Raw genomic sequence first — 115,343 nt, 5'->3', positions numbered from 1 at the left:
CATCCTAGTGAAGGGTTTTCCCAGTTATCTTCTACAAAACGAATATCATGCTCTAAAGGATCGATTCCAAGCACTTTTAACGAATCTAAATACATTTCTTGAATATTATCTGGTGATGGTTTCATGATAACTTGGAATTGGTGATGCTGGTATAAGCGATTTGGGTTTTCACCATAACGACCATCAGCCGGGCGTCGGGAGGGCTCAACATAAGCAACATTCCACGGCTCTGGACCAATTGCTCTTAAAAAAGTATATGGGCTCATGGTACCCGCCCCTTTTTCAACATCATATGCTTGCATCAGAATACAGCCGTAGTCTGACCAATGTTTTTGTAATGCCAAAATCATTTCTTGGATATTCATTTCGTTCATCCCTTCATAAATAAATAAAAAACTCTCGTCCCTATGCTTATTTTTTAAGCATAGGGACGAGAGTTAACCCGCGGTTCCACCCTAATTGCCGTAAAAACGGCCAACTTTGTGATTTGCTGCTCCGGAGTGCCTTCTTTGATGTTCCATACACCGGCTTACACTGTCCCGGGCTCGCTAAAATGGAGTTATACTCAAATACTCTTCTCTTTCTTTGCAGCTAGATTATTTTGTTTTTATGCTTATACAAAAAAATAGCTTAATTAAAGCAGTTTGTCAAATTAAAGTTGATCTTTCAGTATATCTAATTGGTCTAGAAAGCGTTTCGATTTAAGGTATAAGCCCGAGTATTCATCGTAATACAATGAAATGACCTCTTTTAATTCTTTTTTTGTTTCAGGCTTGACTGATATGGAACCAAGTCGTCCAATATCAAAAAAATAAAACAGCCTTAATAATTTCACGGCATTTTGCGAAAGTGGAAAAAAATGTGGATCTTTTTCAAAACATTGATGGCAAATCAACCCGTTTTCCTTAATTGAAAAGCCAAATTGAGCTTCAGTGTTGGCACAAATAGCACAATGATTCATTTCCGGGTAAAGCCCAAGAACACTGAGCATTTTCATTTCAAATATATTTGTTACGATATCCGGATCAAAATCCTCGTTTATATAGTGCAGTGTTTGATATACAAGTTCAAATAAGAACGGATTGCTTTCTTTTTCCCCGGTGCCTTTATCAAGCAAATCTACAACATAAGAAGCATATGCAGTTTTAAATATGTCTTCTCGAATCGATCTGAAAGAAGAAATCATTTCAGCCTGTTGCATCGTCCCAAGCCCTCGACCACCTTGAATCAAAAAATATCCGTATGTAAAGAGCTGGGATACGCTGGCAAGCCGGCTGCTTGGTTTTTTCGCCCCTCTCGCCATGGCTGCAATTTTCCCAGCTTCTCTGCTGTAAATGGTAACGATCTTATTGGATTCCCCGTAATCAGTCGCACGAATGACAATGCCTTCGCACTTGTTCATCATATACAATCATATCCCCTTTCACAGCAGTTGACTGCATTCCGGGGTACAGCAATAACCTTCAAGTCACTGGATTTCTACTTCGCTCGAATTTTCCACAAGCGGCAGAATATTGATATGTTCTTCCTTTTCAAGTTCCTTTAGAAGCAAGTAAGTATCAACACTACCTGTCTCCTTAAAAACTTTCCACGTGAATTCATACATTTCAATCCCGCCCTTCCATGTGTTTGAAATTCACTTACAATAGTATTTTTTGCACCAAGGACTGAGACAATACTGCGTAAAATTTGTTAATGATTATTTTTCCTTAATACTCATTGTCATTAAACCCAAAATCTTTTAAGTGAAAGGCTTTATTTCGCCAATCCTTTTGGACTTTCACCCATAATTCCAAAAATACTTTGGAACCAAGTAAATTTTCAATATCTACTCTGGCACGTTGCCCTATTTCTTTAAGCATTTTCCCTTGTTTTCCAATGACAATACCTTTTTGAGAATCGCGTTCCACAATAATCGTTGCCATGACATGAATTAAGTCCTGGTTTGATTTATGCTCCATTTTATCAATCAGAACTGCAATTGAATGGGGGATTTCCTCCCTCGTCAAATGAAGCGCTTTCTCCCTAATTAATTCCGAAACGATGAATCTTTCAGGATGATCAGTTATCTGATCTGACGGATAGTATTGCGGGCCCTCTGGCAACTGCGATTTTATTTGCTTAAGCAACTGATCGACATTGTTTCCTTCAATAGCCGAAATGGGAACAATTTCTTCAAATGTATGCATTTCTTTATATTGTTCAATTAAAGGAAGAAGCTCATCAGGCTGAACTTGATCAATTTTATTAATAACTAAGAATACTGGAGTAGTGACCCCTTTCAGCTTTTCAATAATGAATTCATCACCGCGGCCAAACCCTTCTTCTGCGTTGATCATAAAGAGGATTAAATCTACTTCTTTTAGTGTATTCATTGCGATTTTCATCATAAAGTCGCCTAGTTTATGTTTTGGTTTATGAATTCCTGGAGTGTCAATGAAAACCATCTGAGAGTCATCACTCGTTAAAACACCTTGAACCTTATTTCTTGTAGTTTGCGGCTTATCGCTCATAATCGCAATTTTTTGCCCAATTACACGATTGAGAAACGTCGATTTTCCTACATTGGGCCTTCCGATAATAGAGATAAAACCCGATTTGAAATGATTATTTTCTGGATGTTGATTATTCATTCAAATCCTCCGGCGAAAAGGCAAAGGGCAATAACTCTTCTACTGTCATTTCTTTTATATTGCCGTTAAGATTTACCAAAACAACTTTCATATCTTTTGGACAAAATTCTGCGATCACTTGGCGACAAGCACCACAAGGAGATACGGGTCCTTCAGTATCCGCAACCACCGCGAGCATAGCAAATTGTTTATCTCCTTCGGAAACTGCTTTAAAAAGGGCTGTTCTTTCTGCACAATTTGCCAAACCATATGATGCATTTTCAATATTACATCCGTGATACACTTTTCCATCCGTTGTCAGGAGGGCTGCACCAACAGGGAAATTGGAGTAAGGGACATATGCTTTTTCCCTTCCCTTTCCCGCTTCTTCAATCAACTGCTCAATATTCATTTTTGTTTCCTCAGCTTTCATATTTTTATTTTACTACATTTACAGTAAAAAGTTATCAAATACCGAAAAGTTTTTTGATAATTTAATTTTTTCACCCATTTTAACTAACACTGTGAAAGTATTTTATCGTACTCATCGAGGACTTTCAAATATTAAAGCGGAAGCGCCTTGGTCAGTCCCGACAAGCATAAGACAATTCCAGGATAGAGCAGGTTTTCCGAAGCTTAACGCTCGCTTTCCGCGGGGCGAGCGGACGCTTCTCCAAAACACTAAAATTCCACATTTTACTTTTCTGTTTAATCATTCATTTTTATAATGGAAAGTAAGACGGACCATGAGGTGATGGAAAATGATGACAAGAACCAAAATGCTTTATAAATTTAGAAAGGAAAAAATTGAGCGAAGTTTCGCAGACTCAAAAGAGCTACATGGGCTTCGCTTTTGCGGTTAAGGGGATTAAAGAACGCAGGTGAACAGGCTCTCCTTACTACATCCTGTCAAAATATAAAAAAGATTGCAACACACTTAGCAAGGTTAGATAAAGTGTGTTGCAATACTTAGGTTGATACGCATCCCTGTTGATTGGAGCGGAGGGCACTCGACTCCTGCGGGATTGAGAGGTCACGGGAGACCCCGCAGGCGCCAAAAGCGCCGAGGAGGCTCCCGGACCTCCCCGCGGAAAGCGAGTGCCCGGAGCGGAAATCAACAGGCCGGTCAGAAGAGACCATCAAAAAATGAAAAATTGCCGAGAAATATAACCTTTCTCGACAATCTAACTGCCTAAAAAGGCAGCATGTTAATAAATCATATGTAAAAGCTTTGGACCTAAAATCACTACTCCGATTATAGCTGCCATAAGTGCATACATAAGCACCGCTGCTGCAGCAAGATCTTTTGCTTGTTTAGCCAAAGGTTTGATTTCATCTGTTGCTAAATCAACTACACGTTCAAGAGCGGAATTGACAAGTTCAAGGGCAATCACACCAAATATAGAGACGAAGATAAATAACCATTCCATTTTGTTAATATTTAAGATACTGGCACAAACTGTTACTAGCAAAGCAGTAGTAAGATGTATTTGGAAATTTCTCTCTGACTTAGCTGCGTATTTCAGCCCATGAAAAGCATATTTAAATGAACGAGCAACCCGTTTTATCGAAAAAGTTCGGTTATCTTTCAAGGCCGTATCCATCAAGTATTTCGGTTTGTCTTGCAAACATTCGCTTTTCATCATTTTCATTCATATGGTCATACCCAAGTAAATGCAAAAATCCATGAATAGCTAGAAAACCAAGTTCTCGTTTAAATGAATGCCCATACTCTTCTGCTTGCTCCTGAGCCTTTTCAACGGAAATGATAATATCACCAAGGATTCGAGGAATGTGAACACCTTTTATTTCTATTTCATCTTCACCGATTTCTTCTAACGCGAAAGAAATAACATCTGTAGGCTGGTCTTTTCCCCGATACGTTTTATTAATTTCCTGAATATTTTCATTTGTAACAAATGTGACCGATAATTCGGTTCCATCATCTATTTGTTCTTTAGCTGCTGCATAGCCCAAGAGGTTCTCAATAAACTCAAGGTCAAGATTAGATAATTCTTTCGTTTCATCAATTAAATCAATTTGTAGTACCATCACGTATCACCTTCTGTTGTTTAAAATCAGGATACTCAATTCTAGAATGAAATATGCCGTTTAATGTTTCACAAAATGTTTCTTTTACAAGCTCAATTTCTTTTAATGTGAGGTCGCACTCATTAAACTGTCCATCTAGCAGCTTGTCTTGTGCAATAGCATGGACGAGTGAGCGTATTTCCTCAGGGGTAGGATTGGCCATTGACCGCACCGCCGCTTCGACACTATCCGCAAGGCTGATGACAGCATTTTCTTTCGTTTGGGGCTTCGGTCCCGGATAGCGATAATCATGTTCTGAAATACCTTCATTGGCTTTTTTAGCTTTAAAATAAAAATATTTAAGTAAACTAGTTCCGTGGTGTTGTTCTGCAATATCAACGATCTCTTTTGGCAGCTTATGTCTTCGGAGCTCTGCTGCTCCATCAGCTGTATGGGCAATAATGATATCCTTACTTGTCTCCGGCGGCAGCCGATCATGTGGGTTTTGAATATTAATTTGATTTTCAATGAAAAATGGAGGGCGTTTTGTTTTACCTACATCATGATAATAACATCCTACCCTCGCTAGAAGACCATTTGCACCTATGGCTTCACAAGCAGATTCAGCTAAATTTGCAACCATCACACTATGGTGATATGTTCCAGGCGTTTCTGTTAAAAGTTTCTTTAACAGTGGGTGATTCGGATTAGAAAGCTCAATCAATCTCATCGTAGATAATATCCCAAAACCTGCTTCAAAAAATGGCAGCAGTCCGATTGTAAATATGGCTGAAAGGAGTCCGGAAACAACCGAGTACAGACCATAATAAAAATACTCTGTTGCAGTAAACTGACCACTTCCAATTAAACTAAGAAAAAATATAAGCAAAATATTAATTCCTGAAACAAATAATCCCGCAGTTAAAATATGACTTCTTTCATTTCTTCCGGAAAGAAATAGCACGCCCGCCAAGCCGCTAAATAAAATATAAACTGCTATTTCTACATCTATTGTACTCGTAATTCCATCGTGGAATACAATACTTCCACATGCTGCCAGAATAATTGTCATAATTAAAGCAAACCGTTCGTTTATCATAATTTTTACGAGCATAGGAGCTAGTGCAGCGGGAAATATGTATGCAATTTCATTTAAGTTTGCCTTTTCCATCAATCCAATTATTTTCATAATAATTAATGATAAAATAAAGATTAGGCTTAGAAGCAGTAAGTGACTTTGCTTTTTTTCCTCGGGTAAAGTTAATCGGGATAAATAAATATACAACGTTCCAATTACAAGGACAATAAATATTCCTAAACCTACTAAAGGTTTTAAAGTCGGATTGCTTTTAAGTAATCCTAGCATTTCAAGTTGTCTATATGTTTCTCTATCGATTAAATGTCCTTCCTGCACAATGATTTGCCCTTGGAGTATTTTAATTGGCTCCACATCTTCCATTGCCTGTTTTCTTCTTTCCTCCGTTAGAGATTCATCATATAATTCGTTGGCTACAATCGCATATTGCCCTAATTCTGAAGCTGCATCAGCTAGATCTTTAGGAAGACCTGTCGCTTTGATTTTATCCGCTATTGCCATTTTTGCTACTTCAGTCATATCCTCACGAATCTTTTCGTTCATTGCTGCTTCAACCTGGTGGACAACAATGTCCTTCAAATTTTGTAATTGCAATGCGTCTGCTTGTAGTAATGATATTAATATTTGATCGGAAATGGAATTGGTAACATCTTCTGTAACATTCGCAGTCAATTTAGTTTTCAATAATTTCAACCTGTTTTCCAATGCTGAAGCTGCATCACCTTTTTTTTCTTCTACCTTTTCGCCTTTCCCTTGTTCCTTTTCATTTTTTCCCGGTAATCTAATGGATTCTAGATTGGTTTCTTTCACAAAGTCAAATATCGATGCAATTAATGACACCCTATTTTGCGCCATTTCCTTTTTAAAAACATATGCATTATCGACTGCCTCTGCTGCATTTTCCCGTTCTTCCTTTGTCTTTAATTCGTCTTCAATTGTTTTAGGCGAACGTATCGTTTTATCCGCAACGGAGAAAAGTTCCATATCATATGTTTCAGGTTTCATATTATGATAAAGTATTCCAAATAATAATAAAGCTAGTATGAAATATATTAGACTGGTAAAAACTTTGTAGCTAAGGAAAGAGCGGATTTTGCTTATATATGCTAAAAAGTCCATATAATCCCCCATACAAGTGTAATTGTTGTCACTAAATAGCTTTATTTTAAATAATATCAGTTTTTTTAGTTTAATACACTCCTATTTTATCAGAAAATAATAAAAACAGAAGTTTTCTAGAGCTGTAGATGCTTTCTCGCTGATTCAAACCCAAAAAAAATTAAAAATACCCGGAGCTTATTGTCCGGGTAGCGTATCATTTCGTTCATATGCTTCAATAATGCGTGCAACAAGAGGATGACGAACAACATCACTTTGATTAAGGTGAATAAAAGAAACACCTGAAACGCCGTTTAAGATAATTTCAGCCGCCATCAAACCAGATCTAGCCCCTTTTGGCAAGTCAACCTGTGTTGAGTCTCCTGTAATCACCATTTTCGATCCGAATCCAAGTCTGGTAAGGAACATTTTCATTTGTGCTTGTGTCGTATTTTGAGCTTCATCTAAGATCACAAATGCATCATCTAATGTTCTTCCCCTCATATATGCAAGCGGAGCGATTTCGATTGTTTCTCGATCAATCAGACGTTGTGTATGCTCAGCTCCCAGTACATCGTGTAGTGCATCGTATAAAGGTCTCAAATACGGGTCAACCTTTTCTTTCAAATCTCCTGGAAGAAATCCAAGACTTTCTCCAGCTTCTACCGCTGGCCGTGTAAGAATAATTTTATTGACGACATTATTCTTCAGTGCATTAACGGCCATGACAACGGCAAGATAGGTTTTTCCTGTACCTGCAGGACCAATCCCGAATACAAGATCCTTTTTCCTGATTGCATCTATATATTGACGCTGTCCCAATGTTTTTACTCTAATCGCTTTACCCTTTGTATTACGGGCAATTTCCTCATCGAAAAGTTCCGAAAAAGATTCTATTCTGTCATGCTTGGCCATTTTAGATGCGTATTCAACATCTCGCTCTCCTATATGAATCCCTTTTCTTATGACCATAAGCAGAGATTTAAGCGTTTCTTCTGCCTGACCGACATCGGAAGCCGTTCCGGAAACATTGACTGTTTCCCCGCGTGTTACAATAGTTACATCAAATTGTTCTTCGAGAATCTTTAAATTGATATCCGCATTTCCAAACAAAACAAATGCTTCATCAGCGTTTTCCAAATCGATCTTTGTTGTCGTAATTTCTTCTGACATGCGTTAGTCTCCTTGAATGATGGGTTTTTCCATTGCAATATTTTCAATCACTTGGAAAATTATTATTAACTTTACTTTACCATTCACAACTTCCTCATGCAAAATATATTCTTTATCTAGCTGTGCATCGGCCGGAATATTCACTTCCAAGTCTTTTTTCGCTAATATTTTTCCAGCTTCTATCGCTTCCCTTTTTGTCAGCGTACGCTGCATTTCTTCTTTTTCACGAATCGTTTTTTCCGAATAAACAAATGGCAGCTTCCAGCCTAAAAAAAAGAGATCATGGTTTATTATTTCAGTTTCAGAATGGCGATATTTATTTGGTCCAAACCCCCAAAAGGGAAGTGACACACTCCCTGCTTTTAACGAATGTTTCCTCTTTTCTGCTCCGTTATACACTTGGAGGGTCCTTTTTAATGGGTATTCCACGCTCGTCTTGTACCAAGTAATGCCCCATATTTTTCCTTGTGCCGATATATTCCGGTGTTTGTCTTCTTTACCAATCGTACCTGATACAAGAATCTGGCCTTTGTCCACATATTGATGAATTTTCACGAGCGGTATTCCTTTTTCAACAAACATATTGGCAATGATGGCTTTTTTTGTTGCTACAAGGTGGCCAGGACTTTTCATTTCTATTTTATCCGGTTCTGTTTTTTGGACAACTTGAAACTGATAGGTTGTCCCTTTCAATTCCACACCAACCCAAGTAATATTATCAATTCTTTCAGTGAGTTTACGTTGAATCGTATTTGGCTTATCACTTAGCAAGTGAAAAGTACCGACTTTAATTCCAAGATTAGTTAATTCTTTCCGGATTTTATGTTCAGTTTCTGGATCCGCACCTGTTATATGGATTCCCCATGTCATGTTAGAGAGTATAGCAGCCACAAGGAAAAACATAAAAATACCGATAAGAAATCCACCATTCTTCCTTGTCCGTTTCCATAGAAAAGGAATGCCCTCACCACGTTGAAATGATAAGGAGCAATCTGCCTTGCGTGCGGCATGCCTTAGCTTATGTACATCAGGAAGAGCAATGTAAAAATGAACACCTCCAGATTTTTGCCTTTTAACTTTCCATATAATAAGGCCAGATTGAGCGAGTCGATTAATCAGCCTTTCAATCCCTTTGCCTTCCGCTTTTACCAAAACTCTTCCCGCTAAGAATGTTAGCCATTGATTTTTCAATCATGCCACTCCCTATTCATTTAAATAATGAACTTCTTCTATTTTGCCTTCCAGTAAAATTTCTTCTGGCAGAATGGTTTTGATTACAAATGATTTTCCCTTAACAAGTAGCTGCCCTTGCTTTAAAAGAAGTCTAAGTTCAGTGTCAGTAAATACGAGGAGTCCTTTATGGTTCTCAATATATATGTGGAGCTGTCCGACCATTGTCACTCGAGGAAGGTCCATCGCTACGTCAGTTGGAAGTTCCATTTTTAATGCCATCCATTTTCGTAAGCTATTAGCCCATTTTTTGGCCATGAAAAAGAACCCCCTTTCCTCTCATATGTATGAGTAGAAAGGGGGTTTCATCACAATTTTTCTATCTTCCGTGCTTTATATTCGCCTATAAGGCTTTTTAGCACGGGGTGGGCCTAAAACTTCCGACATTACAATCCCTTTTAAAATATCGTTACCTTCAAATTGAAGTTCTGTAACAATATGTTCTTTTGGGGTATTGGTGATCATCGTTTTTATATCTACAGCTTTTTTCCGCAAAGTTTCTTCTTCTTTTTTTAAATCTTCCATTTTCGTCAGCACTTCAGCTTTTTTTTCGATAATGGTCGGTTGGGTCTTAGCAACGAGAATTTCAGCTGCTTCTTTTAAATTCCGTGCTTTGCTGAGATCCGGAAAATCATGCTGCGGTATCGGTCTGTTTAAATCTTTTCTTTGTTCATTTTCCATTTGCACAGGCTGAACTGGCTGAGCTGTTGGACGTCCTTGATGTCGCCGCAGTTCCTGATGGTTGGCAACCTTTTTTCGATTAAAAATTAGGCTGACTATAGCAATAATAATAAAAAGTAAAAATTGCTCCAAAGGAGTTACCCCCTTTCATTTAGCTCGTGCATACTTATTCTGTCTTATTTCCGTCTTTCGGTTTTGTCATTTTACCAATTGAGTCACGCATATCAGTGTCAGCATCAATATTTTTTAATGAAAAGTAATCCATTACACCGAGGTTTCCTGATTTCAAGGCATCCGCCATTGCAAGTGGAACCTCTGCCTCTGCTTCGACTACCTTCGCTCTCATTTCTTCTACTTTCGCTCTCATTTCCTGCTCACTTGCAACAGCCATCGCTCTTCTTTCTTCCGCCTTCGCTTGCGCAATCTTCTTATCTGCTTCGGCTTGATCCGTTTGCAATTGAGCTCCAATGTTCTTGCCGATATCAACGTCTGCGATATCAATCGAGAGGATTTCGAATGCCGTCCCTGCATCAAGTCCTTTTGCCAATACGGTACGAGAAATCATGTCAGGATTTTCTAACACCTTTGCATGATTATCACTAGAACCGATGGTTGAAATAACCCCTTCACCGACACGTGCTATGACTGTTTCTTCACCTGCACCACCGACGAGGCGATCGATATTTGCGCGAACCGTTATTCTTGCTTTTGCTTTTACTTCAATACCATTCATGGCTACTCCCGCGATAAACGGTGTTTCAATGACCTTTGGGTTAACACTCATTTGAACGGCTTCCAAAACGTTACGTCCTGCAAGATCAATGGCAGCTGCACGCTCAAACGATAATTCAATATTTGCTCTTTGCGCCGCAATTAGGGCATTGACAACTCTGTCTACGTTACCACCAGCAAGATAATGACTTTCAAGTTGGTTTGTAGCAACATTAATTCCAGCTTTATGCGCTTTAATCAAAGGATTGACGACACGGCCAGGAATTACCCTTCTCAGCCTCATTCCAATTAATGTGAAAATACCTATTCTTACACCTGCTGCAAGCGCAGAGATCCATAGTCCAATTGGAACAAATGTAAATAAAATAGAAAGGACTATGATACCAATAACGATTGCCACTAATAAAAATATTGTGTCAGCACCTAACATATTTCTTCCTCCTCATTTCTGGAAAATCAATCAGCTTTCTCGTACAACGATACGAGAGCCTTCGACTTTAATTACTTTAATTTTTGTATTATTTTCAATAAAGCTTCCCTCTGCAACAACGTCTAACCGTTCATCATCGATCTGGGCTGTACCAGCTGGTCTCAGGGCAGTCACAGTAATCCCTTCACGCCCAAGCAGTTCTAAACGGTTTACATTTGAAACGTAGCCGCTCTCTGTGTTTGTAGAATCGGTTAATATTAGCTTTTTAAATATATTCATACGTTTACCAAACACCTTTACCATTATGATGATAGACAATGCCGCGAGAAATAGAGCAATAATGATTGAAATGGCCATATGCACGATATTCCCACCAGCCATAAGAATACTGCCTATGATTGCTACTGTTCCAAGTAGCCCGGCAATCCCTCCTGAAAGGAAAAACTCAGCTGCTACAAGAAGAATACCTAAAGCAAAAAGAATAATGGATTCATAACCAGCTAATCCGGCAACGTAGTGGCCATAAAAGAAAAGCAATAATGCACTTATTCCCATCCCTCCCGGTAATCCAAAGCCAGGGGAATAAAGCTCTAAAACTAAACCCAAACTTGCAATTGAAAGTAGAATCGGAACAACGACAGGATTGGTGATCAACCTGGCAAAAGACTCGGCAAAGGTCATCTTCACTGTATGAACATTGGCATCTTCGTAGCCAAGATCTTTAATCAGTTCATTTATGTCTTTAACGGTTCCTTCGGAATAACCAACTTTAAATGCTTGATCTGCTTCAAGCGTAAGCAGTTCGCCTTTTTTCTTCAAATCCGGCAAATCAATATTACCGTTTGCCATCGCCTTGGCAATTTCAGGATTACGGTCACTTTGTTTTGCCGCACCTTCCATCGCAGCGAGCCACATGCTTTCCGCTTTTTCACCAGCTGTATTCCCTTGTTGATTGATTACCGCTGCGGCCCCCATTACGGCACCCGGCTTCATATATATTTTATCCGTATGAAGCGCAATATAAGAACCTGCGGATATAGCCCAAGAATTAACGAATGTAACTGTCTTTATATTAGTATTAGAAATCCGATTGCCGATATCCCGTGCAGCATCGACTGCACCTCCGGGAGTATTCATGTCAAAAATGATCAGATCAGCCTCGTTTTCCTCCGCCGTTTTGATCGCCCTGTTCAAAAAAGCATTTAATCCTTTTTCTACGTCATCTTTGATTGGTATTACATATACATTCGCTCCTTTGCCGTCAGCTTGGACAGGTAATATTAACAGAAAAGCTGCAGCGAGGAAACAAATGGTAATCATTACCCTCTTCATACATTCTCCCCCCTCCCGAAGCATATGTACCAGTAATACGGTCAGAAATAGAAAAGGTTTCGTGTTTTTTTCCGTTCTATCTTTATTATAACTGAAATCCGTATGGAAAACTCTAAAATAAACAATTTAAAAGCCGATAAGCGTTTGCTCATCGGCTTTAATAACTGCTGATTATAATAGATGCCTCTACCAGCTTGCTATGCGCAAGCTAGTTCCAGCATATATATTCACAAAAACGAGTTCATTTCGAAATTTTCGGGCGAGATCTTCACGACCCGCGTTTTCAAATTCCTGGAGGGAGTCTATGCGTTGCTTACTTCGCGAGAAAGGAACGTCAACTCTTCTTCTTCCGATCATTGTTGTCTGCCAAACGAAATGATTTCATTTTGTCGGGCTGCTTTCAGCATTCGAACGACAGAGAGCTTATCTTTGTCTTATTTCACGCTTGTATAAATCAACATTTAAAAGCTCGAGAAGACTCTTTAGTACACCTCATTAGAACTTGCGTTTTCTGGCAGCTTCAGATTTTTTCTTACGTTTTACGCTTGGCTTTTCATAAAATTCGCGCTTTCTAAATTCTTGTAAAGTTCCTGTCTTAGAAACTGTACGTTTGAAGCGGCGAAGAGCATCTTCAAGCGATTCGTTTTTACGAACAACTGTTTTTGACATCTCTCTTTCCCTCCCTCCGAACATAGCGATAACATGTTCACACATGGAAAATCCATGTACTTTGCAATTATAATATAAGGCTATTGACAGGTCAACAATCTTTATTTTTTTTGGACAGACAACATCGATACTTTTTTGCATGTCCTCATGACTCGCACCATATGATGAACGAGAGAGGTGAGGGACATGCTTTATATTTTACTTTTTGTTATTCTAGCAGCCTGTTTTTTGCTTGGTATGACATGGATGAGGGTCGGCCTGTTCAATCTGTCAGGAAGTGCTATGGAGAACTGGCTTCGAAAGGTGACTGGCACACCTTTAAAAGGAATGATTGCCGGTATTGCAATGACAGCCGTGCTTCAAAGTAGTTCCGCGGTAACCGTTATTGCAGTTGGCCTTGTTTCAGCTCGAATCCTTTCTTTTCCCCAAACAATTGGAATTATTTTAGGAACTAATATTGGTACAACCATTACTCTTGAATTTTTTACTTTTGATTTATCGAAAATAATTATCCCGCTTCTCACTATAGGAGTGATTCTGCAATTTTTCCGAAGAACTAAATTAAAAAGCTGGAGCTTTATATTTATGGGTATCGGTATTATTTTTGCAGCAATGAATGGATTTGAATGGCTTTCGAGCCGACTTGCAGACATTGATTACATACAAAACTTAATTTATGTGATGAGGGGAAATGCTTCCATAGCTTTTCTAATAGGCGTATTTCTGACGGCTCTAATTCAATCTAGCACGGTGATGACCGGCATTGCTATGAGTTTTTTGGGGGCTGGAATCTTTCCGCTCGAAACCGGTATTGCCATTATGCTGGGGGCAAATATTGGGACTTGCGCGACTGCTCTGCTCGCAGGGATTGGAGCCGGGCGTGAGGCTCGCCTTACTGCATATGCCCATATGTGGCTAAACATTGGCGGTGCGGTACTATTTTTGCCATTTATTCATTTTTTGGCTGGGGTAAGCAGTACATTGACATCCGAACCGGGAACACAGTTGGCACATGCGAGTGTCATCTACAATTTGGTTTGTTCCTTATTGGTATTTCCATTTGCCAATCGTTTCAGCCACTTTATTAGCTGGATGCACGGAAAGGAGAAACAATAAAAAGAACTGCAGCAAAACACTGCAGTTCATACTTTTAAATTACCATCGATGCCGGAGTATTAGTATCATCCATCACTCGAACGAATTGTCCTTCGTTATATGGATAGCCAGCCTTTGTAATTTTTACCTTTACCAATTTACCAACCATCTCTTCAGAAGCCGGGAAAACCACTTTTAAATAATTATCCGAATAACCTTCATACAGGCCACTATCCTGATTTTCTTTAAATACTTCTTCTGGAATCACTTCAAGGACTTCATTTTCAAAGCGGGAAGCATATTCTTTTGCCAATTGGTCAGAAAGTGCTATCAGTCTGTGAACACGGTCATTTTTAATATTTTCATCGACTTGATCTGTCATCCGCGCTGCCGGAGTACCTGTCCGTTTTGAATAAGGGAAGACATGTAATTCGGAAAATCCATGTTCTTTTACAAAATTATATGTTTCCATAAACTCTTCTTCCGTCTCTCCGGGAAAACCAACGATCACATCGGAAGTAATCGCAAGGCCTGGAAGTGCCTTTTTAAGGAGTTCCAAACGCTCAGCAAAGAATTCCATCGTATACTTGCGACGCATTCTTTTTAAAACGGTATTAGATCCGGATTGAAGCGGGATATGCAAATGTCTTACGACAAGCTTTGATTTATCGATTGTATCAATGACCTCATCTGTCAGCTGGCTTGCTTCAATTGAAGATATCCTAATTCGTTTCAGACCGCTTACCTGCGCTTCCAAATCACGTAATAGGGCTGCAAGGTTATAGTCCTTCATATCTTCGCCGTAGCCGCCTGTATGGATGCCTGTAAGGACAATTTCTTTATAACCAGCATCAACAAGCTGCTGGGCCTGGCGAATAACTTCTTGCGGGTCACGGGAACGCATTAACCCTCGAGCCCATGGAATGATACAGAATGTGCAAAAATTATTACAGCCTTCTTGAATTTTTAATGAAGCACGCGTCCGATCCGTAAACGCTGGGACATCAAGTTCTTCATAGACGCGGTTTTTCATAATATTGCCTACGCCATTAATAGGCTGGCGCTCTTCCTTGAACTGTTCTATATAATCAAGCATTTTCACTCGATCCTGTGTCCCGACGACAACATCAACACCAGGAATGGCCATAATTTCAGCCGGAGATGTTTGCGCATAGCAACCTGTCACGCAGATGACCGCATCGGGATTATTACGGATGGCTCGGCGTATGACCTGTCGGCTTTTTTTATCTCCAGTATTTGTAACAGTGCATGTATTGATGACATATACGTCAGCTGTGCCCTCAAATTCTACGCGTTCGTAGCCGTTGTTTTTAAATAATTGCCAAATTGCTTCAGTTTCATAGTGGTTCACTTTACAACCTAATGTATGAAATGCTACTAGAGACATATAATCACCTCATTAATTCAAAATGATAGGAAATGGCCGATAATGCATATAACGGCGCTGTTTCCGTTCTTAAAATTCTTGGTCCAAGACCACATAATTCAAAGCCTTGAGCACTTAATTCACTTGCTTCCTTACTCGTAAGTCCACCTTCTGGCCCGAATACAAGCAAGATTTTATCTTCTTGCTTCGCAAAATTTAATTCTTTCACAAAATTCTTTTGTTCTCCACTTTTAGCTTCCTCTTCATAAGCGACAATCTTTCGATCAAATTTTCGGCTTAAATCAATCAATTCATTGAAAGAAATTGGCGAATGAACGGGCGGTAATACTTGTCGATGGGATTGTTCGGCTGCTTCTTTAGCGATTTTATTCCATCGTTCAAGCTTTTTTGGCGCCTTTTTATCATCCCATTTTACAATGGAGCGGCCAGCAATGAAAGGGACAAATTCGGAAGCACCGAGTTCAGTTCCCTTTTGTATGATCCATTCCAATTTGTCCCCTTTGGGCAGCCCGCTCGCAATTGCTATATGAACTGGAAGTTCTTTATCCTGCTTTTCCAAATCCGTGATTTCCGCCTCGACATATGAATCCGATATATGGGTAATTTTCGCAGAAGCAGTTTTGGCATCTTTATATACAACCCAAATCAAATCCCCTTCGTTCATCCTCATCACTCGAGCAATGTGATGAAAATCATCTCCGGAAATTCTTACTGATTTTTGGTCACTATAAACTTCTTCAATAAAATAGCGCTGCATATGTCCACCCCATTACGTGCGTCTTGCAACAAAAGCTACCCAATCCTCCATAACGAGTGTTTCCTCAATGGAAAAGCCAGCTGCTTGGATCGCATCTTTTACTTCCTGTTTCTTTTGTTGAATAATCCCAGATGTGATGAAATAGCCACCCTGCTTAACAATCTTTGCCGCATCTTTAGTAAAACGCAAAATAACTTCAGCCAAAATATTGGCTACAACTACATCTGCTTGTTTATCGAGTCCATGAAGCAAATCTCCATGGCGAACCTCAACAATGTCAGAAACTTTATTTAATACTACATTTTCTCTCGCTGATTCTACCGCGACTTCATCAAGATCAAGGGCCGTAACAGTTTGTGCACCTAACAGAGCTGCTGCAATGCTTAAAACTCCCGATCCAGTTCCGACATCAACGACATCATCGCCTTTTTGAACAGTCTTTTCCAAGGCCTGTATACACATCACAGTCGTTGGATGTGTACCGGTACCAAAAGCCATTCCTGGATCTAGTTCGATAATCAGTTCATCGCTGCTGACACGTTCATAGTCTTCCCATGTTGGTACAATTGTAAAGGTTTCGGATATTTTCACAGGGTTATAATACTTTTTCCAAGCTGTTGCCCAATCTTCTTCTTTCACTTCTGTTGTAGAAACTTGGTTATTACCGATATCGATATCAAATGTAGTAAGATTCGTAATTTCCTGTTTGATTGAATCCACAGTTTCACTTATAAAACTGTTAACAGGCAAATAAGCTTTAATCATAACCCCAACCTCCGGGTAATCCGCGGGGTTTAGATCATAAATTTCCCCAAACCAATCATTGCGCTCCTTAGTCAATTCTACAGGATCCTCAATGACAACTCCGCTTGCTCCCGCCTCATGCAGAATGTTGGATATAGGTTCAACTGCTTCGTTAGTAGTATGGATGCTTATTTCGGTCCATTTCATCGCACACCGTCTCCAATCAAATTAATCGCCTTTAAAAGCACGTTTTACTTTGTCGAAAAAACTTTCATGATGCTCATCCGGTACATCGCCACCTATATCGGAGAAATCACGCAACAGCTGTTTCTGTTGGTCTGTCAATTTTGTTGGAGTAATGATTTTCACATGGATATGCTGGTCTCCTACTCCGTAACCTCTCACATTGGATACACCTTTTCCTCGTAAACGGAATTGTGTTCCGGTCTGTGTACCTGCAGGAATTTTCAATTTTACTTTTCCGTGAAGGGTAGGCACTTCAATTTCATCGCCTAAGGCAGCTTGAGCAAATGTAATCGGCATCTCACAATAAATGTCATCGCCGTCGCGTTCAAAAAATTCATGTGACCTAACATGGAAAACCACGTAGAGATCTCCTGGAGGGCCACCATTCACGCCCGGCTCCCCTTGACCCGAAACACGCATTTGTTGACCATCGTCAACACCTTTTGGTATTTTCACATTGATTTTTTTTCTTTTCGTTACTTTACCGTCTCCACCACATGTGCGACACTTTTCTTTAATTAATTTACCTGTGCCTTGACAGTGATGACACACTCGTCGATTCACAATGCGACCAAATGGAGTATTTTGTTCGACATTCAGCTGACCGCTTCCATGACAATGAGAACATGTTTCCGGTGTAGTGCCAGGCTTTGCGCCACTTCCGTCACATGTTTCACATGTCTCTTCCCTTGGAATTTCAATCGTTGTTTCCTTACCAAATACCGCCTCTTCAAAAGAAAGTGTCATTGTATATTGAAGATCTGCCCCTTGTCTAGGTGCGTTCGGATCTCTCCTGCCGCCTCCACCAAAGAATGTACTAAATATATCTTCAAATCCACTAAAGCCGCCGAAATCGGAGCCACCAAAGCCACCACCGCCAAACCCTTGAGGTCCGTCGTGGCCAAACTGATCATACTGTGCTCTTTTTTGCTCATCGCTTAATACTTCATAAGCTTCGGTTGCTTCTTTAAATTTTTCTTCAGCCCCCGGCTCTTTGTTTATATCCGGGTGATATTGTTTAGATAAACGTCGATAGGCTTTTTTAATTTCATCTTGAGACGCATTTTCTGTAACGCCTAATACTTCATAATAATCCCTTTTACTCATGTAAACACACTCCCGAGTCTTTTCACATAACGTTTATTTTAACACATTTCGTATAAAGATTGAAATACTTCCATAAGAAAAGCCAAAGCCTTTATTATCGGCTTTGACTTTCAATACTTCATTAAAATTATTACTTATTCTCTTTTTCGTCTTCCACTTCTTCAAACTCAGCGTCCACGATATTATCGTCTCCACTTCCAGCTTGACCGCCTTCAGCATCTTGCTGAGCTTGCGCTTGTTTAGCAGCTTCTTCATATAGCTTCATAGACAAGTTTTGGACGATTTCCTGAAGAGCATCTTTCTTCTCACGGATTTCATTCAGTTCGTTTTTCTCAACAGCAGCTTTCAAAGCATCTTTCGCTTCCTCTGCTTTTTTCACTTCTGCTTCTTCCACTTTGCCTTCAAGGTCTTTAAGTGTTTTTTCAGTTGTGAAAATTAATTGATCAGCATCATTTCGCAGTTCAACTTCTTCTTTACGTTGTTTATCTGCTTCAGCGTTTTCTTCCGCTTCTCTTACCATGCGATCAACTTCATCCTCAGACAACCCAGATGAAGACTTGATTGTAATATTTTGTTCTTTGCCTGTTCCTAGATCTTTTGCACTAACGTTTACAATTCCGTTTTTATCGATATCAAATTTGACTTCGATTTGCGGAATGCCGCGCGGTGCTGGCGGAATATCAGACAATTGGAAACGGCCGAGCGTCTTATTATCTGCAGCCATTGATCTTTCACCTTGTAAAACGTGGATATCCACTGCCGTTTGGTTATCAGCCGCAGTAGAAAACACTTGCGCTTTAGAAGTTGGAATCGTTGTATTACGATCAATCAGCTTTGTAAATACTGCGCCCATTGTTTCAATTCCAAGTGAAAGAGGTGTAACGTCAAGTAGTACAACATCTTTTACGTCTCCTGTTAAAACTCCACCTTGAATGGAAGCACCCATTGCAACAACTTCGTCAGGATTGACACCTTTATGAGGTTCTTTTCCTGTTTCTTTGCGGATTGCTTCTTGAACAGCAGGTATTCTTGTAGAACCACCGACAAGGATTACTTTATCAATCTCTGAAGCTGATTTCCCTGAATCTTTTAATGCTTGACGAGTAGGTCCCATCGTTCTTTCTACAAGTCCCGATGTCAATTCATCGAATTTCGCACGTGTAAGCGTTAATTCCATATGCAATGGACCAGCTTCGCCAGCCGTGATAAATGGAAGTGAAATTTGTGTGGAAGTTACTCCAGAAAGATCTTTCTTGGCTTTTTCCGCTGCGTCTTTTAGACGTTGCAATGCCATTTTATCTTGTGAAAGATCGATTCCATTTTCTTTTCTGAATTCAGCTACAAGGTGATCGATTACCACTTGGTCAAAATCATCTCCACCAAGACGGTTATCACCAGCAGTTGCTAGTACTTCAAAAACTCCGTCGCCTAGTTCCATGATAGAGACGTCAAATGTTCCGCCCCCAAGATCATAAACCAAAATCGTTTGGTCTTCGTCTGTTTTATCGAGTCCGTATGCAAGAGCTGCAGCTGTTGGCTCGTTGATGATACGCTCTACTTCTAGACCAGCAATGATACCAGCATCCCTAGTCGCTTGACGCTCCGCATCATTAAAGTATGCTGGAACCGTGATGACAGCTTTTTCTACCTTTTCTCCTAGGTAATCTTCGGCATATGATTTTAAATATTGAAGGATGATCGCAGAAAGCTCCTGTGGAGTGTATTCTTTACCTTCAATATCTTCCGTATGCTGAGTTCCCATGTGGCGTTTAATGGACATTACCGTATTCGGGTTCGTAATTGCTTGACGCTTAGCTACTTCCCCAACTTGGCGTTCACCATTTTTAAAAGCAATGACAGATGGAGTTGTTCGGTTTCCTTCTGGATTAGGGATTACCTTTGGTTCTCCACCTTCAAGCACTGCCACACATGAGTTTGTAGTACCTAAGTCAATTCCGATAATTTTGCTCATGTTCATGTACCTCCTAAAAATATGTAGTTTGATCTTTATTTATTTACCTTTACCATTGAAGGCCTGATCACACGATCTTTCAATTTATAGCCTTTTTGAAATTCTTCCACAATCACGTTGGAACCAAACTGTTCATCATCAGTTTGCATTACAGCTTGATGGAGATTAGGATCAAACTCATTCCCAACAGCTTCAATCTGTTCTGCACCTTCTTGCCTTAGCGCATCGATAATGCTGCGGTATACCATTCCAACACCATCTAGCAATGCTTTAGCCTGTTCATTATCCACCTCTATTTGCATCGCCCGCTCAAAGTTGTCAATCGCAGGCAAAAGGTTGGTAATAAGGCTTTGAGCTCTATATTTTTCGCTTGCCTCCCGATCAAGTTGGGTGCGGCGGCGGAAATTTTCAAAATCAGCATACAAACGCAAATAACGGTTTTCAGCTTCTTCAAGTTTTTCTTCAAGTTCAGAAATGGGTGTTACAGTATTTTCAACTGTCACATCCTCATTGACTTCCTCTGCTTGTTCAACAGTATCTGTTTGGTCATCCTTAACTTCCTCATTTGAAGCTTGGTTCGTTTCAGTTGTTTCTTCAGTTACCTCGTTTGTTTGATCTTCCAAATTTTCAAGTACTTCTTTTGTTTCATCGTTCATACCAATATTTCACCTCCTTAAAAGTAAAAGCGAAAGGCGTTTGTCGGTTCTAACGCCTTTAGCAAAATAACTAATGAATGGATAGGACCGTTGCCCTCAATATTGCCGATTATTCTACTGATGATACAGCCTTGTTAAAGCAATACTCATATCCTTACTAATAAAGTCGAGTAAGCTGATGACGCGGGAATATTCCATTCTTGTTGGTCCCAATATCGCAATAGTCCCTACGTCCTCTTCACCAATTGAATACGTAGCAGTAATTAAGCTGCAGTCTTCCATCATCGTGTTCTTATTCTCTTTGCCGATTTTAACATGTATCCCGCTCGGAGTATGCTTAAACAACTCATATATTCCCTGTTCATGGTCAATCATGTCCATTAACGAACGAATTTTTTCAATATTATTGAATTCAGGTTGATTTAACATGTTCATTTTACCGCCAAAAAACAACTTTTCGCCAGCGGGAGTATCAAGCGTTTCTGAAATTGTTCTGAGCATATAATCATACTGTTGAATATTTCTTTGCAAAATTATCGCAACTTCTTTATAAATAGTCTCCCTCAGCTCAGAAATTGGAACCCCGACAAGTTTGTCATTCAAAATATTTACAAGCTTCTCAATTTCTTCCGGTGCAATATTTTCCGGGAGTGTAAATATGCGATTTTCCACATGTCCCGTATCAGTAATAATAATTGCCACTGCTGTTTCCTGATTAAGCGGAACAATTTGGAGTTTCTTTAATTTATTTTCTTTCACGGCGGGACCAAGTAAAATCGCTGTGTAATTGGTCAGTTCGGATAGAATTTTGGTTGATCTCTGTGCAATATTTTCCATTTCATAAATTCGCTCGGCAAAAATCGAATGGATTTTCTTTATATCATTCGTATGCAAGGTATGTGGTGCAAGCAAATGGTCCACATAGTAACGATATCCCTTTTCTGAAGGAACTCGTCCGGATGATGTGTGTGTTTTTTCAATGAAGCCATATTCTTCCAGATCAGCCATTTCATTTCTAATCGTAGCTGAGCTAAGAAGAATTTCTTTCTTTTTTGAAAGGCTTCTAGATCCTACAGGTTGAGCCGATCGAATAAAGTCATCAATGATTACTTGCAATATGAGAAGTTGACGATCTGTTAGCAAGATTTATCACCTCTGTTAGCACTCTATTCACACGAGTGCTAAATCTATAATTAAAGTAACAAAATGCTTAGTTGATGTCAACGATTTTACACCTATAGCCGTGACAAATTTCTTATAGAAGAAATGATTGAAAAACTTCATTTCCCAGGAAGCGACCTGACTTGGTCAATTTAATAAAATCATCTTCAATACATAAAAGTCCACGCCCGATCATTTGGTCAATCGGCCCTTGAAAGGTGTCCAAGAGATTTTCATTAAACTTCTCTTTGAATCGATGAATATTTACGCCCTCTGATTTCCTCAACCCCAGGAACATTTCTTCCTCCATCTTTTCTTTTTTCGAGACGGTATTTTGCTCAAATATTGGTCTTTCCCCCATTGATAAAGGTTCCATATATTTTTTCAAAGGCCCAGCATTCGAATACCTTACACCATTTACATATCCATGTGCACCTGCTCCAAAACCAAAGTATTCCTCGTTGTCCCAATACACTAAGTTATGGAGACTTTCAAAGCCAGGTTTCGAAAAATTGCTGATTTCATACTGCTTTAACCCTTTTTTCTCCATCTCTTCCATCACTAGACGATACATTTCAGCCTCAATGTCTTCTCCAGGAAGAGATAATTTACCCTTCCTCATTAAATTATAAAAAACAGTTTTTGGCTCGACAATGAGTGAGTAGCTTGAATAATGGGGAAGGTCCAGTGCGAGTGCTTCATTAAGCGTAGATTGAAAATCGGAAATTGTTTGTCCCGGCAAGGCATAAATTAAATCGATGCTAATATTTGTAAATCCCAGATTCTGAGCCGATTCAATGGAAGCATATACATCCTTGACACGGTGTGAACGGCCAATTCTCGCGAGGAGTTCATCATTAAACGATTGAACACCAAAACTAAGTCGATTCACGCCGTACTCCGATAAAACTTTCAGTTTCTCTTTCGATAAATCTCCTGGATTTGCCTCAAAGGTAAACTCCCCATTGTGAAGTGGCAAATATTCTCTGATGCCTTTACAAAGGACTTCAAGTTGCTTTTCAGTTAGCGACGTCGGCGTACCTCCTCCGACAAAGATTGTATCTAATTGTTGAACTGGATTTTGTTCAAGAGCAATTTCGAATTCTTTTATTAGTAGGCGAACATATTCATCTACAGGCTGACCTTGGAGGAAAACTTTATTAAAATCACAATAATGGCAAATATGTTCACAAAAAGGGATATGGATATATGCTGCTTTCATTTTTTCACAACCTTAAAATTATAATAAAACAAAGGGGAAGTTCAGCTTGATCATATATCAGGCCTTACTCCCCCGTACATACTATGTCAGCTTTTTATTTAGACTTTCCCGTTTCGTCCCTTTTTAAGACGGCCATAAATGCCTCTTGAGGAACCTCAACGGAACCAACCTGCTTCATTCGCTTTTTACCTTCTTTTTGTTTTTCTAATAATTTTCGTTTCCTGGAAATATCACCGCCGTAACATTTTGCCAGAACGTTTTTACCCATTGATTTTATGGTCGAACGTGCAACAATTTTTTGGCCGATAGCCGCTTGTACGGGAACCTCAAATTGTTGTCGAGGAATAAGCTCTTTTAGCTTTTCAACAATGACTTTTCCTCTTTCATAAGCAAAATCGCTATGGACAATAAAGCTTAATGCATCCACTTGTTCCCCGTTTAATAAAATATCCATCTTCACCAATTTAGATGGCTGATAGCCAATCATTTCATAATCAAACGAGGCATAACCTTTTGTATTTGATTTTAATTGATCGAAAAAGTCGTACACAATTTCGGCAAGGGGAATTTCATAAACGACATTCACTCTAATATCATCCAAATATTGCATATCAACAAAATTGCCACGCTTATCTTGAGACAATTCCATAACTGCACCAACATAATCATTCGGTACCATCATTGATGCCTTGACATATGGTTCTTCTACATGATCAATTTTTTGCGGATCAGGCATATTGGAAGGATTGTCTACATTTAAAACAGTGCCATCTGTCATATGAACTTTGTATATAACACTTGGTGCCGTCGTAATTAAATCAATTTTAAATTCGCGTTCAATCCGCTCTTGGATAATTTCCATATGGAGTAGCCCAAGGAACCCACAGCGGAAGCCGAAGCCAAGTGCTTGTGATGATTCAGGCTCATACTGGAGCGCAGAATCATTTAGCTCCAGCTTTTCAAGTGCCTCTCTCAAATCATTGAACTTGGCAGAATCAATTGGATAAAGTCCACAATACACCATAGGGTTTAACTTTCGATATCCAGGAAGTGCTTCCTTAGCAGGATTACTTGCGCTAGTGATCGTATCGCCAACCTGTGTTTCTCCTACCTTTTTAATAGAGGCAGTTAAAAAACCAACATCTCCGACCGTTAATTCATCGACCAACATCGGTTTTGGTGAGTGCACACCTACTTCTGAAACTTCAAATTCTTTTCCTGTTGACATCATTTTTATTTTGTCTCCAGCTTTCACTGTACCTTCTACAACTCGGATATAGGCAATGACACCACGATAGGCATCATAAAGCGAATCGAAAATAAGTGCCTGTAACGGTCCATTAGGATCTCCTTTAGGCGCAGGAACTTTCTCAACAATTTGCTCAAGTATATCTTCAATTCCGATGCCTGCTTTTGCAGAGGCCAAAACAGCATCTGATGCATCAAGCCCAATTACATCTTCGATTTCCTTTTTAACTCGTTCCGGATCCGCTGCTGGCAAATCAATTTTATTTATGACTGGGAGAATTTCAAGCTCATTGTCCAGAGCCAAATAAACATTCGCTAGGGTTTGCGCTTCGATCCCCTGAGCGGCATCAACTACGAGTATGGCCCCTTCGCATGCAGCAAGGCTTCTCGATACTTCATAGGTAAAATCCACATGTCCTGGCGTATCAATTAAGTGGAGAGTATAGTCTTCTCCGTCTTTCGCTCTATATTTTAATTGAACAGCATTTAATTTAATGGTAATGCCCCGCTCCCGCTCCAAGTCCATGGAATCTAGCAACTGGCTTTTCATTTCACGTGATGTGAGTGCTTTCGTCTGTTCTAAAATCCGGTCTGCCAATGTTGATTTCCCGTGATCTATATGGGCAATGATTGAAAAGTTACGGATTTTTTCTTGTCTTTTTAATCTTTCGTCATGATTCATTTTTTTCACTCCTGTTAATCGGCGCATGTATGCTAGGGTAAATTATATCAGCATAGAAATCAATAAACAATAAAAAGCGCATCACCATGGATACGCTTTTAAAAATATTACGACGATAAACATTATCTTGTTTTAAACCCAGCATCCGTTTTATCAACGGCAGTGTGAAGCGCAGCATTTAACCCAGAAGCAAGGAGATTAGCCATATCATTAATAAAAACGTCCACTTCTTTTGGCGTAACCATTAAGTTATGGCCAAGGGGAGCAAGCACCTCATGGATGAGTTGCCGCTTCTCCTCTTCTTCAAGACTACCTATCATTCCCAAATATGTTTGTCTTTCCCGTTCTTCCGGCAGGTCTTCCTCTGTCAGCTTTCGCTTTTCTCCAAACGCAAGTCCAGCAGGTGCCAGCGATCTTGATGGCCTTCCAGACTCTTTCATTTCCCTTCCGAAATGTTTAAGTAAAAAATCAATTGTATCACTCGTAATCGTAACCGCATCAACAACCGTTGGGACTCCAATGGAAATAACAGGAACCCCTAACGTTTCTTTGCTTAATTCTTTTCGCTTATTGCCAACACCAGAGCCAGGATGGATACCGGTATCGGAGATTTGAATCGTTGCGTTTACCCTTTCAATTGACCTGGATGCAAGTGCATCAATCGCAATAATAAAATCAGGCTTCGACTTTTCAGCTACCCCAAAAATTATATCACTTGTTTCAATACCAGTCAGACCCATTACTCCCGGTGAAAGGGCGCTCACTGCCCTATAACCTTCATCTACATTATGTGCATCAAGCTCAAATAAATGCCGGGTAATGATGAGATGCTCGCAAACGAGCGGTCCAAGTGAATCGGGAGTGACATTCCAGTTTCCAAGTCCTACGATTAAACAACTGGCGGTTTTTGGTATATTCATCATATTAAGAAATGCACTAAACTCCCGGGCAAAAGTTTCTTGCACTTCTTGCTGTAAATTACTGTCCTGTGATCTAATTCCCTGCACTTCAAGAGTTAAATAATGACCTTGTTTTTTTCCGAATTTTTTTTCGCCTTCTGGTGTTATCGTTGCAAGTGACACTTTAATCTCACCTGACATTTTTTCTTTTATAATGATGCCTTCAAGTTGTTTATTTTCAATTTTCCCCTGTTTTTCACCAGTCATTTGCTCAAGTGCCATTTCGAATACTTCAGTAGCTAAATCAGTTCTAACTGAATAGCAGCTTAAATCTAGCTCATTACTCATTCATCCATCCCCTCCTGAAAGAAAAATATTTATGGTCTATCATTTCCTCCCCGCCCATTTTTCATTCAGAAGTATTGCATTCCTATCAAGCGTTTGATAAAATATCTCTTGTTCTTATTGTTTATGAATGGTGAAAGTCGAGTGACATAGAACCTCGATCATTGTCAGGAGGTGAATGTAATGCCAAACATCAAATCTGCTATCAAACGCGTAAAAATCAACGAAGAAAAAAACGCTCAAAACATTGCTGTTAAATCAGCTATGCGTACAGCCGTTAAGAAATTCGAACTTGCTGTTGATCAAAACGAAGAAAACGCAAAAGACCTTTTCAAAAGCGCCGTTAAGCATTTGGATAAAGCTGCAACAAAAGGTTTAATCCATAAAAATACTGCTAACCGTCAAAAAGCACGTCTTGCTACAAAACTTAGCAAAATGGCATAAGTATGAAAAAACGACCCCTCGAGGTCGTTTTTTTGTCTAGCTCAAAGCTTATCTGGCGCTTTCGCTTTTATTAATTTAAACTTCCTAATTTAAATAAAAACATCTCTAAAGCCACATCTCTTCCCGCCCCGCCAGTTTTAAGCTGTTCATCTGTTTTGGCAAGTAAATTGATGATTTCTCCTAGCCCTTTCTCAGTAAAAGAACGCGACTGTCCGGATGCTAGTTTTACACGGAACGGATGTACCTTGACCATTCCGGCAATTTGCTGTTGGCCATAGCCTCTCTTTAATAACTCTTTCACCTGGTAAATAAGACGAAACTGACTTGAGAGAAGTGCCAAAATTTTAATGGGTTCTTCATTTTGTTTCCGGAGGTCGTAATATATCCGAAAGGCTTCATCCATCTTGCGCTGGACCACTTTGTCCACTAGGTCAAAAATATTTTGTTCAAACGATCTAGATGTCAGTTTTTCGACAATCTCTTCGTCGATTCGTTTTGACTCCGATACATATAAAGATAATTTTTCCAACTCAGTATGTAGCTTCATTAAATCTGAACCAACGAGGGTAAGTAGTAGCTCTATTGCCATTTCATCTATTTGAACTTTATTCACCGCTGCTTGCTCACGGATCCAGACTTTTAATTCCGGTTCGCTTAGCTTTTTCCCTTCGATAATTTCCGCGTTTTTCTTTAGCAGCTTCGTTATTTTTTTTCTTTCATCAAGTTTTTCATAAGATCCAGCGAAAACAACAATTGAATAAGAAGCTGGCTCCTGGATGTAAGCTTCTAATTTTTTTAAATTATGCTCAAGTTTATCTTTTGGTTTCTCCGCTGTTAAAAAAACGGGATTATGTAAAATAATTAATTTTTTTTCACCGGTAAAAGGGAATGTTTCGGCATCTTCAATGGCTTGTTCCACAGGCGTTTCTTCCAAATCATAAACCGATAAATTAAAGTCCATTTCCTCTTCTGTTAACACATTTGCCACTATTTTTTGTTTTGTCTCATTGATTATAAAGTCCTCTGTTCCATATAATAAATAAAGAGGCGAAAACTGTTTTTGTTCGATTTTCTTCCATGCTTTCATCGTTATAGCCCTTCTCTCATAAACGTTCTATCTCTATCGTATGAAAGCCGGGCTTATTTGACAAGTGGTAAAGGGGACAAAAATCATCGCAATGAAAATGCCCCCTGATCTATGATGAACGCTTCAGCATAAGGCCTAGGATACTTAAACAGAAGCGGTAATCCATTGTAAGTGTAGTTTGACCTTTCTCTAAAAAAGTATGGGTGTCAACTCTTGTCAACAGTGGTAAAGGAAAAGTGGATTTTATTTTTACTTTCGTCTATACTATAGTGGAAATAGGAGGGGTAGTTGTGAACGAATTTGAACAAAATGTCCAATCGAAGCGTAATGATGCTGTCGATTCTGGTGTTGGTTTTGCAGTGTCATTCGTATTCTTCGCAGCAATTTTTGTGATTGGAACGGTCATCGAACTGCTCGGAAAATAATTGTATAGTTACTTAAAAGAAGGAGATTGCCTATTGCAAGCTTCTTCTTTTACTTTAACGGAATTATTTGTCTTGTATTGCTTTATCATATTGTAAAATTGTCTTAAAGGTTCCGCCCTTTTTTGAAAATATGTAATGAACAGCCCCCTCTTCGCTCGTTTGAAAAATATTGATTTTTTTCTTTTGAAGCGCATCCATCACTTCCGGATGTGGATGACCATAGCGATTATTTTTTCCCGCTGAAATAATTGCGTATTCTGGTGTTACCGCTTCAAGGAACTCTGTTCTCGTAGAGCTCTTACTGCCGTGATGTCCGACTTTTAATACATTTACATGAAACTTGTTATAAGCCTTAATCATCTCCCCCTCTCCTTCTTTTTCAACATCTCCAGTGAAAAGCCACTTCATCCCGCCGAACACTCCATATAAAACGAGAGAACTATTATTGTCTTTATATTCATCCCCAAATGGAAATATAAAATGAAATTTTCCCGATTTATTCTCCCATCCCGTTCCCGCCTTCTCTTCACGTATCATAATTCCCAATTGTTTTGCCGATGTTATGAACTCACTCATCAACGGCTTCTGCCATGAGTTTTTTGAAATAATAATTTCTTTAATCGAGATTTCCTCTAACAATTCTTGTGCTGCTCCCATATGATCCATATCACTATGAGTCAAGATAACCTTGTCTAATTTACTGATTCCTTTACTTTTCAATAATGGCAATACAATATCTTCTCCGACGTGAAAAGGATTTTTCCGCTTTTGCCAATCTTCGATGGGAAAACTAATTTGACCTCCTGTATCGATTAAATAGGTCCCTCGATTATATGGAAGCTTAATCAATATGCTGTCTCCTTGTCCAACATCAATAAAAATAACTTCGCCTTTGGGAGAAAAATTTACAGCTAAAACTTGAAACAATAAAATAAGGAACAACGGCATTGCTGCATAGGGCAGTGATTTCCCCCGTTCTTTTAATAACAAGTAGAAAGCTGAACCTGCGATCATGCATACCATGCCAATAGCTCCTGGCTTTCCAGTTAAAAGCATAGAAAACTTTAATGATCCAGCTACTTTCGCGAATTGTTCAGAGTAAAATACTAGCTTGGATATTAACCCAGCTAGTAGGGAAAACAGCGCAGAGTGAAAAAATTGCAGCAAATAAAGAAATAGCATAGCAGGTAAAACAACAGCAGTATAAAATGGAACAAAAATAATATTGGCTACAATGCTAATGATGGAAAATTCATAGAAATGAAAGGCGAGAATGGGGAGTGAAGTGAGCGTGGAAATAACGGAGATATTGGCCATTTGCTGAATAAGCGAGACATGTTTTCCAAGCAAATATTTTGAAGAAACGATTAAGCCCAAACTCACACAATAAGATAGCTGAAAACCAGCATGGTAAATTAAATAGGGATCGAAAAATAGAAAGACGATAAAGCTAATTGAGAATGCATCAAGTGTTGTGAGAGGAAGACGCCATTTCTTTGATACCATTAATATCAAAGTCATAATAACTGCTCGAATAACTGGAGGATTAGCACCACAAACCACGGCATATACCGGAAGTAAAGAAACTAACAGCCAAAAGACTGTTTCTTTCGTTAATCCAAGACGTAGGAAAATAAAATAAATGCCGCCAACAAGAAAACCAATATGAAGACCAGATATCGCAAGTAGATGGACGACTCCAATTTTTTGATAGGCACGATAAGCATCTTCCGAAAATGCTGTCCGATCACCAAAAATAAGTGCATTGGCATACGGAATAAGTGTAGCAGGAAAGTTTTCCTCGACATGATTAATGCCAGCCGCTCTCAAGTTTTGCAATTTGGATATCCAGGAGAGTTTGGAAACATCACATTCTTTTAAAGATAGATTGTTTACTTGAAACTGCCAGTGTATATTTTGTCTAAACAAGTATCGTTGATAATTAAATGCATGTTCATTCCTATTATTTCCAGGTTGGATCAGTTCACCAGAAACGAGGCATGATCCGCCTGCGCGTAGTTGGCGTTCCAACATTGTTTTTTCTGGTTCGCTCTGGATGGTATTAGTAAGGATCAACTTTTCTTCATTTAAATCAGAAACTACTGCCCGTAAACGATTACCATCAATATTGGGGACTTCTTTGAAGGTGACATAAAGCTGTACTTTTCCTGCGGAGTGAATTGTAGTTTTTTCTTTTTCGCTTTTTAGAGCTCCCATTATAAATAAAACCACGACAACACAAAACATGACAAACAGCCACTTATCCTTTTCCAATAATATTCTCAGGGTGACCAACAAAATAAATATGAAGGAGCAAACATGAAGCTCAAGTATCATCAATATACCTGAGAGGGCAGCTGCCGCTAAGTAAATCCATTTACCCGATACCATAGCAACTCCTTTAATCATTTTTCAGGAGAGGTCAATCTAGCCTCCCCCTATTATGTTACTGACCGTCAGCAAAGGAGAGAAAAATTCCCTTATCTAAAGGCACATGCTCGACACTGATACCTGCTTGTGTAAACAACTCAATGGCATGTGGATGATTTTTGTAATCCTCTGAGTAATAAACTGCTTTTATTCCCGCCTGGATAATTGCTTTGCAGCATTGCAAGCATGGAAAATGCGTGACGTAAATCTCAGCGTTATCAGTAGGAACACCAAACTTTGCACATTGAATAATCGCGTTCATCTCCGCATGTATCGTGCGGACACAGTGGTTGTCAATCACATAGCAACCCTCGTCAATACAATGAACTCCTCCTGCGATGGAGCCGTTATAGCCCCCAGCAATGATTCGCTTATCCCGAACAATGGTTGCGCCGACAGTTAACCTCGTACACGTGCTGCGATATGAAAGTAGATGGCTTTGAGCCATAAAATATTGATTCCATGAAATTCTTTCCATATTCCTTCTCCCTCTTCTCTCTCTTTTCTTCAGTTTAAATGCATTGTTTGAAATTAGTCAATGTTTCCTGTTTACTAATGCACCGTGATTAAATCCTGCAGCTTTTCAAATGTCTTCGCACCAATGCCTGATATTTTTTGTAGATCTTCCGTTTGTTTAAATGATCCATTTTGTTCCCGGAAGTCAATGATTGCATTTGCTTTCGCCGGACCAATTCCTGGCAGTGTCTGTAATTCAGTTGAATCAGCTTTATTAATATTTACTTTTTCAGTTTGTTTTGAAGGCGAAGACCCTGCAAATACGTCATTATCCAAAATTTCTCCCATTCTCGGTATATAGATGACCATTTCATCGTGAACTTTCTGCGCGTAATTAATTTGCTTTTCATCTGCATGATCAAGTAAACCACCAGATCTAGCGATAATATCAAATACACGATCGTTTTCTGTCGCTTCGTATAGCCCTGGGTTTTGAACCGCGCCTTTAAGATCTACAAAGATTTTTAATGGTAATGGCTCATTTTGTTCTCCTGCTGTAATTTGTGGTATTTCAGCATCAAGCATTTCGGAGCTGATACTTCCTGCAACACTTTGATCTTTTGGCTGGCCCAGATAAAGAATGAGTGCAAGGACGACTACAACTGCGCCAATGAAGACTGTTTTATACTTCTCAAACCAAATCATCATTTTAAAACACCTCACTAGTGAATGAATATTTTCTTTTGGGCTGCATACATTTGTTAGGAGTAGAAGGGCGAAGGAGGGGAAGGCATGAAGGTCGGAATTATCGGGACCGGAAATATGGGTACAATTCTTTCTGAAGCATTGCTCGATGGTAAAGCAGCATCTCCTTCAGACTTGATTGTAGTAAACCGAACGCGCGCAAAAGCTGAAAGGCTTAAACATAAATTTACAGGAATAATGGTTGCAAATAGTATTCAAGAAGTAATTAAACATTCCAATCTCATTTTTCTTTGTGTAAAACCGAATGATATTTTCCCGCTTGTTAAAGACAATAATGCTCTATTTAAAGCGGAACAATGCCTCGTATCGATCACAAGTCCAATTACAACAGATTGGTTAGAGAATATAACACCCTGTTCCTGTGCACGAATTATTCCTAGCATTACAAATAGAGCACTTTCTGGCGCTACGCTCGTTACGTTCGGGAAAAAGTGCGAAAGCCATTGGCAGAAAAAACTGATAGACATGTTCTCAGCAATTTCTTTACCTATGATCATAGATGATAAAATCACACGTGTTGCCTCCGACATTGTTAGTTGTGGTCCAGCCTTTTTTAGTTATATGACGAGAAGATTCATTGAGGCCACTGTTGCAGATACAAACATCGATGAAGAAACTGCAACAAAGCTATCGGAGCACATGTTAATTGGACTTGGGGATTTACTCAAAAAAAGATTTTACTCACTGCCTACTTTAGAAGAAAAGGTATGTGTTAAAGGCGGCATTACGGGGGAAGGAATTAAAGTATTAGAGAAGGAGTTAGATGGTGTCTTTGAAAAGCTTCTTCAGGCGACTCATCGAAAATTTGACGATGAAGTAAAACATTTAGAGAAAGTTTTTAATCCTTAATATATCATTCTACCTTCACATTGAAAATCCTGCTTAAAATAAAAACTATCATGATTAAGTTCTTTACTCTCAACCCATGCATGAAAATGTTTATACCCCGTCCATACTGATAGGTGACATAAACAGGTTCAGTGCGTGGCTTTTTTTGGTGACCTAGATCCTGTAATAAAAACTGCTTGAATAAGTTTGGAGCTCAACCCTTTGTGAGCACCTGTTTCTTGGGTGACTACGTACAGAAAAATACTTATGGTCAAACTTATTCCCTGTTTATGATCTTATTCAGAATAGGTGGTTGTCATGGAAGTATTGCTGGAACGTTGTGCAGGTTTAGACGTCCATGTGGAGAGTATTGTTGTTTGTGTACTTACAGGGAACAGTGATAATGAGTTAACGACTGAAATTGAGACTTTCCCAACTTTTACGAAAGATTTATACCGTCTTTTAAAATGGCTGGAAGAAAAAGAGGTTACACACATTGCCATGGAAAGTACAGGGGTTTATTGGAAACCGGTGTTTAATATTCTGGAGGACTTTTTTGACATTACACTAGCCAACGCTCAACGAATTAAAAACGTCCCAGGGCGCAAAACCGATGTAAGTGATGCGGAATGGATAGCCAAGCTATTAAGGGTGGGTTTATTAGAAAAAAGTTTTATTCCGCCATCCGAGATACGCGAACTTCGAGATCTGACTCGACTACGTAAAAAGTGGATAGGGCACATTACTTCCGAAAAGAACCGTATTCAAAAGACTTTTGAGAGTTCCAATATTAAGTTAAGCTCTGTCATCTCCGATGTCTTTGGAGTGTCGGGTCGAAAGTTACTTGTACGTCTTCTAGAAAAAGGCTATATAGATGATTATGAAGTAGAATCCTCTATTCATGGAAGAATGAAACATAAGAAACAAAGTATTTCCGATTCTTTATTTGGAACGATTAACGATCATCAGCTGTTTTTAATTAGACAGTCCTGGAAGCATATTGAATATTTGGAGACCCTGACGGATGAAATCGATCAAAAAATTGATCGGATCCTTCTAACCTATCAAGAAGAAGTGCTTATCTTAACATCTATACCAGGTATAAATAAAAATACTGCTTCGGTTATAATCGCAGAAATCGGGGTGGATATGAGCCAGTTTCCTTCATCCGAGCACCTTGCCTCTTGGGCAGGATTATCACCTGGAAATCATGAGAGTGCGGGAAAGAGAAAGAGTACACGCACAACCAAAGGAAACCCTCATATTAAATCAGCTTTATGCGAAGCTGCATGGGCTGCCTCACGGAGTAGAAATAAATGGATCGCCATTAGATATTGGTCTACTGCAGCAAGAAGGGGAAAGAAAAAAGCACTCGTAGCTACAGGCCATCGAATGCTTCGCACGATTTACTCTATGTTAATCAACAAAGAGTTATATAAAGAACCACTGCAAACTAATTAGTTTAGCCAAAACAATAATTGTTTAAACGAGATACCTCGCCAATAGGTAGCTCAGCTTTCTTATTGTCAAATTTAGGATGACCACTAGAGAAAGAATCTATACCTATCAAAGATCAAAGATTATTTTCATAGAAAAAAGCGGACGGAAAAGGATAAAAACCTTTACCGACGCTTATTTCTTTTTGCATGTAAAAAATATTCGCTCTGATGATTCAACAGGAAATTGATCAGTAAAATCGGCTGTTATCGCCTCAACAGAAAAACCCACATCCTCGAGCCAAGATTGGTATTCCTCAATAAGATACGTGCGCTGTTTATGAAGTTCTTCAAATCGCTCATATTTTCCCGACTGTTCTTCCCGAACGAAAAACGTCAATTCATGTTCGACGGAATAGGAATGCTCACCAGGAAAACAGTTCCATATGTAAGAGACTTCCTCTTCTGCAACTGCAAAAGTTTCGTCCATGAATATATGTTCCATTTTATAAGGAGAATGAACATCAAATATAAATAACCCACCGTTTTTCAAATGGGCATGTACATTTGAAAATGTTTTCTGAACATCTTCAGGTGTGGACAAATAATTAAGGGAGTCACAAAAAATAACAGCGATATCATATATACCGAGGCCTTCAAGTTCGCTCATATTTTGTTCATATAATGAAAGTTCGATCCCTTCACGTTCGGCTTTCCCCTGGGCAACCATTAACATATCTCCCGATAAATCAACTCCGGTTACGTCGAAGCCGTTTTTGGCTAGAAGGATAGATAATTCCCCTGTACCACATGCTAAGTCAAGCACTCGCATTCCATCGATATGAAAGCGTTGCTTTTCTAAAAGCAAATAATCAAGCCATTTTTTATAGGGAACATCCGCCATTAATAAATCATAAACATAGGCTAAGCGTTCGTAGCTCACTGTGTCAATTCACTTAGAACGTCCTCAAACGGTGCATCGCCCCAAAGTCTTTCCAAATTATAATAGCTGCGCTCATCGCGATGAAAAACATGAGCAATCACATCACCCATATCCACAAGGATCCATTTTGCTTCGTCAAAACCTTCTAACCTTCCTACATCAATGCCTGCTTCTTCAGCTACAGCTTTCAATTCACGGGCAATCGCTTGTACTTGTTTGTCAGAGTTACCGTGACAAATCACAAAATAATCTGCAATAAGCGAAATCCCTTGCATATTTAAAACAACTATATCTTCAGCTCTTTTATCATCTGCAGCCTTTACTACAGCTTTTAAAACATCTTTAGTATTCAATCGTTGTTTCCTCCTTTATTCATAGTTAACCTATTGTAAGCTTCAAAAGTATCAGGAAAAATAGGTGAATTCCGATCTATCAGGAATGTGATTGTATTTCTTAATGCTTGTAATAAAGCTTGATCCAAATCCACGAGGGCCATTCCCCTTGTCTTTTCTACCCCTGGAAATTTACGACCTGGTTCTATGTAATCAGCCAAATAAATGATTTTTTCAAACAAAGTCATATTGGCTCGCCCAGTTGTATGAAATCGAATTGCATTTAAAATTGATTCGTCATCTATACCAAATTTATCATAGACAAGATGAGCTGCTACAGGCCCATGCCAAAGTTCGGGATGATAATCGAGCAATCGAACATCTTGTTTCGTTTTTATGATTATATCCTTTAACTCGGTGATAGGCATCAGCTTGGCATAATCATGAAAGATAGCAGCAAGCTCGGCCTTATTTCGATCGGCTCCGAATTTTTCTGCAAGTTCAACTGCAGTATCAACTACACGTAAAGTGTGCTCATATCTGGGACCTTTAATTTGTTGTCTGACCAATTGTAGTGCCTGCTCACGATCCATATAACCGATTCTCCTCTATATAGCCAATTACATTGTCAGGCAGTAAATACTTGACGGATTCTCCAGCTTTACTTCTATCTCTAATCATCGTTGATGATATTTCAATTAAGGGTACATCCACTTCAATGATTCGATAATTACTTTCCATCCGGTGGTTAGGCCGATTAACGCCAACAAATTGAACCATTTCCACTAATTCATCAATTCTATGCCAGTTTGGCAAGTATTCCACCATATCCGCACCAATTATAAAATAATATTCATGATGCGGGTTTTGCTCTACCAGTACTTTCATAGTATCAACTGTAAATGACCTGCCCGATCTTTCCAGCTCAATTTTCTCTAACTTAAATGCAGGATTTCCCTGAATGGCTAATTCAAGCATCCGGACTCTATTTTTACCTGTCGTGCCGCTTGATCTTTCTTTATGAGGCGGCTCCTGATTTGGCATAAAACGAATTTCATCAAGGTTTAATTGATGGAGCACTTCATTGGCAATGATTAAATGGCCAAGATGGGGCGGATCAAAAGTACCGCCTAAAATCCCGACTTTTTTCCTCATCATCCTCATCCTTTAAATCGGCAGTCTAATTTCTTTATGTTCTTTAGACTCTTTATAAAGAACGACCATTTTCCCAATAATTTGAACAAGCTCAGCTTTAGTTCCTTCAATCAGCGCTCCTGCAACTGTATCACGGTCATCTTCGCAATTTTGAAGAATACTGATCTTAATTAATTCACGTACTTCCAAGGCTTCATTCATTTGTTTGATCATATTTTCATTCACTCCGCCTTTTCCCACTTGAAAAATCGGATCAAGATTATGTGCTTTCGATCTTAAAAAACGTTTTTGCTTACCTGTTAGCATGGTTGCCTCCTAATTGTTCTACTACAATATTTGTCATTCGGGTTATATCGGGAGCAATCCCCGTCCATTTTTCAAATGCAAGCGCTCCTTGGTATACAAACATCCCAAGTCCATTTTGCGTCTTTACACCTTTTTGTTTCGCATCTTTTATTAAAGCAGTCTCGAAAGGATTGTAGATGATGTCTGATACAAATGCCTCTGGCAGCAAATTTTTAACCGACATAGGGCTTTTGTAGATATCTGGGTACATGCCGATCGAGGTTGTTTGGATAATTAGATTATAATGCTCTAGTGTATCCTCCGCTTCAGCAATCGAAATGGCTTTAGATTTACCTTCATAAGGACATTCTTCAATTAACTTCTTCGCTTTGAAGGCGGTTCGATTGCAAATATCAATATGAGCCATCCCCTTTGATAAAAGCGTATAAAAGATTGCTTTTGCAGCACCGCCTGCTCCGATAATCAGTGCACGTTCATTCATGAAGTCTTCTTTCCAATCTGCTTGCAATGCTCTGATAAATCCATCCCCGTCCGTATTGTACCCATGAAATTCATCATTTTTACGGACAACGGTATTGACAGCGCCAATGGCTTCCGCAAGTGGATCAATTTTATCTAAAAACGGCATAATCGCCGTTTTATGAGGACTAGTCACATTAAAACCTTCGACACCTATCACTTTCATTCCCTTTACTGCCGTTTCTAACTCTTTTTCTAATATATGAAAAGGCTGATAATGGGCATCTAATCCAAATTGTTGGAATTCCTGATTTTGCATTACAGGTGACATTGATTGTGCAATGGGATTGCCAATGACACCATAAAGCTTGATCATCTCTCTCCCCCCGTTTTCTCTATATCATTTTCATCATGCAAATAAACCAAAGTTAGATTAATGAGCGGCGAATCATCACATTAACACCTTTTGGCACATATGCCGCAATTTTTGCTCCAGGTTCATTTACTGTGATCCATCCAAGTCCGGAAAAAACGATATCGGTTTTACCTTCTTTGATCATGAATTCATGGCGGATAAGCTTAGGGAAATGGGCTAAGTCGTCCTTCCTTGGGGGTTGCAGCATATCGCCTACATGATTTTCGTATATTTCATCCGCATTTTCTAACTTCGTACGATGTATGAAAATCTCATTGGACATATAACAAACAAAAGAGCGGCGGCCGCCTTTTAAGTAATCTAGTCTTGCCAACCCGCCAAAAAACAACGTTTGTTCTTCATTAAGTTGAAAGACCTTTGGTTTAATTTCTTTTTTGGGCGTAATGACTTTAAGATCTTTTTTGTCTACATAGTGTGCCATTTGATGATGGTTAATAATACCCGGTGTATCAATAAGTGCTTTGCCATCGTCAAGAGGAATTTCAATCATATCTAATGTAGTTCCCGGAAAATGAGACGTTGTTATTACATCTTGCCCGCCTGCTACTTCTTTAATAATTCGATTAATAAACGTAGATTTTCCAACGTTCGTACATCCGACTACATAAACGTCCTTCCCTTTTCGGTATTCCTCAATTTGCTCAAGCGCTTCTCTAATATGAATACCTCTAGTTGCACTTACAAGCAGCACATCGATAGGCTGAAGACCAAGTTCTTTCGCTTGGCTTTTCATCCATTGAATCAGCCTATTTCGTTTTGCTGATTTCGGCAACAAATCCGCTTTATTCCCTATAAGTAAAATCGGATTTTTACCAACAAACCGATGAAGGCCCGGAAGCCAGCTGCCATTGAAATCAAATATATCAATGATTTTAACGATTAAACTGTCGGTTTTTCCTAGCTGATTTAAAATATTTAGAAAGTCTTGATCTGTCAATGAGACATCTTGGACTTCATTATAATGTTTTAGACGGAAACATCTTTGGCAAATCACTTCTTCTTTTTCTAAAGAAGAAAGTGGTGCAAAGCCAAGTTCCTCTTGATTTTCGCTCTGTATGGAAATACCGCACCCTATACAGCTAATATCATGTTTCTTCACTTTTCATCCTCCCAATCAATCAAGCCTCTTCGCTTGAAATTGGCCATAATTCTTCGTTCAACCATTCGGTTAAATCGTGTAAAAAAACCATCGGACTTAGCAACGGGAACAACGAGGATTGTTTCAAATCCCGCACGATTTCCCCCGAGCACATCCGTTAGTAACTGGTCGCCAATAATCACCGTTTCTTCTCTCGATATTCCCATTGATTTAACCGCTCGTCTGAATGCGGATCCGAGCGGTTTTCGCGCTTTATGAATGAATGGAATTCCAAGCGGATCAGAAAAGGCTTTTACTCGCTGTTCATTATTATTCGACACAACGATCACTTTAATATCATGGCGCTTCATTTCATCAAACCATTTAATAAGTTTTGGAGTAGCCGTTGGCCTGTCCCATTCAATAAGAGTATTGTCCAAATCCGTTATGACACCTTTTATACCCTTGTTTTTTAATTCTTCCGGTTTGATATCGTAAATGCTTTTTACATATTTACTGGGCAAAAATTTATTTAACAATCATCTGCACCTCATTAATTGTACTGTATGCTTAAATTTAATCTTAACTAATTTTTGGTATATACGCACCTTTTTTCCCAATTTAAAAAGAGTTTTCGACAAAATTCTTTTTATTCAAAATTGTGGATAACTTTACTAACATAAAAAAGGCGAATAAGACAACGCTAAAGAAACTAATCAACAGGTTACCCACAAGATATCCACTATCTCCTGTGGATATTGGAACGCTTGTTCCACAGGATTTATTTTGATAAAGTGAGGGTAATAAGAGATAACATATTAGGTTATTCTAAATCATCCGTCTTTAGAACATGATTTGCTGGAGGTGAAGCTGATGAAAAAGTTATCAGACGAATTGCTGATTGAGTCCTACCATAAAGCTAGGGAATTAAACTTGAGTTCTGAATTTATCCAGCTAATTGAATCGGAACTCCAGCGGCGATCATTGACAAGATATAAAAAAATGGCATTTGAGCAAAAGGTATTTGCCTGAAGATAAAGCCTAATTTTAAAGCGCCTTTAAGCGGGCGCTTTTTATTATTGCTTAATTATGTGCTAATTACTCTCCCTAATGCCTCTCCCACCTGTACTTCTGTAGGTACTTCTAGTGATTTCTCCATTTGGAAAGCCCCTTTTTCGAATAAAAGGACGACTGTTGAGCCAAAGGAGAAATAAGCAGCTTCTTCCCCTTTTTTCCACTCAGATTTTTGATTGATTATTTTGACCGAATTTATGAACATTGCGCCAACCTTTACCATCGCAATGGTTGTATCGCCATGCTTAAGTTCCGTAATCGTGCGGAAGTTTTTTGCCAGTGTGGACTTTCCATATTTTAATCCGAGTCGGTTAACGGGGTATGATTTACGGCCAAGTGAATATGATTCAATTACTTTTCCATCAAGGGGTGAGTGGATTCTATGATAATGAGCTGGGCTTAAATAAAGAATCATAAATGTGCCACCACTATATTTCCCCGATCTTTCTATGCCGCCCAACATTTCCTCAATCGAATATGATTTATTTTTGACGATCATTTCACAATCTTCATTAATTATTCCCCAATTCTCCAGAATGCCGTCAACGGGACTAGTAACTGTATCTATTTTTAAATCGATTGGCCTTGCATCTTTTTTTAACTTTCTTATAAAAAATGCATGCAAGTTTGGATAGTGATGAATATCATCAAGCATTTCTTTTTGATTAATCTTATAAGCTTTAGCATATGTTTTAATAAGGGGCCTGCTCAACCTAGAACGCGCAAATTTCCCCAAAGCCATAGACGTCATTCGCCCGTTTGTCAACTCAATTAATGAGCGGTATAATCTTTCTTTCAAGCAAATACCTCCAAACAAAATAAAATTCTTCTTAACTTTAGAGTATAAAAAGCATATAATTAAGTATTAACAGATACAATTGAAAACGACATTCAAAATTAAGAAGGAGGTGGGTGATTTGTTTCTATCAGATGTCGTTGACCATACTATAAAAAAATTAAAAGCACAAACTGCCAACGTGCTTACATTGGCAAATCTCGGGCTAGGTGGTTTTGCAATCATTGCCGGGATTAATGGCCAACTTCACTTAAGTGTTCTTCTCATATTCATTGCCGCTCTTGCAGATCGTTTTGATGGAATGGCAGCAAGAAAGCTTCAAATTGAATCAGATCTTGGCAAACAGCTAGATTCAATGAGCGATATCATTTCATTTGGTGTAGCTCCTGCCCTGTTATTATATCAGGGAATATTATCTTTGTTTGGTTTTCCTGGAGTGTTTTTTACTATTTTTTATATCGGCTGTGGAGCATTCCGACTCGCAAGATTTAATATTACTGAAAGCAATGGCTATTTTACAGGACTCCCGATTACTGCTGCGGGCTGTCTATTAACCCTAAGCTATCTTGCTGTACCTTACTTGCCACCGTACTCATTCTTATTCATTATTTTAATCTTATCATTAATGATGATCAGTACATTTTCATTGAAAAAAGTGTAAAAACAAAAGCGCAAGCGCCTCGTTCGGCCCCGACAAGCAAATGTTCTGAGCCCGGAAAAGTCCGGCCTTGACTTTTTTGGGCTGAGGTTATTTGACCTCGAGGGGCTAGGCGCTGAAGCTGGACGAACCAAAAGCGAAAGCGCCTCGTTCAGCCCCGACAAGCAAATGTTCTGAGCCTAGAAAAGTCCGGTCTTGACTTTTTTGGCTCAGGTTATTTGACCTCGAGGGGCTAGGCGCTGCAGCTGGACGACGACTTATATTCTTTGAACTTATCCACATAGTATTTTTATAAAATTTCCTAAACAATAGAAAAGACGCCTGCAATTACAGGCGTCTTTTACGTTTGCGGCGAAAGACCACATGTTCACATTCATGTGTGCAAATTTTGCATGTCTTCGACTTATGCAAATCAGCTCATCGCTTAATTAATATAGCATGATTTTGGCCTATTGGCTATAGGTAATGTTTATTAATTTGAAAAGGTCTCTGTTTTCTCTCCATCAATCACCAATGTCCATATACCTTTCTTCGGAAACATTAGTTTTCCTTGGAATGCATACAATGGCTTTAACGTAGCTGAATCAATGTATTGTCCTACTTGACTAAAGGTTTTTTGTTCAACGATTTTTCCTTTATTATTTATTAATTGCACTTCTATATCCTTTTTATCTTCCCAAGTACTTTCAATACTAATTTCAGTCTCTACACCAGGTTTTATTTCTTTTGGGGAATCCGATAATATATAATGTTTTGTTTTTGGAAATGGTGGCAAAACCTCAAGAGTAAATTCTCCAAATAAAGAGTCGTCTACATAAAATGAGAGCTGCCATTCCCCTTCTTTTGGAAAAGGGGTAAAACTCGTCAATGTATGAGCCTCCTTACTATATAGAGATGAATTAAGCTTCCCTTCCGCCAATGTAATTTTTTCTGCGTTTTTATTCATTGCTTCTATTCGATAGTTATTCCACGCTATTTTTTCTGAATTCCCCCAATAATAGATCATTAGCTTGGAAATTCTTCTTGGGTCTTCAGCCACAATGTGATTGAATACTTTTAAGATGGCAACTTTTCCTTCAACTCCAATTACTTCTTGTTTCGTATCAGGGAGTACAAATATTTTTCCTGCTTGAGGATTTAATTCTATTTTCGGAAGTTGGGACTGCTTTGGAACAAAAAGATCTTCGCGGACAGTATACTCGGTTAACAGAAAAACGATTAATATCATAAACACCGCAACAATAGAAAGAATTGGTCGAAAAGAGGGGGTTCTCTGTTTCTGCTGTAATTTGACTAAGATTTTCTGCTTTTGCTCATTTTTTAAAGAATATTTAGGAAGGTTCCTTAGATGTTCCTGAATTTGTTTGAAATCCTTCAAGACAAAACCCCTCCTTTTCCAAAATTTCTCTTAGTTTTTTTAATGAACGATGATACGTCACATTCACTTTATTTTGGTTACATTTTAAAATATCACTGGTTTCCTTTGATGAAAGCTCCAAAATGCCTCTTAGGATGACTACTTCCTTGTACTGTGGAGAAAGTTGATGAATAGCCTTATATAGTCGGGAATTTTCCGACTCTTTTATTAAGTGATCTTCTATTTCATTGAAGGACGTTTGCTCAGGCAATAGAAATTGCTTAATATTCTCCCATACTCTTTTTCTTCGATACATATCAATTACGTGGTTTCTTGCAATGGAAATAAGCCATGTTTTTGGATGTGAATCACCTTTGAATCTAGAGATTTTTTTCAAGGCGATTAAAAAAGTATCTTGTACTAAATCTTCAACATCCATGGACCCTGTATAGTAAATAAGGAAACTTGTGATGTCATGTTCATACTTTTGAAACCAATCTTCAATCAAAATTCCCCCCTCCTTTACACATTAGACGATTAAGTATGGAAAAAATTACAGAAAAAACCCGAAAAAAAAGAACCGAAATCTCGGTCCTTACGTCTCTTCCTTTGACTTCTTCAGCTTTTCTTTTTCAGCACGGTAAAATTCATGGAACATTTTCATTAATGCTCTTTTCTCAATCCGTGACACATAGCTCCTTGATATCCCTAATTCTTTTGCAATTTCACGCTGGGTACGTTCCTTTTCCAAGTTTAATCCAAAACGGCCAACGATGACTTCTTTTTCCCGATGATCTAGTACATCAATATATTCTTTTACTCTTTCCAACTCCATGTTCAACTGAATGGTATCAAAGACATCCTCTGCTTCCGATTTCAGCACATCGATAAGTGAAATTTCGTTTCCTTCCTTGTCATGTCCGATTGGGTCATGCAATGAAACATCTTTTTTTGTCTTCTTTAAAGCTCGTAAATGCATCAGAATTTCATTCTCTATACATCTGGCCGCATATGTCGCAAGTTTAGTCCCTTTTCCAAAGGAATAGCTTTCTATTGCTTTAATTAATCCAATCGTTCCGATTGAGATCAAATCCTCTGAATCTTCTCCCGTATTTTCGAACTTTTTTACTATATGGGCAACAAGTCGCAAATTATGCTCAATCAGGAGATTACGGGCATGTTCGTCTCCATCAGCCATCTGTTTGAGATATTTTTGTTCATCTTCTGGGGATAGTGGCTGTGGAAAAGCATTATTCTTCACATACGAAACAAGGAAAATAAGTTCCTTAAATAAATAACCGATTGCCGTTAGGATACCGGACAACTCCTCACCTCCGCATAGATTGCCTATGTTTTAATGTATATGACGCAAATGGAAGTCACTTGCTTGTCTAAGTAAAATTAGTGGATTTCTTAAAAGATCCATTCAATTTTTCGGATATAAAAAACGGTTCTGAAGTTTTAAAATGATGAAATATTAGGTGTTTTTTTGACCCTCCCTTATAATAAGTGCAAGGAGGAGATATATTTGGCAATTAATACATATGAATTAACATGGGATCTTGACGTCTTTTTTGAAGGGGGCAGTTCATCTCGAGATTTCACTGACCATTTAGAAAAATTAAAAGAGCAGCTCGCTGAATTTGCGGCAGCTGTAGAAGATTGGGAAATCCCTGTCTCTTCTAGTGATGAGACACTCGTTAAGCTTTTGGAAAAGTTTCAAGCAGTGTCCCAAAACTTGCGGCAGGCAGGTGCATTTGTCAGCTGTCTCCAAGCCCAAGATACAAACGATACGAGAGCAAATGAATTACGCGGTATGGTGACAACGTTAAGCTCATCCTTAAGCACGATTTTAACAAACTTCGACGAGAAATTGCTTAACATTCAAGAAGGAATATGGAACGAGCTGCTTGAACAAAACGCACTCAAACCGCTTAACTTTGTATTGAATGAGCGTCGTAAGAAGGCAGCGGAAAAACTTCCTAAAGATCAAGAAGCATTAATCAATGCGTTAAGCATTGACGGCTACCATGGCTGGGGGGAAATGTACGACACAATCGTCAGTCAAGTTAAAATCCCGTTTGAGGAAAACGGTGAAAAAGTTGAACTATCTGTTGGCCAAGCTGCCAATAAATTTTCAAGTTCTGATCGTGAAGTCAGAAAACGTATTTTTGCAGAATGGGAAAAAGCTTGGGACAAGCAAGCGGACTTACTTGCTGGTACACTGAATCACCTTTCCGGATTCCGACTTTCCGTATACAAGCAGCGCGGTTGGGATCAAATCCTTAAGGAAGCGCTTGATTATAATCGAATGAAACAAGAAACACTTGATGTGATGTGGAAAGTCATTGCCGACAACAAGCAGCCATTTGCCAACTATTTGAAAAGGAAAGCAGATTTGCTCGGTGTTGAAAAGTTAAGCTGGGCTGATTTAGATGCGCCCGTTGGGGAACTTGGTACTTCTTACAGCTATCAGCAAGGAGCCGAGTTCATTCTGAATCATTTCGAAGATTTTGGTGATGAATTGACTCAGTTTACAAAAAAAGCCTTTGAGGATCGCTGGATTGAAGCAGAAGATCGGGCCGGAAAACGTCCTGGTGGCTTTTGCACATCTTTTCCTGTTAGCGGCCAATCAAGAATATTCATGACGTATTCCGGGACTCCATCAAATGTGTCAACACTTGCACATGAACTAGGCCATGCCTTTCATTCATTTGCTTTAAAAGATACACACCCATTAAATCGAGGTTATGCAATGAATGTAGCCGAAACTGCTTCAACTTTTGCAGAAATGATTGTTTCGGATGCCGCAGTAAGCAATGCAAAGAGCGATGATGAAAAACTTGTACTACTAGAAGATAAAATTCAACGTTCAGTAGCATTTTTCATGAATATCCATGCACGTTTCCTCTTCGAAACCCGTTTTTATGAAGAACGAAAAAAAGGCATGGTTAGTAAAAAACGTTTGAATGAATTAATGGAAGAAGCGCAAAAAGAGGCATATGTAGATTCTCTTGAAGAATACCACCCGTTATTCTGGGGATCAAAACTTCACTTCTTTATTACAGGTGTACCTTTCTATAACTTCCCTTATACGTTTGGCTATTTATTCTCACTCGGAATTTACGCGCAAGCTGTAAAGGAAGGCAAAGGCTACGAGCAGAAATATATGGCCATGCTGGAAGATACAGGTTCGATGACTGTTGAGGATTTAGCGATGAAGCATCTTGGAGTCGACTTGACGAAGCGGGAATTCTGGGAAGAAGGCGTTAAGCTTTGCATTAAGGATGTTGAAGAATTTATGGAAATGACTAATAAGTAGAACAAAACGCCTGGAAATCCAGGCGTTTTTGTATTCCTTTGTAATAGAATTCTATATTCTTTTAACGATTTCCAATACTAAATTGGCGGAGTTTACTGCTGCCTTTTCAAGGAATTGGTCAAAAGAGATATGTGATTCCTGTCCTGCTATATCAGATAAAGAACGAATGATCACAAACGGAACGTTGAACTGATGTGCAACCTGAGCAATGGCTGCACCCTCCATTTCCACTGCCTGTAGTTCTACGAATTTGCCGCGGACAAATTCAACCTTTTCTGGATCGTTCATGAAGGAGTCGCCAGTTGCGATTAGGCCAGTTACAACTTGGATTCCTTCAAGCTTCCGCGCTGCCGCTTTAGCAGTGTCAATTAAAGCCGTATCCGCTTTGAATGCAGGCGGCAACTGAGGAACCTGCCCATATTCATAACCAAAGGCAGTGACATCTACATCATGATGGCGCACTTCGGTGGAAATAACGAGATCTCCGACTTTCAAGTTTGGATTATAGCCTCCGGCGGAACCCGTATTAATAACGACATCCGGTTTATATTTTTCCATTAGGATAGCAGTCGACATGGCTGCGTTTACCTTTCCGATTCCGGAACGGAGCAAGATAGTTTCTTTATTATCAATCATTCCACTAATAAATTCGCAGCCACCGATTGTCTCTGTTGATTTATTTTCCAATTTATCACGTAACAAAGTCACTTCTTCTTCCATTGCACCGATAATTGCTATTTTCATAACGAGAACCTCTTTTCCACAATCTTCCTTTATCTTTTGTCATTATGAGTGAGCTTTTTAACTTCTGTCGGTTTCCAGCCTTCCCCATCGACCCATTCAATATAAACTCTGTAAGCTTCATCTGCGTTATTCCGGGGTGCTACCGTTGCTATTGCTTGCTTTTCGCGATTTTCACCGCCTTCAAGCCACCAAACAGTCATATTATCCACTGGAATATCGACTGCGTATGAAGCTGCCTTTACCTGCTCATTCCAATCAACGGTCCCCTTACTCGATGATCGTTGATGATTTCCAACTTGTTCCGTGCCGACTGGTTTCCACCCTTGATTGATAATCACTTTTTCAACGTTTGGTTCACCAGTTTCTTTTTCGATCAATTGATCATTACTTTCTTCTGTATTTTCTTCTTCTTTACTTGTTTCGTCAACTACAGGATTGTCTTTTTCAGTATTTTCGGGAACAACTTGTTCTTTTCCCGCTTGCTCAGCACTTTCTTTCGAGGTTTGCTTGTCAGCAAGCTCTTGGTCTGTTTTACTACCTCCAAAGAAAATGCTCCCACCTACGATTAAAATAAGTATTACTACGATAGCAATCAATGTATTTAAGATGATGTTTGTTTTTCTCCGCTTTGCACGCTGCGCTGAACGTGAAGCATCGTTAAAATCAAATGGCATATTATCCCCTCCGTCTCCATAGTCAATATGATAACATGGACACATAAAAACGTGAATAATAAACTATAAAACAATAACAGAAAGAGCCCAGTGCTTTGATAAACGATAAAAACACGGCAACCCAATGGGAGGCCGTGTTTTTAAGCAAGGTATTCTTAGCTAATAGAAACGAGACGCACTCGCATTTCTCCGCCTGGAGTTTGCACTGTGACTTCTTGATCGACTTTATGTCCAAGTAGACTTTTTGCAATAGGCGAATCATTTGAGATTTTCCCCTCAAATGGATCTGCCTCTGCGCTACCGACAATCGTATACGTCTCTTCATCTCCATCTGGAAGTTCAACAAATGTCACTGTTTTTCCTAAAGTGACAGTGTCGGAATTAAGTTCATCGTCTTGAATGATTTTGGCATTACGAATCATATTTTCAAGAGTAGTAATACGCCCTTCGACGAATGCTTGCTCTTCTTTTGCAGAGTCATATTCCGAGTTCTCTGATAAATCTCCGAAGCTGCGTGCAATCTTGATTCGCTCTACAACTTCTTTACGTCTTACTGATTTTAAATATTCTAGTTCCTGCTCCAGTTTTTCTTTACCGGCTTCTGTCATTGGAAATACTTTTTCCCTAGCCAATTCCCTTCACTCCTTATTAGTTCACAGTCCCAAATTGCACGGGATTTTGTTTTGTATGTAATACATGACAGCGCGCCCATAGGAAGGCGCGCTTGCAGTTTCATGCGAGTACATATATTAGTATCTATGCTATCGTATTACAAAAATGACTTTTGTTCAAGAATAGTTTGGATCTTCGTTGCCACAAGGTCAATGGCAACATGGTTTTGTCCACCTTCTGGGATAATGACATCAGCATATCTTTTTGTTGGTTCGATAAATTGATTATGCATTGGTCTTACGACGTTAACATATTGTGTAATGACTGAATCAATCGATCTCCCTCTATCTTGAATATCCCTTAGCATGCGACGAATGATGCGCAAATCTGCGTCTGTATCAACAAAAAGTTTAATATCCATTAAGTTGCGCAATCTTTCATCTTCCAATACTAAAATTCCTTCAAGAATTATAACATCTTTCGGTTCAACATGGATTGTATCTGCAGACCTTGTATGTAGAGCATAGTCATAAACAGGTTTTTCAATCGATTCATAGCGCAACAGTTTTCCGATATGTTCAATGAGCAAATCATTGTCAAATGCGAATGGATGATCATAATTTGTTTTAAGACGCTCCTCAAACGGCAATTGCGATTGATCCTTATAATAATAATCCTGTTCTAAAACGAGGATTGAATGTCCTTTAAAGTTTTCATATATTGAATTTGTGACGCTTGTTTTACCGGATCCCGATCCGCCCGCCACACCAATTATTGCCGGTCTTCGTTCCATTTTCCGACCTCCACCTATTTTTCACCATTTCTTTTTCTGCTAATGGCTAAGCCATCTCCCGCAGGAATAATAACTGTATCGAAGCTCTTATTGTCCATGAGCCACTGATTATACACTTTTAATTTTTCAGCCACGCTCGCTCGTCTTTTATTTTCTTCCGAGTTATCCATAGCTACAAGGCCTTTGAATAAGACATTATCAGAATAAATACAGCCCTTATTTGATAAAAGCCTCTCGTATAACTCGAAAAACTTTACGTATTGACCCTTTGCCGCATCGATAAAAATAGCGTCGTACGGCCCATTTTCGGCTGCTTCTTTATAAAGATCCAGAGCATTGCCATGTAAAACCGTCACTCTGTTTTCCATTCCAAACTGCTTAATATTATTTTGTGCTTGGCCCACTCTTTCCTCGTCCAGTTCCATTGTAACCACAATTGACCCCGGAATTGCATCAACCATCCTTAAAGCGGAATATCCAATGGCAGTTCCAATTTCCAAAATACGTTTTGGGGCTTGGATTTTCATTATTTGGAGCATCGTCTCAATCCCTGTAGGCTCCATGATTGGAACACGATGTTCCTTTGCAAATTGTTCAAGTTCTAAAAAAAAGGCGTTTTTTTCAGGTAGTAGGGATTCCAGATAGCTTTTGATTGAATCGTTCACTGAATTAAACCTCCCTCCACGATTACTTTCTTTTATTTGTAATATATTTTTGCTTCAACTCATTATGCTCTTCCAATGTTTTTGCATAGTGAACCTTTCCAGTCCCATGTTCTGCCAGGAAATATAAATAGTCACTATCAGCTGGGTTTAGCGCAGCTTCTATAGATGATTCACCCGCATTGGCAATCGGTCCTGGTGGCAGCCCTTGAATTTTATACGTGTTATATGGTGAATCTACTTCTAAATCTTTATACAATGTACGTGTTTTATGTTCACCAAGAGCATAAAGGACTGTAGGGTCTGTTTGCAGAGGCATATTTTGTTCGATTCGATTGTAAAATACGCTCGAAATTTGATTACGGTCCGCCTTTTTCGTTGCTTCCTTCTCGATTAAGGATGCAAATGTGAGTAGTTGATGAATATCCATTTCCTTTTCGGTCATAGCATCAGTATATTTTGCTACAACCTTTCTTGTTTGTGACAACATTACGTCCAATATAGCGTCCAATGATGGATTTTTTTCATAGAAAGAATAGGTGGCGGGATATAAATATCCTTCCAGTGGCCGCTTAATATTTTTATCGAGAATATCCTTTGTCAGTAAATCAGGGTACTTTTTCATCAGCTTTGCAATAGTATCAGGATCATTTAATTTTTCTAGAATTTCTTTCGATGACATGTCAATATTTTTTGCAATGATGGTTGAAATTTGATCAAGCTGTAATCCTTCAGGAATCGTTAATTTAAAGACGGCTTCTCTTGCCATCTTACCTGTTTGCAATGTATCTGTTATTTCATCCAAGGTCATTGAAGGTGTCAATGAATAATTCCCGGCCTGAAATCCTGAAATATTATTAAACTTAACATAGTACTTGAAAATTGTTGCATTTTTAATGATTCCTTTTTTCTCCAATAATTTTCCAATCGATGTGGTTGAAGATCCAATCGGTACTTCTACATCTGTTAGCTTATTATTGTCGGAATCAACTGGTTTCAATGCGGATTGAATATAAAAATATCCACCAAGAGCTGCACCACCAACTGCAAGAATGAGTATTAGCGCTATAATTGCAACGATTCTTCGAATGATTTTCGCCTCGTTTCGCCTTTCTATCAAGTTGTTTCTCATTAGTGTTTTTATGTCTTGCTTATCCAGTCCCCGGCTCTCTTTATCTGCCACAACGGTCTCCCCCTTCCGGATTCATGTGGACTATATGTACTTACACCTTGTCCATTATACTACATATTTTGTCTTTTTCATCTGAAAAAAGACAAAAACCGCAATGGCATAGAAATTAACAAAAAAAAAGCCGATCCATCAAGATGGACCAGCTTTTTGGAACACTTATTCCTCTTCTTCCTCGTCAAGGAAAGTATTTAGCATTTCTTCGATCATATCCCACTCTTCGTCGGTTTCAATTGGCTGAAGGCTTCCCTCTTCGCCCTCTTCGTTTTGAATATAAGCAGATGCGTGTATTTCAATCTCTTCATTCTCGTCTTCATCTGCACCTACTGGAAAATAAAGTACATATGATTTTTCAAATTCATCTGAATCAAATGTGAAAAGTACTTCGTATAGTTGTTCATTTCCGTTTTCATCTACTACTGTAATATGTTTTTCACCGTTTTCCATTTTCTTCACCTCATTATTGTTGGCTATCCAGATAACCTTGAAGAATCATCATGGCTGCCATCTTATCAATTACTTTCTTGCGCTTTTTTCTGCTGACATCTGCTTCTAATAGTACCCGTTCCGCAGCCATCGTACTAAGACGTTCGTCCCAAAGCATAACGGGGAGTTGAAATGCTTCTTCTAGGTTTTGAGCAAAAACTTTAGAGGCTTCTCCCCGCGGTCCTATTGTATTATTCATGTTTTTTGGTAGACCGACAATAATTCGTTCTACCTTGTATTCTTTAATAATTTCACCAATCCGCTCGAATCCAAACCTTTTTTTATCTTCGTTGATTGCAATAGTTTCGATGCCTTGTGCAGTCCAGCCCATTTCGTCACTAACTGCAACCCCGACCGTCTTGGATCCAACATCCAGGCCCATAATTCTCATTTATTATCCCTCGCGATGTTGTTTTAAATACGATTTCACTAATTCTTCGATGATCTCGTCCCGTTCCAGCTTTCTCATGATATTGCGTGCATCCTGATGTCTTGGGATATAGGCGGGATCCCCTGACAGCAAATAGCCGACAATTTGATTAATAGGATGATACCCCTTTTCCTGAAGAGCCCCATATACATGAAGCAGCACTTCTTTCACATCATGCTCCATAGGATCTTCCTGAAAGTCAAAACGCATCGTTTTATCAAAAGAGCTCATCTACAACACCTCACTTATGACATACCATTTACAGATAGGCCTGATTGTTGTTAAACATTACCTTCATTGTACATGATTTCCGGGCGGAATCAAACGGATTTTACCCATTCCTCGACATAATTCAATGCGGCATCCAATTTCTCTGGGTCTTTACCACCGGCTTGGGCCATATCAGGACGACCGCCACCGCCTCCGCCACAGCGTGCTGCTACTTCTTTCACTAATTTACCTGCGTGATAACCTTTGTCTATCAAGTCTTTTGTGACAGCAGCAATAATATTTACTTTATCTTGATGGGCTGAACCAAGCACAATAATTCCGGTGCCAAGTTTTTGCTTTAAATCATCAGCCATATTCCGAAGCGTATTCATGTCTGCTGCCTGAACTTTTTTTGCTACTACCTTAATTCCGTCAATTTCATTAACGTTATCAAGCATACTCCCCGCTTCAATGTTTGCCAATTTTGCACTTAATGATTCATTTTCACGCTGAAGTTCTTTTAATTCAGCCAGTAATACTTCAGCACGGTGAACGACATCTTTCGGCTTCGATTTTAACATCTCCGCGACATCATGGAGGCGGATAATTTCTCCATTCATTAAGTGATAAGCACCTTCTCCTGTTACAGCTTCAATTCTGCGTGTTCCGGCCCCGATACCACTCTCCGAAACGACTTTAAACAATCCGATGGAAGATGTATTCTGGACATGGCAGCCTCCGCATAATTCGATAGAATAATCACCGATAGAAACAACACGGACAATCTCACCGTATTTTTCTCCAAACAGAGCCATCGCTCCCATTGATTTGGCTTCATCAATATTTTTATACTCTGTACCAACCAGTATGCTAGACCAGATTTTTTCGTTAACAATTTGTTCAATCTGCTCCAATTCTTCCGACTTCACTTGCCCGAAATGGGAAAAGTCAAAACGAAGACGATCCGGACCAACTGAGGACCCTGCTTGATTCACATGCTTACCAAGGACATCCTTTAAAGCTTGATGCAACAAATGTGTTGCTGTGTGATTTTTAATCACTTTTCCACGATTAATTTCGTCTACTTGCGCAAATACATCCATACCTTGCTTCAGCGTTCCGTTTTTAACAATGGCAGAATGGAGATTTTGACCATTCGGCGCTTTTTGTACTTCTGTAACTTCAATCGTTAAATCATTAGTTGTAAGTACGCCGCGATCTGCAATTTGCCCTCCGCTTTCTGCGTAGAAAGGGGTTTTTTCAAGTATGAATTCAATTTTATCTCCCGCAACCGCTTCATCTACCAGTTCACCATTTTTCAAAATGGCGTTAACCTTTGTTTCCGCAGTGAGACGATCATAGCCTATAAATTCACTTGGCACCTGCAGTTCTCCAAGAATTCCACCCTGTACTTGCATTGATCCTGTATCTTGACGGGCAGATCTCGCTCTTTCTCTCTGTTCTTCCATGGCTGACTCAAATCCAGCATGGTCCACTTGCATGTCTTCTTCTTCTGCATATTCCTCTGTCAATTCTATAGGGAAGCCATATGTGTCATATAATTTAAAAACATCTGCACCAGAAATCACATGATTTCCATCTGCTTTCGCTTTTCGGATTATCGATGAAAGAATCGCTAGACCTTCATTCAATGTTTCATGAAAACGCTCTTCTTCATTCTTCATTACTTGTTGAATAAACTCTGTCTTTTCGACAACGTTTGGATAAAAGTCCTTCATTATTTCACCGACCGTAGGTACTAGTCTATACATAAAAGGCTTGCCGATATTGATTGTCTTTGCAAATCGAACAGCTCTTCTTAAAAGCCTTCTTAATACGTACCCTCGGCCTTCATTTGATGGCAGAGCTCCATCAGCAACGGCAAATGCAACCGTTCTAACATGATCAGCTATTACTTTAAAAGCAGTATCTATCTCTTGACTGGAACCATAAGACATTCCGGAAATTTTTTCAGTAGCCTTAATAATAGGCATAAATAAATCTGTATCGAAGTTTGTTGGTACATTTTGAATGACTGACGCCATCCGTTCTAATCCCATTCCTGTATCAATATTTTTCTTTGGAAGTGGCGTATAACTTCCATCAGGATTATGATTAAATTGTGAAAAGACAAGGTTCCAGATTTCTAAATAACGTTCGTTTTCTCCCCCTGGATATAACTCAGGATCATTAAAATCATCCCCGTATTCCGGGCCACGGTCATAAAAGATTTCCGTATTAGGACCGCTTGGACCTTCACCAATATCCCAGAAATTGTCCTTTAAGCGTATGATTCGATCTTCAGGAAGACCGATTTTTTTATTCCAAAGTTCATATGCCTCTTCATCCTCCGGATGGATGGTGACAGATAACTTTTCCGCATCAAAGCCAATCCAATTTGGACTCGTTAAAAATTCCCAAGCCCAGTCAATTGCCTCTTCTTTAAAGTATTCACCAATTGAAAAATTGCCAAGCATTTCAAAAAATGTATGGTGTCTTGCTGTTTTACCGACGTTTTCAATATCATTGGTTCGAATCGATTTTTGGGCATTTACAATTCTCGGATTATCCGGAATGACCCTGCCGTCAAAGTATTTTTTTAATGTCGCCACTCCGCTGTTAATCCATAGTAATGACGGATCATCATGAGGGACGAGTGAAGCACTTGGTTCCACCGTATGGCCTTTCTCTTGAAAAAAATCTAAAAACATTTTTCTGATTTGTGCACCAGTCAGATTTTTCATTATTTCTTCCTCCTTTAGAAAATAAAAAAGCTCCACCCCTGGACAGGGGCGAAGCTTAGAACGCGGTACCACCCTGAATTTAAAAGAGCAATAACATCTCTTTTATCTCAGTACCTTAACGCGGTTAACGGCAGTGATTAGCTGCTCTCGGGATTGGCATACTGTTATTCTTCATCTGGAATTCCTTTCAGCCGGGGAAATTCCTCTCTTCTGCAATCTAATTGCTCAGATGGGCAATAACATTTAGATCCTTCTTCAATTTCATCGTGATTTGATTGTATATTGAAATTATAGATAATCAAAGGTATATTTGTCAATGCAAAGACCGTCTTGAGCGAATTAAATAGTCGCGCGAATGAATGATGGCTATTTTTAATATAGCTAAAGTAGGGACAGCAACAATCATGCCAATGATTCCAAAAGCTTCCCCTCCGATAATAAGCGCTCCGATAATAAACAATGGATGCATATGAAGCGATTTACCAACGATGTACGGGGATAAAATATTCCCTTCAATAAATTGAAGTACAAAAACGATGATGACAGCGATGATAGCTAGTTTTACTGATGATAACAAAGCGATGGCGACCACTGGAACTGCACCTATAAACGGACCAAAATATGGAATGATATTCGTAGTGGCGATGATTACCCCTAGCAATATCGGATATTGCACTCCTATTAATCCAAACGCAGTTGCAGCTGCCGATCCAACAATCGCACAAACGAGTAGCTGGCCACGAATATATCCACCTAATGACGAATTAACTGCAGCTAAAAATTCTATCCCACTATGGCGCCATTTTTTTGGTGTCATATACCATGCTGCTTTTTTCACTTCCTGAATATCCTTGAGTAAATAAAAGGAGATAAACGGAATAACAGCAACTACAAAGATAAAATCAATGAGACGAACGAATATTTTGGCACTTCTAGCAAAAAATTGTTCGAACCACTTTTCAAAGGCGTTTATTCGTTTATCTAGTTGATCTTGTAAGCCATCTGGCCAAGTTGAAGTAGATGCTTGTAAATTGTCGACCCCTTGTTTATATTGTTCAGATAAAAAAGGAAGCTGCTCAGAAAACTCTTGCATTTGTTTAATCATCATCGGAATACCTAAATAAAAAGCGTATCCAATGCCACCAAAAAACAGAAAATAAATAAGAATGATGGCGATAACTCTTTTCATACCGACTGCTTCTAGTTTTACGACAAGTGGGTGAAGTAAAAAAGCGATAAATCCGCTAATTAAAAAAGGCAGGATACCGATACAAACAGTTGTAAACACTGGTTTCCAAAGCGGCTTAATTAAGAGAAAACAATACAGAATGATAAATATAAGCAAGATAATTCCAAGATTATATAGAATCCGGAGTCGACGCTGCTTCAAATCTCTTCCCCCTCTTCATTTTAGCTTTCCGGTTTTGGTAATTTTTATCCGGAAGGGGAAAAATAAAAATAGCTCTCCCATCTATCGTGATAATGGGAGAACTACCTTTTTGATCAGCTCAATTTTCTTTCCTGCTCATCAAACAAATCGTCAAGAGAACTTAGGGATCCGTCTTCCTCAACTTGATGAGTATGAATGGTTCTCCCTCCAACAGTCAGTTCAATGAAACAGTTCCAGCAATAATATTGATTGATGCCGATTTTACCTAGGTCTTTGCTTTGGCAATTCGGACATTTCATCATAGTTCATGCCACCTCGCAGCTTATTTACCGACACGATAATGGCATCTTTTCCAATCTTTGGTGGATGGGGAGTTCGAATTATACGTTTTCCTTGTGCTATGTCAGAAAAGAAACCATCTGTCAGTTCATACCCTACGATTGTGCCCACTTCTTCCAAAAAATATACATCATCTAGCAATCCGAGTTGTTCTCCTTGCTCAGATAAGGCATTCTTTTTCAAAAGCGGCTTAGTATGATGCATTGTATATTCGGAATCTTGCTCTTGATATTTAGAAAGACCCTTGTTATCTGAAAGCATGATCGCATTTGCTCCAAAAGAGAGCACTTGATTGATTGGCAGCCTAAATTTCTTTCCAATCAGCCCTTTTGCTTGCAGTAGAATATCAGATACCTTTCCTTCTTTTCCAATACAAATGTCACAAACTTCGCCAAGCAAATCGCCGTTATAATCATAAACAGGCATCCCTTTTAAAAGAGAAAATGTCCGCAAAGAATCCCCTGCCTTTCCGAACATTTATATTCTCTCTCTTAATCCATAAAGTCATAAGGCGAAACATTTTCCATGCCTACCATCGGGTTAATCATCATCAATGTTTCTTCAGTGAGTACTTTAGGCTCCGTATCGCCGTCCTCTTGAAACGAAGTGTGATTCAAAGCAAGTTTTTCGTACAAGGATGTTTTTCTTTGTTGATCATCTTTCCGTTCAATCCCAATTCGAAATGCACTTTCCTCACCGCATAAAATTAAAAATTGCTTGCTCCTAGTTATCGCTGTATAAAGCAAATTCCTGCGAAGCATGCGATAGTAGCTTCTGACTACCGGAAGAATGACAATTGGAAACTCACTTCCCTGTGATTTATGGATCGAGCAGCAAAAAGCATGAGTAATTTGCGTTAAATCCGCTCTTGTGTACGTTACTTCAGTTCCCTCAAATGAGACGATAACCATATCTTGCTTTTCTGTGTTTTCCTTGGCATATAAGATTGAAATGACTTCTCCCATATCACCATTGAATACGTTTTGTTCAGGCTGGTTAACAAGTTGCAATACTTTATCGCCGATTCTATATTTTACATCCCCAAAAGATAACTCTTTCCTCTTTTTGTCGGAGTTGGGATTAAAAATCTCCTGCAAAATCATATTTAAATTATCAATTCCCGCCGGACCTCGATACATCGGTGCGAGTACTTGAATATCTTTAGCCGTATAACCTTTTTTCTTTGCATTTTTTACTACTTTTTCTACAACTTCACCAATTTGTGCACCTTGACATTTTATGAATGAGCGATCTGCCTGTGGTTTGATGAGATCAGGAGGCGTCAGTCCTTTTTTAATTTCATGAGCCAGTTCAATGATTGATGAACCTTCTGCTTGTCGGTAAATGTCAGTCAATTGGACTGTCGGAATCACTTCAGATCTTAGTAAATCCTTTAACACCTGTCCTGGACCTACAGATGGAAGCTGATCTTCATCCCCTACAAAAATGACTTGAATATGATTTGGCAATGCCTTCAAAAGTTGATGGGCAAGCCACGTATCAACCATTGACACTTCGTCCACAATAAGCAGCTTACCTTCAACCTGCCGCTCGTCTTCGGAGTCGTATCCATCCTGTGCAGTCATTCCTAATAGCCGGTGGATCGTCATGGCAGGAAGCCCCGTTGACTCTGCCATTCTTTTAGCAGCCCTTCCAGTCGGGGCTGCTAAAAGGATTGGAAATGGCTCTTCTTTTTTATATGAATGAGGATCAAGCGAGCAACCATGAAGTTCAGCATATAGCTCAACAATTCCTTTAATAACGGTTGTTTTTCCCGTTCCTGGTCCACCTGTTAAAATCATCATCGGGCTCATCAAGGCTGTCTGTATAGCTTCTTTTTGGGAGGGGGCATACTGGACGCCTAACCGATCTTCGAGTTCTCCAAGCGCGATTAAAAACTCAGATTCCGGAAATTGATCAGCGTATTCCTTTTGTTCCATGATTCGATGAATATTAGTAACAATCCCCTTTTCGGAAAAAAATAGAGATGGCATATAAATGCGCTTCTCTTCACCAATAATTTTTCCTTCTTCCTCAAGCTTAATCACTTCGGTTGAAATATCTTGAAAAGGAATTTCTACAGGCTGGCTGTCTTCAAGCAGGATTTTTACTCTTTCAAGCAGGTCAGCAGCCTCCAAATAAACATGTCCATTTTGCATGCACTCTTGTTCTAGTACATAAAGACAACCCGCTTTAATTCTGTCTGGATGATTCCCTGTAATACCGAGCTGCGAGCCGAGTTCATCCGCCCGTCCAAAACCAATTCCTTCGACATCCTCAATTAACTGATACGGATTTTTTTGCAAAGTCGTTAAAGCTTCATCTTTATAAACTTGGTAGATTTTCATCGAAATTTGCGGACCAAAGCCGTATTGACTCAAGCCAATCATCACTTGTTCCAAGCCTTGATGTTCAAGTAACGTATCGTATAATTCCTTAGCTGTTTCTGGACCAAGCTTCGGGATACTATCTAGCAGTGAAGGATTTCCAAGTATTTGGCTAATGGCGTTTTCCCCAAGAGCATCGACAATCCGTTCTGCCGTTTTCTTGCCAATCCCTTTAAACAAGTCACTTGATAAATATGTGACAACACCCTGTTTTGTCTTCGGCATTTCTTTTTTAAAGTGCTTGGCATGAAACTGAAGTCCAAATTTCGGATGATCTTTATATTGACCATAAAAGATATATGTTTCCTGCTCATGTATTTTTGGAAAATAACCGGTAATGACCGCTTCTTTATCTTTTGTTTCTTCATTCGTTTCATCTACGCGAATACGAACGACTGAATATAGATTTTGTTCATTATGAAAAATCGTAACGAGATGTCGCCCTTTTATGTATTTTTCATGTTCTGAAAACAAATCAAGTGAATTTTGACCTTCCATTTTTGAACCACCCCCTAAATTTTCCGTGGGTTATTCTTTTTCTTCTGCCAAAGCCGATTCCATTAGTTTTTTCCCATTTCCCGCAAGAGAGTGTCCTGGTTGAATGGCAAGCGCCTTTTCAAAACATGCTAATGCTTTTCCTGCGTCTTCTTCGTGAGCTGCATAGGCAACACCAAGATTGTAGAATGCATCTGCATGGTCAGGCGCACCGAGCGTTACCTTCTCTAATTGCTCAATCGCTCCATCGTACGCACCTGAACGTGCCAGTGCCAGAGCATATTGAAATCTAGCTTCGATATCGGATTCATCAAGCTCCATACTTCTTTGTAAGTAGGGAAGAGAAAGTTCGTTTCGCCCAAGATTGACGAAGCACATACCTAGCATATAGTATAAGTCATTTGATTCTGGTCCGATTGCTAATGCTTTTTCAAACATACTAGCTGCCTCATCATATTTTTCTTGGTTAAAATATAAATTTCCATAGCTATAATAAGCTGCAGATGCTTTTTCATCAATTTCGATTGCTCTTTTTAAAAATTGCTCCGCACGCTGCGGCTCTCCAACAGAAATAAGCACATTAGCAAAATTGACATAAGCAACTGCGTCTGTCGGATTTTCCTCAATGGCTTCCGTAAACATTTGGATCGCTTTCTCATAATTTCCTTGCTGTAAATATTCAATACCTTGTAAATTCTTGTCCATTATTCACACTCCGTACCGTATTTGATAAGGGAATTATAGCATATATTGCATGTATATACTGAACGAGGATAATATTACCCCTAATAAAAAAATAACCCTGATTTTTCTGCTTTTTCACAGAAGAACCAAGGATGTAAAAGCGATAAAATATTGAGGGAAATAGGTCTGTTTTTCACCAACTCCGTTCACATTAAAATGTCCACTATTAATTCGGACGGTTCCTTTGAATGAATTTGGGAGTGAAAAATGGCTACTTGATTTTGATATTTTATTAGTTCACTTTTGTTATTAAGAATGGAATGTATTTTTTGCTCCACATTATTTCATCCTCACATACTCTCTGTTTTTTCAGAAAACTATTAAAATAATTTCTAAGAGTGAATTGTTTAAGTCATAAAATATTCTACTTATTTTTTGGTTTTTTCTATATTATATGCTCTCCACTTTTTTCCTTTATGAGAAAGCATGGATCAAGCTGATATATTGCCCTACTTAATGAATAAAGCCCGGTCGCCCGGGCCTTTTCTTTTCTTACTAGAAATCACATCTGTGGCGGCGCTCTCTACATCTGCACTCGAAATCACGCTCACGTACGCGTTCTTCTCTTACTTCACGGCATCTACACTCTAATCTTATCCGCCTTCTTCTGCGGTCTTCTTCGCCAAGTAAGAAATCATCTTCAAAGAACATATACTCATCCCTCCTTATTGCTATTAAAGTCGCGACTTCAATAACTATTATATGAAGGGGAGACGAGTATCGATTGGACAATCTGTCTGGTCAAAAACAACATTTTAATTCAAAAAAATATCCCACCGAATGAGGAGGGACACAAATGATTAAAAGCGGGTTAGGTTTTATTAAACAAAAAACAAAAGCTGCTCATTATTGAGCAGCCTCATTTTATCCTACATAAGTAAGCATATGTTCATCTTTAAAAATCTTGTCAATCGTCCCTCCGCCAAGACATACATCGCCATCATAAAAAACGACTGCCTGTCCCGGTGTAACTGCTCTGATTGGTTTTGCAAACACGACGTTCACTTCTCCATCGGGAAGCAGCTGTACAGTTACTTCCTCATCAGGCTGGCGGTAGCGGAATTTAGCCGTGCATTTGAACTCTTTTGGCTTTTCCATATCAGAAACCCAGCTCACGTTGACTGCTTTAATAGAATCTGAATAAAGGGTTGGATGGTCGAAGCCTTGTTCTACATATAATACATTTCGCTTGAGATCTTTTCCGACAACGAACCAAGGATCTCCCGCTCCGCCAATTCCTAGGCCATGTCTTTGACCAATTGTATAGTACATGAGCCCATCATGGTTACCTACTTTTTTTCCACCAAGCGTTTCCATTGTACCTTTTTGAGCTGGAAGATATCCGCTCAGGAATTCCTTGAAGTTTCTTTCACCAATAAAGCAAATCCCTGTACTGTCCTTTTTCGAAGCTGTAGCTAGGCCAGCTTCCTTGGCAATTTCTCTTACTCGCTTTTTATCAATCCCGCCAAGTGGGAACATGACTTTTTCCAATTGCGCTTGACCAAGCTGGTTTAAAAAGTATGTTTGATCTTTATTATTATCTATGCCCCGTAACATTTTTACTTCTCCGTCAAGATGTTCCACCCGGGCGTAATGGCCTGTTGCCAAATAATCAGCGCCAAGCTTCAGCGCATGCTCAAGGAATGCTTTAAACTTGATTTCCTTATTGCACATCACATCTGGGTTCGGCGTCCGCCCTGCTTTATACTCATCAAGAAAGTACGTGAAAACTTTGTCCCAGTACTGCTTTTCAAAATTAACCGCATAATATGGAATGCCAATTTGATTGCAGACACGGATGACATCATTATAATCCTCTGTTGCCGTACATACGCCGAATTCGTCTGTATCATCCCAGTTTTTCATAAAAATCCCGATGACATCATAGCCTTGCTCTTTTAACAACAGAGCTGCAACAGATGAGTCGACGCCACCGGACATACCAACGACTACACGTGTATCTTTAGGTGCTTTATTCATCTTCATCTTCCTTTCACTTCTGGAGCCGGCGAGCAATTTCGGCTGTCTCTTTTGCTGCATCAGTTATTTCTTCCAGCGTATTGTCAAGGCCAAAACTGAAACGGATGGAGTTTCTAATTCGCTCAGAATCTCCTCCAAACATCGCCACGAGAACATGCGATGGTTCGATTGACCCGGCAGTACATGCCGAACCGCTTGAAGCAGCAATGCCAGCCATATCAAGATTGACGAGCATCGCCTCCACATCGGTTCCTGGAAAGCTAATATTCAGGACGTGCGGCAAGGCATGCTCCATTGAGCCGTTGATGGCAAAATCAATCTTCTCCGATTCCAAAACTTGGATGAAGTCTTTTTTTAATTTACCGAAGAACTGGCTTTTCTCATCCATCGTTTCTTTGGCAATAGTAACAGCTTCTGCAAAACCAGCAATAGACGCGAGATTCTCAGTACCTGCCCGCTTTTTAAGCTCCTGCTCTCCGCCGAATGTGCCAGGGTTAATTTTTGTCCCTGTTTTTATAAATAAAAAGCCAACGCCTTTTGGTCCATTTATTTTATGTGCTGAAACGGATAGTAAATCTACATACAGCTCAGTTACATCGATTGTTTCAAGGCCATATGCTTGAACAGCGTCTGTATGAAAATAAGCTTGATGATTGGCTAGAAGCTCCCCGATTTCTTTAATTGGCTGAACCGTTCCAACTTCATTATTTCCATACATGATTGTCACAAGTATCGTATCGTCTCGAAGTGATTTTTTTACGGTATCTACACTAATAATTCCAGTATCATCGGGCTCAAGCCATGTGATTTCGAAACCTTCATTTTCCAAAAATTCACAAGCGTGCAAAACGGCGTGGTGTTCAATCTTTGATGTGATAATATGCTTCCCATTAGCAAGATTAGCTCTAGCGACTCCGATAATGGCAAGATTATCAGCTTCCGTTCCGCCACTTGTAAACACAATTTCATTGTATTGTGCATTGATGCTTCTCGCTACGACTGTCCGTGCTTCATCCAATATTCTGCGTGCATCTCTGCCAAATGAATGAATACTAGACGGGTTTCCGTACGTTGAAGTAAGTACTTCCGTCATTTTCGCGGCCACCTTTGGATGAACTGGAGACGTTGCAGCATGATCGAGATAAATCTTATTCATTTGCCCCACCTTATTTCAATTAAATATAGAACATATACGGTTCGGAACTGCCATCATCTTTATGATTTGCCAAATCTTCAACCGTTGTACTGTCTAGCACTTCTTTCACTGCATCTCGGATTCTCATCCATAATTCCCGTTTTGCCGGTTCTTCGTCCTCAATTCCCTCGACAGGACTGATGGGTCCTTCCAGCACGCGGATGATATCTCCTGCAGTGATTTTTGCTGGTTCATCAGCAAGCACATATCCGCCATATGCTCCTCTTATACTTCTAACAAGCCCTGCATTGCGAAGCGGACCTGCTAGTTGTTCAAGATAATGCTCTGATAGATTATGTGTCTGGGCAATCGACTTTAAAGATATTGGACCTTCTCCATGTCTTTTCCCCAATTCAATCATAATCGTTAATCCATAACGCCCTTTTGTAGAAATTTTCATTAACTTGCACCCCGTTCTATTTCATTGCGGTTAAATAAGTTCTTCAACTTTTCATTTTTCAAAAATGTATCTGTCAGCTTTTTGCACTGCGGCAGTGCCAGCCCTATAAAAGTTCCTGCTGCAACACTGAATACAATTGTTCCAACAAACACCGGACCTCCGAGCAGCCAGCCAGTTATTAGCACAGCAACTTCCATAAAGCGTCTTACATTGGCCACTTTCCAGCCAGTTTTCACTTGCATGGCCAGCATAAAACTATCACGGGGACCAGCGCCTAATTGAGCAGAAAGATAAATCCCCATACCATATGCGTAAATAATCATACCTATAAAAAACATGATTGTTTTTCCTATCCAGCTGCCAGGCTCAGTTAAAAACGGCAGCAGCATATACATATCAATAAAAATACCAATTAAGATCATATTTAAATAGGCGCCAAACTGAGGCCATTCTTTCATCATCAGGGCAGAACTTCCTAATATAAACAGGCCTACAATAATCGACCACGTACCAATTGACAAACCAAATTGATAAAATAAACCGACATGTAAAACATCCCAAGGGGAAGCTCCAAAATCCGAAATAATCATTAAGTCGATCCCAAGTGACATAACGAGCAGCCCAATTGTAAAAATAGCTAGTCTTGGCAATAAATGATTTGTTTTTCTCATTTTATGTGCTCCTTTGCATTACTCCATTATACCATATTCACTTTCTTATATGCATACTAGCGCTTGATTTGATATGATGGAAGTATGAGAAAAGAGAACGTCAGTTTGGAGGAGATGTTTATGAAAGTTCAGCCATTGGCATTTAGAATGCGGCCTCGCTCCATCGAGGAAGTTGCTGGTCAACAGCATCTCGTTGGTGAGGGAAAAATCATTGCAAGAATGGTCAAAGCAAAGCAACTATCTTCCATGATATTATATGGTCCGCCCGGGATTGGCAAAACATCCATCGCAAGCGCGATTGCCGGCAGTACTAAATATGCTTTTAGAACGTTAAATGCCGTTACAAATAATAAAAAGGATATGGAAATTGTAGCTGCAGAAGCGAAGATGAGCGGGAAAGTAATTCTACTCCTTGATGAAGTTCATCGCTTGGACAAAGGCAAGCAGGACTTTCTGTTGCCGTATTTGGAAAACGGTATGATTATTTTAATCGGTGCCACAACAAGTAATCCTTATCATGCCATTAACCCCGCAATTAGAAGCCGTTGCCAGATTTTTGAACTGTTTCCCCTTACTGAAGATGATATGGAGTTAACTTTACAAAGAGCTCTTTCCGATGAAGACCGAGGGTTAGGTAAATATGACATCGACTTAGAAGAAAATGCATTTCATCATTTTGCTGCAGCAAGCAATGGGGATGCAAGAAGTGCATTAAATGCCTTGGAACTTGCTGTCTTATCTACAGAACCTGATGAAAAGGGAATCATTCGGATTACAACCGCAATTGCTGAGGAGTGCCTTCAGAAGAAAAGTCTTGCTCATGATAAAGATGGGGATGCCCATTATGATGTTTTGAGTGGGTTCCAGAAATCAATTAGGGGAAGTGATGCGAATGCTGCGCTGCATTATCTCGGCCGTTTGATTGAAGCGGGTGATCTTCCAAGTATTTCTCGCAGGTTACTTGTCATTGCCTATGAAGATATTGGTCTAGCCAATCCTCAAGCCGGTCCAAGAACGCTTGCAGCCATACAGACGGCAGAAAAAATTGGATTTCCTGAAGCAAGGATTCCGTTGGCAAATGCAGTGATTGAACTTTGCTTGTCTCCAAAGTCCAATTCAGCAATTAGTGCAATTGATGAAGCACTATCGGATATTCGGGCTGGGCGAAGTGGCGACGTGCCTTTACATTTGAAAGATGCACATTATAAAGGAGCCGCTGCACTTGGGAGAGGCATTGATTATAAATTCCCGCATGATTATGAAAGCGGCTGGGTAAAGCAGCAGTATTTGCCTGATAAACTAAAAAACAAACAATATTATAAACCAAAACGAACCGGTAAATTCGAGCAGGCACTCGCAACTATTTATGAAAAAATTATAAAATCCTGAAAGTTAAAAAAGGAAAAGGAGGCGGCTCATTTTTATGAGCCGCCTCCTTTTCCTTATTTTTCATCTTTCACACGTTGAATATGGATGTCTTTTAAAATCTCCCGAACAACATGACTAGCCATAATGAGTCCAGCTGCCGAAGGAACAAAGGCATTTGAAGATGGAGGCATTTGCGCTTTTCTAATTTCAGAATCTTTTTTACCAACTTCTTCTTTTACATCTTCCCTAATGACGATTGGACTTTCATCCGAGAAGACAACAGGTACGCCTTTTTTGTATCCTTCTTTACGTAGTCTTGTCCTGATTACTTTTGCAATCGGATCAGTATGCGTTTTGAAAATATCCTTAATCATAAACCGGGTCGGATCCATTTTATTCGCCGCACCCATGGAGGAAATCATCGGAATATCGCGTTTCAGACACTCCTTGATCAGGTGGATTTTATAAGCAATCGTATCTGACGCATCTACGACAAAATCGGGTTTGTGTTGAAAAAACTCTTCGTATGTTTCTTCTGTGTAAAACATTTTCAGAGCAATTACTTCACAATCGGGATTAATATCCTTAATCCGTTCCTTCATCAGATCCACCTTTGGCTGTCCAACAGTAGACAAGAGGGCAATGATTTGCCTATTCACATTCGTAATATCGACATCATCTTTATCAACGAGAATCAGTTTTCCGACACCAGATCTTGCCAGTGCTTCTGCGGCAAAGGTTCCGACACCGCCAACACCAAGAATTGCAACAGAGCTGTTCTTCATTAAATCGAGGCCTTTTTTTCCAATAGCCAATTCATTTCTCGAAAATTGATGCAACATAAGATTCAACTCCAAATTAATATATCATACTCTTTTACTATCCTGACTTAGAATAAGTGAAACATGTATAAAAAAGCAAGCACAAACAAATTCGACATAATTCGGGCCGTGCCTGTCACCTGTCGAATTGCCACAAAAAGGCAAAATAAAAAGCAACCGCCAGAAATGTCGGTTGCATGATCATTTAAGTATTGGTGAAAAGTCCCAATCGTGCCGTCCCCATAAATCCTATGTTTTGAGCCTGCTCTAAGCAGGTGGGTGTCCTGCTCCAGGCCTCACGCGTCCTCTCTTGGAGGCATGCATTCAGTCCAGAAACTCCAGACTCCCTTTGGTAAGACTTGTAGGTCAAAACAATAAGGTGCTAAGACGAACACATCAGGACTTTTCTTCTTGCTTACATATTAACACAGGAAAAAATTTTTTTCAAACAAATATATATAGTAATTTTCTCACATTTTTAGCTTATTAAAGAATATTGCCAACCTTTGCATCCTGCTTTTTGTTAATAGATAAATGCAGTTCTGTTAATTGCGCTTCACTTACTGTATCAGGTGCTTTCATCAACAAATCACCTGCACTTGCTGTTTTAGGGAAGGCAATCGTATCCCGGAGGCTGTTCCGGCCAGCAAGCAGCATAACCATTCTATCAAGTCCCAGTGCGATGCCGCCATGCGGAGGTGTTCCATATTCAAAAGCCTCAAGTAAAAAGCCGAATTGCTCTTTTGCCTCTTCTTCTGAAAAGCCAAGTACTTTAAACATTTTCTCTTGAACATCTCGCTCGAATATTCGGAGTGAGCCTCCGCCAAGCTCATATCCATTCAAAACAAGGTCATAAGCTTGAGCCCGAACATTTGCTGGATCTGTTTCTAGCTTTTCAAGATCCTCACGAACCGGCATTGTAAACGGATGATGTGCCGCATAAAAGCGATTTTCGCCTTCATCATACTCAAGAAGCGGCCAATCAGTTACCCAAAGGAAATTATATTTACTCTCATCAATTAAGCCGAGGTCCTTACCAAGCTTAAGCCGTAAAGCCCCCAAAGATTCAGCAACGACTTTCCGGTTATCGGCTGCGAACAATAGCAAGTCTCCCGGTTCTGCTGATACTTGTGCACAAAGATTCTTTTGCTCATCAGTGGAAAAGAACTTGGCAATTGGACCTTTCAAACCTTCTGCTTCCACCTTCAGCCAAGCAAGTCCTTTGGCACCATAGACAGCAGCAAATTCCCCGAGTCCATCAATATCTTTCCTCGAATATTGATCAGCACCACCCTTAACAACAAGGGATTTTACTTGCCCGCCTGAGGATATCGCATTGGCAAAAACTTTGAAATCAGAGTGTTCGACAAGATTTGAAATATCTTTCAGTTCCATCTCAAAACGGGTATCTGGTTTATCTGAACCAAATCTTTCCATGGCATCATCATAAGCCATAATTGGAAAAGGAGTTTCTATGTCAATGCCTTTTGCTGTTAACATGACCTGTTTCATCATTCGTTCAATCATATTTCTAATATCATCTTGGCTCATAAAGCTTGCTTCAATATCAATTTGCGTAAATTCCGGTTGACGATCAGCGCGTAAGTCTTCATCCCGGAAGCATCTTGCAATTTGATAATACTTTTCAAAACCACTAACCATCAATAATTGTTTGAAAATTTGCGGCGATTGTGGCAATGCAAAAAACTCACCAGGATGAACCCTGCTTGGAACTAAATAGTCACGTGCGCCTTCTGGTGTACTTTTAGTTAAAATGGGCGTTTCAATATCTAGAAAACCTTCTTCATCCAAAAAGTTCCGGATTGCTTTTGTAATATCAGAGCGCATTTTAAAAACATCAAACATTTCTGGTCTACGTAAATCGAGATAACGGTACTTCAACCGAATATCCTCAGCAGCTTCAGCCTTATTTTCAATCATAAACGGTGGCGTTTTTGCTTCATTTATTATGGTTACGTCTGTAACGCTTATTTCAATTTTACCTGTTTTTAAATTCTCATTGACTGTTCCTTCATTTCTAGCAACGACCGTTCCCCTGACATCGACAACATATTCATTGCGTATCTTTTCAGCAGTTTCTAAAGCTGCCTGTGAAATTTCTGGATTGAAAACGATTTGTACAATTCCTGAGCGGTCACGAAGATCAATAAATATTAACCCGCCCAAATCACGACGCCTTTGTACCCAACCTTTTAAGACGACTGATTCTCCAATCGACTTTTCAGTAATCTCACCGCAGTAATACGTTCTTCCAAACATGGATAATCCCCCTTATTGGCTCAGCATGCTAAATTCTTTTACAAAATTGTTCAACGTAAGTTCTTTTTGCTCACCAGTTTCTAAATTTTTCACTGCCGCTACACCAGACTTCAATTCATCTTCACCAATAATAATCGCAAAATTAGCGCCGAGCCGTTCAGCAGCTTTAAATTGCGCTTTGATTTTGCGTTCCAGATAATCTCGTTCAGCTGAAAAGCCTGCATGACGCAAATTCTGAAGCAATATAACTGAATGGTCTCTTGCTTCTTCACCGAGTGCAACGATGAAGCAATCGATTTTTTTCTCAGACTGTAAATCCACACCTTCAGCATCCATGGCGCTGATTAGCCTTTCTACACTTAAAGCGAATCCAATCCCAGGTGTATCTGGCCCCCCCATTTCTCGAACGAGGCCATTATATCTTCCGCCCCCGCAAAGTGTAGTAATGGCGCCAAATCCTTCTGCTTCACTCATGATTTCAAAAGCTGTGTGGTTATAGTAATCCAATCCTCTTACTAAGGTGGAATCAACAACATAGTCAATTTCCATTGCAGACAAGTATTGTTTTACTTTTTCAAAATAGAGACGTGAATCTTCGTTCAAATATTCGAGTATGGAAGGTGCCGTTTTCATCAATTCATGGTTATGATCTTTTTTACAATCAAGAATTCTAAGTGGATTTTTTTCTAATCTGTTTTGACAGTCTCCACAAAACTCATCAATTCTTGGTTGGAAATGGTTGATGAGAGCATTTCGATGGGCAGTCCTACTTTCACTGTCACCAAGACTATTAATAACAAGCCGCAATTTTTTTAGACCAAGTGCTTTGTATAGCTCCATGGCCAGTGAAATGACTTCTGCATCAATTGCCGGATCCATGCTTCCCAATGCTTCAATGCCAAATTGGACAAATTGGCGATATCTGCCTGCTTGTGGACGCTCGTATCGAAACATTGGTCCTAAATAATAAAGTTTAACTGGCTGATTGGCGCCCCCATACATTTTATTTTCTGCAAACGAACGCACAACGGCAGCAGTGCCTTCAGGTCGAAGCGTTAAACTCCTTCCTCCGCGATCTTCAAATGTATACATTTCTTTTTGGACGATATCTGTTGTATCCCCCACACCCCGCAGAAATAGTTCTGTTTGTTCAAAAATAGGTGTTCTTATTTCTTGATATTGATATTTACGGCATATTTCCTTTGCAGTTTCCTCAATTAACTGCCATTTTTCGACTTCTCCCGGAAGAATATCTTGTGTACCTCTCGGTATTTGTATGGCCACTTTATTGCCCCCTTCTATTTTAAATAAACAAAAAAAAACCCTCAGTCCCTTGTTCCGAAAAACAAGGGACGAGAGTTTTTTCCCGCGGTGCCACCCTTTTTGAAGCTGAATTCCTTCAGCTTCCACTTAAACAGTTATCGCCTGAATACGTCCGTCTCTACTAGGTTATAACTGTTCGAAGCGGAGGCCTACGGAATGTCTTTCATTGAGTCGATATGCAGAAATGCTTTCAGCCTAGGCATCTCTTCTCTTTTCATTCAAATCCCAATTACTTTTTCCATCATTGGCTACATATTAACATGTAATTTTATTTATTCATTTATCATACGGACACGAGCAATATTTGTCAATACTATAGCTACTTTCTTACGAACGCTCTAACTGTTGTTTCAATGACGGGATATCTGATAATGCGAACCCGTATTCTGCGGTTGAATCTCCTTGAATGGAGTAATTTTCTTTAACTGCACTATTTTTAAAATTAATGTAATCAACTGAACTATAAGATGCCATTCGATTTTGTTCGTTTGCTCTCAATTTCGTGCCTCCTAATTTTATGCTATTTATATACTCTCCAATTACGGTTCATTCTATGAATATAAAAAGGATTTTGGATGTTTATCTCGAATTAATTTGATTAGGCTCTATTAAAGTTGATACAATGAATATTTAAAGTAGTGTGTGAAAGGCGGTTGCAACTTGGGGAAAAAATTAATCTTCTTTATTGTTATTATATTAGTGCTCTTCGTTGCCATTATGCGTTATTCTCCTGTGACCCAAGCGGATTCGGCATCGGTAATTATTACGGGTGATATCGTCAATGTACGGGAACAGCCAGGCACATCTTATTCTATTATTACCCAAATTAAAAAGGGAGAAACTTATCCTATTGAAAGTATAAAAAGCGGTTGGTATGAAATCAGGCTTTCGTCTGGTAAAAAAGGTTGGATTGCAGATTGGCTGGCCAAAAAACAAGCAGCCAAATCAGAAATCAAAACAGGAATAATCAATGTTGACCTCTTAAATATCCGCTCAGAACCAAGTCTTAGTGGGGTAATTATTGGAAAGATGCATCAAGGAGATCCAGTAAAGGTTTTGGAAGAGAAAAATGGTTGGAGCCAAATTGAATTTCAATCAGGAGAAGCTTGGGCAAATAGTAATTATATCGAACTGCAAAAAAACACAATTAGTGAAGCTCCACCATCGGAGTTATTTATAAGCACGTTGCATGACGGGACAAACATCCGTAAGAAGCCAGCTATAAAATCCAAAATTATCGGTCATGCATCAGCGGGAGAAGTGTTTAAAGTCATTGAAAAAAATGACGATTGGTACAAAATAGAATTTGATTCAGGCAAAAAAGGGTTCTTGGCTAGCTGGATCGTTTCTCAGACAAGTAAGAGAACAGTCGGAAAAAAAGGGCTTGCTGGAAAAATGATCGTAATTGACCCTGGACACGGCGGTCGTGATCAAGGTGCGACTGGAGTAAAAGGTACATTAGAAAAAGAGGTTACTTTAGAAACAGCTCGGCTTCTAGCTCAAAAACTAAAGGCTTCCGGAGCGCATGTCATTTTAACAAGAAATGAAGATGAATATATAAGTTTGCAAAATCGGAAAAACTTAGCTGTTTCAAATGACGCAGATGCCTTCATCAGTCTACATTACGATAGTATTCAAGATAAAAAAATTACTGGCCACACTTCTTATTACTATTATGATTATGAAAAAAAATTGGCTGATTCCGTCCATGAAAATATTTCTAAGGCAGTTAAGATTAATGACCGTGGTGTTCGGTATGGAGATTATTATGTATTAAGAGAACATCAAAGACCATCTATTTTGCTCGAATTAGGTTATCTTAGCAATCCTTCAGAAGAAGGATTAATCAGAACAAAAAGATATCAGAATACAATAGCAACTGCCATCTATAAAGGCCTTGCTGATTACTTTGACAATTGAGCACAAAAAAGCATCGATATGTAAATCGATGCTTTAGACTGTAGACAAACTCGAAAAAACGAGTTGTCTACAGTTTTTTTTATATTGGATAGAGCGGGTTTTCCGAAGCTTACCGCTCGCTTTCCGCGGGGCGAGCGGAAGCTTCTCCAAACCAATAAAGCGAGGAATCGCATTACGCCCGTTGTCTAAACAGTATTTTATTTTCAAATTCTTCTAATATGAATGTAAAATCCACAAGCTCATTAATTTGACGAAGCATATTATCTTTTAGGACAACAATATCGTAGATTGCCATGTATGGGTTGAGAATGAAAGTTTCTTGATTGGAAATCATCGGGACACCACCTGGACTTATTACGTTTATTATACAATAAAACACTGCTTCATCCGATTTAATCGGAGTAAAGCAGTGTTTTAATTTTACCCCTTTGTATTAAGCAGGTTCCGTTGATTGGAGCGGAAGGCGGCGACTCCTGCGGGACTAGCGGGACAGGTGAGACCCCGCAGGGCGCGAAGCGACTGAGGAGGCTCACCGCCCGCCCCGCGGAAAGCGTCCGCCTGAAGCGCAAATCAACAATGTTTGGTGTAGCCACTATGTTAGGTGGACTTTTTCAGTGCCCTCTCGAAGATCAGTATCTTCGCCGATATCCCTTGGATCAGGCAAAAATCATGAAAAAATCGTAAAAGGCATTGGAAGAACAGCGTTCCCAATGCCTTTTGTCGACAATCTGAAGCATCGATATGTAAATCGATGCTTTTTGTTTTGTTGCTATTTTTCCAGAATGAGTGTCACAGGACCATCATTAACCAATTTCACATCCATCATTGCTCCAAATACTCCAGTTTCAACATGGATTCCTTTTTCTCGTAATAGCTTGTTAAAATGTTCATACAAAAGTTGCGCTTGATCCGGCCTTGCTGCACTAATAAAGCTCGGACGGCGACCTTTGCTGCAGTCGCCATATAATGTAAACTGAGAGACGGATAAAATTTCTCCGCCTTCCTCAAGCAGGGAGCGATTCATTTTACCCTCTTCATCTTCAAATACACGGAGATTAACGATTTTATCTGCAAGCCATGCGCAATCCTGCTCAGAGTCTTCATGAGTGACACCGACAAGCAACACAAAGCCGCGCTTAATGCTCCCTGTTATTTTCCCATCAACAGTGACACTAGCATCCTTACTTCTTTGCAGTACTACCTTCATTATTTCTTTAGCCCCTTTAATTCATGATTCGCCGAACTGCATAAATATCTGGGATCTGTTTAATCTTGTCCACTACTTTATGAAGATGGCCAATATTTTGAATAGAAATTGACATCATAATTGTCGCCATTTTATTGCGGTCAGACCTGCCGGATACGGCCGTAATATTTGTTTTCGTACCACTCACCGTTTGTAAAACTTCATTTAACAAACCACGACGGTCATAACCGGATATTTCAATTTCTACATTGTATTCTTTCCTGTTATTCGTGTCTGTTTCCCATTCCACAGGAATTAATCTAGTTTCTATCTCACTTTCGCTTGTATTGATATTAGGGCAGTCAGCTCTATGAACAGAGACTCCTCGTCCTTTTGTTATAAATCCGACAATTTCATCTCCAGGAACGGGGCTGCAGCAGCGGGACAATCGAATAAGCAGATTGTCAGTACCTTTTACAGTCACACCCGCATCATGTCGTCGTGGCTTAGTTTCATTTTTCATTTCTGCGGTTATTTCTTTTACAGCTTCTTCTTCATCTCGCTTCTTTCTTAACTTTTCAGTTAAGCGATTTGCCACTTGAAGAGCCGAAATACCATTATAACCAACACTTGCATACATATCGTCTTCATGGGAGAAATTGAATTTATCTGCAACTTTTTTAATATTTTCTGCAGTCATGACTTCCTTTAAGTCAAATTCCATTTCCTTAATTTCTTTCTCAACTAGTTCTTTACCCTTAACGATATTCTCTTCTTTCCGCTGCCGTTTGAAAAAGGTCCTAATTTTATTTTTTGCTTGTGACGTCTGCGCTAATTTTAACCAGTCTTGACTTGGACCGTAGGAATGTTTGGATGTTAAAATTTCAATAATGTCACCTGTCTTTAATTTATAGTCCAAGGTGACAATTTTACCATTAATTTTGGCGCCAATTGTCTTATTTCCAATTTCAGAGTGGATACGGTAAGCAAAATCGATTGGCACAGAGCCTGCAGGAAGTTCGATTACGTCACCTTTTGGCGTAAAGACAAACACCATATCGGAAAACAAATCGATTTTCAGCGATTCCATAAATTCCTCGGCATTTTCCGCTTCATTTTGAAATTCCAAAATCTCTCGGAACCAAGAAAGTTTCTTTTCAAAAGATGCTTGAGGGCTCATTGTTTTTCCCTCTTTATACGCCCAGTGAGCCGCAACCCCGTACTCCGAGATACGATGCATATCAATCGTTCTAATTTGAACCTCAAGCGGATCGCCTTTTGGACCAATCACAGTCGTGTGAAGTGATTGGTACATATTTGGCTTAGGCATTGCAATATAATCCTTAAACCGCCCAGGCATTGGTTTCCAGCATGTATGGATAATTCCAAGCACTGCATAGCAATCTTTAATGCTGTTAACAATAATCCTGACAGCAAGTAAATCATAGATTTCATTAAATTGTTTGTGCTGGATAACCATCTTTCGATAAATGGAATATATATGTTTCGGTCTTCCTGATACATCCGCTTTTATATCTACTTCACCAAGCTGATTTTTAACTTCTAACATGACATCTTCAAGATATTGCTCTCGTTCATTGCGCTTTCTTTTCATTAAGTTAACAATTCGATAATATTGCTGTGGATTTAAGTAGCGGAGAGAAGTATCTTCAAGCTCCCATTTGATTTTGGATATCCCGAGACGATGGGCCAGCGGAGCAAATATTTCTATCGTCTCATTTGCAATTCGTCTTTGTTTCTCAGGAGGCAGATGCTTAAGAGTCCGCATATTATGAAGCCTGTCCGCCAACTTGATGAGTATGACTCTAATATCTTGCGCCATGGCAACAAACATTTTCCGATGATTTTCGGCTTGCTGTTCCTCATGCGATTTATATTTAATTTTTCCGAGTTTCGTAACACCATCGACAAGCATCGCCACTTCACTGTCAAAGCCAGAAGCAATTTCCGCAATTGTTACTGGCGTATCTTCTACGACATCGTGAAGAAAGCCCGCCGCAAGCGTTGCCGGATCCATTTCGAGATCGGCAAGAATGCCAGCCACTTGGATTGGATGAATGATATAAGGCTCGCCTGATTTGCGAAATTGATCCTTATGGGCAAAACTTGCAAATTCATACGCCTTGCGTACAAATGCAACATGCTCCTCATTTAAATATTTACTTGTCCGTTCTATCACTTCTTCAGCAGATAATATTTGATCTTTTGCCATGAGGATCACCTTTTTAAAAAAATTGAATGCTAAGAAAATTTCCGTTATAAAAAATGAATATAATATCTATTATCGAGATTTAAGCTACACTTGTAAAGGTTTTGACAACTTTTTTTTTATAAAAGTCAAAGAATGTCGAATATCTGCAAATCATATTGTGTATGTAAAAAGCACTCTCTACGAGTGCTTTTTACTACAATATAGTGTCGATGAATTAAAATCTCATTAGGGTTAGTATATCGTAGCCATCAAGCTTTTTCATTCCATCTAAATAAGTCAATTCAATTAGGAAAGCTATACCTGCAACAATCCCGCCAAGCTTTTCTACAAGCTCAATGGTCGCTTCAATTGTTCCGCCAGTAGCTAACAAGTCATCGGTTATTAGCACCCTCTGCCCAGGTTTTATTGCATCCCGGTGAATTGTAAGGGCATCTTTACCATATTCTTTGCCATATTCAACCTTAATGGTTTCCCGAGGCAGCTTTCCCTCTTTACGAACTGGGGCAAAACCAACCCCGAGTGCATAAGCAACTGGACAGCCAATGATAAAGCCGCGCGCTTCTGGACCTACAACGACATCAATTTTCTTTTCCTTAGCATATTCAACGATTTTGTCTGTAGCATAATGGTATGCTTCACCATTATCCATTAAAGTGGTAATATCTTTAAACTTGATTCCTTCCTTAGGCCAGTCAGGAACGATTGTAATAAATTGTTTTAAGTCCATACTTTTATTTCCTCCTCATTGGGCACAGTGTGCACCAGCCTGTCATCGAACCATTGTTTTAATTGCTGATACGATGAATACAGCAGTTCCTTTTCCACATTCATTTGCGCCTGCTTTCTTTGATACGCAGGTGAATCACTTAAATCCTTTTTTGTTTTCTCTGAATTGATTGTAATGAGTCCATCCTTTATTGTAACAAAATCCAGTTCAAAAAACACTTGTGACATGAATTCAATCGTTTCCCTCGACCAACCGCGATGTGCCGCAAGATCATTGCCATATTTTTTCATATCAAATGAACGGCGCTTTATTAGAAAAGCATAATACCATTTAAAATGATCTCTTGTTGGTAACGTACTGAAGAAATGGTTTTCTTCTTGATAAAAATGAGTATAAATTCGTGCAGGTTTCTTTCCGCTTACAAGTTTTTCAAGCATCTCTATATCCTGCGGCAAGTCAAATAACACAATGTTCTTCTTACTTATATCGAGTTTTTCTGCTTGATCACGATCACTTATTACAACTGTATTAAACATCGATTCACTAAATGAGAACTTATTTAAATGTTTTTCTGAAAATATGATAATGCTTGTCTTCTTATCATTTATTTGCGAAATCCATTCATTAATTTTTTTATTCCCCCGCATATCAAATAGCTGCCAATCTTTGATCGCAATATCCTTCAAGAGAATTTGAGGCTTCTTTATATTGTTCCATTCATTAATGGAAAGCTCTCCAATTACGGATACTTTTGAACCTGGTGATATTTCATCGGCAACACCACCGAGATGAAAACCAACTCCATCGAGGGCATATCCGGGCTTTTCAAGTGTCAATTTTAAATGGGTTTTATTTCCGCCAATTTTTCTGATCCCCGAAGCATCTGCTCCATGAACCATTACTTTTGGTTTTGGGTTTTTCATGCCATATGGAGCAAGCATATCAAGTTGGCGAATAGACTCAAGATCTATTTCAGCTAGATCAAGAGATGCATCCAGCTCCGTAATCGGAATATAATCTTCAGCCGAAAGCTGTGCATCTGCAGCGTGATTTAGCTTTGTGCGAAGTAGTTCTACATCACTAGTATGAAGTGTCATTCCTGCTGCCATTGGATGGCCACCGAAATGTGGAAGTAAGTCTTTGCATGCAGTAAGATTTTTAAATAAATCAAATCCATGTATACTTCTCGCTGATCCTTTTGCCATACCTGTTTCCTCATCATAACTAAGTACAATGGCAGGCCTGTAAAAACGTTCAACAAGCCTTGAAGCTACAATGCCTATCACTCCAGGGTTCCAGCCTTCTTTTCCAATAACGATAACATTGTTTTCTTCAGGCGGAAACTCTTCTTCTACCATTTTAACTGCTTCTTTAGTAATTTCTGTTACGATGAATTTTCGTTCTTTATTCATGGCATCTATTTCTTCCGCCAAATGTGCAGCATTTGTAGAATCGTTAGTCATCAACAACTCTACCGCTGGCCCTGCATGCTCAAGCCTACCCGCAGCATTAAGCCTTGGTGCAATCGCAAATCCGACCATTTCTTCATCGGCATCGGAAAGCTTTGTTCCCGCTATTTTACACAATGCGAGTAGCCCCGGGCGAGTCGATGTTGCCATTCTTTTTAGTCCAGCTTTTACAATAAGGCGATTTTCGCCATGAAGCGGGACAAGGTCCGCAATCGTGCCAATTGCAGCAAGATCAAGCAAATGCCAAGGAACATCATCACTTAACGCATGGGCAAGCTTAAATGCCACTCCGACCCCTGCGAGATCCGGAAAAGGATAATTCGTATTAGGAAGCTTTGGATGGATAATCGCAAAAGCATCAGGAAGCTCCTGCCCTGGTTCATGATGATCAGTAATAATCAGATCCATTCCGAGCTCTTTTGCAAGACTTGCCTCATTGGTCGCTGAAATACCTGTATCAACAGTAATGATTAGCTTAATACCTGAAGCGGCGGCTTCCCGAAATGCATTTTCGTTCGGACCGTAACCTTCTGTAAAACGATTCGGTATGTAATATCGGACATTTGCGCCTAAATTACTTAATACATCCATCATAACCGAGGTGCTCGTTACACCATCGGCATCGTAATCACCAAATATAAGAATCGGCTCTTGGCCTTCAATAGCACTTTTAATTCTTTCCACAGCAGGTTGCATATCATTCAATAAAAATGGGCTATGGAATTCTTCATTTTCTGTGTATAAAAATTTCTTTGCCTCATCATGATCGCTTATTCCGCGATTGACTAATAAAGTAGCTACAAGTGGGGCAATGTTCAATTGCTTTGCTAGTTCTTTGCCTGCCAATTCATTCGACTCCCGAATGACCCAGCGTGTTTTTGGATATAACATTTGTTCACCCCTCAGACTTACCTATTATACAAAAGTGTTACCTATCTTACAATGAAGAAAAGTTGGAGGAGATCTAAGCTGACATGAAGAAGAAAACAGCATTCAAGCAATCTGCTGTTTTCTTTAATCATCGCTATCATAAGGGTTAATATGTATAAAAACATTATGGACGCCGGGATTGCTCATTAGTTTCTTCTTTACATTTTTGCCGATCTGATGCCCTTCTTCAACGGTAATATTCGGATCAACAGATATTTTCAAATCAATAATTACGTAATAACCATGTTCCCTTGCATGAAGTTGGCCAATTTTTTTAACACCAGGCACAGAAGCAACAAGCTCCATGAATTCTACCGTATCTTCATCGTGCAAGACGTGATCCAATGTGTTATGGATGGAATCAGCTCCAAGTTTCCAAGCCATCCTGAGCACCAATATAGAAACGAGTACGCCTGCGAGTGGATCACCGTATTCAAGCCAGCTGACGTTTAATTTTCCTCCCAAAATAGAGGCAGCGATTCCGATTAAAGCAGCGATGGAAGAATACACATCTGAACGATGTTCATATGCGTTTACAATCAATGCATCGCTATTCAATTGTTTGCCCAAACGGAATTTATAGCGAAAAAGAGCCTCTTTAACAATAATGGAAAATATTACGGCGTAGATGGCAATCCCACCCGGTGCTGCAAGAGGAGTGAAAAAAGCTGTAATGGATGATTTTCCGATTTGAATACCCGCAATAAAAAGCACGACAGCAACAATGATGGCTGCAATCGATTCTGCCTTTCCATGGCCATACGGATGATCATCATCAGGTGGCTGTTTAGCCGCACGCAGCCCAATATATACTGCAAATGAGCCGGCAATATCTGATGCAGAATGGACAGCGTCGGCGATGAGCGCTTTGCTGTTTGCCTTGACCCCAATCACCCCTTTAACAACAGTCAGAACGATATTAATAATTATCCCAAGCCATGCTGCAAATTCGGCTTGCTTAAAACGATCAGCTTGCTTCATAAATAAGCTCCTTTTTAAAACATTTCCCCTTTTATTCTACCCTTGAAGATGAAAAAAAACTGCAGATTTGTTCTGCAGTTTTTAAAAAGTTTTTACAGTTTTATACCTGAGGTTCATCAGACCATTTTTTCTTTTCTTTCACCGTATTGATCGGTCCTTTTTTCTTAAGTTCTTTTACCTTTAAATCGTACCATAGCTGTGCCGAGATGAAGATAGAAGAATACATTCCAGCAATAAGGCCAACTAGTAATGCAAGCGAGAAGTTGCGAATTGATTCACTACCAAGGAATAGTAATGCAACAACGGTGATAATTACGGTCAATATCGTATTAATTGACCGAGTCAATGTTTGATGCAATCCTCTATTTACAACTTCAGCGATATCCTCTTCGGATTTTAAGCGTTTCTTCGCAACCATGTTTTCCCTAATCCGATCAAATGTCACGATCGTATCATTGATGGAATAACCGATAATCGTCAATACCGCAGCAATAAAGGTGATATCAACCTCTAATCTCGTCAAACTGAAAAATGCTAGGATAAAAAATGCGTCATGAACAAGGCCTAGTACGGAAGACAGTCCCATAGCAAATTCAAAGCGGAACGATACGTATATAACGATACCAAGCGCCGCAATCGCCAATGCATAGAAAGCATTTTTGGCGAGTTCCTTGCCAACAGTTGGCGAAACTGTGCTTACATTCGGTTCGGAACCGTATTTATCGACCATATGCGTTTTCAAGTCAGAAATTCCAGTTGCCGAAAGTACCCCTTTATAACGTGCAACGCCAATTTCATTTTCGTTCCCTGAAAGTACGATATCATCGGCTGGTAAATGGATCGCATCTAGTTCAGCTTTAACTTCCTCAGTTGTAAGCGGCTTTCCAGCGTCAATTTCCACCCGTGTTCCACTTGAAAAATCAAGACCAAGGTTTAGGCGGAAAATCGCTAAAACGATGATTCCGCTCACTAATAAAATCGTAGAGAGGGCATAGAATTTTTTCCGATGTTTGACAAAATCAAAACGGTCAAATTTTGTTTTCAAATCAAGTGTACTTACGTTTTCTGAAAGCTGATGGATTTCAGATCGCTTAACTCCGAACCAGCCCGGCTTATCCTTTAAGAAACGACTGTTCACCCAAAGGCCAAGCAATAATCTGGATCCATAGACTGCTGTAAGAAAACTCATTAAAATACTGACGATCAACATAGTGGCAAAGCCTTTGACAGAGCTTGTCCCAAAGTAGAAAAGAACGGCTCCTGCTAGTAAGGTTGTAATATTGGCATCAAAGATGGCCACAAAGGATGATTTATTTCCTGCCTGAAAAGCAGATTTGAGAGAACGGCCTACTTTTATTTCTTCCTTAAATCGCTCGTATGTCAAAATATTGGCATCGACTGCCATTCCGACCCCGAGAATTAACGCTGCGATACCTGGCAAAGTCAGGACACCGTTCATCAAATCAAAAATAAGCAAAATTAAATAAATATAAATGGAAAGAGTAATCGTCGCTATAAAACCTGGGAAACGATAAAAAACGATCATAAACAAGAAAATAAGAGCAATTCCCAGAATGCCAGCAGTAACTGTCTTGTTCATTGCTTGTTCACCGAATTTTGCTCCGACCGAAGTTGAATATACTTCTGTCAGCTTAACAGGAAGAGCTCCTGCGTTCAGCAAGTTTGCTAAGTTTTCCGCTTCTTCTTTCGTAAAGTTCCCTTCAATTGAAACACTCGTGTCATTAAATACTTGATTTACATTTGGCGCTGAGAGAAGTTTAGGGTTATTACTCGCTACTGCCTCTTTATAGGAGTCCACACCTTCTTCAAAATCAAGCCAGATCGCAAGCTGATTGTTCGGCGCCATATGAACGATTTTTTCTGTGACATCGCGAAACTTTTTCCGATCCTTCATTTCAACAAGAATAATTGGTTGGTTATTTTGTGTTGAAAAAGTCATCTTAGCAGCGCCTTCAACTAAATCTGTGCCGTCAAGCATGATATTGTCATTCACATCTCGGAAAGTTAGGGTAGCTTGAGTCCCTAGCATTTCACGAGCTTGATTCTGATCTTCGACTCCAGCTAACTGGATTCTAATTCTGTTTGTGCCTTCAATCGTAATATTCGGCTCACTTACTCCGATTACATTAATACGCTTATTAAGGGCCTCTGTAGTGTGGACAAGCGTTTCTCTATCGACTTTTTGATTTTTATTAAGAGCCTTAACATCATATAAAACTTCAAATCCACCCTGCAGATCAAGGCCCAACTTAATATTCTTAATAATCGTATTTGATGTCGTCCCCATAATGCCCGCCATAAAAATGACAATTAGAAAAAAGGCGACAATTCTGCTTCTTTTTACCATTAAATAAATATCCCCCTTGCGATGATGAACAATATGTATGCAGTAAGACTTAAACTAAACTATATTTCAATAAGATTATTATGAAGTAGATGAAAAGTGCTGTCAATTCACATTTTTCGTTTATTCAGCTTTAGGCTGAAGTAATTCCTGTAATTCTTCACTATCTAAATCAGAAAGCAAATTAGGTGATTTAAAAGCTTCTACAGTAATAAAGTTCATAAATTCACCAATATTTAATGATAGCACGTCCGATACGAGCTCATACATCCTAATGCCTTCCTTATGCTTTTTCCACTTTTTCTTTGTTAAAAACAGCCATAAGTCATGCTTATTTACTTCCCCATACCCCAGAACAATAAATTCTTCTACTTTACTAACCAATACAGGCGTCAATACATTAAAATATGGGTCGTATGGATGTTTCTTCGTCTCCATTTTATTACCGCCTTCCAAATATTTTTATCGTTCGAAAGTAACTTGTCATGCTTTGTCCACTTTGATGCATATACTCATTGTAATCGAACGGAACACATTTGAGAAGGCAGGGACAAGGATGTCAAAGTTTCTTAGAGGGACAATGATTTTAATGGTTGCCGGGCTTATTACAAGGCTGCTCGGCTTTATTAACAGAATTGTAATTGCCCGAATGATAGGTGCAGAAGGTGTTGGACTATTTATGATGGCATTCCCAACACTAATACTTGTCATCACACTTACCCAAATGGGGCTGCCAGTAGCAATTTCTAAAGCTGTGGCGGAGGCAGAAGCAAAAGGGGACAAGCGAAAAACTAAAAAAATACTAACGGTCTCTCTTGCAGTCACCGTTTCACTATCTCTTTTATTCACACCAGCTCTAATTTTAGCCGCTCCCTTTTTATCTAAAACTCTTTTCACCGATCAGAGAATATATTATCCGCTTGTAGCCATTGCTCCAATTATTCCAATTGTAGCCATATCGTCGGTAATTAGAGGCTATTTCCAAGGTAAGCAGAACATGAAGCCTGCAGCAGTATCACAAGTATTGGAGCAAGCTGTCCGTATTGCTTTAATCGTTTTTTTTGCAAAGAGCTTTTTACATCTTGGAATAGAATATGCGGCGGCGGCAGCCATGGTGGCATCTGTTCTAGGTGAGTTAGCATCGCTCATTTATTTATTTGCAATGTTTAAAGCGAAGAAGAAGTTTCCAGTCCGTAAACATTTTTTCAAATCTATCCAAAGTGGAAAACAAACACTTCAGGAATTGCTAAGTGTTGGTATACCAACTACGGGCAGCAGAATGATCGGTTCCCTTTCGTGGTTTTTTGAACCAATCGTTGTCTCACATAGCTTACTGCTTGCCGGCGTAGCTGCAGGTATGGCCACTAAGCAGTATGGACTCTTAACTGGTTATGCACTGCCATTACTTACGCTTCCCTCTTTCATTACTTATTCGCTCTCTACCGCGCTCGTACCAGCGGTCAGTGAAGCAAACGCAAGTCGTAATTATCAACTTGTAGAGTATCGGCTACAACAAGCGCTAAGGTTTGCCTTATTGACTGGCGGACTCGCTATCGTCATTTTATATGTTTATGCCGAACCACTCATGTCATGGATGTACGGGTCATCAAATGGAGCAGGCTTTATTAAACTAATGGCGCCATTTTTTATTTTCCATTACTATCAAGGACCGCTACTGGCTATTTTACAGTCCCTTGATTTAGCCAAAGCAGCGATGATCAACAGTTTAATTGGAAACGCGATGAAAATCGGTGTCATTTTTGTACTCGCATCCAGGACTGAATTCGGTATAAATGGTGTTGCCCTAGGGATTGCAGCTGGTACAGTTCTTATCACAATGCTTCATTACGCAACAGTGTTAAAGCGCATACAGTTTACGATTTATATACTTCATTATATTAAGTTTGGTATAGCAGCCCTTACTACCTGCTGGATAGGAAACTATTTGATTAAAAAAGTATTTGCTGATTCAATGTCATCGCTTCTGGATCTTTTGATTGGAATCCTTTTGACATCTCTCTTGTATATCATCTTACTTATTTGCTTGAAGCTACTTCAAAAAGATGATCTTACCAAGATTCCGTTTATCAATAAACTAATTGCATAAATAGAGACAAGTTCTATCTAGGTTCGTCGGGATTGTCAATATAATCGATAAAAAACTTCCCATCTTGAAAACTGCAAAAAGAAATATTTTCTATTTCATTATGGCCTCTCGTTTCAAGTTCTTTCCGAAGCCATGTTTCGCTTTTTCCTGCCTCTTCAAGATGATCTTGTTGGACGTCACCATTCAATATAAATGGAATTGTATACGATCCCTCTTTCTTTTTGTTTCCTTTTTTAAAGATGGATAGCTCACCAGACGTTTCCAATATTGCGAATTCCACATCCGCAATATTCGAAATGTCCTTCGTTCTCAACTGCATGAGAAGATCGTCAAAATTGTAGCGAAGCTTCTTCATTTTATGTTCATCAATTTTACCATTCTTAATAATGACCGCTGGCTTTCCATCGATTAAACGTCGGAAGTTCCTGCTTTTCAGAGAAAAATATGATACAGCGATTTGAATTAGGAGAAGTACCCCCATCGGAACGAGCGTATTAAATAATGGATCTGTATGCTGTTCAATCGCAACAACCGCCATTTCACCAATCATAATAAATACGACTAAGTCTAAAACACTTAATTCGCCAATTTCTCGCTTTCCCATCATCCGGAAAATGACTAGAATCACTCCATACAAAAGAATCGTACGCAAAATAATGATGATGAACTTTTCCATTACACTTCCTCCTGACTTTAACATAGACTCTCGGCATTCACCGAGTCAGATGGTACAAGGTTTTCTTGTACTATTTTCTTATTTCTCCTCCTATATTTAATAGGGGATATCTCACTTTTTATTAGTAAAATTGCCTATTTTATATTGAACCAGATAATAATCTACATACTACGCGAGAGCCAGCCACCGTTGATTTCCGTTCTAGGCGGACGCTTTCCGGGGGGGGGGTGCGGAAAGCGAGCAACTGTAGCGGAAATCAACCACGCACTACTTTAGTAAGCAACAATGTTTGCAAAAACAGCCTTTTAAAAAAGTAAATATGTGACGCTTTTGGCATGTCTTTTTTTAAAAGGTTTTGAAAACGAATATCAAATATTTAATAAAGCTAAATTCCCAGTAGGTTTCGGAAATTCAAGAGCCTATTTACGCATTCAACTATAGTATGCTCCATCGGGACGTGAAAAATTGCGGGAAAACAACCCAAAAATCATTCTAAAATTAAACTGTATGAATAAGCATGTAATAGAGAGGACGAGACCAATGAGGTCAAGCTAAGAAAGGACGAAAGGAGGGAGTATCAATCGAAGCTAAAAAATTTGGAGTCTCGGTGCTATATGGGGTTATTGCCATCCTACTTTTAGCGGTTATATCTAGTTTAATCTTTTCTCTTATCCTTCATTTCACTGATACTCAGGAAAAATCCATCAGATTGCTCGTTACCATCATTTCATTTTTCTCTGTATTTGCTGGCGGGTTCATATGTGGCGGCAAAGGTAAACAAAAGGGTTGGTTGATTGGTGGTTCAACGGGTTTGTTGTACAGCATAATCATCCTTATGTACCAATATTTGGGCCACAGTTCATTTTTTTCTATGGAGCAGCTGATTTATCACATATGTTATATATTAACGGCGATGATGGGTGGTGTCCTAGGCGTTAATATCTTGTCGGGCCATGCTCATTCCTCTTAACTAAATATAAAAAAAGAAGCTGCGTCAAAATATTGACCCGCTTCTTTTTTCTTCGAAAGATAATTATTTACTTGCTGCCGATTCAACCACATCACGGATAGCAGCACGATCGTATGTAAGTCTGCTGCCATCACCACATAAAATGACGATTTTCCCTTCATCCACAGCATCGATTATACCGTGAAGACCACCAATCGTAACAATCTTATCACCTTTTTGCAAACTGCTTTGCATCGTTTGAACTGCTTTTTGACGTTTTTGATTTGGTCTAATTAACAAGAAGTAAAATAGAACAAACATTAAAATAAACGGCATTAAACTTAATAATGTTTCTGGCATTCCTTATTCCCTCCTTTACATCAAGTTTATATTAGAAATTTTTCGCGTTCGGAAGATTAAATCCATATCGCTCAAAAAATTCTGTTTTGAAGTCACCAAGGCGATCTTCTTTAATCGCATTTCTGACTTGCTTCATCAAGTTTAACAGAAAATATAAATTATGATAAGTAGTAAGTCGAATTCCGAACGTTTCGTCACATTTAAGCAAGTGGCGGATATATGCTCTTGAATAATTTCGGCATGTGTAGCAATCACAATTTTCATCAAGGGGACCAAAATCCCGAGCATATGCGGCATTCTTTACAACTAGACGACCATTGCTTGTCATTAACGTACCATTTCTGGCAATACGGGTAGGCAGAACGCAGTCAAACATGTCCATTCCGCGAATCGCGCCATCAATTAACGAATCAGGTGAACCAACGCCCATCAAATACCGAGGCTTGTCCGCAGGCAATAAAGGTGCAGTAAAATCCAACACCCTATTCATCACATCTTTCGGTTCTCCGACAGAAAGGCCGCCGATTGCATAGCCAGGAAAATCTAAAGAAACAAGATCCTTAGCGCTCAAACGTCGTAAATCTTCATATTCTCCACCTTGAACGATTCCAAACAACCCTTGATCTCCCGGACGCTTATGAGCTTCTAAGCATCGCTCCGCCCAACGTGAAGTACGTTCTACGGATTTTTTCATATATTCATGTGTTGCCGGGAATGGCGGGCATTCATCGAACGCCATCATAACATCCGCTCCGAGAGCATTTTGCACTTCCATTGCTTTTTCAGGTGATAAAAATAATTTATCACCATTTAAATGATTACGGAAGTGGACGCCTTCTTCTTCAATTTTTCTAAATTCACTTAGAGAAAATACTTGGAAGCCTCCTGAATCCGTTAGAATCGCCTGATCCCAATTCATAAATGAATGAAGCCCTCCCGCTTCTTCGACAATTTCATGTCCTGGTCGAAGCCACAGATGGTATGTATTACTCAAAATAAAACCGGCACCCATCTCCTTTAAATCCTCGGGAGACATCGTCTTCACCGTAGCTAGAGTCCCGACAGGCATGAACATTGGTGTTTCATATGAACCGTGGGGCGTATGAATCATACCAAGACGCGCCCCCGTCTGCTTGCATGTTTTGATCAACTCGTATTTTATCGCAGCCATGAGATCCTATTCCTCTCTTTTATAATATTAGCATTGCATCTCCAAAACTAAAAAATCGATAACGTTCGCTTACGGCTTCCTTATAAGCGTTAAGCACATGTTCACGACCCGCCAATGCACTGACGAGCATAATCAAAGTGGACATTGGCAAATGGAAATTCGTTATCATTCCATTTATCGCCTTGAATGTGTATCCAGGAAAGATAAATATATCCGTCCAACCATTTCCAGCTGCAAACTTTCCATCGTTGGCTGCGGCAATCGTTTCGAGTGTACGAGTAGACGTCGTTCCAACGGAAATGATTCTGCCTCCTTGCTGTTTAACCTCATTAAGCATGGATGCCGTTTCTTCCGTCACACGGTAAAATTCGGAATGCATTTCGTGATCATCAATATTCTCAACGCTCACAGGTCTAAAAGTACCAAGTCCTACATGAAGTGTGATAAAAGCAATTTTTACACCTTTATCCTTGATTTCATCGAGTAAGTCTTCGGTAAAATGCAGTCCAGCTGTAGGGGCAGCTGCTGATCCCCGTTCCTTCGCAAAAACAGTTTGATAGCGATCTTGATCCTCTAACTGTTCTTTTATATACGGCGGCAGCGGCATTTTCCCAAGCGCATCGAGCACCTCATAAAAGATGCCTTCGTAGCTGAACTCAAGAAGCCTGCCACCATGCTCTTCCTCCCCCACACAAACTGCTTTGAGCTTTCCGTTCCCAAACGTAATTTCCGTGCCTATTTTTACTCGTTTTGCGGGTTTAATTAATGTTTCCCACTTGTCCCCTTCTATTTGCTTTAACAAGAGAACTTCAATCTTCGCTCCGGTATCAGGTTTTGACCCGAGCAGCCTGGCAGGAAGAACCCTCGTGTCATTTAACACCAGGCAGTCACCTTCCCGCAAGTATTCGGTAATATTTTTAAAAATTTCGTGTTTGATTTCGCCTGTTTGCTTATCAAGAACCATTAATCGGCTGCTCGTACGATTTTCGAGCGGTACTTGGGCAATGAGTTCCTCAGGCAAATCAAAATTGAACATTTCTACTTTCAACGTTATTTAAACCTCCCAACAACATAAAGAACTGCTGTCAAAATAATACTTATAATAATTGAGGTCATCACTGGAAAGAAGAATGTAGTATTTCCTTTTTTCACAATAATGTCGCCTGGCAATTTTCCGAGCTTCACAAACTGGAAGAGAAAACCAACCAAAAAAATAGCTCCTCCAACAATCATTAACAGCTTGGAGATGCCACTCATTCGCTTGGCATCTCCATATTAAAATGGTTGTACACATGAGGAGTGGCGATTCTTCCTCTTGGTGTCCTTTGCAAGAAGCCGATTTGCAATAAGTAAGGTTCGTATACATCCTCAATGGTGGACGCTTCCTCACCAATACTTGCAGCAATCGTATCTATTCCGACCGGACCGCCCCTAAATCTATCGATAATACCTTTAAGCAACTTATGATCAATATGATCGAGACCAAGACGATCGACTTGTAATAATTCGAGCGCTTCATCAGCAAGTGTGAGCGTAATGATACCATCTGCTCTCACTTGAGCAAAATCCCGCACTCTCCTTAACAGTCTGTTGGCGATCCTCGGCGTCCCCCTTGAACGTCTCGCAATTTCAATAGCCCCATTCCAATCGATATCTGTTTCTAGAATCTCAGCGGTCCTTACAACGATGTCCGTCAAGTGCTCTTCATTATAATATTCGAGTCGGCATAAAACGCCAAATCGGTCTCGCAACGGCGCTGAGACAGCACCAGCTCTTGTCGTTGCGCCGACAAGCGTAAAAGGGGGTAATTCAAGCCTTACCGATCTCGCCTCAGGCCCTTTACCGATTACGATATCCAAGCAGTAATCCTCCATAGCAGGATATAAAACCTCTTCTATCGCCTTAGGCAAACGATGAATTTCATCAATAAACAGTACCTCACCAGGCTCTAAGGAAGTAAGAATGGCTGCAAGGTCTCCAGGACGCTCGATTGCCGGCCCAGAAGTGGTTCGCACATTTACTCCCATTTCATTGGCAATCACTACAGCCAAGGTTGTTTTTCCAAGACCGGGAGGGCCATATAAAAGGACATGGTCAAGGGTTTCCTGCCTCATTTTTGCAGCTTCAATAAATACAGCTAGATTATTTTTCACCTTATCCTGACCGATATATTGTGATAGCCTCTGAGGACGGAGACTTTGTTCGAATGAAAGATCATTCATCATCGCTTCCCCTGACAGCACCCTATCCTCCATCCTATTCTTCCTCCTTTAAATGATTTTATTTTAATAGTAATTGCAACGCCTGTTTAATATATTGATCAGTCGTCCAATCTTTCCCTTCTAATTTTGGTCCGACTTTTTTCAGTTCTCTTTCTGAATATCCAAGTGCTGCCAACGCCAAGAGTGCTTCATCTAGCTCGTCTTCGTTCCGGGGATTGTTTGCTGCTGGAACGTCCAGTTCTTCGGAGAATAAATCGAAAGAAACATTAGGAACGACGTCGTGGAGCTTTCCTTTCAAATCAAGGATCATTTGTCTAGCCGTTTTTTTACCGACACCTGGAAACTTTGTTAAAAATTTTTCGTCTTCATTTTCAATCGCACGTATTACTTGTCCCGGCTCCCCAAATGCCAGAATCGCTAATGCTCCTTTTGGTCCGATACCTGATACGCTTAGAAGCTTTCTGAACATAAGCTTTTCCTCAATCGTTTCAAAGCCATATAAAGCAATGATATCTTCGCGAACGTGCTGGTATGTATAAATAATGGTTTCCACACCTTTTTTACTTGAAAAAATAAACGGATTAGGTGTAAGAATTTGATAGCCTATCCCGTTATTGTCAATAACAACAAATTCAGGCCCAGTATGTTCTACTGTACCTTTAATATACTCGTACAATGTATTCTCTCCTCTATCATGCTATCCAATATTGTACCATAAAATGCTTATTTGATTGAAACAAAAAACATATGTTCTTTTCTGCAAGTAGTTTAGTTTAGAAAATAAGGGGTATGTGTTATGCAACAATGAATATGGATAGGGTTTTGTTGTTGCACTCTCAATCTCTTATCAGCCAATCAATGCAATCCATTTTGAAAATCATAGGAGGTTTTCAATCATGAAAAAAAATGTTGTCGGGATATTCTCATCAAGCTATCAAGCATTACGAGCCATTGATTCAATGAAACAAGATGGTATTGATAAAAGCCATATTCATGTTATCGCTAATGATGATTATGAAACGAGAGTGATTGAAGAAAAAGCGGGTGTTGCCATCGATCACACGGTTCATATGGATGATGATAGGAGAGGTTTTTGGGATGAATTAAAATCTTTCTTCTCAGGGAATAGCAGCGAACACTCCCGATACGCAGATTTTTTACTTGATATGGGAATGAATGATTACGATGTGGATCAATATGCGATTGAGGTGGAGAACGGGAAGATTCTCGTCCTTGTAGACAGTGAATATGATTTAGGAAGAACTGGGGTTTTGTCAGCAGATCATCTTTTTGAATTAGAGAATAGAATCAGCCGCAAGAAGGAATATGAGGAAGAAGACAATCCATTTTATAAGCAAAATGCACACACACAAGCGGGCCATGAGCATTTAGATAATGTAGAAAGACACGAACACCAAAAATAATGCAAAAAAAGTGGAGGGCACTGAAAAAGTCCCCTTAATGTAAAAGGGTCTTATGGAATACTGTTGATTTCCGCTCCAGGCGGACGCTTTCCGCGGGGTGAGCTGCGTAAAACCAGCTCTATCCTATTAAAAAGACTGTAAACAACTCGTTGATTCGAGTTTGTCTACAGTCTGAAAGAGCCCGGCTTCTTGTCTTGCGGGCTCTTTCTATGTGTTCATTCTAATGAATAATTTTTCATTGCTTCCAGCACTTCAGTAAAGTCTTCTTTCGTTTTTACTGGGATACCTTGCTTTAATTGGTCCCGCTTTTTCCCTTCGAGCTTTTTTATATCGATTTGGAAAAATGATTGAATGATATCCTCCTGATCTGGCTTACCATTATAAATAGACAAAATACCATCCTCTGAAAGACCAAAAAATCCATTTAATTTTAAAAGCGGAGAAATATCATCGACAAATAATTCAAAAACAAGATGATCTTCATCCATATCTACAAGTTGCCATGTTTCATATTTTGTCCAAAAATCCTCAAGCGCCCAAATGGTTTCTTTTACTGTTTCTTCACTTATCTCACCATCGATGTACTTCCGCTTTAAAGTCACATCTAATATCAGCGGATTATCCGGAATATCAAGCTCTTTAATAGCATTGGAGGGGGTCCTTTCATCTGCTCTTGTTGGCTGTTGCCCAGCAAAATAAAATAGACTTAAACAGCTAAACAGTAGCATCAGTGAAATAATCATTTTTACAATACATTTCATATGGATCACCTCTATAGCTTTAAATGACTTGCTTAGCTATAGGGTGCCCAAAAATTTACACGAATATCCATATTCTCACCTTTAACGATTTTATACCGAAATCGATTATAAACAACAGCCCGTCCTCATATCGCTTCCACTTTCTCAATCATTGTCCTGTAAAACTCCATTCTTTCTTTTAATTGACCAAATATCAATTTCTCCAAAAAAACCCATCTTCTTTGTCGTTCTGGTGCAGTGCTATTTGCAAAATAGTTCCACTCTCTAAAAATATCTGTTGGAAAAACAAGTGCAGCTAGAAAGGGTCGTGTCTCTTTATAGATTCTTATTTGTTCTAATGAAAATAAACGATCGCTGCTCCAATTAAGCGCTGGAAGGACTCTGTTACACATTTGCAAAAGATCAATATGCGACGGCGCAATGCTGATTAAATCAAAGTCGATTAAATAAAGAGTGCCATCTTTTCCTTTAATAAAATTGTGACTCGCCAGATCTCCATGAATAATGCAATGCGGTTTGCTCGTAAAAAAAAGCTCATCATCTTGTAATTTATTGAGCGCCCACTCCCCGATGCGGGAAAATTGTTGTAAATAGGAATAAGCCGGACTAAGTTTATGTTCATTCATTGAATAATAAAAATCCATTAACCTTCTATTCCATTTACCAATTTGGCGAAAGTTCGGTATTTCATTTTTAAAGGAAGAGGTAAACTTGCTTGTCGTATCATGAAAGTGAGCCAAAAGCTGAAGCGAATCGGATATATGATTATCATTTCCGTAATGAAAGTTATTTTCCGATACAGGTTCAATATATTGGATAAGTCCAAAAATACGATTGTCAACGATAAATCGCTGAGGGTGAAATGAATAGGTACGAATAAATCCATTATCGACCAATTCTTTCGTAAATGCTATTTGGATTGTGAGTTTAGATTCTGAGGAAAATTCTTTTGCAATCCAGTTTTCATACGTTGAGGATAACAGCCAGACCTTTTGTTTTAATCGTTTTATATTTATAAAGGGTATCCCTGATTTTTTTTTCAGAAAAAGAAGGAGACGGTTGTCAAATCCGTCTCTCTCTTCTATAAAACTTTTATTCATCCTCTTCCTCACTATCACTTCCAACATCATTGCGAACTGGCATAGCATATGTGCCAGCACTTGGCATCATTTGTCCATATTGATAAGGGTTATAAGCAGGGTACTGTCCTGGTTGCATTGAATAAGGCGACATTCCTTGCGGTGGATAGTACCCACCACCTACAGGATTACTTCCGCTACAGCCACAATCACTTTGTGCCCCCATTGTCATCGGCATTGCGGGATAGCCGTGCATTGGCTGCTGATACATGCCCATGTGCGGATGACTAGATGATGATGATTCTTCCTCCCAATGTTGAGGCATTGTTTGGTATTCCCCTACTGGCATGCCTGGAAGCATGGCTGGCATTGGTTGGCCCATTGGCATATGCCCCATAGGCATTGGATACGCCATAGCTCCTTGTACTTGTGGCATCATATGATGCGGAAACGGCTGAGCATATGACTGTGGATATGGATAACACGGGTCGCATATTGGCATGGCAGGTTGTGCTGGATAACAGTAATTATACATTGGCTGTACAGGCGGCATTACTGGAGCTTCTACATATTCTTCCTTTACTTCCTTTACTTCCTCTTTTACCGGCATTGGCTGTTGTACCTGTGTCTGCATTTGATTCATCATATAATAATTATTAATATCTATTTCCGGCAAAGGCTGTGGCATAACTGGCTGATAAACTGGGTAAGGCTTCTCCTTAATAATTTCTTTCGTTACTGGCATTGGGACTTCCTTGTGCTGGATAAATGGATGTTCCGCTTTTGGCATTTCTTTAGGTACGTGGTGCGGTTTATGGTGGTGCATTTCTTTTGGAACATGGTGCGGTTTATGATGGTGATGATGGTGCTGGGCTTCTTTTTTCACTGCTCCTCCCGCACTCGGAACTTTAATTTTCATTCCTGGCATAATCATATCCGGATTGGATAATTGCGCATTCATTTGTTTCAACTCTTCAAAATTAACGCCATATTTTTGAGCGATTTTCCAAAGTGTTTCTCCTTTTTGTGCAATATGGATCTTCACACATTTCCCCTCCTCAGGCATAAGTCCATATAGTGTATGAATGTGTAGGCAAAATGCTAACAATCTTCACAAAAACTTATGACTGCTAAGCACAAAATATGCATATCGACTCCGTGCAATAGGAAGTTATATTTCATTTATGATAAGATTTAAGAAGAGATGTTTGAACGGAGGTTTAAATAATGAAAGAAGAAACTAAAAAGCTGCTTGGCGAAGAAAGAAGAGAATGGCTAATCAGCCTTTTAAAGGAGAGTAGCAGCCCCATTACAGGAAGCACACTTGCAAAGAAAACGAAAGTTAGCCGCCAAGTGATTGTTGGGGATATCACTTTATTAAAAGCACGTAATGAACCGATTATTGCCACTAGTCAAGGGTATATGTATATGCCGATCCATCGTGCAAATGAAGTAATAGAAAAGACGATTGCTTGTTTCCATCAGCGTGACCAGGCAGAGGCAGAATTAAATATTATCGTTGACCATGGTGTAACAGTAAAAGATGTGAAAGTAGAACACCCTGTCTATGGGGACTTAACGGCATCGATCATGGTTTCAAATCGACAGGAAGTCCAATCATTCTTAAGTAGAATTAAAAAGACGAACGCTTCCTTATTAGCGGATTTAACTTCCGGCATCCACCTACACACATTGGCTGCACCAAATGTAGAAGCTATTTTGAAGGCAGAAGAGGCTTTGAAAGTGGCGGGAATATTAATTGAAGAAAACGAAGAAAATGAACATACATAAAAAGCTGGAAGCCAAGGGCCAATCCAGCTTTTTTCTGTCTCTTTTATCCACCAGAGCTAAGTACTTCTACCTTATCCACAAATTCCAGCCTTCCCAATTTAGCAAGCAGTTCATCTAAATCCACTGACATATCCGTTACATCAAGTGAGAGCGTGACGTTTGCCCGGCCTTGAAGTGGTATTGTTTGATGGATTGTCAATACATTACATGAGTTGGCAGCAACAATACCAAGAAGCTTGGATAGAGCACCGGGTTTATCCTCAAGATAAAAAAACAAAGAAATAATCTTTTCTTTGACAACCCGGTGAAATGGAAAGACGGTATCCCGGTACTTATAAAAAGCGCTGCGACTTAAATCCACTTGCTGTACAGCATCCCAAACCGACTCCGATTTTCCCCTGTCAATGAGTTCCTTCGCTTCTAAAGTTTTTTTCATGGCTTCAGGTAACACATCTTCCCTGACTAAAAAAAACTTTTTATTATACTCCCTTTTCGCCATAACCCTCTCCCCCAATCGAAAGAAGAACTAATCAACAAACTCAAACTCAAATTCAAGCAACTTAATCGTATCGCCGTCTTTGGCTCCGCGCTCTCTTAGTGCATCGTCGACGCCCATAGATCTTAGCTGGCGTGAAAAGCGGCGTACTGACTCGTCACGTGAAAAGTCGGTCATTTTAAACAAGCGTTCGAGCTTTTCACCGCTGACTATAAAGCTGCCATCAGGCTCTCTAGTAATAGTGAACTGCTCCTCGGCTTTTTCATGCCGATACATAACTCGGTTAACCGTATCGTCTTCTTCCACTTCTTCATAAAGAGGAAATTCCGGCGTTTTCTCAAGCTGGTTAGCAATTTCATATAATAAATCACGTAATCCTTGTCTTGTAATCGCAGAAATCGGAAAGACAGGATAATCATCATCAAGCTTCTCTTTAAATTTAGTTAGATTTTCCTCGGCTTCGGGCATGTCCATTTTATTTGCGACAATAATTTGCGGTCTTTCCAGCAGGCGCAGATTATACTCCTGAAGCTCTTGATTGATCGTTGTATAATCCTCGTATGGATCTCTGCCTTCCATTGCCGACATGTCAATGACATGGACAATAACCCTTGTCCTTTCAATATGACGCAGAAATTGATGGCCAAGACCGATACCTTCGTGAGCACCTTCAATTAGCCCCGGCAAGTCCGCCATAACAAAACTCCTGCCATCATCGGTTTCAACAACCCCAAGGTTTGGAACGATCGTAGTAAAATGGTATTCAGCAATTTTTGGTTTCGCTGCTGAAACGACGGATAGTAATGTCGATTTTCCTACGCTAGGAAAACCAACGAGTCCTACATCGGCAAGCACTTTTAGTTCAAGAATAACATTTCTTTCTTGACCCGGCTCTCCATTTTCTGCAATTTCAGGAGCAGGATTTGCGGGAGTTGCAAAACGAATATTTCCTCTTCCACCTCTGCCACCTTTTGCAATGACAGCTTGCTGGCCATGCTCAACCAAATCAGCAATTACTTCTTTTGTCTCATCATCGGATATGACGGTTCCAGGTGGTACTTTAACAATCAGGTCTGATGCCCCTTTACCGTGCTGGCTTTTAGACATCCCATGTTCTCCGCGCTGTGCTTTAAAATGACGCTGATAACGAAAATCCATGAGCGTGCGCAAACCTTCATCTACTTCGAATATAACACTCGCGCCTTTCCCACCATCTCCTCCTGCGGGGCCGCCCATTGGTACATACTTCTCCCGGCGAAACGCCACCATTCCATTGCCGCCGTCTCCACCTTTAACGAATATTTTGACTTGATCTACGAACATACTGCTCCCACTCCAATTCCATTCAGTTAAAAATTGCTTCCACTACTATTTCTGATTTGCTTACTACTCGAATCTCAACTTTCTCAGCATGCCTATGCTCGGATATGAGCCATTGTTCCAATGCTGATGAATCTTTTATCACGCCATTACAATGAAAAAGAAAAAGGACTTTATTATCTAAGGGTTCAATCGTAATGTATAAATGGTTTTCATATAGAGGGTGAACAGCATCATCAAGCTCCCGAAAAAAACGATGCATCCAATTTGCCAAAAGCTTATCGTCCAATTGAGAGACCTGCAAATCATCTACAATTTCATACTCAATCCGAAATGAATGTCCACTCCAATTATGTGTTAATAACATGCTTGCAAATTCCGGGAGTTTAAGGTTTGTGAGTCTTGCTTCGTGCTGAGTGTCCAGTACAATTTCATTTATTATACGCTTAGCCTGTTCAATTTTGCCAAGTTCTATATTCCCTTTAATTAATTGAAGTCTGTTTAGCCAGTCATGGCGTGTATGCTGAAGAACTTCAATCATATTACACTTTTCATTCATCATTATATCCTCTCAGTCCGTCTTCAATCGTTATTATAGTATATCAGAAATTGCCAGTGCATGAAGTATTTTGATAATGATAGATTGATTTAAAGACAAAAAAAGCCCTAACCGTTAATGGTTAGAGCTTTTCCTTTACGCTTCAAGCGCTTGTGGATAAACACTTACTTTTTTCTTGTCGCGGCCGAGGCGTTCAAAACGCACTACACCGTCAACTTTTGCAAAAAGGGTGTCATCTTTACCGCGTCCTACGTTTTCACCTGGGTGAATTTTTGTTCCGCGTTGACGGAATAGGATAGAGCCGCCTGAGACGAACTGGCCGTCTGCACGTTTAGCACCAAGACGTTTTGACTGTGAATCTCGTCCGTTCTTAGTAGAACCTACCCCTTTTTTGGATGCGAAAAATTGAAGATCCAATCTTAGCATTTGTTCCACCTCCTATTTTTTAAAGGATATTTTTATATGCTTTTTATAATCCCTTTCGATCGTTTGCAATGAGACAATCATGGCTTCGAGCAATAGCTGGACTTGATCGGAAGTTTCCTTTGATAGCTGATCGGGAAATGAACATTTCAGAAAACCGCTTTCTGATTGCTCTATGTCTGGATCAACCCCTGTAAGGGCCATAATAGCATTTACACTTCCAAACGCAACCGCTGATGCACCTGCACAAACAATATCCTGTCCGTGTTCGGCAAAGCCAGCATGTCCTTCCATTGTGAAGGAAGCAATCTTCCCATCGAAAGTACGTTCAATATGAACCCGGATCATAGCAGCCGCTTACGCGTTGATTTTTTCAACGACAACTTTAGTGTAAGGCTGACGATGACCTTGTTTTTTGTGGTAGTTTTTCTTCGCTTTGTATTTGAATACAACAAGCTTCTTTTGACGGCCTTGTTTTTCAACTTTAGCTGTGACAGTAGCACCTTCAACAAACGGGCTGCCCACTTTCACATCTTCACCGCCAACAAAGAGAACTTTGTCAAAAGTGAAAGTTTCACCTTCAGTTACATCCAATTTCTCAACGTAGATTGCCTGGCCTTCTTCAACTTTAATTTGTTTTCCGCCAGTTTCAATGATTGCGTACATGCATTGCACCTCCTTATTAGACTCAGACTCGCCAAGTGAGGGTGTTTTGTTTAAAACAAAATCTTATAAACCCGACTTGCGCGGTTGTAGCACGGGTGCTACAAACTAACATGAAAATATTATCATATTCTATCATCCCATGTCAACCATGTGGATCATTGTTTTAATTGAATCTCTTCTATTGTTCCAAATTGGCGGATGGAATACTCATATTTAGCAGAATCGATTAGTTTGAAAAATATTTTTATATGAAATAATGTTTCCAACTTGATAAGATGGCGATCATTTTCCCCTGAAAAAGCATTCTTTGTTTCCCGGTCAATATCAATTAATACAGCTTCATATTCAGCAAAAGGAAGTTCCAATAGCTCCCTCTCTAGTCGAAAGGCAGCAGTTTCGGGACTTTCTACTTTACCAGTGCCGCCGCATACTTGACAAGACGTCTGCAATGTCGCGGAAAGAGGCTGCTTTGTTCGTTTTCTCGTAACTTCAAATATCCCGAGTGGGGTAAATCCGACTGCCCGTGTTTGTTTCGGATCCAGCTTAAGCGCCTTTTCTACTGTTTGCTGGACCAATTTTCGATCATTTCTTGACTCCATGTCAATAAAATCAATTAAAATCATTCCTCCATAATCCCGGAGTTGTATCTGTCTAGCGATTTCCTTCGCTGCGGTGATATTTGTTTTTACTACCGTCTCAGAAACAGCTTGTTTACCAGTAAATTTCCCTGTATTCACATCGATTACTACAGCGGCTTCTGTCTCATTAATGACAATATAAGCCCCATTTTTCAGCCATATCCTTTGTTTTTGTGCATTAGCCAGTTCTGTATCTAACCGATATTTTGAAAAAATATTTTCCCGGTCGAGATACAAAGTAAATACCCAATCATTTTGTATGTATTTTTTCAGCTTTTCAAGCACTGACCGATCATTGCAAATGACTTCTCCCTTTTTAAGGCGAGTCATTTCACGAACCAATTCTTCGTTAAAACGAGTCTTTTCTGATAATAAGGCGGGTGCTTTAACTTCGTTCTTCTTTTTCACTATGGCTAGGAATTCGTTTCTCAACTGATCTACTTCAATGATCCACTCTTTTTCGGTTCCTGCAAATGCTTCAGTCCTAATGATAAATCCCTCTCGTGAACGTTGGTGATCCTGGGCAATTTCTCTCCACTTGTCCCTTATATCCTCATCAGCCTTCTTGGACACTGCAATATACTTGCCTTCAGGCATATAAACCGTTCTTTCACCAGTAATTTCGATAATAGCCGAGAGCAGCGGCCCTTTAGCACCTGTTACATCTTTTTTCACCTGAACGAGGAGCTTCTCTCCTTCTTTAATAAAGCTTGAGATTGGAAGATTATTTTTATTGGGGTCTGTGGAATGAATAAAAGCAGGAAGCTGATCCAGCTGTAAAAATCCGTTCTTGCTTTTTCCAATATTAACAAAAGCAGCATTCATCCCTTTTTTTACACTTTCTACAATTCCAAGATAAATATTTCCGATTTCAGAGCGATCTTTCGGCTGCTCGACAAAAAACATCGTGACAAGCCCATTTTCCCTTACAGCATATCTTTTCTCTTCTGTTTTTGTATCAATAATAATTTCATTCATATTAGATCACCCACTTCAACGATAAAAGTTTAAAGGATTGGCATGTGTATGCCAATCCTGAATTGCACCTATCTCCACTGTAGCTTTGAAAAATTGGTGAGTCAATCATTGTAAACAATATCCTTTAGACGGGCACTGACTCTTTTTTCCGTAAAATAGGCATAGAGAAGCTCGTTTTCATCGAGTTTCCCAATCATCGAATGTTGACCGCCGATATGAATTAAATGCTTGCAGTCACGTTTGAATTTCTCCATCGCATCATGTAAATAATCATCGCCTTTTGCATCAATTGGCTGCAAGTGTAGGAATTCTTGTTGCTTTCCATAATATCTTTCCAGAAGAAATTTCATAAAAACATATCTTCGCTGCTTCCATTCCATCCATAAGCACATATACAAATAAGAAAAAACCACCCATGTATTGAGATTAAGAGGCGCATAAAAGAGAATACATATATGCAATGCTGCTAAAATGATCCCCGAAGTAATCATGGAGAGTCTGCAAGCCTCCAAAAACGGTTTGCGGAGTGCGAAATACAGCTGGACAAACTTTCCACCGTCAAGCGGCCATATTGGAAGAAGATTAAAAATTAACACCATCAAATTAAATCGATTAAGCAGATGTAAGTAATCACTACTTACGAATGATGTCATTCCAAGGATAAATAGACATGCAGCAATGAAAATATGTTGAATTGGTCCAGCTGCGATAATGGCGAGTTCCTCTTTGATTGGCCTGTTTCCATGTTCATCCACTTCACACATGCCACCGAAAGGCAAAATGATGATTCGTTTGATTTTCCAATTGAAATATTGGGCAACAGCGGCATGTCCGAGTTCATGTATAATTACGATTATAAATAAAGCGAGAAGTTCCCAAAAATAACCTGTAATAATTGCCATTCCAGCTACTGCCCAAAAAAGCGGATGAATCTTTATTTTTTTGGCTAACTGGATGTACTTACTCAAAATTCATCACCTGAATAGGATCGATAAATTCATTCTCCTGCTTAATTGCAAAGTAAAATTCCCCTACTTTCCCCTCTTTACCAGAAGAGACCGTCCCTATAATTTTACCAGCCTCTACTTTCTCGCGCGGCTTTACAGAAATAGCATCCAGCTTTCCATACCACGATTCAGATTGGTCGGGATGCTGAATAATGACTGTATGCCCAATATCCGCTTTATTTCCAGCAAATACTACGATGCCGCCAGTCATTGTTTTCACTTCTGCACCTGTACCTGTTTCCAGAATAATTCCGCGGCCATCATCTGAAAACTGCGCCAAAACTTTACCGGAGACAGGGACAGCATAATCCACTTGTTCCGATGAATGGACTGGATTCTCCGTATTCTTTTCCGGAAGCAGAGCAAGTGGCTTCCCAAATTTGCCCTCATACCAATTGGAAACTGCAGCAAACTGAAATTCCTTTTCCATTGAAGCTTTCACACTTGACCTTACTTGCTCAAAAGCGGGAGACGGTGATTTAAAAATAATGGCAACCAAAAGAACAAGCGCAGCGGAGCAAAGAATTTTCAACAAGAAAAGGTTGCGGTTCCAGAGTGGATGAATTGACTCATCAGGAACGGATTCATAGACGGACTTTTCGATCCCATCCTCATCTCTAAAGACTGCAGGCTCCTGAAAAAAAGAATTTTCCCTGCTTGAATAATTTAATTTTCGCCGTTTGGCAATCTGTTTACGAATGTCATTAGCCCTTCGGCTCATCCCCCACCATCCCCCTAATCAATTTCTACTACCCTATGACTCGTCCCTATGAAATATGCCGGGATGGATGAAATGAGATAGAAAAAAGCTTCCACTGCCACAGAGGCAGGGAAGCTTTTAAATGATTAAACTCCAACTCCAAAAAACTTCTTTAATTTCGCAAAAACTCCGGTCTTTTCATCATCCAATGACTGTAACGGTACTGCTTCACCAAGAATCCTTCTAGCTATATTTCTATATGCTATTGAAGATTTACTGCTCGGATTAAGAGCGATCGGCTCTCCTTGGTTTGCGGATTTAATAACATCGACATCATCCTGGACAATTCCAATCAAATCGATCGACAGATGCTGGGCGATTTCGTCGACATCAAGCACATCGCCATCTTTCATCATTTGACTCCGGATTCGATTGATAATCAACTTTGGCGGTTCAATATTTTCTTCCTTTTCGAGAAGCCCAATAATCCGATCGGCATCACGTACTGCCGAGATTTCAGGAGTTGTTACAACAATCGCTCGATCTGCACCAGCGACAGCATTCCGATACCCCTGTTCAATTCCGGCTGGGCAATCGATGATGATATAATCATAGTCCTGCTTCATTTCCGATACAAGCTGCTTCATTTGTTCGGGAGATACAGCTGTCTTATCACTCGTCTGTGCTGCTGGAAGCAAAAACAACTTATCTTCGAACCTTTTATCCTTGACAAGCGCTTGATGTATTTTACATCTGCCCTCGACAACATCTACAAGATCATAGATGATTCGATTTTCCAGACCTAGCACAACGTCAAGGTTCCTAAGCCCAATATCCGTGTCAATTAGGCATACTTTCTTCCCCTGTAGGGCAAGAGCCGTCCCCAGGTTTGCAGAGGTTGTAGTTTTACCGACGCCCCCTTTACCCGAAGTTATTACTATCGCCTCACCCATAGTAGTGTCCCCCTTTGAATCTAGTAATATTAGGCCGCAAATGTTTCAACACTTGCAATCTGTCAATTACAATCTGGTGTGTTCTGTCTATGTATGCACATTCCATTTGGTGGTGTTCTCCCTTGTCATAATGATCGGGAGCGCGGCTAATGCAATCGGATATCCTAAGCTGCGAAGGGGTCATAAACGAAGCAACGATGACCGATTCACTTTTCCCCGTATAGCCGGCATGTGCCACACCTTTAAGAGCACCCATAATAAAAATATTGCCGCCCGCCCTTACAGTGCCTCCAGGGTTGACATCGCCAACAAGCAACAAATCCCCTGGTACTTCCAATACTTGTCCCGACCTTACAATCGTGGCAACGGACGTTACTTCCTGTTCATCTATATGGGCTTGAGCTTCTTCTTTTGTTATGACATTACTTTCAATCTCTTCAACGATCAAATTTTGTTTCTGGCGGATCAAGTCTTTTAACTCTTCTTGCTGTTCTTCCCCCAAAAGCCGATTACCTGCGAGAATACGAACGGAAATAAGCGGGCTATCCGTGTCTAAGCCTTTCAAATCTGAAAGTTTTTCTTCCAATTCTGAGAGCAATTCTTCGTATGAACAACGATCATTCAATTGTAAGGAAAGACCGTTCTTTGTTCCTTTAATCATGACATTTTGTCTATTTTTCATGTTATCCGGCTCCAAATGAAAATGTGCCCTGATGTCTCCTTTCGCCAACTATCGGTCTATTTATATCTTTATCTTATCGCAATTAAAATTTCACGTCATCTCTTGCTATTTTCGACAATCTACGGCATTTTCCCTTTATTTACACATTAAATTTAATTTTATTCATTAAGTTCTTCTTTCTTTCGCTGTTGAAGCATTTTGGAAAATGGGAAATAGATAATGATTAAAAAAACCAAATTAACGACGAGCGTCGGTAAGAGCCTCATCATGGCAAACTCATTTGGTGTCATTGTAATTTGCATGACAAGCACATTCATCCCATAGACGAGTGTCTCCACTAGTGCAACACATACCGATGAAATAATTGCGACTGTAAATATGTTTGCATGGAGAATTTTTGACATTTTGGCTGCAAAGTAGACGGCAATCGGTAGCAAAAATAAATATACGCCTATAATTTCTGTATAATAAATATCGAACAATAAACCGAAGACAGCGGCGTACAAGAGCGATCGATTTCGAAAATAACAAATACCCATCATTGATAGTAGTACAAGCAAAAAATGCGGAATGAAAACCTTATCTACTACAATGGTTCCAGGAGGCAGCAAATCAACAAATAAACTTTCTCCATAAAAAGCAAGCGTTAAAAGAAGAGGAAGAACAATGCGTTTCATCATTCTCCCTCCTTTTTTACTTCTTCCATATTTTTCATGGAGGGGACAATGACCATTACATGCTCAAATCCGTAAAAATCAGCAGATGGTTCCACATAGGCAGTTTGAGTCAACCCATAACGATCAATTTCTAACTCTTTAACTTTTCCTATATCTAGTCCTTTTGGAAACACACCGCCAAGTCCCGAGGTAATGACATTTTGCCCTTTTTTAATTTTTTGGTCAATCGGAAGATCCTTCATTAACAGCATTTTCTTGTCTTGATCATATCCATTAATCAGACCATAAATAGACTTTTTCCCTTGGATTTGGGCAGATGCTCTATTTTTGATGTTTTCAGAGCTTAAAAGTTCGATAGTTGCCGTCATTTCAGATGTGCTGATTACCTTACCGATCAACCCTTTAGCTGTTTGAACAGCCATATCCGGTTTTACACCACTTTTATTCCCTTTATTGATAATTATGTTTTCATACCATCGGTCAGGAGTACGACCAATAACCGTTGCTTGGATGGCTGTATAATCGCGGAGATTATCCGTTTTTTTCAATACGTTTCGCAATTCTTCATTGTCACTTTTCAAATCCGATATTTCCTTTTCAAGCTTTGCCAGCCCTTCCAAGCGGGCTTTTAATTTTTTATTTTCCGTGTATGTATTTTGCAGATCTTGCATATTTCCTAAAAAGCCTGCAACCCCATAAGCAGGCTTCGAAATAAGAGATTGGCCAAAGCCGACTACATCTTTTACAAATTGCTCAGGACGTGAAATGTTTTCTCTATCTCTTAAAGAAAATCCGATCAATGACACGAGAATAATGATGCTGACAAGCAGGATAATCAGACGTTTGTTGAGAAAAAAATGCGGCATTCATTTACACCTCTGATTCTGATAAGCTGTTAGCCGCAAGTAGCAGCTGATAAGTATGAATGCGCCGCTTAGGAAACAGGCGCATTCAGTTATTAACGCGAATCTTTTGCTTTATTTTTAAATAAATCGATGTGATCAAGCGCCATGCCTGTTCCAATCGCTACACAATCTAGTGGTTCATCGGCAATAAGCACTGGCATTCTTGTTTCCTCGCTAATGACTTTGTCCAGATTTCTTAGCAATGCTCCACCGCCCGTCAGTACAATGCCTCTATCCATAATATCTGCTGCTAGTTCTGGAGGAGTTTTTTCCAGCGTGTTTTTCACCGCTTCAATGATTGCATAAACGGTATCATGCAAAGCACCCGTAATTTCATTAGCGGTGATTTCAATAGTTTTAGGCAGTCCAGTAAGTAAATCGCGGCCACGTATTTCCATAGGAGCAATGCCCTCAGTGTCCCCAGCCGATCCGACCTCAACTTTGATTGCCTCTGCAGTCCGGTCACCGATGAGCAAATTATACGTTTTTCTAATATAAGAAATAATCGATTCATCGAAATTATCACCGGCTGTCCGAATCGAAATACTTGTCACAATTCCTCCAAGAGAAATAACGGCAACTTCCGTTGTTCCTCCTCCGATATCAACGACCATACTGCCTGTTGGTTCCCAGACTGGCAAGTTGGCTCCAATAGCCGCAGCAAATGGCTCTTCAATCGGATAAGCATCACGAGCACCAGCTTCCCGAGTTGCATCAAGAACCGCTCGCTGTTCTACTGCAGTGATTCCGGATGGTACACAAACCATTACATATGGCTTTCCCCCCATCCCTTTACCTTTTGCAGCATGCTTAATATAATACTTCATCATCGATGCTGTTGTTTCATAATCAGCAATGACACCGTCTTTCATCGGTCTAAGTGCAACGATATTTCCTGGCGTCCGGCCAATCATATTTTTCGCGTCATTGCCAACAGCAACGATTCTTTTTGTATCAGTCTGTAAAGCAACAACTGAAGGCTCACGTAAAACAATCCCTTTTCCTTTAACAAAGACAAGTGTGTTTGCAGTGCCTAAGTCAATGCCTAAGTCTTTCGTTCCAAATCCAAACATTGTATGTATCTCCCTTTCTCATGCCGTTAAAAGCTTATAAATAAGCAAGGCAGGTCCTCGCATGCCTTTATTTCACAAATCAACCAGATTAGGCGTGCTTTTTTCAGCTTGTCCAGTGTTTCTAGCGCACATTGTATAAAAGCCATACCTATAATTATATCCTAACCTTTTTTAAAATCATAGTATCACATATAACCTTTTTCTTTCATGCTTACATATTTTTTATCACCGATAATTAAATGATCGAGAATATCAATTCCAACCATCTTTCCACATTCAACAAGCCGCTTTGTTACTTCAATATCTTCACGTGATGGTGCGGGGTCCCCGGACGGGTGGTTATGGAAACAGATGATGGAAGCAGCAGAGCGTCGAAAGGCTTCTTTGAAAACCTCGCGCGGATGTACTATAGAGGCGTTGAGACTGCCGATGAAGACCGTTTGCCGGTGGATGACTTGGTTCTTGGTGTTTAAATAGAGGCATACGAAATGTTCCTGAGTAAGAAAGCGCATATCATTCATTACATAGTTGGCTCCGTCTTCAGGGCTTCGAATTACATAGCGATCATCATAAGTAAGATTACTTATCCGTCTTCCTAACTCTACCGCGGCAGCAATTTGGACTGCTTTTGCCTCTCCAATGCCCTTCAAACCAGTCATTTCCTCCAAAGCGGCATCTTTAATCCACATAAGCCCCCCAAACTGGGTCAAAAGCCTGTTTGCCAGTTGAATAACCGATTCCGATCTTGTTCCTGATCGGAGTAAGATGGCAAGGAGTTCTTGATTTGATAAGCTAGCTGGACCACTATTAATGAGACGCTCACGCGGGCGCTCATCAACAGGAAAATCGCGGATCATCAGTGATTCAGTTTTCAATCTTTATTTCCTCCTTTAGGTGGTCATTCGGGAGGAGAGCCTAGTCCCATGCTGGAAAGTGTTCGGGACAAACGAGAGATAGGGAGGCCGACTACCGCATAGTAATCACCTTTGATTGATTTAACATGAAGGGCGCCTAAACCTTGAATACCGTAAGCTCCTGCCTTATCAAAAGGTTCCCCGCTATCTAAATATCGTTCAATATCGGCGTCCGATAACTCCCAGAATTCCACATCTGTTTTTTCGTAAAATGTTTTTGAAATTTTGCCATAGACAACAGCCACACCAGTATAGACTGAATGCGTTTGTCCAGAAAGCTGTTCTAGCATCTGTTTAGCTTCCTGTCTATTCGCGGGTTTTCCCAGAACCTTATCATTGTTGACGACAATTGTATCAGAACCAATGACAATGGATTCTGGGAATTGAGCGGATGCCATGTTTGCTTTTCGCAAAGCAAGCATGGTAACAATTTCATTAGGCGAAAGATTGGGTGAAAAAGATTCATCTGCACGGGGTGAAAAGGTAGAAAATGGAATGTTTAATTTCTGAAGAAGCTCTTTTCTGCGAGGTGAAGCCGAAGCGAGTACGAGGTGCAACATATTACAGCCTGCCTTTCTATTAATAGGGAGATACATACACCCTTATCGTACCAAAGCAAACGACAGGAAACAACAATAAAATGGAGAGAGTAATCAAGCCGTTAAAAACGGCTAGTCACTCACCCCAAGATATATACTCATATATTCGAGCAAAGCTTGTTGTGCCTTTAAAAGCTCCTGCTTATTAGTGGAGGATTTTTGGAATTCTATAAGACTTTTTTGAGCTGCAGCTAATTTGCTGTGAAGATCATTTGCAAGCTCATTTTTATAAGAAGTGCTTTTGTCAGCACCCATCACTTTAGCTACCTCAGTTAAAGTATCATCATTCAGCTTACCTAGCAATTGACCACCTGCTGCTTCTTTAGCAAGTAAATGATAAACCTCTGTTTCCGCAGTAAGCTCATCTGCTTCCGCTTTTGATGTCAGCTTAATTTCTTTTTCTTGAATAGTGAGCTCTTTTGCCCAGACATCAATGCCTTTTTGTTTCAGTTCACTTTCCCATTCTTTTGCAGTAGGCAAATCCCCTGCCACACCAATAAATACATAGTACTGTCCATCTAATATGACAATTTTAGATGCCAATTCATGTGCTGAAAACTCCCGAGCTCTCTCTTCCGCCGCTTCCTGAGTTGAAAAGACTCCCCCCTGCAACACTGGTATGCCTATGGCTGGAAGCTTTCCTACATATCCCGTTTTCGGTACGTCTTTCACTTTTTCTTCCGCCGCGGGTGGTAGTTTTACCTCATTTACAGCAATTGTACTGCTATCCTCTGGAAGTTTGGCCATCTTTAAAATGAAAGAGCCTAACACTAACCCAATCGCCACCGCTAGAAGTATTGATAATATCAGGCCGGATATTCCAGGCTTCATTTTCTTTCTCCAATGAGAAGGTAATTTCCTTTCTGTCGGGGCATAATTCACCTTATGAAATTCTGGCATTTCCTTCTTTTCTACCTCTGGCAAAATCCAATCAAATTCTTCCTCATCCATCGACTCCTCTGACGCTGTTGCGGCAGCTTCATTTGACCCTGATTGCCAATCATGAATGGCAGCTTCTTCTGAAAAAGGGCGTTCATCTCCATTAATTTTTATTTTAATTGCTGGTTTTCGTTTCTTCTTCTTTTTGCTCATCCTTTCCTGCCTCCCGCCCATAAAGTTTGCTTTATGCTATCATATAAGCAAAAAAAAAAGACGAGACTTTTGTCGTCTCGTCCAGAAAGGATTTCGCCAATTTTTTTATATCATTCGCCATTTTCACCAGATTTTTCTGAAGTCGGAATTTCACCAAAGGGATCTTCCTTGTCTGCCGGGGTCGGAGCGTCTACTTTCGGTACTTGATCTGCTAAGTCATCAAGATCCCGCATATAGTATGCTGATATGGTCGTTTCAAAAGTAAACGCTGTGCTTGTATCCTCAATAAAAGTTACTTCTTTTGGACCTTTAATTGAAATTTTTTCTACTTGAGTTATTCTCTCCATTGATTCAAGCTGCTGAAGAAAATCCCTTAACTCAGAGTAATTCTTCGCCTCGACTTTAAGGTCGGCAGAAATTTTTTCCAATCCAGCTGGCATATTTGTGTGTAACGGGTCTGTTTCTTCGGTTCCGTCGGTTTCTATTCGATCAGATTCCTCTTCTTCATTTATTACTTCTTCATTTGTAAAATCAATTTCTTTGATCAAAACGCCGGACATTGTTTCAGCCTTGTCTAGATCAAGAACAAATTGATCGGCTAACGGCTTCACTGGAATCTTTCGTTGCAGTGCCATTGTACTAATAATCGTATCAGTTCCGGCATTTTCTATCCTATTTTCAAGGATTTCAAGCATTTGCCTTTCTGTTTTCAACTCGTTTTCTTTCAAAGTAGCTCCAAGTGCAGCAGGCTTGTAAAATTGATAATATAACAAAAAGAGAAGAAAGAAGGAAGCAAAGACCGCTACGGCGGCAATAGCCAATTGTTTTTTCTTTAGCTGAAAGGCCATATTAACTGTCTCCTCCTGTTTGAATCTCGTCTTCTTCTCTTTGAAATTTTGCTTTATTAATAGATAGATTATAGATCGCTTCGTATCTAGGTAAAATTAGTGACGCTACATCCTCATCAGTATCATTCGCCACCACTACTTCTTCTGCTTCTTCTGGAACCTTAATAGATTGCAAACTTGCTTCAGTTATCCAAACTGCATTAGTTAATTCGTGTAAATAATAGGCTGCTTGTCTACTAGTATCAAATTGAACCGTCATCACAATATTATTTTGAGTTTCGTATGTATATTCTTTCAAAAAGCCCCGCTCTGGCAATAGTTTAATTAATTGCTCTAAAATAGGAACGGTTTCTAGCTGCTCATCCTTCGCCCATGTAACAGCACTCTCCAGACTAGCAGCTGAGCTTCCGTATTGAAGCTCATCAAGCATTTTCTCTTTTTCTTCGACCTGTAGACTTATTTCTTGAATCTCATTCGTCAAAGCCAAATTGTGTTTCTTTTCTTTTTGAACGTTTATTAATAGTAAGACTGTAAATATGACAAAAAGAAGGGCAATACATAACAGGACAATTAAAAGCGGACGTTGCCGCTTTTCCTTTACTTGCAAGAGGTTTATATCGACAAGCATTTAAGGAGTCACCTCTTTCAAAGCTAGGCCAATACAAGGGAGACAGCTAAGTGGCACTACTTCTCCTGTTGACGACAGGCAATACTCTCCTGAAAGCTGTTCAATAGAAAATGACAAGTACTCGGCGAGCATTTCCTTTATATTTTTAAGCTGTGGATGGCCACCACTTAGAAAAATGCGCTCTACTTGAGCGTTGCCTTGGTTCAGCGAATATATGTAAAAATCCATGATTTTTTCAATTTCAAGGAATACGTCTTCTAAATAGAAATGTGGTTTGTCTTCTTGTTCCTCAAGTACATTCATCGAAATGGCTATAGGCTCTCGGTTCATCGGCAAAGGCTTGATGAAGATAGGGACATGGTTATGAAAAATTGAGATAGTAAGTAAATCTTCATCCATGTGAAGCAGCATAATGTGATCATTGCCAGTCGACATTCCAGAATATTGGTAAATACGATATAAAGAAAGTGGGGATATATCGGCGACTGTTGGCTTTAGCTTAACATCTTCGAGCAAGTCTACATATGCCTTTACTACTTCTTGCGGAGCAGCCACAAGCAGGACTTCCTTTTCTGATGCTGTTTCTTGGAGTACTGTCACATCAAAGACTGGATCTTCAAATGGCAGATGAATGCTTGAACCAATTTCAAGAAAGATATGTCCTTTCATTTCGTCATCTCGCACATCACCAGGAATGGAAATCGGTCTAATGACGATATAGGGATCAGGTACTAAAAATTGGACATGGCGCCTTTTTATCCGCCAATTATCCACGCATTCTTCCATTATTATGCGGAGAGTCTGAGCATCTATGATTTTCCCCTCATTAATAATATTCCTTCCGATTGGATGTTCTGCCCAACGAAGGATTTTCGGCTGTTCTTCCACCGTTGCTTCAATTAAGCGGATTGCCTGATCGCTAAACATGATATTCACCGTTTTTTTTGTTCGTTTGAACAGTTGTAAAGCCATCTTGAAAACTCCTTTTTGAACATCCTCTTCCGTTTAGAAAAATGAAAAATACCAATTCATTATCTCGTGATGATAAAAGTAAACAATTAGCGTCCCTAATCCGATATATGGCCCAAATGGAATCGGATTACTTTTTTTAAAAACCCCAACTGCCAACCCGATGACCCCGGTTACCGCACCAAGTAATGTAGCAGCGAAAAAGGACAGCAATATCAGCTTTGTACCAAGAACAAGTCCAAGCACCGCAAACAGTTTAATATCCCCGCCGCCCATGCCGCCTTTACTGACAATGGCGATAAGTAGCAATAGCGAAAATCCAACGGTAGCTCCAGCAAGCGAATCCCACCAAGGCGTAAGCGGGTATATGACTCGAGCAGCAAGGAAAATGCCTGTAAAGACAAGCAGCACTTTATCAGGAATGAGCATATATGTTACGTCCGATACAAAAATAATGACAAATAGAGATATGAGGAGCCAAGCAATAATGAGCTCAACGCTCCATCCAAGCTTTATGTATGCAAACACAAATAATAATCCATTAGAAAGTTCCATGATTGGATATAGAGGAGAAATGCGCTGATTACAATGGCGGCATTTCCCTTTGAGAAAAAGATAAGAAAAAACTGGGACCAATTCACGGGTCCCAAGCGTGTTTTTGCAACCAGGACACGAAGACCTTGGCTTTACAATCGACTGTTTCAACGGAACCCTCAGTCCGACGACATTGTAAAATGAGCCGAGGAGGAGGGCGTAGAGGAAGATTATATAAGGCATATCAAATAATTAAAGCGTAATATCTGATCTTTTAAGTGTAGTAGGATCTATAGGTCCGAAAGTCGGAACCCCCGCTCCTGCCATTGTTACCTTGTAAGACAAATTACCATTAGCATCTTTCGTTATAGTAACTGTACTACCGTTATAATTCGTTCCAGTTGGTGGTTTGATTTCTTCAAGATAACCACCTTTAACCAAGTCTTCATACTTTATTGAGCCTGTGCCTGAAGTAAATGTTACAGCTTCTGACGCAACCGCCATACGTGCACTTTCCACCATCATTTTCGCATTCGAAATATGCGCATCCTTCTTCGAGTTATTGATTAATCCCCCAATACTCGGAATCGCAATCGCGGCGATGATTCCTAAGATAACCACAACAGCAAGCAATTCAATGAGTGTCAAGCCTTTTTCATTTTTAAGTCTTTGTCCAATTTTATTTAACATAGTCTTACCTCCTTAGGTATTTTGTACTATCAAAAATTGTATCTATCTTGATTATATCGCAAAATTTGTAGAATGATAGAAGAAATTTCCTTTTTTATACTTTATTGATAGTTTTGGATATTATTAAAGATATCAAACATCGGCACCATGATTGCGGTGACGATAAGACCTACTAGACCGGCCAAAATGACGATCATGAGCGGCTCTATTAAGGATTTGAGTCGATCTGTTGCAGCATCGACTTCTTTTTCGTAAAAATCGGCCACTTTATCGAGCATTGCATCCAGTGAGCCTGTTTCTTCTCCAATCGCGATCATTTGAGATACGAGCGGGGGAAAAGCCCAATGTTTTTTCATTGGCTCTGTCATCGAGCTGCCACGTTCAAGGGCAAGGCGCGAATCCTTTATGACTCTAGCAATGACTTCATTTTCAATGATCCTTTCAACCATGGCGAGTGCCTGCAAGATTGGCACAGAGCTCGAAAACATCGAGCTTAATGTCCGGGTCATCCGTGCCAATACAGCTTTTTGCATAATGGAGCCAAAGAGCGGCATCCGAAGCAATCCATAATCAAGATAATATTTTGACTCCTTATTACGATTCAACAGGACAATTCCGATGATAACTAATAGTACGAATAATATAATCAAATACCAATAGTTCTGCATAAACCCGCTCGCATCTAGTACAAATTTTGTAATCGCCGGGAGTTCGCCGCCAAAGTCTTCGAACATCGAAACGAAGGTTGGAACGACGCCTACAAGCAAGAAAATAACGACACCAATTGCAATAAAACTTACGACGAGCGGATATGCTAGCGCAGACACCACCTTTTGCTTCGTATGATGCTGCTTCTCATAATGCTCCCCAATCCGCTCAAGCGTTTGTTCCATCGTTCCGGAAAGCTCACCCGCTCTAATCATATTAATAAAAAACGGTTCAAAAATTTTCCCGTGCTTGGACAGCGCTTCTGAGAGAGGGCGTCCTTCTCTTAGTTCCTGCTCTACAGTCTGCAAAGCTTTTGCCAGGGGTTTACTATCTGTTTGAGCTGCCAGAATCCGGGTCGAATCGACGACTGTTACACCCGCTTTAAGCAATGTTGAAAATTGGCGAAGAAAAATAACAAGATGCTGAAGCTTAACAGGATTTCCAATTGATACATCTTTTGTCAACAAGGTTTCAGGTGTCTCTTCAATGTCTATTACCCTTATTCCCTCATTTCGAAGCTTCAGCATTGCCTCCCGCCGTGAGCTGGAATGAATGGTCCCGTTTTTCAATCCACTGCGGTCGCGACCTGAATATTTATAGCGAGCCATTACGAATCGACTCCTTTTAAATAAAGCATTGCTAAGTCGGAGGAAATTAGCCCCGCATCCAGTAATTCTTTCACGCTCGTTTCTAAAAGTTGCATTCCCTCGCTACGTGATGTTTGTATGACGTTCGGGATTTGGTGGACTTTTTCACTGCGAATCAAATTAGCGATCGCAGGATTATTGATTAATACTTCCAGCGCTGCCCGTCTTTCTTTTCTGTCAGGTGATGGAAAAAGTCTTTGGGAAATTATCGCTGTTAAAACAGAAGACAATTGGATTCTAATTTGTGACTGCTGTCCCACCGGGAATACGTCAATAATTCGATCAATCGTTGACGGCGCGCTTGATGTATGAAGAGTTGCAAGCACAAGATGTCCTGTTTCAGCCGCTGTAATGGCTGTCTGAATCGTTTCAAGATCTCTCATCTCGCCTACTAGGATGACATCAGGATCTTGTCTTAGTGCACTTCTTAATCCATTTGCAAAGCTATGTGTATCGGTACCAACTTCTCTTTGATCAATCAGCGAGAGTCCATGCTTATGCAAATATTCAATTGGATCTTCCAGTGTGATCACATGCTTACTCATCGTCCGGTTCATAAAATCAATCATTGCTGCGAGAGTCGTAGATTTTCCGCTACCTGTAGGACCGGTCACTAGGACAAGCCCCTGCGGTTTTTCAGCAATTTTTTTTAATACATAGGGCAATTTTAAATCATCAAGAGTTGGTATTAATGTTGGGATCACTCGAACAGCTAAAGACATGCATCCTCGCTGATGATAAGCATTGATTCTAAACCGCGATACGCCTGGAATGCCATAAGAGAAGTCTAATTCACCAGTTTTTTTGGCATAATCCCATAAGTCAGCAGGGATTAATGCCTTTGAAATACTTTCTGTATCTGCCGGTAGGAGTGGCTCTTTTCCGTATCTTTTTAGTACGCCATTAATCCTCATTACAGGCGGGGAGCCAACTGTCAAATGAAGATCTGAAGCACCTAGCTCAAAAGCTGCCTTCAATAAATATTCCGCTTCTCGTTTCATCTGTCCACCACCTACTCTGTAATCGTGACCCGTAATACTTCTTCCGTAGTTGTGATCCCTTGTTTTACTTTTAAAAGACCATCGTCAATTAAGAATATTGTTTTATTTTTATAGGCAAGTTCTCTTAATTTAGAAAACGGCTCATTATTCATAATCACCTTGCGCATCTCATCATTAACGACAAGCACTTCATGAATGGCCATCCTGCCTTTGTATCCTGTCATATTACATGAGGCACAGCCCCTACCACGTACTACCCGATCAATTTTCATTCCTCTTTTGGCAAAAATATCGATTTCACTTTTCGTCGGCTCTAGTTCTTCTGAGCAATCCCTACATACTTTTCTAACGAGTCGTTGGGCTACGATGCCACTTATGGAAGAAGCAACAAGAAATGGTTCTACCCCCATATCGAGCAACCTTGTCACCGTACTTAGCGAATCATTCGTATGAATCGTAGATAAGACAAGATGCCCTGTTAAGGAAGCCCTAATCGCAATTTCTACCGTTTCTTTGTCACGGATTTCCCCAACCATAATGATGTTTGGGTCCTGACGTAAAATGGAGCGCAATCCTGCCGCAAACGAAAGCCCGATTTGTGGGTTAATCTGAATTTGATTAATTCCTTCAAGTTGGTACTCGACTGGATCTTCAACCGTAATAATGTTCACCTGCTCATCATTAAGCCGATTAAGAGCAGCATAGAGAGTCGAAGATTTTCCGGAACCTGTCGGACCTGTAATGAGTACGATGCCTAGCGGTCTTTCAATCATCGATAAAAATCGTTTCAAATTAAGTTTGTTGAAGCCTAACTGAGTCAAATCATTTAATGAACTGCTCAAGTCTAATACTCTAAGGACGATTTTTTCACCAAAAACAGTTGGCAATGTTGATACCCGGAGATCTACGTGGCGGAATTCCACATTTGTTTTAAT

At 39.7% G+C, this 115,343-nt stretch carries 120 protein-coding genes, 1 other RNA gene, 3 pseudogenes and 2 other annotated features (2 of these 126 cut by a window edge); of the genes and pseudogenes, 15 read left to right on the top strand and 109 right to left on the bottom strand.

Going from position 1 to position 115,343, the window contains the following annotated elements; all coding sequences use genetic code 11:
* The 5 genes from glyQ to KHA88_RS02045 form a co-directional block, all read right to left on the bottom strand.
* Window positions 1-365, bottom strand: partial view of a glycine--tRNA ligase subunit alpha gene (gene glyQ, locus KHA88_RS02065; RefSeq protein WP_213097418.1) — the beginning only. The gene continues 532 nt to the left of window position 1, outside the view; only the first 365 of its 897 coding nucleotides appear in the window; it begins with the start codon at window positions 363-365; the stop codon falls past the left edge of the window.
* Between the two features lie 287 nt (window positions 366-652).
* Window positions 653-1,405: a DNA repair protein RecO gene (gene recO / locus KHA88_RS02060; RefSeq protein ID WP_213097419.1), complete on the bottom strand. Its 753-nt coding sequence runs from the start codon at window positions 1,403-1,405 to the stop codon at window positions 653-655.
* Between the two features lie 63 nt (window positions 1,406-1,468).
* Window positions 1,469-1,606 (bottom strand): YqzL family protein, encoded by a 138-nt coding sequence (locus KHA88_RS02055; RefSeq protein WP_213097420.1) that lies wholly within the window; start codon window positions 1,604-1,606, stop codon window positions 1,469-1,471.
* 103 nt (window positions 1,607-1,709) lie between these two features.
* Window positions 1,710-2,633 (bottom strand): GTPase Era, encoded by a 924-nt coding sequence (gene era, locus KHA88_RS02050; RefSeq protein WP_213106796.1) that lies wholly within the window; start codon window positions 2,631-2,633, stop codon window positions 1,710-1,712.
* Window positions 2,626-3,024 carry a cytidine deaminase gene (locus KHA88_RS02045; protein ID WP_213097880.1) on the bottom strand — a complete coding sequence of 133 codons (399 nt, stop codon included), beginning with the start codon at window positions 3,022-3,024 and terminating at the stop codon, window positions 2,626-2,628. The genes era and KHA88_RS02045 overlap by 8 nt, the downstream gene beginning before the upstream one ends.
* Window positions 3,025-3,388: 364 nt before the next feature.
* On the opposite strand from KHA88_RS02045, the pseudogene KHA88_RS02040 reads away from it, so the two are divergent.
* A pseudogene (locus KHA88_RS02040) lies at window positions 3,389-3,585 on the top strand (transposase); the annotation flags it as partial.
* Window positions 3,586-3,820: 235 nt separating this feature from the next.
* Here the strand turns inward: KHA88_RS02040 and KHA88_RS02035 are convergent.
* The 11 genes and pseudogenes from KHA88_RS02035 to rpsU all read right to left on the bottom strand — a co-directional run bounded on the left by KHA88_RS02035 (window position 3,821) and on the right by rpsU (window position 13,084).
* Window positions 3,821-4,216: a diacylglycerol kinase family protein gene (locus KHA88_RS02035; protein ID WP_213106795.1), complete on the bottom strand. Its 396-nt coding sequence runs from the start codon at window positions 4,214-4,216 to the stop codon at window positions 3,821-3,823.
* Window positions 4,194-4,664 carry an rRNA maturation RNase YbeY gene (ybeY, locus tag KHA88_RS02030; RefSeq protein WP_213097423.1) on the bottom strand — a complete coding sequence of 157 codons (471 nt, stop codon included), beginning with the start codon at window positions 4,662-4,664 and terminating at the stop codon, window positions 4,194-4,196. Before ybeY ends, KHA88_RS02035 begins: the two co-directional genes overlap by 23 nt.
* Entirely contained in the window at window positions 4,648-6,858 is a 2,211-nt protein-coding gene (locus tag KHA88_RS02025) for an HD family phosphohydrolase (RefSeq protein WP_213106794.1), read from the bottom strand. The genes ybeY and KHA88_RS02025 overlap by 17 nt, the downstream gene beginning before the upstream one ends.
* 177 nt (window positions 6,859-7,035) lie before the next feature.
* Window positions 7,036-8,010, bottom strand: a complete 975-nt coding sequence (locus KHA88_RS02020; RefSeq protein WP_213097425.1) for a PhoH family protein — start codon at window positions 8,008-8,010, stop codon at window positions 7,036-7,038.
* Between the two features lie 3 nt (window positions 8,011-8,013).
* Window positions 8,014-9,201 carry a sporulation protein YqfD gene (yqfD, locus tag KHA88_RS02015; protein ID WP_213097426.1) on the bottom strand — a complete coding sequence of 396 codons (1,188 nt, stop codon included), beginning with the start codon at window positions 9,199-9,201 and terminating at the stop codon, window positions 8,014-8,016.
* 12 nt (window positions 9,202-9,213) lie between these two features.
* The gene (gene yqfC / locus KHA88_RS02010) at window positions 9,214-9,498 is read right to left on the bottom strand and encodes a sporulation protein YqfC (RefSeq protein ID WP_213097427.1); all 285 of its coding nucleotides are present in this window, start codon (window positions 9,496-9,498) and stop codon (window positions 9,214-9,216) included.
* 75 nt (window positions 9,499-9,573) lie between these two features.
* On the bottom strand, window positions 9,574-10,053 hold the full coding sequence (locus KHA88_RS02005) for a hypothetical protein (protein WP_213121344.1): 480 nt from the start codon (window positions 10,051-10,053) through the stop codon (window positions 9,574-9,576).
* 34 nt (window positions 10,054-10,087) lie between these two features.
* Window positions 10,088-11,083, bottom strand: a complete 996-nt coding sequence (gene floA / locus KHA88_RS02000) for a flotillin-like protein FloA (RefSeq protein ID WP_213097429.1) — start codon at window positions 11,081-11,083, stop codon at window positions 10,088-10,090.
* Window positions 11,084-11,113: 30 nt separating this feature from the next.
* Window positions 11,114-12,415: an NfeD family protein gene (locus KHA88_RS01995; RefSeq protein WP_213121343.1), complete on the bottom strand. Its 1,302-nt coding sequence runs from the start codon at window positions 12,413-12,415 to the stop codon at window positions 11,114-11,116.
* 219 nt (window positions 12,416-12,634) lie between these two features.
* Window positions 12,635-12,822, bottom strand: a pseudogene (locus tag KHA88_RS01990) (GatB/YqeY domain-containing protein); the annotation flags it as partial.
* Window positions 12,823-12,910: 88 nt separating this feature from the next.
* The gene (gene rpsU, locus KHA88_RS01985) at window positions 12,911-13,084 is read right to left on the bottom strand and encodes a 30S ribosomal protein S21 (protein ID WP_213097431.1); all 174 of its coding nucleotides are present in this window, start codon (window positions 13,082-13,084) and stop codon (window positions 12,911-12,913) included.
* A gap of 186 nt (window positions 13,085-13,270) precedes the next feature.
* On the opposite strand from rpsU, the gene KHA88_RS01980 reads away from it, so the two are divergent.
* Window positions 13,271-14,200, top strand: coding sequence for a Na/Pi symporter (locus tag KHA88_RS01980; RefSeq protein WP_213097432.1), 930 nt, complete (start codon window positions 13,271-13,273; stop codon window positions 14,198-14,200).
* A gap of 34 nt (window positions 14,201-14,234) precedes the next feature.
* On the opposite strand, the gene mtaB is transcribed toward KHA88_RS01980, so the two are convergent.
* The 10 genes from mtaB to gpr all read right to left on the bottom strand — a co-directional run bounded on the left by mtaB (window position 14,235) and on the right by gpr (window position 26,629).
* Entirely contained in the window at window positions 14,235-15,587 is a 1,353-nt protein-coding gene (mtaB, locus tag KHA88_RS01975) for a tRNA (N(6)-L-threonylcarbamoyladenosine(37)-C(2))-methylthiotransferase MtaB (RefSeq protein WP_213097433.1), read from the bottom strand.
* Between the two features lie 4 nt (window positions 15,588-15,591).
* Window positions 15,592-16,344, bottom strand: a complete 753-nt coding sequence (locus tag KHA88_RS01970; protein ID WP_213097434.1) for a 16S rRNA (uracil(1498)-N(3))-methyltransferase — start codon at window positions 16,342-16,344, stop codon at window positions 15,592-15,594.
* Between the two features lie 12 nt (window positions 16,345-16,356).
* The gene (gene prmA, locus KHA88_RS01965; protein ID WP_213097435.1) at window positions 16,357-17,295 is read right to left on the bottom strand and encodes a 50S ribosomal protein L11 methyltransferase; all 939 of its coding nucleotides are present in this window, start codon (window positions 17,293-17,295) and stop codon (window positions 16,357-16,359) included.
* A 21-nt stretch (window positions 17,296-17,316) separates the two neighbouring features.
* Window positions 17,317-18,441, bottom strand: coding sequence for a molecular chaperone DnaJ (gene dnaJ / locus KHA88_RS01960; RefSeq protein ID WP_213097436.1), 1,125 nt, complete (start codon window positions 18,439-18,441; stop codon window positions 17,317-17,319).
* Between the two features lie 130 nt (window positions 18,442-18,571).
* Window positions 18,572-20,413, bottom strand: coding sequence for a molecular chaperone DnaK (gene dnaK / locus KHA88_RS01955; protein ID WP_213097437.1), 1,842 nt, complete (start codon window positions 20,411-20,413; stop codon window positions 18,572-18,574).
* Between the two features lie 35 nt (window positions 20,414-20,448).
* A complete protein-coding gene (gene grpE / locus KHA88_RS01950; RefSeq protein WP_213097438.1) occupies window positions 20,449-21,069 on the bottom strand; it encodes a nucleotide exchange factor GrpE in 621 nt (206 codons plus the stop codon).
* A 114-nt stretch (window positions 21,070-21,183) separates the two neighbouring features.
* On the bottom strand, window positions 21,184-22,212 hold the full coding sequence (gene hrcA / locus KHA88_RS01945; RefSeq protein WP_213097439.1) for a heat-inducible transcriptional repressor HrcA: 1,029 nt from the start codon (window positions 22,210-22,212) through the stop codon (window positions 21,184-21,186).
* Window positions 22,213-22,324: 112 nt separating this feature from the next.
* Complete coding sequence (hemW, locus tag KHA88_RS01940) at window positions 22,325-23,452, bottom strand: radical SAM family heme chaperone HemW (RefSeq protein WP_213106793.1); 1,128 nt, start codon at window positions 23,450-23,452, stop codon at window positions 22,325-22,327.
* Window positions 23,453-23,546: 94 nt separating this feature from the next.
* Entirely contained in the window at window positions 23,547-25,382 is a 1,836-nt protein-coding gene (gene lepA, locus KHA88_RS01935) for a translation elongation factor 4 (protein WP_213097441.1), read from the bottom strand.
* 122 nt (window positions 25,383-25,504) lie between these two features.
* Window positions 25,505-26,629 carry a GPR endopeptidase gene (gpr, locus tag KHA88_RS01930; RefSeq protein WP_213097442.1) on the bottom strand — a complete coding sequence of 375 codons (1,125 nt, stop codon included), beginning with the start codon at window positions 26,627-26,629 and terminating at the stop codon, window positions 25,505-25,507.
* Window positions 26,630-26,809: 180 nt separating this feature from the next.
* Between gpr and rpsT the strand changes: the two genes are divergently transcribed.
* Complete coding sequence (gene rpsT, locus KHA88_RS01925) at window positions 26,810-27,070, top strand: 30S ribosomal protein S20 (protein ID WP_213097443.1); 261 nt, start codon at window positions 26,810-26,812, stop codon at window positions 27,068-27,070.
* 70 nt (window positions 27,071-27,140) lie between these two features.
* Here the strand turns inward: rpsT and holA are convergent, their stop codons facing one another.
* Window positions 27,141-28,163 (bottom strand): DNA polymerase III subunit delta, encoded by a 1,023-nt coding sequence (gene holA / locus KHA88_RS01920; protein ID WP_430413631.1) that lies wholly within the window; start codon window positions 28,161-28,163, stop codon window positions 27,141-27,143.
* 284 nt (window positions 28,164-28,447) lie between these two features.
* Between holA and KHA88_RS01915 the strand changes: the two genes are divergently transcribed.
* Window positions 28,448-28,582 carry a YqzM family protein gene (locus KHA88_RS01915; protein WP_213097445.1) on the top strand — a complete coding sequence of 45 codons (135 nt, stop codon included), beginning with the start codon at window positions 28,448-28,450 and terminating at the stop codon, window positions 28,580-28,582.
* Between the two features lie 63 nt (window positions 28,583-28,645).
* On the opposite strand, the gene KHA88_RS01910 is transcribed toward KHA88_RS01915, so the two are convergent.
* From KHA88_RS01910 to KHA88_RS01900, 3 genes are all read right to left on the bottom strand, one after another.
* A complete protein-coding gene (locus KHA88_RS01910; RefSeq protein WP_213121342.1) occupies window positions 28,646-30,991 on the bottom strand; it encodes a DNA internalization-related competence protein ComEC/Rec2 in 2,346 nt (781 codons plus the stop codon).
* A gap of 37 nt (window positions 30,992-31,028) precedes the next feature.
* Window positions 31,029-31,490, bottom strand: coding sequence for a ComE operon protein 2 (locus tag KHA88_RS01905; RefSeq protein WP_213106791.1), 462 nt, complete (start codon window positions 31,488-31,490; stop codon window positions 31,029-31,031).
* 74 nt (window positions 31,491-31,564) lie between these two features.
* The gene (locus KHA88_RS01900; RefSeq protein WP_213121341.1) at window positions 31,565-32,176 is read right to left on the bottom strand and encodes a helix-hairpin-helix domain-containing protein; all 612 of its coding nucleotides are present in this window, start codon (window positions 32,174-32,176) and stop codon (window positions 31,565-31,567) included.
* Between the two features lie 84 nt (window positions 32,177-32,260).
* Between KHA88_RS01900 and comER the strand changes: the two genes are divergently transcribed.
* Complete coding sequence (gene comER, locus KHA88_RS01895) at window positions 32,261-33,082, top strand: late competence protein ComER (protein WP_213097449.1); 822 nt, start codon at window positions 32,261-32,263, stop codon at window positions 33,080-33,082.
* 297 nt (window positions 33,083-33,379) lie between these two features.
* Window positions 33,380-34,522, top strand: coding sequence for an IS110 family RNA-guided transposase (locus tag KHA88_RS01890; protein WP_213121340.1), 1,143 nt, complete (start codon window positions 33,380-33,382; stop codon window positions 34,520-34,522).
* A gap of 171 nt (window positions 34,523-34,693) precedes the next feature.
* Here the strand turns inward: KHA88_RS01890 and KHA88_RS01885 are convergent, their stop codons facing one another.
* The 8 genes from KHA88_RS01885 to KHA88_RS01850 are packed head-to-tail and all read right to left on the bottom strand — an operon-like array spanning window position 34,694 to window position 39,745.
* Complete coding sequence (locus KHA88_RS01885; RefSeq protein WP_213097450.1) at window positions 34,694-35,440, bottom strand: class I SAM-dependent DNA methyltransferase; 747 nt, start codon at window positions 35,438-35,440, stop codon at window positions 34,694-34,696.
* On the bottom strand, window positions 35,437-35,793 hold the full coding sequence (rsfS, locus tag KHA88_RS01880) for a ribosome silencing factor (RefSeq protein ID WP_213097451.1): 357 nt from the start codon (window positions 35,791-35,793) through the stop codon (window positions 35,437-35,439). The genes KHA88_RS01885 and rsfS overlap by 4 nt, the downstream gene beginning before the upstream one ends.
* Window positions 35,790-36,365 (bottom strand): bis(5'-nucleosyl)-tetraphosphatase (symmetrical) YqeK, encoded by a 576-nt coding sequence (gene yqeK, locus KHA88_RS01875; RefSeq protein ID WP_213106789.1) that lies wholly within the window; start codon window positions 36,363-36,365, stop codon window positions 35,790-35,792. Before yqeK ends, rsfS begins: the two co-directional genes overlap by 4 nt.
* Window positions 36,355-36,927, bottom strand: a complete 573-nt coding sequence (locus KHA88_RS01870) for a nicotinate-nucleotide adenylyltransferase (RefSeq protein ID WP_213106788.1) — start codon at window positions 36,925-36,927, stop codon at window positions 36,355-36,357. The genes yqeK and KHA88_RS01870 overlap by 11 nt, the downstream gene beginning before the upstream one ends.
* A gap of 12 nt (window positions 36,928-36,939) precedes the next feature.
* Window positions 36,940-37,233 carry a ribosome assembly RNA-binding protein YhbY gene (gene yhbY / locus KHA88_RS01865; RefSeq protein ID WP_213097454.1) on the bottom strand — a complete coding sequence of 98 codons (294 nt, stop codon included), beginning with the start codon at window positions 37,231-37,233 and terminating at the stop codon, window positions 36,940-36,942.
* Complete coding sequence (aroE, locus tag KHA88_RS01860; protein WP_213097455.1) at window positions 37,220-38,068, bottom strand: shikimate dehydrogenase; 849 nt, start codon at window positions 38,066-38,068, stop codon at window positions 37,220-37,222. The genes yhbY and aroE overlap by 14 nt, the downstream gene beginning before the upstream one ends.
* 52 nt (window positions 38,069-38,120) lie before the next feature.
* Window positions 38,121-39,227, bottom strand: coding sequence for a ribosome biogenesis GTPase YqeH (yqeH, locus tag KHA88_RS01855; protein WP_213121339.1), 1,107 nt, complete (start codon window positions 39,225-39,227; stop codon window positions 38,121-38,123).
* Window positions 39,224-39,745, bottom strand: a complete 522-nt coding sequence (locus tag KHA88_RS01850; protein ID WP_213097457.1) for a YqeG family HAD IIIA-type phosphatase — start codon at window positions 39,743-39,745, stop codon at window positions 39,224-39,226. Before KHA88_RS01850 ends, yqeH begins: the two co-directional genes overlap by 4 nt.
* A gap of 334 nt (window positions 39,746-40,079) precedes the next feature.
* Here KHA88_RS01850 and sda point away from each other — a divergent pair, with 334 nt between their 5' ends.
* Window positions 40,080-40,238, top strand: a complete 159-nt coding sequence (gene sda, locus KHA88_RS01845; protein ID WP_213097458.1) for a sporulation histidine kinase inhibitor Sda — start codon at window positions 40,080-40,082, stop codon at window positions 40,236-40,238.
* 55 nt (window positions 40,239-40,293) lie between these two features.
* Here the strand turns inward: sda and KHA88_RS01840 are convergent, their stop codons facing one another.
* Window positions 40,294-41,079, bottom strand: a complete 786-nt coding sequence (locus KHA88_RS01840; protein WP_213097459.1) for a phosphatidylserine decarboxylase — start codon at window positions 41,077-41,079, stop codon at window positions 40,294-40,296.
* A gap of 118 nt (window positions 41,080-41,197) precedes the next feature.
* Between KHA88_RS01840 and pssA the strand changes: the two genes are divergently transcribed.
* A complete protein-coding gene (gene pssA / locus KHA88_RS01835; RefSeq protein WP_213097460.1) occupies window positions 41,198-41,737 on the top strand; it encodes a CDP-diacylglycerol--serine O-phosphatidyltransferase in 540 nt (179 codons plus the stop codon).
* A gap of 469 nt (window positions 41,738-42,206) precedes the next feature.
* Here the strand turns inward: pssA and KHA88_RS01830 are convergent, their stop codons facing one another.
* From KHA88_RS01830 to sigK, 3 genes are all read right to left on the bottom strand, one after another.
* Entirely contained in the window at window positions 42,207-43,112 is a 906-nt protein-coding gene (locus tag KHA88_RS01830; RefSeq protein WP_213097461.1) for a hypothetical protein, read from the bottom strand.
* Window positions 43,066-43,599, bottom strand: a complete 534-nt coding sequence (locus KHA88_RS01825) for an RNA polymerase sigma factor (RefSeq protein ID WP_249305772.1) — start codon at window positions 43,597-43,599, stop codon at window positions 43,066-43,068. The genes KHA88_RS01830 and KHA88_RS01825 overlap by 47 nt, the downstream gene beginning before the upstream one ends.
* A gap of 87 nt (window positions 43,600-43,686) precedes the next feature.
* Window positions 43,687-44,415 carry an RNA polymerase sporulation sigma factor SigK gene (gene sigK, locus KHA88_RS01820; RefSeq protein WP_213097462.1) on the bottom strand — a complete coding sequence of 243 codons (729 nt, stop codon included), beginning with the start codon at window positions 44,413-44,415 and terminating at the stop codon, window positions 43,687-43,689.
* Window positions 44,416-44,619: 204 nt separating this feature from the next.
* Between sigK and KHA88_RS01815 the strand changes: the two genes are divergently transcribed.
* The gene (locus KHA88_RS01815; protein ID WP_213121338.1) at window positions 44,620-46,413 is read left to right on the top strand and encodes a M3 family oligoendopeptidase; all 1,794 of its coding nucleotides are present in this window, start codon (window positions 44,620-44,622) and stop codon (window positions 46,411-46,413) included.
* A gap of 51 nt (window positions 46,414-46,464) precedes the next feature.
* On the opposite strand, the gene mtnN is transcribed toward KHA88_RS01815, so the two are convergent.
* From mtnN to KHA88_RS01720, 19 genes are all read right to left on the bottom strand, one after another.
* The gene (gene mtnN / locus KHA88_RS01810; protein WP_213097464.1) at window positions 46,465-47,157 is read right to left on the bottom strand and encodes a 5'-methylthioadenosine/S-adenosylhomocysteine nucleosidase; all 693 of its coding nucleotides are present in this window, start codon (window positions 47,155-47,157) and stop codon (window positions 46,465-46,467) included.
* 29 nt (window positions 47,158-47,186) lie between these two features.
* Complete coding sequence (locus KHA88_RS01805) at window positions 47,187-47,831, bottom strand: YrrS family protein (RefSeq protein ID WP_213106787.1); 645 nt, start codon at window positions 47,829-47,831, stop codon at window positions 47,187-47,189.
* A gap of 155 nt (window positions 47,832-47,986) precedes the next feature.
* Window positions 47,987-48,463 (bottom strand): transcription elongation factor GreA, encoded by a 477-nt coding sequence (greA, locus tag KHA88_RS01800; RefSeq protein WP_213097466.1) that lies wholly within the window; start codon window positions 48,461-48,463, stop codon window positions 47,987-47,989.
* A 137-nt stretch (window positions 48,464-48,600) separates the two neighbouring features.
* A complete protein-coding gene (udk, locus tag KHA88_RS01795; RefSeq protein ID WP_213097467.1) occupies window positions 48,601-49,236 on the bottom strand; it encodes a uridine kinase in 636 nt (211 codons plus the stop codon).
* 14 nt (window positions 49,237-49,250) lie between these two features.
* Window positions 49,251-49,901: an O-methyltransferase gene (locus KHA88_RS01790; protein WP_213097468.1), complete on the bottom strand. Its 651-nt coding sequence runs from the start codon at window positions 49,899-49,901 to the stop codon at window positions 49,251-49,253.
* A 22-nt stretch (window positions 49,902-49,923) separates the two neighbouring features.
* Window positions 49,924-51,030, bottom strand: coding sequence for an endolytic transglycosylase MltG (gene mltG / locus KHA88_RS01785; RefSeq protein ID WP_213097882.1), 1,107 nt, complete (start codon window positions 51,028-51,030; stop codon window positions 49,924-49,926).
* A gap of 216 nt (window positions 51,031-51,246) precedes the next feature.
* The gene (locus tag KHA88_RS01780) at window positions 51,247-51,534 is read right to left on the bottom strand and encodes a DUF1292 domain-containing protein (protein WP_249305770.1); all 288 of its coding nucleotides are present in this window, start codon (window positions 51,532-51,534) and stop codon (window positions 51,247-51,249) included.
* A 13-nt stretch (window positions 51,535-51,547) separates the two neighbouring features.
* The gene (gene ruvX, locus KHA88_RS01775) at window positions 51,548-51,964 is read right to left on the bottom strand and encodes a Holliday junction resolvase RuvX (RefSeq protein WP_213097470.1); all 417 of its coding nucleotides are present in this window, start codon (window positions 51,962-51,964) and stop codon (window positions 51,548-51,550) included.
* A 3-nt stretch (window positions 51,965-51,967) separates the two neighbouring features.
* Window positions 51,968-52,234, bottom strand: coding sequence for an IreB family regulatory phosphoprotein (locus KHA88_RS01770; RefSeq protein WP_213097471.1), 267 nt, complete (start codon window positions 52,232-52,234; stop codon window positions 51,968-51,970).
* A gap of 89 nt (window positions 52,235-52,323) precedes the next feature.
* Complete coding sequence (gene alaS, locus KHA88_RS01765; protein ID WP_213106786.1) at window positions 52,324-54,957, bottom strand: alanine--tRNA ligase; 2,634 nt, start codon at window positions 54,955-54,957, stop codon at window positions 52,324-52,326.
* Between the two features lie 313 nt (window positions 54,958-55,270).
* Complete coding sequence (locus tag KHA88_RS01760) at window positions 55,271-56,347, bottom strand: AI-2E family transporter (RefSeq protein ID WP_213106785.1); 1,077 nt, start codon at window positions 56,345-56,347, stop codon at window positions 55,271-55,273.
* A gap of 113 nt (window positions 56,348-56,460) precedes the next feature.
* A complete protein-coding gene (locus KHA88_RS01755) occupies window positions 56,461-56,649 on the bottom strand; it encodes a hypothetical protein (protein WP_213097474.1) in 189 nt (62 codons plus the stop codon).
* Window positions 56,609-57,163, bottom strand: a complete 555-nt coding sequence (locus tag KHA88_RS01750) for a PRC-barrel domain-containing protein (RefSeq protein WP_249312863.1) — start codon at window positions 57,161-57,163, stop codon at window positions 56,609-56,611. The genes KHA88_RS01755 and KHA88_RS01750 overlap by 41 nt, the downstream gene beginning before the upstream one ends.
* Before the next feature lie 14 nt (window positions 57,164-57,177).
* Entirely contained in the window at window positions 57,178-59,571 is a 2,394-nt protein-coding gene (gene recD2 / locus KHA88_RS01745; protein WP_213121337.1) for an SF1B family DNA helicase RecD2, read from the bottom strand.
* A gap of 30 nt (window positions 59,572-59,601) precedes the next feature.
* Window positions 59,602-60,273, bottom strand: a complete 672-nt coding sequence (locus KHA88_RS01740) for a tetratricopeptide repeat protein (protein WP_213121336.1) — start codon at window positions 60,271-60,273, stop codon at window positions 59,602-59,604.
* A gap of 903 nt (window positions 60,274-61,176) precedes the next feature.
* Window positions 61,177-62,292: a tRNA 2-thiouridine(34) synthase MnmA gene (gene mnmA, locus KHA88_RS01735; protein ID WP_213097477.1), complete on the bottom strand. Its 1,116-nt coding sequence runs from the start codon at window positions 62,290-62,292 to the stop codon at window positions 61,177-61,179.
* Window positions 62,293-62,305: 13 nt separating this feature from the next.
* Complete coding sequence (locus KHA88_RS01730; RefSeq protein ID WP_213097478.1) at window positions 62,306-63,448, bottom strand: cysteine desulfurase family protein; 1,143 nt, start codon at window positions 63,446-63,448, stop codon at window positions 62,306-62,308.
* 19 nt (window positions 63,449-63,467) lie between these two features.
* On the bottom strand, window positions 63,468-63,887 hold the full coding sequence (cymR, locus tag KHA88_RS01725) for a cysteine metabolism transcriptional regulator CymR (RefSeq protein ID WP_213097479.1): 420 nt from the start codon (window positions 63,885-63,887) through the stop codon (window positions 63,468-63,470).
* Complete coding sequence (locus tag KHA88_RS01720) at window positions 63,887-64,558, bottom strand: YczE/YyaS/YitT family protein (RefSeq protein WP_213097480.1); 672 nt, start codon at window positions 64,556-64,558, stop codon at window positions 63,887-63,889. The genes cymR and KHA88_RS01720 overlap by 1 nt, the downstream gene beginning before the upstream one ends.
* A gap of 120 nt (window positions 64,559-64,678) precedes the next feature.
* Here KHA88_RS01720 and KHA88_RS01715 point away from each other — a divergent pair, with 120 nt between their 5' ends.
* Window positions 64,679-65,947, top strand: coding sequence for a replication-associated recombination protein A (locus KHA88_RS01715; RefSeq protein ID WP_213121335.1), 1,269 nt, complete (start codon window positions 64,679-64,681; stop codon window positions 65,945-65,947).
* Between the two features lie 53 nt (window positions 65,948-66,000).
* Here the strand turns inward: KHA88_RS01715 and KHA88_RS01710 are convergent, their stop codons facing one another.
* The 5 genes from KHA88_RS01710 to KHA88_RS01690 all read right to left on the bottom strand — a co-directional run bounded on the left by KHA88_RS01710 (window position 66,001) and on the right by KHA88_RS01690 (window position 70,848).
* Window positions 66,001-66,768: a tRNA threonylcarbamoyladenosine dehydratase gene (locus KHA88_RS01710; protein ID WP_213106782.1), complete on the bottom strand. Its 768-nt coding sequence runs from the start codon at window positions 66,766-66,768 to the stop codon at window positions 66,001-66,003.
* Window positions 66,769-66,965: 197 nt separating this feature from the next.
* A non-coding RNA gene (gene ssrS / locus KHA88_RS01705) (6S RNA) lies at window positions 66,966-67,153 on the bottom strand.
* Between the two features lie 80 nt (window positions 67,154-67,233).
* Window positions 67,234-69,027, bottom strand: coding sequence for an aspartate--tRNA ligase (aspS, locus tag KHA88_RS01700; RefSeq protein WP_213121334.1), 1,794 nt, complete (start codon window positions 69,025-69,027; stop codon window positions 67,234-67,236).
* A gap of 12 nt (window positions 69,028-69,039) precedes the next feature.
* Window positions 69,040-70,311, bottom strand: a complete 1,272-nt coding sequence (hisS, locus tag KHA88_RS01695) for a histidine--tRNA ligase (RefSeq protein WP_213097484.1) — start codon at window positions 70,309-70,311, stop codon at window positions 69,040-69,042.
* Between the two features lie 61 nt (window positions 70,312-70,372).
* Window positions 70,373-70,604 (bottom strand) — a binding site (T-box leader).
* A 73-nt stretch (window positions 70,605-70,677) separates the two neighbouring features.
* Window positions 70,678-70,848: a hypothetical protein gene (locus KHA88_RS01690; protein ID WP_213097485.1), complete on the bottom strand. Its 171-nt coding sequence runs from the start codon at window positions 70,846-70,848 to the stop codon at window positions 70,678-70,680.
* A 162-nt stretch (window positions 70,849-71,010) separates the two neighbouring features.
* Between KHA88_RS01690 and KHA88_RS01685 the strand changes: the two genes are divergently transcribed.
* Window positions 71,011-72,270 (top strand): N-acetylmuramoyl-L-alanine amidase family protein, encoded by a 1,260-nt coding sequence (locus KHA88_RS01685; RefSeq protein ID WP_213106780.1) that lies wholly within the window; start codon window positions 71,011-71,013, stop codon window positions 72,268-72,270.
* A 162-nt stretch (window positions 72,271-72,432) separates the two neighbouring features.
* On the opposite strand, the pseudogene KHA88_RS01680 reads toward KHA88_RS01685, so the two are convergent.
* From KHA88_RS01680 to KHA88_RS01645, 8 genes and pseudogenes are all read right to left on the bottom strand, one after another.
* Window positions 72,433-72,604, bottom strand: a pseudogene (locus KHA88_RS01680) (transposase); the annotation flags it as partial.
* Between the two features lie 435 nt (window positions 72,605-73,039).
* The gene (dtd, locus tag KHA88_RS01675) at window positions 73,040-73,477 is read right to left on the bottom strand and encodes a D-aminoacyl-tRNA deacylase (protein ID WP_213097487.1); all 438 of its coding nucleotides are present in this window, start codon (window positions 73,475-73,477) and stop codon (window positions 73,040-73,042) included.
* A 16-nt stretch (window positions 73,478-73,493) separates the two neighbouring features.
* Window positions 73,494-75,689 (bottom strand): RelA/SpoT family protein, encoded by a 2,196-nt coding sequence (locus KHA88_RS01670; RefSeq protein WP_213097488.1) that lies wholly within the window; start codon window positions 75,687-75,689, stop codon window positions 73,494-73,496.
* Between the two features lie 214 nt (window positions 75,690-75,903).
* A complete protein-coding gene (locus KHA88_RS01665) occupies window positions 75,904-76,416 on the bottom strand; it encodes an adenine phosphoribosyltransferase (RefSeq protein WP_213106779.1) in 513 nt (170 codons plus the stop codon).
* The gene (gene recJ / locus KHA88_RS01660; RefSeq protein ID WP_213097490.1) at window positions 76,407-78,776 is read right to left on the bottom strand and encodes a single-stranded-DNA-specific exonuclease RecJ; all 2,370 of its coding nucleotides are present in this window, start codon (window positions 78,774-78,776) and stop codon (window positions 76,407-76,409) included. Before recJ ends, KHA88_RS01665 begins: the two co-directional genes overlap by 10 nt.
* 123 nt (window positions 78,777-78,899) lie before the next feature.
* Window positions 78,900-79,796 (bottom strand): cation diffusion facilitator family transporter, encoded by an 897-nt coding sequence (locus tag KHA88_RS01655; RefSeq protein ID WP_213097491.1) that lies wholly within the window; start codon window positions 79,794-79,796, stop codon window positions 78,900-78,902.
* 100 nt (window positions 79,797-79,896) lie between these two features.
* Window positions 79,897-82,164: a protein translocase subunit SecDF gene (gene secDF, locus KHA88_RS01650; RefSeq protein WP_213121333.1), complete on the bottom strand. Its 2,268-nt coding sequence runs from the start codon at window positions 82,162-82,164 to the stop codon at window positions 79,897-79,899.
* 120 nt (window positions 82,165-82,284) lie between these two features.
* Window positions 82,285-82,599 (bottom strand): post-transcriptional regulator, encoded by a 315-nt coding sequence (locus KHA88_RS01645; protein ID WP_213097493.1) that lies wholly within the window; start codon window positions 82,597-82,599, stop codon window positions 82,285-82,287.
* Window positions 82,600-82,717: 118 nt separating this feature from the next.
* Here KHA88_RS01645 and spoVB point away from each other — a divergent pair, with 118 nt between their 5' ends.
* The gene (gene spoVB, locus KHA88_RS01640) at window positions 82,718-84,268 is read left to right on the top strand and encodes a stage V sporulation protein B (protein ID WP_213097494.1); all 1,551 of its coding nucleotides are present in this window, start codon (window positions 82,718-82,720) and stop codon (window positions 84,266-84,268) included.
* A gap of 13 nt (window positions 84,269-84,281) precedes the next feature.
* Here spoVB and KHA88_RS01635 read toward each other — a convergent pair whose 3' ends face one another.
* Window positions 84,282-84,944, bottom strand: coding sequence for a DUF421 domain-containing protein (locus KHA88_RS01635; RefSeq protein ID WP_213097495.1), 663 nt, complete (start codon window positions 84,942-84,944; stop codon window positions 84,282-84,284).
* A gap of 607 nt (window positions 84,945-85,551) precedes the next feature.
* Here KHA88_RS01635 and KHA88_RS01630 point away from each other — a divergent pair.
* The gene (locus KHA88_RS01630; protein WP_346728920.1) at window positions 85,552-85,914 is read left to right on the top strand and encodes a TIGR04086 family membrane protein; all 363 of its coding nucleotides are present in this window, start codon (window positions 85,552-85,554) and stop codon (window positions 85,912-85,914) included.
* A gap of 63 nt (window positions 85,915-85,977) precedes the next feature.
* On the opposite strand, the gene yajC is transcribed toward KHA88_RS01630, so the two are convergent.
* The 6 genes from yajC to ruvA are packed head-to-tail and all read right to left on the bottom strand — an operon-like array spanning window position 85,978 to window position 90,322.
* On the bottom strand, window positions 85,978-86,253 hold the full coding sequence (gene yajC, locus KHA88_RS01625) for a preprotein translocase subunit YajC (protein ID WP_213097496.1): 276 nt from the start codon (window positions 86,251-86,253) through the stop codon (window positions 85,978-85,980).
* Window positions 86,254-86,284: 31 nt separating this feature from the next.
* Complete coding sequence (gene tgt / locus KHA88_RS01620; RefSeq protein WP_213097497.1) at window positions 86,285-87,424, bottom strand: tRNA guanosine(34) transglycosylase Tgt; 1,140 nt, start codon at window positions 87,422-87,424, stop codon at window positions 86,285-86,287.
* A gap of 19 nt (window positions 87,425-87,443) precedes the next feature.
* Window positions 87,444-88,472: a tRNA preQ1(34) S-adenosylmethionine ribosyltransferase-isomerase QueA gene (queA, locus tag KHA88_RS01615; RefSeq protein ID WP_213121332.1), complete on the bottom strand. Its 1,029-nt coding sequence runs from the start codon at window positions 88,470-88,472 to the stop codon at window positions 87,444-87,446.
* Between the two features lie 2 nt (window positions 88,473-88,474).
* Window positions 88,475-88,681, bottom strand: a complete 207-nt coding sequence (locus tag KHA88_RS01610; RefSeq protein ID WP_213097499.1) for a DUF2905 domain-containing protein — start codon at window positions 88,679-88,681, stop codon at window positions 88,475-88,477.
* Window positions 88,678-89,679 (bottom strand): Holliday junction branch migration DNA helicase RuvB, encoded by a 1,002-nt coding sequence (ruvB, locus tag KHA88_RS01605; protein WP_213097500.1) that lies wholly within the window; start codon window positions 89,677-89,679, stop codon window positions 88,678-88,680. Before ruvB ends, KHA88_RS01610 begins: the two co-directional genes overlap by 4 nt.
* Before the next feature lie 25 nt (window positions 89,680-89,704).
* Window positions 89,705-90,322 (bottom strand): Holliday junction branch migration protein RuvA, encoded by a 618-nt coding sequence (gene ruvA / locus KHA88_RS01600; RefSeq protein WP_213097501.1) that lies wholly within the window; start codon window positions 90,320-90,322, stop codon window positions 89,705-89,707.
* A gap of 220 nt (window positions 90,323-90,542) precedes the next feature.
* Between ruvA and KHA88_RS01595 the strand changes: the two genes are divergently transcribed.
* Entirely contained in the window at window positions 90,543-91,070 is a 528-nt protein-coding gene (locus KHA88_RS01595; RefSeq protein ID WP_213121331.1) for a YflT domain-containing protein, read from the top strand.
* Between the two features lie 215 nt (window positions 91,071-91,285).
* Here the strand turns inward: KHA88_RS01595 and KHA88_RS01590 are convergent, their stop codons facing one another.
* The 3 genes from KHA88_RS01590 to safA form a co-directional block, all read right to left on the bottom strand.
* A complete protein-coding gene (locus KHA88_RS01590; protein WP_213097503.1) occupies window positions 91,286-91,831 on the bottom strand; it encodes an intercompartmental signaling factor BofC in 546 nt (181 codons plus the stop codon).
* 125 nt (window positions 91,832-91,956) lie between these two features.
* Entirely contained in the window at window positions 91,957-92,931 is a 975-nt protein-coding gene (locus KHA88_RS01585; RefSeq protein ID WP_213097504.1) for a phosphotransferase, read from the bottom strand.
* Window positions 92,924-93,955, bottom strand: coding sequence for a SafA/ExsA family spore coat assembly protein (gene safA / locus KHA88_RS21370; protein ID WP_213097505.1), 1,032 nt, complete (start codon window positions 93,953-93,955; stop codon window positions 92,924-92,926). Before safA ends, KHA88_RS01585 begins: the two co-directional genes overlap by 8 nt.
* A 182-nt stretch (window positions 93,956-94,137) precedes the next feature.
* Here safA and KHA88_RS01575 point away from each other — a divergent pair, with 182 nt between their 5' ends.
* Complete coding sequence (locus KHA88_RS01575; RefSeq protein ID WP_213106775.1) at window positions 94,138-94,701, top strand: transcription repressor NadR; 564 nt, start codon at window positions 94,138-94,140, stop codon at window positions 94,699-94,701.
* Between the two features lie 43 nt (window positions 94,702-94,744).
* Here the strand turns inward: KHA88_RS01575 and KHA88_RS01570 are convergent, their stop codons facing one another.
* From KHA88_RS01570 to KHA88_RS01450, 25 genes are all read right to left on the bottom strand, one after another.
* Window positions 94,745-95,200 (bottom strand): ACT domain-containing protein, encoded by a 456-nt coding sequence (locus KHA88_RS01570; protein ID WP_213097507.1) that lies wholly within the window; start codon window positions 95,198-95,200, stop codon window positions 94,745-94,747.
* A 27-nt stretch (window positions 95,201-95,227) separates the two neighbouring features.
* Complete coding sequence (obgE, locus tag KHA88_RS01565) at window positions 95,228-96,520, bottom strand: GTPase ObgE (protein WP_213106774.1); 1,293 nt, start codon at window positions 96,518-96,520, stop codon at window positions 95,228-95,230.
* A 22-nt stretch (window positions 96,521-96,542) separates the two neighbouring features.
* Window positions 96,543-97,076, bottom strand: coding sequence for a Spo0B C-terminal domain-containing protein (locus tag KHA88_RS01560; RefSeq protein WP_213097509.1), 534 nt, complete (start codon window positions 97,074-97,076; stop codon window positions 96,543-96,545).
* A 135-nt stretch (window positions 97,077-97,211) separates the two neighbouring features.
* Window positions 97,212-97,502, bottom strand: coding sequence for a 50S ribosomal protein L27 (gene rpmA, locus KHA88_RS01555; protein WP_213097510.1), 291 nt, complete (start codon window positions 97,500-97,502; stop codon window positions 97,212-97,214).
* Window positions 97,503-97,514: 12 nt separating this feature from the next.
* Window positions 97,515-97,847 (bottom strand): ribosomal-processing cysteine protease Prp, encoded by a 333-nt coding sequence (locus KHA88_RS01550; RefSeq protein ID WP_213097511.1) that lies wholly within the window; start codon window positions 97,845-97,847, stop codon window positions 97,515-97,517.
* A gap of 9 nt (window positions 97,848-97,856) precedes the next feature.
* A complete protein-coding gene (rplU, locus tag KHA88_RS01545; protein WP_213097512.1) occupies window positions 97,857-98,165 on the bottom strand; it encodes a 50S ribosomal protein L21 in 309 nt (102 codons plus the stop codon).
* Window positions 98,166-98,179: 14 nt separating this feature from the next.
* Window positions 98,180-98,261: a sequence feature (ribosomal protein L21 leader region), on the bottom strand.
* Between the two features lie 59 nt (window positions 98,262-98,320).
* Window positions 98,321-99,781: an Rne/Rng family ribonuclease gene (locus tag KHA88_RS01540; protein WP_213106772.1), complete on the bottom strand. Its 1,461-nt coding sequence runs from the start codon at window positions 99,779-99,781 to the stop codon at window positions 98,321-98,323.
* A gap of 101 nt (window positions 99,782-99,882) precedes the next feature.
* Window positions 99,883-100,749 carry a M50 family metallopeptidase gene (locus tag KHA88_RS01535; protein ID WP_213106771.1) on the bottom strand — a complete coding sequence of 289 codons (867 nt, stop codon included), beginning with the start codon at window positions 100,747-100,749 and terminating at the stop codon, window positions 99,883-99,885.
* The gene (locus KHA88_RS01530) at window positions 100,742-101,509 is read right to left on the bottom strand and encodes a M23 family metallopeptidase (protein WP_213121330.1); all 768 of its coding nucleotides are present in this window, start codon (window positions 101,507-101,509) and stop codon (window positions 100,742-100,744) included. Before KHA88_RS01530 ends, KHA88_RS01535 begins: the two co-directional genes overlap by 8 nt.
* Before the next feature lie 125 nt (window positions 101,510-101,634).
* Window positions 101,635-102,441, bottom strand: coding sequence for a septum site-determining protein MinD (minD, locus tag KHA88_RS01525; RefSeq protein WP_213097516.1), 807 nt, complete (start codon window positions 102,439-102,441; stop codon window positions 101,635-101,637).
* The gene (gene minC, locus KHA88_RS01520; protein WP_213106769.1) at window positions 102,434-103,123 is read right to left on the bottom strand and encodes a septum site-determining protein MinC; all 690 of its coding nucleotides are present in this window, start codon (window positions 103,121-103,123) and stop codon (window positions 102,434-102,436) included. Before minC ends, minD begins: the two co-directional genes overlap by 8 nt.
* A 158-nt stretch (window positions 103,124-103,281) precedes the next feature.
* Complete coding sequence (mreD, locus tag KHA88_RS01515) at window positions 103,282-103,800, bottom strand: rod shape-determining protein MreD (RefSeq protein ID WP_213097518.1); 519 nt, start codon at window positions 103,798-103,800, stop codon at window positions 103,282-103,284.
* Window positions 103,800-104,666, bottom strand: coding sequence for a rod shape-determining protein MreC (gene mreC / locus KHA88_RS01510; RefSeq protein WP_213097519.1), 867 nt, complete (start codon window positions 104,664-104,666; stop codon window positions 103,800-103,802). The genes mreD and mreC overlap by 1 nt, the downstream gene beginning before the upstream one ends.
* Before the next feature lie 92 nt (window positions 104,667-104,758).
* On the bottom strand, window positions 104,759-105,778 hold the full coding sequence (locus KHA88_RS01505; protein WP_213097520.1) for a rod shape-determining protein: 1,020 nt from the start codon (window positions 105,776-105,778) through the stop codon (window positions 104,759-104,761).
* Window positions 105,779-105,963: 185 nt separating this feature from the next.
* Window positions 105,964-106,635, bottom strand: coding sequence for a RadC family protein (gene radC, locus KHA88_RS01500; protein ID WP_213097885.1), 672 nt, complete (start codon window positions 106,633-106,635; stop codon window positions 105,964-105,966).
* Between the two features lie 41 nt (window positions 106,636-106,676).
* Complete coding sequence (locus tag KHA88_RS01495; RefSeq protein WP_213121329.1) at window positions 106,677-107,252, bottom strand: Maf family protein; 576 nt, start codon at window positions 107,250-107,252, stop codon at window positions 106,677-106,679.
* Between the two features lie 111 nt (window positions 107,253-107,363).
* On the bottom strand, window positions 107,364-108,383 hold the full coding sequence (locus KHA88_RS01490) for an SPOR domain-containing protein (RefSeq protein ID WP_213106768.1): 1,020 nt from the start codon (window positions 108,381-108,383) through the stop codon (window positions 107,364-107,366).
* 110 nt (window positions 108,384-108,493) lie between these two features.
* A complete protein-coding gene (locus tag KHA88_RS01485) occupies window positions 108,494-109,231 on the bottom strand; it encodes a hypothetical protein (protein WP_213121328.1) in 738 nt (245 codons plus the stop codon).
* Between the two features lies 1 nt (window position 109,232).
* The gene (locus KHA88_RS01480; RefSeq protein WP_213121327.1) at window positions 109,233-109,859 is read right to left on the bottom strand and encodes a PilN domain-containing protein; all 627 of its coding nucleotides are present in this window, start codon (window positions 109,857-109,859) and stop codon (window positions 109,233-109,235) included.
* The gene (pilM, locus tag KHA88_RS01475) at window positions 109,860-110,831 is read right to left on the bottom strand and encodes a type IV pilus biogenesis protein PilM (RefSeq protein WP_213121326.1); all 972 of its coding nucleotides are present in this window, start codon (window positions 110,829-110,831) and stop codon (window positions 109,860-109,862) included.
* A gap of 33 nt (window positions 110,832-110,864) precedes the next feature.
* The gene (locus KHA88_RS01470; RefSeq protein ID WP_213121325.1) at window positions 110,865-111,605 is read right to left on the bottom strand and encodes a prepilin peptidase; all 741 of its coding nucleotides are present in this window, start codon (window positions 111,603-111,605) and stop codon (window positions 110,865-110,867) included.
* A 9-nt stretch (window positions 111,606-111,614) separates the two neighbouring features.
* A complete protein-coding gene (locus KHA88_RS01465) occupies window positions 111,615-112,052 on the bottom strand; it encodes a type II secretion system protein (RefSeq protein ID WP_213121324.1) in 438 nt (145 codons plus the stop codon).
* A 101-nt stretch (window positions 112,053-112,153) separates the two neighbouring features.
* Window positions 112,154-113,368 (bottom strand): type II secretion system F family protein, encoded by a 1,215-nt coding sequence (locus tag KHA88_RS01460; RefSeq protein WP_213121323.1) that lies wholly within the window; start codon window positions 113,366-113,368, stop codon window positions 112,154-112,156.
* Complete coding sequence (locus tag KHA88_RS01455; protein ID WP_213106763.1) at window positions 113,368-114,408, bottom strand: type IV pilus twitching motility protein PilT; 1,041 nt, start codon at window positions 114,406-114,408, stop codon at window positions 113,368-113,370. Before KHA88_RS01455 ends, KHA88_RS01460 begins: the two co-directional genes overlap by 1 nt.
* Before the next feature lie 11 nt (window positions 114,409-114,419).
* Window positions 114,420-115,343, bottom strand: the 3' portion of a protein-coding gene (locus KHA88_RS01450) for a GspE/PulE family protein (protein WP_213121322.1). It continues 741 nt past the right edge of the window; the window shows 924 of its 1,665 coding nt (coding positions 742-1,665); the start codon falls outside the window, past its right edge; its stop codon occupies window positions 114,420-114,422.

This window comes from Lederbergia citrea, from assembly GCF_018343525.1.
In the GTDB taxonomy this organism is placed as follows: domain Bacteria; phylum Bacillota; class Bacilli; order Bacillales; family Bacillaceae_C; genus Lederbergia; species Lederbergia citrea.
The sequence above is the reverse complement of the archived record's forward strand: the minus strand, read 5'-3'. Positions and strand labels throughout refer to the sequence as shown.

Excerpts from the sequence above, each read along its gene's own strand:
- recO (WP_213097419.1), bottom strand. The coding sequence starts at position 1,405 with ATGATGAACAAGTGCGAAGGCATTGTCATTCGTGCGACTGATTACGGG.
- KHA88_RS02055 (WP_213097420.1), bottom strand. The coding sequence starts at position 1,606 with ATGTATGAATTCACGTGGAAAGTTTTTAAGGAGACAGGTAGTGTTGAT.
- era (WP_213106796.1), bottom strand. The coding sequence starts at position 2,633 with ATGAATAATCAACATCCAGAAAATAATCATTTCAAATCGGGTTTTATC.
- KHA88_RS02045 (WP_213097880.1), bottom strand. The coding sequence starts at position 3,024 with ATGAATATTGAGCAGTTGATTGAAGAAGCGGGAAAGGGAAGGGAAAAA.
- KHA88_RS02035 (WP_213106795.1), bottom strand. The coding sequence starts at position 4,216 with ATGGATACGGCCTTGAAAGATAACCGAACTTTTTCGATAAAACGGGTT.
- ybeY (WP_213097423.1), bottom strand. The coding sequence starts at position 4,664 with ATGGTACTACAAATTGATTTAATTGATGAAACGAAAGAATTATCTAAT.
- KHA88_RS02025 (WP_213106794.1), bottom strand. The coding sequence starts at position 6,858 with ATGGACTTTTTAGCATATATAAGCAAAATCCGCTCTTTCCTTAGCTAC.
- KHA88_RS02020 (WP_213097425.1), bottom strand. The coding sequence starts at position 8,010 with ATGTCAGAAGAAATTACGACAACAAAGATCGATTTGGAAAACGCTGAT.
- yqfC (WP_213097427.1), bottom strand. The coding sequence starts at position 9,498 with ATGGCCAAAAAATGGGCTAATAGCTTACGAAAATGGATGGCATTAAAA.
- floA (WP_213097429.1), bottom strand. The coding sequence starts at position 11,083 with ATGTTAGGTGCTGACACAATATTTTTATTAGTGGCAATCGTTATTGGT.
- KHA88_RS01995 (WP_213121343.1), bottom strand. The coding sequence starts at position 12,415 with ATGAAGAGGGTAATGATTACCATTTGTTTCCTCGCTGCAGCTTTTCTG.
- rpsU (WP_213097431.1), bottom strand. The coding sequence starts at position 13,084 with ATGTCAAAAACAGTTGTTCGTAAAAACGAATCGCTTGAAGATGCTCTT.
- KHA88_RS01980 (WP_213097432.1), top strand. The coding sequence starts at position 13,271 with ATGCTTTATATTTTACTTTTTGTTATTCTAGCAGCCTGTTTTTTGCTT.
- mtaB (WP_213097433.1), bottom strand. The coding sequence starts at position 15,587 with ATGTCTCTAGTAGCATTTCATACATTAGGTTGTAAAGTGAACCACTAT.
- KHA88_RS01970 (WP_213097434.1), bottom strand. The coding sequence starts at position 16,344 with ATGCAGCGCTATTTTATTGAAGAAGTTTATAGTGACCAAAAATCAGTA.
- prmA (WP_213097435.1), bottom strand. The coding sequence starts at position 17,295 with ATGAAATGGACCGAAATAAGCATCCATACTACTAACGAAGCAGTTGAA.
- dnaJ (WP_213097436.1), bottom strand. The coding sequence starts at position 18,441 with ATGAGTAAAAGGGATTATTATGAAGTATTAGGCGTTACAGAAAATGCG.
- dnaK (WP_213097437.1), bottom strand. The coding sequence starts at position 20,413 with ATGAGCAAAATTATCGGAATTGACTTAGGTACTACAAACTCATGTGTG.
- grpE (WP_213097438.1), bottom strand. The coding sequence starts at position 21,069 with ATGAACGATGAAACAAAAGAAGTACTTGAAAATTTGGAAGATCAAACA.
- hemW (WP_213106793.1), bottom strand. The coding sequence starts at position 23,452 with ATGAAAGCAGCATATATCCATATCCCTTTTTGTGAACATATTTGCCAT.
- lepA (WP_213097441.1), bottom strand. The coding sequence starts at position 25,382 with ATGAATCATGACGAAAGATTAAAAAGACAAGAAAAAATCCGTAACTTT.
- gpr (WP_213097442.1), bottom strand. The coding sequence starts at position 26,629 with ATGAGTAATGAGCTAGATTTAAGCTGCTATTCAGTTAGAACTGATTTA.
- rpsT (WP_213097443.1), top strand. The coding sequence starts at position 26,810 with ATGCCAAACATCAAATCTGCTATCAAACGCGTAAAAATCAACGAAGAA.
- KHA88_RS01910 (WP_213121342.1), bottom strand. The coding sequence starts at position 30,991 with ATGATTAAAGGAGTTGCTATGGTATCGGGTAAATGGATTTACTTAGCG.
- KHA88_RS01905 (WP_213106791.1), bottom strand. The coding sequence starts at position 31,490 with ATGGAAAGAATTTCATGGAATCAATATTTTATGGCTCAAAGCCATCTA.
- KHA88_RS01900 (WP_213121341.1), bottom strand. The coding sequence starts at position 32,176 with ATGATGATTTGGTTTGAGAAGTATAAAACAGTCTTCATTGGCGCAGTT.
- comER (WP_213097449.1), top strand. The coding sequence starts at position 32,261 with ATGAAGGTCGGAATTATCGGGACCGGAAATATGGGTACAATTCTTTCT.
- KHA88_RS01890 (WP_213121340.1), top strand. The coding sequence starts at position 33,380 with ATGGAAGTATTGCTGGAACGTTGTGCAGGTTTAGACGTCCATGTGGAG.
- yqeK (WP_213106789.1), bottom strand. The coding sequence starts at position 36,365 with ATGGATCGTGAGCAGGCACTACAATTGGTCAGACAACAAATTAAAGGT.
- KHA88_RS01870 (WP_213106788.1), bottom strand. The coding sequence starts at position 36,927 with ATGAGGAAAAAAGTCGGGATTTTAGGCGGTACTTTTGATCCGCCCCAT.
- yhbY (WP_213097454.1), bottom strand. The coding sequence starts at position 37,233 with ATGCTAACAGGTAAGCAAAAACGTTTTTTAAGATCGAAAGCACATAAT.
- aroE (WP_213097455.1), bottom strand. The coding sequence starts at position 38,068 with ATGATCAAGCTTTATGGTGTCATTGGCAATCCCATTGCACAATCAATG.
- sda (WP_213097458.1), top strand. The coding sequence starts at position 40,080 with ATGAAAAAGTTATCAGACGAATTGCTGATTGAGTCCTACCATAAAGCT.
- mtnN (WP_213097464.1), bottom strand. The coding sequence starts at position 47,157 with ATGAAAATAGCAATTATCGGTGCAATGGAAGAAGAAGTGACTTTGTTA.
- KHA88_RS01805 (WP_213106787.1), bottom strand. The coding sequence starts at position 47,831 with ATGCCATTTGATTTTAACGATGCTTCACGTTCAGCGCAGCGTGCAAAG.
- udk (WP_213097467.1), bottom strand. The coding sequence starts at position 49,236 with ATGGAACGAAGACCGGCAATAATTGGTGTGGCGGGCGGATCGGGATCC.
- mltG (WP_213097882.1), bottom strand. The coding sequence starts at position 51,030 with ATGAGAAACAACTTGATAGAAAGGCGAAACGAGGCGAAAATCATTCGA.
- KHA88_RS01780 (WP_249305770.1), bottom strand. The coding sequence starts at position 51,534 with ATGGAAAACGGTGAAAAACATATTACAGTAGTAGATGAAAACGGAAAT.
- ruvX (WP_213097470.1), bottom strand. The coding sequence starts at position 51,964 with ATGAGAATTATGGGCCTGGATGTTGGATCCAAGACGGTCGGGGTTGCA.
- KHA88_RS01770 (WP_213097471.1), bottom strand. The coding sequence starts at position 52,234 with ATGAGCTCTTTTGATAAAACGATGCGTTTTGACTTTCAGGAAGATCCT.
- alaS (WP_213106786.1), bottom strand. The coding sequence starts at position 54,957 with ATGAAAAATCTGACTGGTGCACAAATCAGAAAAATGTTTTTAGATTTT.
- KHA88_RS01755 (WP_213097474.1), bottom strand. The coding sequence starts at position 56,649 with ATGATGAAATGTCCGAATTGCCAAAGCAAAGACCTAGGTAAAATCGGC.
- KHA88_RS01750 (WP_249312863.1), bottom strand. The coding sequence starts at position 57,163 with ATGTTCGGAAAGGCAGGGGATTCTTTGCGGACATTTTCTCTTTTAAAA.
- recD2 (WP_213121337.1), bottom strand. The coding sequence starts at position 59,571 with ATGGAAGGTCAAAATTCACTTGATTTGTTTTCAGAACATGAAAAATAC.
- KHA88_RS01740 (WP_213121336.1), bottom strand. The coding sequence starts at position 60,273 with ATGGACAAGAATTTACAAGGTATTGAATATTTACAGCAAGGAAATTAT.
- mnmA (WP_213097477.1), bottom strand. The coding sequence starts at position 62,292 with ATGAATAAAGCACCTAAAGATACACGTGTAGTCGTTGGTATGTCCGGT.
- KHA88_RS01730 (WP_213097478.1), bottom strand. The coding sequence starts at position 63,448 with ATGAATAAGATTTATCTCGATCATGCTGCAACGTCTCCAGTTCATCCA.
- cymR (WP_213097479.1), bottom strand. The coding sequence starts at position 63,887 with ATGAAAATTTCTACAAAAGGGCGTTATGGATTAACGATTATGATTGAA.
- KHA88_RS01720 (WP_213097480.1), bottom strand. The coding sequence starts at position 64,558 with ATGAGAAAAACAAATCATTTATTGCCAAGACTAGCTATTTTTACAATT.
- KHA88_RS01715 (WP_213121335.1), top strand. The coding sequence starts at position 64,679 with ATGAAAGTTCAGCCATTGGCATTTAGAATGCGGCCTCGCTCCATCGAG.
- KHA88_RS01710 (WP_213106782.1), bottom strand. The coding sequence starts at position 66,768 with ATGTTGCATCAATTTTCGAGAAATGAATTGGCTATTGGAAAAAAAGGC.
- aspS (WP_213121334.1), bottom strand. The coding sequence starts at position 69,027 with ATGTTTGGAAGAACGTATTACTGCGGTGAGATTACTGAAAAGTCGATT.
- dtd (WP_213097487.1), bottom strand. The coding sequence starts at position 73,477 with ATGAAGGTAGTACTGCAAAGAAGTAAGGATGCTAGTGTCACTGTTGAT.
- KHA88_RS01670 (WP_213097488.1), bottom strand. The coding sequence starts at position 75,689 with ATGGCAAAAGATCAAATATTATCTGCTGAAGAAGTGATAGAACGGACA.
- KHA88_RS01665 (WP_213106779.1), bottom strand. The coding sequence starts at position 76,416 with ATGGACTTAAAACAATTTATTACAATCGTTCCTGACTGGCCTAAGGAA.
- recJ (WP_213097490.1), bottom strand. The coding sequence starts at position 78,776 with ATGTTATATCCAAAAACACGCTGGGTCATTCGGGAGTCGAATGAATTG.
- KHA88_RS01655 (WP_213097491.1), bottom strand. The coding sequence starts at position 79,796 with ATGAAGCAAGCTGATCGTTTTAAGCAAGCCGAATTTGCAGCATGGCTT.
- secDF (WP_213121333.1), bottom strand. The coding sequence starts at position 82,164 with ATGGTAAAAAGAAGCAGAATTGTCGCCTTTTTTCTAATTGTCATTTTT.
- KHA88_RS01645 (WP_213097493.1), bottom strand. The coding sequence starts at position 82,599 with ATGGAGACGAAGAAACATCCATACGACCCATATTTTAATGTATTGACG.
- spoVB (WP_213097494.1), top strand. The coding sequence starts at position 82,718 with ATGTCAAAGTTTCTTAGAGGGACAATGATTTTAATGGTTGCCGGGCTT.
- KHA88_RS01635 (WP_213097495.1), bottom strand. The coding sequence starts at position 84,944 with ATGGAAAAGTTCATCATCATTATTTTGCGTACGATTCTTTTGTATGGA.
- yajC (WP_213097496.1), bottom strand. The coding sequence starts at position 86,253 with ATGCCAGAAACATTATTAAGTTTAATGCCGTTTATTTTAATGTTTGTT.
- tgt (WP_213097497.1), bottom strand. The coding sequence starts at position 87,424 with ATGGCTGCGATAAAATACGAGTTGATCAAAACATGCAAGCAGACGGGG.
- KHA88_RS01610 (WP_213097499.1), bottom strand. The coding sequence starts at position 88,681 with ATGAGTGGCATCTCCAAGCTGTTAATGATTGTTGGAGGAGCTATTTTT.
- ruvB (WP_213097500.1), bottom strand. The coding sequence starts at position 89,679 with ATGGAGGATAGGGTGCTGTCAGGGGAAGCGATGATGAATGATCTTTCA.
- KHA88_RS01595 (WP_213121331.1), top strand. The coding sequence starts at position 90,543 with ATGAAAAAAAATGTTGTCGGGATATTCTCATCAAGCTATCAAGCATTA.
- KHA88_RS01590 (WP_213097503.1), bottom strand. The coding sequence starts at position 91,831 with ATGAAATGTATTGTAAAAATGATTATTTCACTGATGCTACTGTTTAGC.
- KHA88_RS01585 (WP_213097504.1), bottom strand. The coding sequence starts at position 92,931 with ATGAATAAAAGTTTTATAGAAGAGAGAGACGGATTTGACAACCGTCTC.
- KHA88_RS01575 (WP_213106775.1), top strand. The coding sequence starts at position 94,138 with ATGAAAGAAGAAACTAAAAAGCTGCTTGGCGAAGAAAGAAGAGAATGG.
- KHA88_RS01570 (WP_213097507.1), bottom strand. The coding sequence starts at position 95,200 with ATGGCGAAAAGGGAGTATAATAAAAAGTTTTTTTTAGTCAGGGAAGAT.
- obgE (WP_213106774.1), bottom strand. The coding sequence starts at position 96,520 with ATGTTCGTAGATCAAGTCAAAATATTCGTTAAAGGTGGAGACGGCGGC.
- KHA88_RS01560 (WP_213097509.1), bottom strand. The coding sequence starts at position 97,076 with ATGAATGAAAAGTGTAATATGATTGAAGTTCTTCAGCATACACGCCAT.
- rpmA (WP_213097510.1), bottom strand. The coding sequence starts at position 97,502 with ATGCTAAGATTGGATCTTCAATTTTTCGCATCCAAAAAAGGGGTAGGT.
- KHA88_RS01550 (WP_213097511.1), bottom strand. The coding sequence starts at position 97,847 with ATGATCCGGGTTCATATTGAACGTACTTTCGATGGGAAGATTGCTTCC.
- rplU (WP_213097512.1), bottom strand. The coding sequence starts at position 98,165 with ATGTACGCAATCATTGAAACTGGCGGAAAACAAATTAAAGTTGAAGAA.
- KHA88_RS01540 (WP_213106772.1), bottom strand. The coding sequence starts at position 99,781 with ATGAATGAAATTATTATTGATACAAAAACAGAAGAGAAAAGATATGCT.
- KHA88_RS01530 (WP_213121330.1), bottom strand. The coding sequence starts at position 101,509 with ATGAGCCGAAGGGCTAATGACATTCGTAAACAGATTGCCAAACGGCGA.
- minD (WP_213097516.1), bottom strand. The coding sequence starts at position 102,441 with ATGGGTGAGGCGATAGTAATAACTTCGGGTAAAGGGGGCGTCGGTAAA.
- minC (WP_213106769.1), bottom strand. The coding sequence starts at position 103,123 with ATGAAAAATAGACAAAATGTCATGATTAAAGGAACAAAGAACGGTCTT.
- mreD (WP_213097518.1), bottom strand. The coding sequence starts at position 103,800 with ATGAAACGCATTGTTCTTCCTCTTCTTTTAACGCTTGCTTTTTATGGA.
- mreC (WP_213097519.1), bottom strand. The coding sequence starts at position 104,666 with ATGCCGCATTTTTTTCTCAACAAACGTCTGATTATCCTGCTTGTCAGC.
- KHA88_RS01505 (WP_213097520.1), bottom strand. The coding sequence starts at position 105,778 with ATGTTTGGATTTGGAACGAAAGACTTAGGCATTGACTTAGGCACTGCA.
- radC (WP_213097885.1), bottom strand. The coding sequence starts at position 106,635 with ATGATCCGCGATTTTCCTGTTGATGAGCGCCCGCGTGAGCGTCTCATT.
- KHA88_RS01495 (WP_213121329.1), bottom strand. The coding sequence starts at position 107,252 with ATGTTGCACCTCGTACTCGCTTCGGCTTCACCTCGCAGAAAAGAGCTT.
- KHA88_RS01490 (WP_213106768.1), bottom strand. The coding sequence starts at position 108,383 with ATGAGCAAAAAGAAGAAGAAACGAAAACCAGCAATTAAAATAAAAATT.
- KHA88_RS01485 (WP_213121328.1), bottom strand. The coding sequence starts at position 109,231 with ATGGCCTTTCAGCTAAAGAAAAAACAATTGGCTATTGCCGCCGTAGCG.
- KHA88_RS01480 (WP_213121327.1), bottom strand. The coding sequence starts at position 109,859 with ATGCTTGTCGATATAAACCTCTTGCAAGTAAAGGAAAAGCGGCAACGT.
- pilM (WP_213121326.1), bottom strand. The coding sequence starts at position 110,831 with ATGGCTTTACAACTGTTCAAACGAACAAAAAAAACGGTGAATATCATG.
- KHA88_RS01470 (WP_213121325.1), bottom strand. The coding sequence starts at position 111,605 with ATGCCTTATATAATCTTCCTCTACGCCCTCCTCCTCGGCTCATTTTAC.
- KHA88_RS01465 (WP_213121324.1), bottom strand. The coding sequence starts at position 112,052 with ATGTTAAATAAAATTGGACAAAGACTTAAAAATGAAAAAGGCTTGACA.
- KHA88_RS01460 (WP_213121323.1), bottom strand. The coding sequence starts at position 113,368 with ATGGCTCGCTATAAATATTCAGGTCGCGACCGCAGTGGATTGAAAAAC.
- KHA88_RS01455 (WP_213106763.1), bottom strand. The coding sequence starts at position 114,408 with ATGAAACGAGAAGCGGAATATTTATTGAAGGCAGCTTTTGAGCTAGGT.